General features: G+C 71.8%; 100 protein-coding genes, 3 tRNA genes and 2 pseudogenes (2 of these 105 cut by a window edge). 56 read left to right on the forward strand and 49 right to left on the reverse strand.

Annotated features, from left to right (window positions below; translation table 11 throughout):
- On the forward strand, positions 1–55 hold the 3' end of the coding sequence (locus EIW28_RS12865) for a flagellar basal body-associated FliL family protein (protein ID WP_125248092.1). 1,097 nt of this gene lie to the left of the window's left edge; the window shows 55 of its 1,152 coding nt (coding positions 1,098–1,152); its start codon lies off the left edge, out of view; the stop codon is at positions 53–55.
- On the opposite strand, the gene EIW28_RS12870 is transcribed toward EIW28_RS12865, so the two are convergent.
- The 4 genes from EIW28_RS12870 to EIW28_RS12885 form a co-directional block, all read right to left on the reverse strand.
- The gene (locus EIW28_RS12870) at positions 52–894 is read right to left on the reverse strand and encodes a hypothetical protein (protein ID WP_125248093.1); all 843 of its coding nucleotides are present in this window, start codon (positions 892–894) and stop codon (positions 52–54) included. The two genes, EIW28_RS12865 and EIW28_RS12870, sit on opposite strands and share 4 nt — an antisense overlap.
- Before the next feature lie 156 nt (positions 895–1,050).
- The gene (locus EIW28_RS12875) at positions 1,051–1,410 is read right to left on the reverse strand and encodes an ArsR/SmtB family transcription factor (protein ID WP_091033022.1); all 360 of its coding nucleotides are present in this window, start codon (positions 1,408–1,410) and stop codon (positions 1,051–1,053) included.
- A 539-nt stretch (positions 1,411–1,949) separates the two neighbouring features.
- Positions 1,950–2,969, reverse strand: a complete 1,020-nt coding sequence (locus tag EIW28_RS12880; protein WP_125248094.1) for a LacI family DNA-binding transcriptional regulator — start codon at positions 2,967–2,969, stop codon at positions 1,950–1,952.
- 34 nt (positions 2,970–3,003) lie between these two features.
- On the reverse strand, positions 3,004–3,870 hold the full coding sequence (locus EIW28_RS12885; RefSeq protein WP_125248095.1) for an HAD family hydrolase: 867 nt from the start codon (positions 3,868–3,870) through the stop codon (positions 3,004–3,006).
- A gap of 104 nt (positions 3,871–3,974) precedes the next feature.
- Here EIW28_RS12885 and radA point away from each other — a divergent pair, with 104 nt between their 5' ends.
- Together radA and EIW28_RS12895 are read left to right on the forward strand one after the other, a co-directional pair.
- Positions 3,975–5,375, forward strand: a complete 1,401-nt coding sequence (gene radA, locus EIW28_RS12890) for a DNA repair protein RadA (RefSeq protein ID WP_125248096.1) — start codon at positions 3,975–3,977, stop codon at positions 5,373–5,375.
- A 318-nt stretch (positions 5,376–5,693) separates the two neighbouring features.
- Positions 5,694–6,071 (forward strand): hypothetical protein, encoded by a 378-nt coding sequence (locus EIW28_RS12895; RefSeq protein WP_125248097.1) that lies wholly within the window; start codon positions 5,694–5,696, stop codon positions 6,069–6,071.
- A gap of 121 nt (positions 6,072–6,192) precedes the next feature.
- Here EIW28_RS12895 and EIW28_RS12900 read toward each other — a convergent pair whose 3' ends face one another.
- From EIW28_RS12900 to EIW28_RS12910, 3 genes are all read right to left on the reverse strand, one after another.
- A complete protein-coding gene (locus tag EIW28_RS12900; RefSeq protein ID WP_125248098.1) occupies positions 6,193–6,642 on the reverse strand; it encodes a hypothetical protein in 450 nt (149 codons plus the stop codon).
- A 90-nt stretch (positions 6,643–6,732) separates the two neighbouring features.
- Positions 6,733–9,459, reverse strand: a complete 2,727-nt coding sequence (locus EIW28_RS12905; RefSeq protein WP_158630393.1) for a helix-turn-helix transcriptional regulator — start codon at positions 9,457–9,459, stop codon at positions 6,733–6,735.
- 74 nt (positions 9,460–9,533) lie between these two features.
- Positions 9,534–10,136, reverse strand: coding sequence for an NADPH-dependent FMN reductase (locus tag EIW28_RS12910; protein WP_125248100.1), 603 nt, complete (start codon positions 10,134–10,136; stop codon positions 9,534–9,536).
- A gap of 186 nt (positions 10,137–10,322) precedes the next feature.
- Between EIW28_RS12910 and EIW28_RS12915 the strand changes: the two genes are divergently transcribed.
- Positions 10,323–11,696 carry an MFS transporter gene (locus EIW28_RS12915; protein ID WP_125248101.1) on the forward strand — a complete coding sequence of 458 codons (1,374 nt, stop codon included), beginning with the start codon at positions 10,323–10,325 and terminating at the stop codon, positions 11,694–11,696.
- A gap of 46 nt (positions 11,697–11,742) precedes the next feature.
- Here EIW28_RS12915 and EIW28_RS12920 read toward each other — a convergent pair whose 3' ends face one another.
- Positions 11,743–14,556, reverse strand: coding sequence for an ATP-binding protein (locus EIW28_RS12920; protein ID WP_158630394.1), 2,814 nt, complete (start codon positions 14,554–14,556; stop codon positions 11,743–11,745).
- 201 nt (positions 14,557–14,757) lie between these two features.
- Between EIW28_RS12920 and EIW28_RS12925 the strand changes: the two genes are divergently transcribed.
- Complete coding sequence (locus EIW28_RS12925; protein ID WP_125248103.1) at positions 14,758–15,363, forward strand: hypothetical protein; 606 nt, start codon at positions 14,758–14,760, stop codon at positions 15,361–15,363.
- A gap of 315 nt (positions 15,364–15,678) precedes the next feature.
- Here EIW28_RS12925 and EIW28_RS12930 read toward each other — a convergent pair whose 3' ends face one another.
- The 5 genes from EIW28_RS12930 to EIW28_RS24005 form a co-directional block, all read right to left on the reverse strand.
- A complete protein-coding gene (locus tag EIW28_RS12930; RefSeq protein ID WP_125248104.1) occupies positions 15,679–16,596 on the reverse strand; it encodes a hydroxymethylglutaryl-CoA lyase in 918 nt (305 codons plus the stop codon).
- 397 nt (positions 16,597–16,993) lie between these two features.
- Entirely contained in the window at positions 16,994–17,590 is a 597-nt protein-coding gene (locus EIW28_RS12935) for a TetR/AcrR family transcriptional regulator (RefSeq protein ID WP_125248105.1), read from the reverse strand.
- A gap of 290 nt (positions 17,591–17,880) precedes the next feature.
- Positions 17,881–18,741, reverse strand: coding sequence for a mechanosensitive ion channel family protein (locus EIW28_RS12940; protein WP_125248106.1), 861 nt, complete (start codon positions 18,739–18,741; stop codon positions 17,881–17,883).
- Positions 18,742–19,037: 296 nt separating this feature from the next.
- On the reverse strand, positions 19,038–19,613 hold the full coding sequence (gene dcd, locus EIW28_RS12945) for a dCTP deaminase (protein ID WP_125248107.1): 576 nt from the start codon (positions 19,611–19,613) through the stop codon (positions 19,038–19,040).
- 32 nt (positions 19,614–19,645) lie between these two features.
- Positions 19,646–21,766 (reverse strand): hypothetical protein, encoded by a 2,121-nt coding sequence (locus tag EIW28_RS24005; RefSeq protein WP_148102612.1) that lies wholly within the window; start codon positions 21,764–21,766, stop codon positions 19,646–19,648.
- Between the two features lie 98 nt (positions 21,767–21,864).
- On the opposite strand from EIW28_RS24005, the gene EIW28_RS12950 reads away from it, so the two are divergent.
- On the forward strand, positions 21,865–22,575 hold the full coding sequence (locus EIW28_RS12950; RefSeq protein WP_125248108.1) for a glycosyltransferase family 2 protein: 711 nt from the start codon (positions 21,865–21,867) through the stop codon (positions 22,573–22,575).
- Positions 22,576–22,783: 208 nt separating this feature from the next.
- On the opposite strand, the gene EIW28_RS12955 is transcribed toward EIW28_RS12950, so the two are convergent.
- From EIW28_RS12955 to EIW28_RS12970, 4 genes are all read right to left on the reverse strand, one after another.
- Positions 22,784–23,422 carry a LutC/YkgG family protein gene (locus EIW28_RS12955; protein WP_125248109.1) on the reverse strand — a complete coding sequence of 213 codons (639 nt, stop codon included), beginning with the start codon at positions 23,420–23,422 and terminating at the stop codon, positions 22,784–22,786.
- The gene (locus EIW28_RS12960) at positions 23,419–24,840 is read right to left on the reverse strand and encodes a LutB/LldF family L-lactate oxidation iron-sulfur protein (protein ID WP_125248110.1); all 1,422 of its coding nucleotides are present in this window, start codon (positions 24,838–24,840) and stop codon (positions 23,419–23,421) included. The genes EIW28_RS12955 and EIW28_RS12960 overlap by 4 nt, the downstream gene beginning before the upstream one ends.
- Positions 24,837–25,550, reverse strand: coding sequence for a (Fe-S)-binding protein (locus EIW28_RS12965; RefSeq protein ID WP_125248111.1), 714 nt, complete (start codon positions 25,548–25,550; stop codon positions 24,837–24,839). The genes EIW28_RS12960 and EIW28_RS12965 overlap by 4 nt, the downstream gene beginning before the upstream one ends.
- Before the next feature lie 204 nt (positions 25,551–25,754).
- The gene (locus tag EIW28_RS12970; RefSeq protein WP_125248112.1) at positions 25,755–26,570 is read right to left on the reverse strand and encodes a GntR family transcriptional regulator; all 816 of its coding nucleotides are present in this window, start codon (positions 26,568–26,570) and stop codon (positions 25,755–25,757) included.
- A gap of 87 nt (positions 26,571–26,657) precedes the next feature.
- Here EIW28_RS12970 and EIW28_RS12975 point away from each other — a divergent pair, with 87 nt between their 5' ends.
- The 6 genes from EIW28_RS12975 to EIW28_RS13000 all read left to right on the forward strand — a co-directional run bounded on the left by EIW28_RS12975 (position 26,658) and on the right by EIW28_RS13000 (position 32,091).
- The gene (locus EIW28_RS12975) at positions 26,658–27,644 is read left to right on the forward strand and encodes an aldo/keto reductase (protein WP_197717231.1); all 987 of its coding nucleotides are present in this window, start codon (positions 26,658–26,660) and stop codon (positions 27,642–27,644) included.
- A complete protein-coding gene (locus EIW28_RS12980) occupies positions 27,641–28,492 on the forward strand; it encodes an amidohydrolase family protein (RefSeq protein WP_125248113.1) in 852 nt (283 codons plus the stop codon). Before EIW28_RS12975 ends, EIW28_RS12980 begins: the two co-directional genes overlap by 4 nt.
- Positions 28,489–29,319 (forward strand): fumarylacetoacetate hydrolase family protein, encoded by an 831-nt coding sequence (locus EIW28_RS12985; RefSeq protein ID WP_125248114.1) that lies wholly within the window; start codon positions 28,489–28,491, stop codon positions 29,317–29,319. Before EIW28_RS12980 ends, EIW28_RS12985 begins: the two co-directional genes overlap by 4 nt.
- Before the next feature lie 55 nt (positions 29,320–29,374).
- Positions 29,375–30,652, forward strand: a complete 1,278-nt coding sequence (locus EIW28_RS12990; RefSeq protein WP_408612214.1) for an enolase C-terminal domain-like protein — start codon at positions 29,375–29,377, stop codon at positions 30,650–30,652.
- A complete protein-coding gene (locus EIW28_RS12995; protein WP_125248115.1) occupies positions 30,649–31,389 on the forward strand; it encodes an SDR family NAD(P)-dependent oxidoreductase in 741 nt (246 codons plus the stop codon). The genes EIW28_RS12990 and EIW28_RS12995 overlap by 4 nt, the downstream gene beginning before the upstream one ends.
- Before the next feature lie 138 nt (positions 31,390–31,527).
- On the forward strand, positions 31,528–32,091 hold the full coding sequence (locus tag EIW28_RS13000) for an EF-hand domain-containing protein (protein ID WP_125248116.1): 564 nt from the start codon (positions 31,528–31,530) through the stop codon (positions 32,089–32,091).
- Between the two features lie 428 nt (positions 32,092–32,519).
- Here the strand turns inward: EIW28_RS13000 and EIW28_RS13005 are convergent, their stop codons facing one another.
- Positions 32,520–32,792, reverse strand: coding sequence for a hypothetical protein (locus tag EIW28_RS13005; RefSeq protein WP_125248117.1), 273 nt, complete (start codon positions 32,790–32,792; stop codon positions 32,520–32,522).
- Positions 32,785–33,117: a hypothetical protein gene (locus tag EIW28_RS13010; protein WP_125248118.1), complete on the reverse strand. Its 333-nt coding sequence runs from the start codon at positions 33,115–33,117 to the stop codon at positions 32,785–32,787. The genes EIW28_RS13005 and EIW28_RS13010 overlap by 8 nt, the downstream gene beginning before the upstream one ends.
- 341 nt (positions 33,118–33,458) lie before the next feature.
- Here EIW28_RS13010 and EIW28_RS13015 point away from each other — a divergent pair, with 341 nt between their 5' ends.
- The 3 genes from EIW28_RS13015 (at position 33,459) to EIW28_RS13025 (ending at position 36,101) form a co-directional block, all read left to right on the forward strand.
- Positions 33,459–34,292 (forward strand): Scr1 family TA system antitoxin-like transcriptional regulator, encoded by an 834-nt coding sequence (locus tag EIW28_RS13015; protein WP_125248119.1) that lies wholly within the window; start codon positions 33,459–33,461, stop codon positions 34,290–34,292.
- Entirely contained in the window at positions 34,264–34,617 is a 354-nt protein-coding gene (locus EIW28_RS13020) for a DUF397 domain-containing protein (protein ID WP_125248120.1), read from the forward strand. Before EIW28_RS13015 ends, EIW28_RS13020 begins: the two co-directional genes overlap by 29 nt.
- A 761-nt stretch (positions 34,618–35,378) precedes the next feature.
- Positions 35,379–36,101 (forward strand): maleylpyruvate isomerase family mycothiol-dependent enzyme, encoded by a 723-nt coding sequence (locus EIW28_RS13025; RefSeq protein ID WP_125248121.1) that lies wholly within the window; start codon positions 35,379–35,381, stop codon positions 36,099–36,101.
- Here EIW28_RS13025 and EIW28_RS13030 read toward each other — a convergent pair.
- Positions 36,095–36,682, reverse strand: coding sequence for a TetR/AcrR family transcriptional regulator (locus tag EIW28_RS13030; RefSeq protein ID WP_125248122.1), 588 nt, complete (start codon positions 36,680–36,682; stop codon positions 36,095–36,097). The genes EIW28_RS13025 and EIW28_RS13030 overlap by 7 nt on opposite strands.
- Positions 36,683–36,798: 116 nt before the next feature.
- Here EIW28_RS13030 and EIW28_RS13035 point away from each other — a divergent pair, with 116 nt between their 5' ends.
- A complete protein-coding gene (locus EIW28_RS13035; RefSeq protein ID WP_125248123.1) occupies positions 36,799–37,713 on the forward strand; it encodes an oxidoreductase in 915 nt (304 codons plus the stop codon).
- 18 nt (positions 37,714–37,731) lie between these two features.
- Here the strand turns inward: EIW28_RS13035 and EIW28_RS13040 are convergent, their stop codons facing one another.
- The gene (locus EIW28_RS13040; RefSeq protein ID WP_197717232.1) at positions 37,732–38,709 is read right to left on the reverse strand and encodes an MBL fold metallo-hydrolase; all 978 of its coding nucleotides are present in this window, start codon (positions 38,707–38,709) and stop codon (positions 37,732–37,734) included.
- Positions 38,710–39,070: 361 nt separating this feature from the next.
- On the opposite strand from EIW28_RS13040, the gene EIW28_RS13045 reads away from it, so the two are divergent.
- A complete protein-coding gene (locus EIW28_RS13045; protein ID WP_125248124.1) occupies positions 39,071–40,090 on the forward strand; it encodes a phosphatase PAP2 family protein in 1,020 nt (339 codons plus the stop codon).
- Here the strand turns inward: EIW28_RS13045 and purM are convergent.
- From purM to EIW28_RS25400, 3 genes are all read right to left on the reverse strand, one after another.
- Entirely contained in the window at positions 40,056–41,135 is a 1,080-nt protein-coding gene (gene purM / locus EIW28_RS13050; protein ID WP_197717233.1) for a phosphoribosylformylglycinamidine cyclo-ligase, read from the reverse strand. The two genes, EIW28_RS13045 and purM, sit on opposite strands and share 35 nt — an antisense overlap.
- Positions 41,132–42,682, reverse strand: coding sequence for an amidophosphoribosyltransferase (purF, locus tag EIW28_RS13055; RefSeq protein ID WP_125248125.1), 1,551 nt, complete (start codon positions 42,680–42,682; stop codon positions 41,132–41,134). Before purF ends, purM begins: the two co-directional genes overlap by 4 nt.
- Positions 42,683–42,972: 290 nt before the next feature.
- Complete coding sequence (locus EIW28_RS25400) at positions 42,973–44,934, reverse strand: carboxypeptidase regulatory-like domain-containing protein (protein ID WP_125248126.1); 1,962 nt, start codon at positions 44,932–44,934, stop codon at positions 42,973–42,975.
- A 234-nt stretch (positions 44,935–45,168) separates the two neighbouring features.
- Here EIW28_RS25400 and EIW28_RS13065 point away from each other — a divergent pair.
- Positions 45,169–45,489 (forward strand): annotated as a pseudogene (locus EIW28_RS13065) (sterol carrier family protein); the annotation flags it as partial.
- A gap of 386 nt (positions 45,490–45,875) precedes the next feature.
- Here EIW28_RS13065 and purL read toward each other — a convergent pair.
- The 4 genes from purL to purB all read right to left on the reverse strand — a co-directional run bounded on the left by purL (position 45,876) and on the right by purB (position 50,639).
- Positions 45,876–48,149 (reverse strand): phosphoribosylformylglycinamidine synthase subunit PurL, encoded by a 2,274-nt coding sequence (gene purL, locus EIW28_RS13070; RefSeq protein WP_125248127.1) that lies wholly within the window; start codon positions 48,147–48,149, stop codon positions 45,876–45,878.
- The gene (gene purQ / locus EIW28_RS13075; protein ID WP_125248128.1) at positions 48,146–48,829 is read right to left on the reverse strand and encodes a phosphoribosylformylglycinamidine synthase subunit PurQ; all 684 of its coding nucleotides are present in this window, start codon (positions 48,827–48,829) and stop codon (positions 48,146–48,148) included. The genes purL and purQ overlap by 4 nt, the downstream gene beginning before the upstream one ends.
- On the reverse strand, positions 48,826–49,086 hold the full coding sequence (gene purS, locus EIW28_RS13080) for a phosphoribosylformylglycinamidine synthase subunit PurS (protein ID WP_125248129.1): 261 nt from the start codon (positions 49,084–49,086) through the stop codon (positions 48,826–48,828). Before purS ends, purQ begins: the two co-directional genes overlap by 4 nt.
- Before the next feature lie 107 nt (positions 49,087–49,193).
- Positions 49,194–50,639 carry an adenylosuccinate lyase gene (purB, locus tag EIW28_RS13085; protein ID WP_408612215.1) on the reverse strand — a complete coding sequence of 482 codons (1,446 nt, stop codon included), beginning with the start codon at positions 50,637–50,639 and terminating at the stop codon, positions 49,194–49,196.
- 394 nt (positions 50,640–51,033) lie between these two features.
- Here purB and purD point away from each other — a divergent pair, with 394 nt between their 5' ends.
- Together purD and EIW28_RS25660 are read left to right on the forward strand one after the other, a co-directional pair.
- The gene (purD, locus tag EIW28_RS13090; RefSeq protein WP_125248131.1) at positions 51,034–52,254 is read left to right on the forward strand and encodes a phosphoribosylamine--glycine ligase; all 1,221 of its coding nucleotides are present in this window, start codon (positions 51,034–51,036) and stop codon (positions 52,252–52,254) included.
- Positions 52,255–52,484: 230 nt separating this feature from the next.
- Positions 52,485–52,766: pseudogene (locus EIW28_RS25660) on the forward strand (restriction endonuclease); the annotation flags it as partial.
- Between the two features lie 1,008 nt (positions 52,767–53,774).
- Here EIW28_RS25660 and EIW28_RS13100 read toward each other — a convergent pair.
- Complete coding sequence (locus EIW28_RS13100) at positions 53,775–54,989, reverse strand: arginine deiminase (RefSeq protein WP_125248132.1); 1,215 nt, start codon at positions 54,987–54,989, stop codon at positions 53,775–53,777.
- 91 nt (positions 54,990–55,080) lie between these two features.
- Here EIW28_RS13100 and EIW28_RS13105 point away from each other — a divergent pair, with 91 nt between their 5' ends.
- The gene (locus EIW28_RS13105) at positions 55,081–55,542 is read left to right on the forward strand and encodes a hypothetical protein (protein WP_125248133.1); all 462 of its coding nucleotides are present in this window, start codon (positions 55,081–55,083) and stop codon (positions 55,540–55,542) included.
- 8 nt (positions 55,543–55,550) lie between these two features.
- On the opposite strand, the gene EIW28_RS13110 is transcribed toward EIW28_RS13105, so the two are convergent.
- On the reverse strand, positions 55,551–57,563 hold the full coding sequence (locus EIW28_RS13110; protein WP_125248134.1) for a hypothetical protein: 2,013 nt from the start codon (positions 57,561–57,563) through the stop codon (positions 55,551–55,553).
- Positions 57,564–57,776: 213 nt separating this feature from the next.
- On the opposite strand from EIW28_RS13110, the gene EIW28_RS13115 reads away from it, so the two are divergent.
- The 3 genes from EIW28_RS13115 (at position 57,777) to EIW28_RS13130 (ending at position 61,759) form a co-directional block, all read left to right on the forward strand.
- Positions 57,777–58,685, forward strand: a complete 909-nt coding sequence (locus tag EIW28_RS13115) for a hypothetical protein (RefSeq protein WP_125248135.1) — start codon at positions 57,777–57,779, stop codon at positions 58,683–58,685.
- Positions 58,686–59,344: 659 nt separating this feature from the next.
- A complete protein-coding gene (locus tag EIW28_RS13125) occupies positions 59,345–60,316 on the forward strand; it encodes a serine hydrolase (protein WP_125248136.1) in 972 nt (323 codons plus the stop codon).
- A gap of 84 nt (positions 60,317–60,400) precedes the next feature.
- The gene (locus EIW28_RS13130; RefSeq protein WP_125248137.1) at positions 60,401–61,759 is read left to right on the forward strand and encodes an FAD-binding oxidoreductase; all 1,359 of its coding nucleotides are present in this window, start codon (positions 60,401–60,403) and stop codon (positions 61,757–61,759) included.
- A 372-nt stretch (positions 61,760–62,131) separates the two neighbouring features.
- Here the strand turns inward: EIW28_RS13130 and EIW28_RS13135 are convergent, their stop codons facing one another.
- The gene (locus EIW28_RS13135; RefSeq protein ID WP_158630395.1) at positions 62,132–62,986 is read right to left on the reverse strand and encodes an aminotransferase class IV; all 855 of its coding nucleotides are present in this window, start codon (positions 62,984–62,986) and stop codon (positions 62,132–62,134) included.
- 63 nt (positions 62,987–63,049) lie between these two features.
- On the opposite strand from EIW28_RS13135, the gene EIW28_RS13140 reads away from it, so the two are divergent.
- From EIW28_RS13140 to EIW28_RS13165, 6 genes are all read left to right on the forward strand, one after another.
- A complete protein-coding gene (locus EIW28_RS13140; protein WP_125248139.1) occupies positions 63,050–63,490 on the forward strand; it encodes a Fur family transcriptional regulator in 441 nt (146 codons plus the stop codon).
- A complete protein-coding gene (gene ygfZ, locus EIW28_RS13145) occupies positions 63,487–64,563 on the forward strand; it encodes a CAF17-like 4Fe-4S cluster assembly/insertion protein YgfZ (protein ID WP_125248140.1) in 1,077 nt (358 codons plus the stop codon). The genes EIW28_RS13140 and ygfZ overlap by 4 nt, the downstream gene beginning before the upstream one ends.
- Positions 64,564–64,584: 21 nt before the next feature.
- On the forward strand, positions 64,585–65,565 hold the full coding sequence (locus EIW28_RS13150; RefSeq protein ID WP_125248141.1) for an asparaginase: 981 nt from the start codon (positions 64,585–64,587) through the stop codon (positions 65,563–65,565).
- 84 nt (positions 65,566–65,649) lie between these two features.
- Positions 65,650–65,732 (forward strand) — tRNA-Leu (locus tag EIW28_RS13155).
- Between the two features lie 144 nt (positions 65,733–65,876).
- Complete coding sequence (locus EIW28_RS13160) at positions 65,877–66,473, forward strand: bacterial proteasome activator family protein (protein ID WP_125248142.1); 597 nt, start codon at positions 65,877–65,879, stop codon at positions 66,471–66,473.
- Between the two features lie 109 nt (positions 66,474–66,582).
- A complete protein-coding gene (locus EIW28_RS13165; RefSeq protein WP_232013958.1) occupies positions 66,583–67,311 on the forward strand; it encodes a lysophospholipid acyltransferase family protein in 729 nt (242 codons plus the stop codon).
- Between the two features lie 10 nt (positions 67,312–67,321).
- Here EIW28_RS13165 and EIW28_RS13170 read toward each other — a convergent pair whose 3' ends face one another.
- From EIW28_RS13170 to EIW28_RS13185, 4 genes are all read right to left on the reverse strand, one after another.
- Positions 67,322–68,290, reverse strand: a complete 969-nt coding sequence (locus EIW28_RS13170; protein ID WP_125248143.1) for a peptidylprolyl isomerase — start codon at positions 68,288–68,290, stop codon at positions 67,322–67,324.
- Positions 68,233–69,594, reverse strand: a complete 1,362-nt coding sequence (locus EIW28_RS13175; RefSeq protein WP_125248144.1) for an MFS transporter — start codon at positions 69,592–69,594, stop codon at positions 68,233–68,235. Before EIW28_RS13175 ends, EIW28_RS13170 begins: the two co-directional genes overlap by 58 nt.
- A gap of 83 nt (positions 69,595–69,677) precedes the next feature.
- Positions 69,678–70,748 carry an inositol-3-phosphate synthase gene (locus EIW28_RS13180; RefSeq protein ID WP_125248145.1) on the reverse strand — a complete coding sequence of 357 codons (1,071 nt, stop codon included), beginning with the start codon at positions 70,746–70,748 and terminating at the stop codon, positions 69,678–69,680.
- The gene (locus tag EIW28_RS13185) at positions 70,741–71,454 is read right to left on the reverse strand and encodes a PadR family transcriptional regulator (protein ID WP_125248146.1); all 714 of its coding nucleotides are present in this window, start codon (positions 71,452–71,454) and stop codon (positions 70,741–70,743) included. Before EIW28_RS13185 ends, EIW28_RS13180 begins: the two co-directional genes overlap by 8 nt.
- A gap of 334 nt (positions 71,455–71,788) precedes the next feature.
- On the opposite strand from EIW28_RS13185, the gene EIW28_RS13190 reads away from it, so the two are divergent.
- Positions 71,789–75,148, forward strand: a complete 3,360-nt coding sequence (locus tag EIW28_RS13190; protein WP_125248147.1) for a transglycosylase domain-containing protein — start codon at positions 71,789–71,791, stop codon at positions 75,146–75,148.
- A 116-nt stretch (positions 75,149–75,264) separates the two neighbouring features.
- Positions 75,265–76,797, forward strand: a complete 1,533-nt coding sequence (locus EIW28_RS13195; RefSeq protein WP_125248148.1) for a glycosyltransferase family 87 protein — start codon at positions 75,265–75,267, stop codon at positions 76,795–76,797.
- On the opposite strand, the gene EIW28_RS13200 is transcribed toward EIW28_RS13195, so the two are convergent.
- A complete protein-coding gene (locus tag EIW28_RS13200; RefSeq protein ID WP_125248149.1) occupies positions 76,688–78,121 on the reverse strand; it encodes a CCA tRNA nucleotidyltransferase in 1,434 nt (477 codons plus the stop codon). The genes EIW28_RS13195 and EIW28_RS13200 overlap by 110 nt on opposite strands.
- A gap of 30 nt (positions 78,122–78,151) precedes the next feature.
- Between EIW28_RS13200 and murJ the strand changes: the two genes are divergently transcribed.
- The 6 genes from murJ (at position 78,152) to trxA (ending at position 84,580) form a co-directional block, all read left to right on the forward strand.
- A complete protein-coding gene (murJ, locus tag EIW28_RS13205; protein WP_125248150.1) occupies positions 78,152–79,966 on the forward strand; it encodes a murein biosynthesis integral membrane protein MurJ in 1,815 nt (604 codons plus the stop codon).
- A 161-nt stretch (positions 79,967–80,127) separates the two neighbouring features.
- Complete coding sequence (locus tag EIW28_RS24230) at positions 80,128–81,621, forward strand: protein kinase family protein (RefSeq protein WP_158630396.1); 1,494 nt, start codon at positions 80,128–80,130, stop codon at positions 81,619–81,621.
- 61 nt (positions 81,622–81,682) lie between these two features.
- Positions 81,683–82,324, forward strand: coding sequence for an RNA polymerase sigma factor SigM (gene sigM, locus EIW28_RS13215; RefSeq protein ID WP_125248360.1), 642 nt, complete (start codon positions 81,683–81,685; stop codon positions 82,322–82,324).
- On the forward strand, positions 82,321–83,121 hold the full coding sequence (locus EIW28_RS13220) for a hypothetical protein (RefSeq protein WP_125248151.1): 801 nt from the start codon (positions 82,321–82,323) through the stop codon (positions 83,119–83,121). Before sigM ends, EIW28_RS13220 begins: the two co-directional genes overlap by 4 nt.
- 159 nt (positions 83,122–83,280) lie before the next feature.
- Positions 83,281–84,228, forward strand: coding sequence for a thioredoxin-disulfide reductase (gene trxB, locus EIW28_RS13225; protein ID WP_187350603.1), 948 nt, complete (start codon positions 83,281–83,283; stop codon positions 84,226–84,228).
- A 37-nt stretch (positions 84,229–84,265) separates the two neighbouring features.
- A complete protein-coding gene (gene trxA, locus EIW28_RS13230) occupies positions 84,266–84,580 on the forward strand; it encodes a thioredoxin (RefSeq protein ID WP_125248153.1) in 315 nt (104 codons plus the stop codon).
- 53 nt (positions 84,581–84,633) lie between these two features.
- Here the strand turns inward: trxA and EIW28_RS13235 are convergent, their stop codons facing one another.
- The gene (locus EIW28_RS13235; protein ID WP_125248154.1) at positions 84,634–85,332 is read right to left on the reverse strand and encodes a GNAT family N-acetyltransferase; all 699 of its coding nucleotides are present in this window, start codon (positions 85,330–85,332) and stop codon (positions 84,634–84,636) included.
- A 252-nt stretch (positions 85,333–85,584) separates the two neighbouring features.
- Here EIW28_RS13235 and EIW28_RS13240 point away from each other — a divergent pair, with 252 nt between their 5' ends.
- Complete coding sequence (locus tag EIW28_RS13240) at positions 85,585–86,832, forward strand: aminotransferase-like domain-containing protein (protein ID WP_125248155.1); 1,248 nt, start codon at positions 85,585–85,587, stop codon at positions 86,830–86,832.
- Positions 86,829–87,794, forward strand: coding sequence for a D-alanine--D-alanine ligase family protein (locus tag EIW28_RS13245; RefSeq protein ID WP_125248156.1), 966 nt, complete (start codon positions 86,829–86,831; stop codon positions 87,792–87,794). The genes EIW28_RS13240 and EIW28_RS13245 overlap by 4 nt, the downstream gene beginning before the upstream one ends.
- A 270-nt stretch (positions 87,795–88,064) precedes the next feature.
- Here EIW28_RS13245 and EIW28_RS13250 read toward each other — a convergent pair whose 3' ends face one another.
- The gene (locus EIW28_RS13250; protein ID WP_125248157.1) at positions 88,065–88,634 is read right to left on the reverse strand and encodes a hypothetical protein; all 570 of its coding nucleotides are present in this window, start codon (positions 88,632–88,634) and stop codon (positions 88,065–88,067) included.
- A gap of 277 nt (positions 88,635–88,911) precedes the next feature.
- Between EIW28_RS13250 and EIW28_RS13255 the strand changes: the two genes are divergently transcribed.
- Positions 88,912–89,484 carry a GNAT family N-acetyltransferase gene (locus EIW28_RS13255; protein ID WP_158630397.1) on the forward strand — a complete coding sequence of 191 codons (573 nt, stop codon included), beginning with the start codon at positions 88,912–88,914 and terminating at the stop codon, positions 89,482–89,484.
- Positions 89,485–89,584: 100 nt separating this feature from the next.
- On the opposite strand, the gene EIW28_RS13260 is transcribed toward EIW28_RS13255, so the two are convergent.
- From EIW28_RS13260 to rpmH, 9 genes are all read right to left on the reverse strand, one after another.
- Entirely contained in the window at positions 89,585–90,433 is an 849-nt protein-coding gene (locus EIW28_RS13260; RefSeq protein WP_232013966.1) for a ParB/RepB/Spo0J family partition protein, read from the reverse strand.
- Between the two features lie 234 nt (positions 90,434–90,667).
- Positions 90,668–91,690 (reverse strand): ParA family protein, encoded by a 1,023-nt coding sequence (locus EIW28_RS13265; RefSeq protein WP_187350604.1) that lies wholly within the window; start codon positions 91,688–91,690, stop codon positions 90,668–90,670.
- 467 nt (positions 91,691–92,157) lie between these two features.
- A complete protein-coding gene (rsmG, locus tag EIW28_RS13270; RefSeq protein ID WP_232013969.1) occupies positions 92,158–92,775 on the reverse strand; it encodes a 16S rRNA (guanine(527)-N(7))-methyltransferase RsmG in 618 nt (205 codons plus the stop codon).
- An 84-nt stretch (positions 92,776–92,859) separates the two neighbouring features.
- A complete protein-coding gene (locus EIW28_RS13275; RefSeq protein ID WP_125248161.1) occupies positions 92,860–93,363 on the reverse strand; it encodes a Jag family protein in 504 nt (167 codons plus the stop codon).
- Between the two features lie 90 nt (positions 93,364–93,453).
- Entirely contained in the window at positions 93,454–94,545 is a 1,092-nt protein-coding gene (yidC, locus tag EIW28_RS13280; protein WP_125248362.1) for a membrane protein insertase YidC, read from the reverse strand.
- A 37-nt stretch (positions 94,546–94,582) separates the two neighbouring features.
- A complete protein-coding gene (yidD, locus tag EIW28_RS24965; protein ID WP_331852306.1) occupies positions 94,583–94,813 on the reverse strand; it encodes a membrane protein insertion efficiency factor YidD in 231 nt (76 codons plus the stop codon).
- Between the two features lie 70 nt (positions 94,814–94,883).
- Positions 94,884–95,030, reverse strand: a complete 147-nt coding sequence (locus EIW28_RS24970; RefSeq protein WP_232013971.1) for a hypothetical protein — start codon at positions 95,028–95,030, stop codon at positions 94,884–94,886.
- 73 nt (positions 95,031–95,103) lie between these two features.
- A complete protein-coding gene (rnpA, locus tag EIW28_RS13290; RefSeq protein WP_125248163.1) occupies positions 95,104–95,538 on the reverse strand; it encodes a ribonuclease P protein component in 435 nt (144 codons plus the stop codon).
- A gap of 74 nt (positions 95,539–95,612) precedes the next feature.
- Positions 95,613–95,750, reverse strand: a complete 138-nt coding sequence (rpmH, locus tag EIW28_RS13295; protein ID WP_106362847.1) for a 50S ribosomal protein L34 — start codon at positions 95,748–95,750, stop codon at positions 95,613–95,615.
- A 604-nt stretch (positions 95,751–96,354) separates the two neighbouring features.
- On the opposite strand from rpmH, the gene dnaA reads away from it, so the two are divergent.
- The 13 genes from dnaA to EIW28_RS13355 all read left to right on the forward strand — a co-directional run bounded on the left by dnaA (position 96,355) and on the right by EIW28_RS13355 (position 110,383).
- Complete coding sequence (gene dnaA, locus EIW28_RS13300) at positions 96,355–98,148, forward strand: chromosomal replication initiator protein DnaA (RefSeq protein ID WP_125248164.1); 1,794 nt, start codon at positions 96,355–96,357, stop codon at positions 98,146–98,148.
- Between the two features lie 392 nt (positions 98,149–98,540).
- Positions 98,541–99,689 (forward strand): DNA polymerase III subunit beta, encoded by a 1,149-nt coding sequence (gene dnaN, locus EIW28_RS13305; protein ID WP_125248165.1) that lies wholly within the window; start codon positions 98,541–98,543, stop codon positions 99,687–99,689.
- Positions 99,686–100,633 (forward strand): phosphogluconate dehydrogenase (NAD(+)-dependent, decarboxylating), encoded by a 948-nt coding sequence (gene gnd, locus EIW28_RS13310; RefSeq protein ID WP_232013992.1) that lies wholly within the window; start codon positions 99,686–99,688, stop codon positions 100,631–100,633. The genes dnaN and gnd overlap by 4 nt, the downstream gene beginning before the upstream one ends.
- A gap of 162 nt (positions 100,634–100,795) precedes the next feature.
- Entirely contained in the window at positions 100,796–101,875 is a 1,080-nt protein-coding gene (gene recF, locus EIW28_RS13315) for a DNA replication/repair protein RecF (RefSeq protein WP_408612216.1), read from the forward strand.
- Positions 101,865–102,317 (forward strand): DciA family protein, encoded by a 453-nt coding sequence (locus tag EIW28_RS13320; protein WP_125248168.1) that lies wholly within the window; start codon positions 101,865–101,867, stop codon positions 102,315–102,317. The genes recF and EIW28_RS13320 overlap by 11 nt, the downstream gene beginning before the upstream one ends.
- A gap of 269 nt (positions 102,318–102,586) precedes the next feature.
- Complete coding sequence (gyrB, locus tag EIW28_RS13325) at positions 102,587–104,578, forward strand: DNA topoisomerase (ATP-hydrolyzing) subunit B (RefSeq protein ID WP_187350605.1); 1,992 nt, start codon at positions 102,587–102,589, stop codon at positions 104,576–104,578.
- Positions 104,579–104,625: 47 nt separating this feature from the next.
- Positions 104,626–107,130 (forward strand): DNA gyrase subunit A, encoded by a 2,505-nt coding sequence (gene gyrA / locus EIW28_RS13330; protein ID WP_125248170.1) that lies wholly within the window; start codon positions 104,626–104,628, stop codon positions 107,128–107,130.
- Complete coding sequence (locus EIW28_RS13335; RefSeq protein ID WP_125248171.1) at positions 107,131–107,832, forward strand: DUF3566 domain-containing protein; 702 nt, start codon at positions 107,131–107,133, stop codon at positions 107,830–107,832.
- A gap of 165 nt (positions 107,833–107,997) precedes the next feature.
- A tRNA-Ile gene (locus tag EIW28_RS13340) sits at positions 107,998–108,074 on the forward strand.
- Positions 108,075–108,177: 103 nt separating this feature from the next.
- On the forward strand, positions 108,178–108,765 hold the full coding sequence (locus EIW28_RS13345) for a flavodoxin family protein (protein WP_125248172.1): 588 nt from the start codon (positions 108,178–108,180) through the stop codon (positions 108,763–108,765).
- A gap of 120 nt (positions 108,766–108,885) precedes the next feature.
- Positions 108,886–109,017 carry a DLW-39 family protein gene (locus EIW28_RS24975; RefSeq protein ID WP_218125197.1) on the forward strand — a complete coding sequence of 44 codons (132 nt, stop codon included), beginning with the start codon at positions 108,886–108,888 and terminating at the stop codon, positions 109,015–109,017.
- A gap of 100 nt (positions 109,018–109,117) precedes the next feature.
- Positions 109,118–109,193, forward strand: a tRNA-Ala gene (locus EIW28_RS13350).
- Positions 109,194–109,357: 164 nt separating this feature from the next.
- Positions 109,358–110,383 (forward strand): phosphotransferase, encoded by a 1,026-nt coding sequence (locus tag EIW28_RS13355; RefSeq protein WP_125248173.1) that lies wholly within the window; start codon positions 109,358–109,360, stop codon positions 110,381–110,383.
- A gap of 7 nt (positions 110,384–110,390) precedes the next feature.
- On the opposite strand, the gene EIW28_RS13360 is transcribed toward EIW28_RS13355, so the two are convergent.
- Together EIW28_RS13360 and EIW28_RS13365 are read right to left on the reverse strand one after the other, a co-directional pair.
- Positions 110,391–111,050, reverse strand: coding sequence for a response regulator (locus EIW28_RS13360; RefSeq protein WP_125248174.1), 660 nt, complete (start codon positions 111,048–111,050; stop codon positions 110,391–110,393).
- Positions 111,047–112,705, reverse strand: a complete 1,659-nt coding sequence (locus EIW28_RS13365; RefSeq protein ID WP_197717236.1) for a sensor histidine kinase — start codon at positions 112,703–112,705, stop codon at positions 111,047–111,049. Before EIW28_RS13365 ends, EIW28_RS13360 begins: the two co-directional genes overlap by 4 nt.
- 100 nt (positions 112,706–112,805) lie before the next feature.
- Here EIW28_RS13365 and EIW28_RS13370 point away from each other — a divergent pair, with 100 nt between their 5' ends.
- Positions 112,806–113,801 (forward strand): Bug family tripartite tricarboxylate transporter substrate binding protein, encoded by a 996-nt coding sequence (locus EIW28_RS13370; protein WP_125248176.1) that lies wholly within the window; start codon positions 112,806–112,808, stop codon positions 113,799–113,801.
- Positions 113,798–114,128 carry the 5' portion of a tripartite tricarboxylate transporter TctB family protein gene (locus EIW28_RS13375; RefSeq protein WP_125248177.1) on the forward strand. 230 nt of this gene lie beyond the right edge of the window, so the window shows 331 of its 561 coding nt (coding positions 1–331); its start codon is at positions 113,798–113,800; its stop codon lies off the right edge, out of view. The genes EIW28_RS13370 and EIW28_RS13375 overlap by 4 nt, the downstream gene beginning before the upstream one ends.

The raw sequence follows: 114,128 nt of genomic DNA on the forward strand, positions 1-114,128 counted from the left end.
GGCCTGGCAGGTGTTCAACGACGTGCTCAACCAGGCGATGGCGAAGGCCGCTTAGCGCTCGTCCCAGCTGCGCAGGGCCGCCGCGATCACGTCGGGCGAGGACGGCGCGGTCTGCGGGAGGCCGGGCGTGAGGCCGTGCCGGGCGAGGATCTCGCCGTACATGGTGCTGCCGTAGGAGCGCAGGAGGTTCTGGGCCGCTTCGCGCTCGTCCTCGCCGAGGCCGGCGCGCACGAGCATCGGGTACTCGAACTGGGCGACCTGGGCGGCGCCGGCCGGGGCCTGGAGGGTCTCGCCGCCGGCGCCGTTGTGGGCGGCGACCTCGGGGGCGGACATGACGGACAGACCGTCGCCGCCTTCGACGGTGTGCTCGTCGACGCCGAAGACGATGATCCACATGAGGCTGGCCGCGTGCTGCCGCGGGTCCTGGAGGGACACGTCGGTCTCGTCGGGGAGGACCTGGTCGGTGCTCTGGCCCTCGGGGAGGGCGAGGCCGACGGCGCTGGAGGCGGTGGACTCCTGGAGGACCTCCCATTCGGCGGCGAGGCCGGTGCCGGGGAGGTTGCGCCACAGGCCGGTCTCGGGGATCCACACGTCGGCGCCGGCGTCCCCGACGTCGTCGCCTGCCACGGGCACGACGGTGATGTCGGCGCACACGTCGGAGCCGCGGGAGGGGGCGCCGCCGCCGGCGGCGATGAACTCGTCGAGGACGGCGGCCATCTCGGGTGCGGCCGCGACCTGGAGGTCCACCTCCGTCCCGCAGGACTGGACGTGGGCGATGGCGGCGTTCAGGGTGTAGGCGGTGACCGGCGCGAAGACGGCGAGCAGCGCCGCGCCTCCGAGGAGGCGGCGGCCCTCTTTCGAGAGGCGCCCTCGTCTGCGGTGTACGCCTGCCATGTGACGAGTGTATGACCTGGCGCAAGCGCAGTCGAGGTCGCGTTTTTCAGTTATCGACTAGGGACGCGGTGTCATCGCAGTTCAGGCGGGACGTCCGCAGCCGTCCCGGGGCCGGTCGGTTCCGGTCCGGCTCCGGGAGGCGGCGGCGTCCGCGGGTCACCGGCGGCGCGGGCGCCGCTTCGGCGGCGTCAGCAGGTCGGCGACGATCCGCATCGTCTCGGGGACGAGGCGGAAGTAGGCCCACACCCCGCGCTTGTCGCGCTGGACGACCCCCGCCTCGGCGAGGATGCGCAGGTGGTGGGAGACGGTCGGCTGGGAGAGCCCGAGGGGCTCGGTCAGTTCGGCGACGCAGGCCTCCTGCTCGGGGGCAGCCTGGATGAGGCTGATGAGCTGGAGGCGGTTCGGATCGGCGAGTGCTTTGAGGACACCCGCGATGCGCTCCGCGTCGGACTTGGAGAGCGTTTCGCCGCTGACCGGCGAGACGGGCGTCTCGGCCTCGACGGTGACTCGCACCATGATCGTGTTCCTTCCGGATTGGTTCCAGTCGGAACCGGATGTCGGCCGCACTGCCCATTAATCCAGTTCCAACCCTGAATATGCCTCTGCGGTGTGGCCGGGCGGTAACGACGACGCTTCCGGCTCGCAAAGGCTTTCGGTTCCGTTGGATCGCGAATCGGACTGCACCACGGTTCGGTTCGGATCCACAGCCGAGATTACGCCTGCACTGCCAGCGGGGCCACCGCCGGCACTTGATCGGTTCGCAGGCCGCAGGACCGGCTATTCAGTTGAAGCCGCACTACCAGGAGATCTATCTAAATCTCCCTATGTTTAAGCGGTTGCCGATTTCACGGCGAGAGCGGATTCACCCCCGTCGATCGATCGACGTCCCAATATATAGAACAGCTCTGATTCATGATGTTAGCGCGCACCGGCCCGAAAAGCAGGCCACTGGTGTTTCCACTCGGTTACATGAAGTTGAGAAAACCCACATTCGGGACAAGGCGAAGGGCGGGACCGCCCGGTCCCGCCCCGCAATCGCCGCGGAATGCGCCGCGTCAGGCCCGCGGGCGCGCCGTCGAGTCGCGCTCGATGAGCTCGGCGTCGACCGACAGCTCCTGGGGGTACTCGTCGTCCTCGACCAGGGCCGCCTCCAGGGCCTGCACGCCCATGTCGTGGAGCGGGAGCGCCACGGTCGTGAGCGACGGGGTGAGGTCGCGCACGATCGGGATGTCGTCGAACCCGGCCACCGACACCTGGTCGGGGATGCTCACCCCGCCCTCGCGCAGGGCCGTGCACAGGCCCGTGGCCTGCACGTCGGAGGTCACGAACACCGCGGTCGGGAGCCGCTCGCCCTCGAGGAGCCGCCGCCCGGCCTGGTAGCCGCCGTCGCGGGTGAACTCGGCGGGGACGTGCACGACCTCGGCGTCCTCGGGCAGCGCCGACAGGAACCCCTCGCGCCGCTCGCGCACCACCTGGAGCTGCTCGGGGCCGGCCACCACCGCGAACCGCCGGTGCCCCAGCTCGGACAGGAACCGCGCCAGCGCGGCCGCGCCCTCCCGGTTCGCGGGCCGCACGACCCGCCCCGGCAGGCCCGGCTGCCCCACCGACACCACGGTCGCGCCCAGTTCGAGCAGGTCCGAGAGGTGCTCGGAGAGCCGCTGCTCGGCGGCCGTGTCGGTGGTCCGCGACCCGGCCACGATGACCGCGCGCGGCCGGTAGCCGCGCAGCGAGTCGAGGTGCTGCACCTCGGAGTCGGGGTCGATGCCGGTGTCGGCGATGAGGACCCGCACGTTCCGGCGCGCGGCCTCGGCGAGCACGCCGCCCGCGATCTGCCCGAAGTACGGGTCGGTCACGTCGTGCAGGAGCAGGGCCACGGTCTGGGACGTCGCCCGCGCGAGCACCTGCGCGCCGACGTTCGGGGCGTACCGCAACCGGCGCGCCGCCTCGCGCACCCGCTCGCTCAGCTGGTCGCTCACCCGGTGCGGGGAGCCGTTGAGCACGCGGGAGGCGGTGGCCACCGAGACGCCGGCGGCTCGGGCGACATCGGCCAGTCGGGCCGGTTGTTTGCGTTCCATCCCGCTGAGGCTACCCATCTGCGGAAAGCGCTGCTCAAGCGGTCCGGAGACGCCGTTCCCTCCACACTCGCCACACCACGTAGGCCACAGCGGCAACACCGACGCCGGCGGCCGCGACCTTGAGCCGGTTGGGCTTGGACAGCTGCGGGCGCAGCGCGACGGGCCGCCGGAACGTCAGCTGCGGCCACCCCTCCTCCTGCGCGAGCCGCCGCAGCCCGCGGTCGGGGTTCACCGCGCGCGGGAAGCCCACGGCGCGGAGCATCGGCTCGTCGGTGATCGAGTCGGAGTACGCGAACGACGCCGCGAGGTCGATGCCGCGCTCGGCCGCGAACGCCCGCATCGCCTCGGCCTTCGCGGGCCCGGCCGCGTAGAACTCGATCTCGCCGGTGTAGCGCCCGTCAGGGCCCACGACCATACGGGACGCGATCACGTCCGTCGCCCCGAGCATGCGCCCGATCGGCGCGACCATCTCCTCGCCCGAGGCGCTCACCAGCACCACCGCGCGGCCCGCGGAGCGGTGCGCCTCGATGAGCGCGGCCGCCTCCGCGTACACCGCGGGCGCGATGAGCTCGTCGAGGGTCTCCTCGACGATCGCCTTCACCTCGTGCGCGGGCCAGCCGCGCGAGAGCTCGGCGACCGAGTCGCGGGTGCGCGCCATCTGCGCCTCGTCGGCCGACCCGCCCAGGCGGAACAGCAGGTGCGAGTAGCCGACCTTGAGGACGTCGCGGCGGGCGAGCAGGCCGCCCTGGTAGAGGGGGCGCGAGAACGCGAGGCTGGACGCCTTCGCGATGATCGTCTTGTCCAGGTCGAAGAAGACCGCGCCGCCGCGCGACCGGGCCGGCGCGGGGGCCGGTTCGAGCGAGAGTGCCGGTGAGCCGTTGCGGGGCTCCGCTGCGTTCATGCCGCCAGTCTAGACAGCGCGGCAAACCCCTTTCGCCCACTTGTCCGTCCGGGCCGCCGACCGTGTCGGGCCGCGCTGTCGGTCCCGGCCCGTAAGCTGGCGCCATGCCGAAGAGCCAGCGAATCGCCTACGCCTGCGGGGCATGCGGGGCCCGCGTCCCCAAATGGGTCGGCCAGTGCCCCGAGTGCGGCGAGTGGGGCTCCATGGAGGAGACCGCCGCGCCGCCGCGCCAGGCCGCGGGCCCCGGCCCGGCCGCCACGGGCGCGCGCCGGCCCGCGATGCCGGCGTTGCGGATCGGCACGGTCTCCGCCGAGCAGGCCGCGAGCCTGCCGACCGGGGTGGGCGAGTTCGACCGCGTCATGGGCGGCGGCATCGTCCCCGGCGGCGTGACCCTCATCTCGGGCGAGCCGGGCGTCGGCAAGTCGACGCTGCTCCTGGAGGTCGCGCACCGGTTCGGGGAGGCCGGGTACGGGCGCGCGCTCGTCGCCACCGGCGAGGAGTCGGCGGCCCAGGTGCGCCGCCGCGCCGACCGCACCGGGTGCCTCTCCGAGGAGCTGTACCTGGCGGCCGAGACCGATCTCGGCGCGGTGCTCGGGCACATCGAGGACGTGAAGCCGGGCCTGCTCGTGCTCGACTCGGTCCAGACGGTGCTCGCCCCCGACACCGACGGGGTCCCCGGCGGCGTCACGCAGGTGAAGGCGGTTGCCACCGCGATCACGCAGGAGGCCAAGGCGCGCAACATGGCCGTGATCCTCGTCGGGCATGTCACGAAGGACGGCAACATCGCGGGGCCGCGCGCCCTGGAGCACCTGGTGGACACCGTCGTCCACTTCGAGGGCGACCGGCATTCGATGCTGCGGCTGCTGCGCGGCGTCAAGAACCGCTTCGGGCCCTCGGACGAGGTGGGCTGCTTCGAGATGACCGAGGACGGCATCGTCTCGCTCGCCGACCCGTCGGGGCTGTTCCTCGACGACGCCCCGACCGAGCCGACGCCGGGCACGTGCGTCACGGTGACGATGGAGGGCCGCCGGGCGGTGCCGGTGGAGGTGCAGGCGCTGCTGGGGAAGTCGGTGAAGGACGGCGCGATCCCGCGCCACACGGTCTCGGGGCTCGACCAGGCGCGGTTGAACATGGTGCTGGCGGTGCTCACGCGCCGCGGCGGGATGCGGCTGCTCGACCGCGAGGTGTACGCGACGACGATCGGCGGCATCCGCGTGCGCGAGCCCGCTTCGGATCTGGCGCTGGCGCTGGCGCTGGTGAGCGCGGAGCAGGAGATCGCGGTGAGCGCGGACCTGGTGGCGATCGGCGAGGTGAGCCTGACGGGGCAGGTGCGCCGGACGGTGAACGCGGACCGGCGGGTCAGCGAGGCGGCCCGGCTGGGGTTCAAGACGGCGATCGTGCCGAAGGGCTCGGTGTCGGAGCGGCACCGGATCGAGGTGGTCGAGGTGGAGACGATCAACGACGCGAAGCGCGCCGCGGCCCGCACATGGGCGCGCCGGGGCTGACGACCGGACTGGTGTGCTCGGGCCGGTGGAGGTGGCCCGGGTCTGCGCGCGGGTCGTCGGGGGCTGATTCTAAGCTGCGCGGGCCCGGGGCCGGTCGCGGTTGCACTCCGGCGCTGTACTCGGCGAGCCTTCCGGCGAAGATCCTGGGCTGCGCTGGTGCAGCTCTCGTGGTGCCGGGCTTCGGGGCCACGCGGGATCGCCGGCCCGGCCTCGCGGGATTGTCGGACCCCTCTGGCACCTTTGACAACCGGGGGCCCACCCCTGGGGCCTGCGCGGCTCGGACCCTGCCCTGTGGACGGCGGTTCTTACACTCGGTGCATGAGCGGTTCACAGTTCAACGGCTTCCTGGTGGTCGGCGCGATCGCGGTCATCGTGCTGTTCATCGCGATCCTCTTCGGGAACGCGAAGGCCCGCAAGGACAAGTCGCCCAAGCGGGACCGCTCGACCTACGACGGCGGCGGCGCCTACACCGCGACCTACGTCGGTGACGGCGGCTCCTCCCAGAGCGGCTCCGGCGCCGACTGCGATTCGGGCTCCACCGCTTCCAGCTCCTCCGGCACCTCCTCCTCTTCCACCTCCAGTTCTTCCAGCGGCTGGAGCTGGGGTTGGGTCGGCGGTGACTCGGGCGGCGGCTGGGGTGGCGGCGGCGACTCCGGTGGCGGAGGCGGCGGCGACGGCGGTGGCGGCAGCTGCTGAGCCCGGCCGGATCGCCACCGGCGGTCTCGCCGAGCCGCACGGACTCCGGCCGAGCAGCGCGCCGCATCGTGCGACCGCCGGCCTCGGCTCCGCGTCGGCAGGGGCGCGCCCTTCCGGACCGCTACTTGGTCAGGACCAGGGCGACGATCGAGACGACCAGGCTGAGGATGCCGGCGATCTGGGCGGCGATCTCCAGCGGTGACGAGCGCCGCGGGCCGGCCGGTTCCGGGCCGGCCGACTGGGAGGGCGTGACGCCGTACGGGACCGCGCCGTCGTAGACCACGGGCCGCGCGGCCGGGAGGCCGCGAGCGGTCATGGCCACCAAGGCGATCCACAGCGCGAGGAAGGCGACGAGGCCCGACCACACGCCCGTGCTCGCCTGGTTCATGTAGGACACCACCGCGATCGCGAACGACGCGACCGTGAGCACGCTGACGGCCGTGATCGCGAACGCGCCGTGCGCCCGCGCGTCGCCGCGCTGTTTCCGCTTGCGGTTCATGGAGATCGGTACCGCGATGAAGGTGGCGATGAGTCCGGCCACGACGGCGATGACGGCGTAAGCGATGAGCATGGGCAGCCTTTCTCTTCAGAACAGGATGCCAGGCGCGCGCCCCGCGCGCAGTCCTCAATGCAGGCGGGATTTTCGCGGGTGCAGCGGCGTCTACAGGCCCAGCTTGGCGAGTTCGGTGCGGGAGGCCACGCCGAGCTTCGGGTACGCCTTGTACAGGTGGTACCCGGCGGTGCGGGGGCTGAGGTAGAGCTGCTCGCCGATCTCGCGGTTGCTCAGGCCCGCGGCGGCGAGGCGGACCACTTGGAGCTCTTGGGGAGTGAGCCTCCCGGCGAGGTCGGGGGCGGCCTCGACGGGGCCGGCGTCGCCCGCGGCGCGGAGTTCGCGCCGGGCCCGTTCGGTCCACGGCTCGGCGCCGAGGCGTTCGAACACCGCTGCGGCCGAACGCAGGCGGCTTTTCGCCTCCGTGACGCGGCGGGCGCGGCGGAGCCATTCGCCCAGGAGGAGGTCGGTGCGGGCGGTCTCGAACGGGAAGCCGTCGGCGTCGCGGTGGAGTTCGGCGGCGCGCTCGAAGTGGGCGCCGGCGGCGTCGTCGGGGGCGAGGAGGCCGCGGAGGCGGGCGACGAGCGCCGCGGAGTGGGTCTCGCCGGTGGCCTCGGCCCACTGCGTGTACCAGGCGAACAGGGCCGTGACCCGGTCGGGTTCGCCGGCGCGCACGGCCGCCTCGACGGTGTCGGGGACGAACTGGATGATGTCGGCGGGCCCGGTCGAGTCGAAGCCGGCCATGAGGCGGTCGAGCGCTTCCTCGTTGCGGCCCAGGGAGAAGTCGAGGAGCCCTTCGGCGACGTCGATCTTGACGGCGGTGTCGGCGGGCGCGAGTTCGCGCATGGTGTCGGCGAGTTCGGCGACGCGTTCGCGGTCGCCGCGGAGGGCCGCGATCGGGGCGAGGACGTAGGCGCGGGCCTTGACGGTGCCGATGAGCTGGCCGATCTCGACGGCGAGGTCGATGAGGTTCTCGGCGAGCGCTTCGGCGTCCTTCCAGCGGCCGCGGTGGAACTCGGTGACGGCGTTCATCATGAGCAGGCGCGGGAGGGCGCCGGCGGCGCCGGTCTGGCGGGCGAGGCGGACGGCGGTGGCGGCGGTGTGCTCGGCGGCGGCGATGTCGCCGAGGAGGGTCTGCCACCAGGCGACCATGGCGCGGTCCTCGGCGGAGACGGCGTCGCCGAAGCCGACGTGGATGTCGATGAGGCGGCGGAGCGCGGCGACCCCGTCGGCGACCGAGACGGCGCAGGAGCGGTTGAGGCCGGCGGTGGCGGTGGCGAGGTCCCTGACCCACGGCGAGTGGTCGATGCGGAGGCGTTCGGCGTGCTCGGCGGCGACCTCGGCGCGGGAGAAGTCCCCGGTCTGCCAGGCGAGTTCGACGGCGCGGAACAGCGGGTAGCCGGCGGCCTCGGGCTGGGCGGCCGTGTAGTGGTCGGCGGCCTCCATGTAGAGGCGGTAGGAGCCGCGGACGTCGTTGTTCCAGGCGGCGACGCCGGCGGCGACGAGGGTGGCGCGGGCCAGGATCGCGCGGTCCTCTGTGGACCGTGTGATGTGGCCGTAGAGCTCCCACGCCTTGGGGCCGTGGCCGGCCGCGGCGGCGGCTTCGGCGGCGCGGAGGAGGCGGCGGCCGCGTTCGGGGCCTTCGGGGGTGAAGGCGGCGGCGCGTTCGAAGGTCGCGTACTCGACGCCGAGGCCGCCGCAGGTGGAGGCGCATTCCGCGGAGGCTTCGAGGGCGGCGGCGATGGCCTCGTCGGGGCCGGTGGCGGCCGCGGCGAGGTGGAAGGGCCGGCGGTGGTCGTCCGGTTCCATGACGTCGGCGAGGACGCGGTGCGCTTCGAGCCGCCGGTACACGGGCGCGCCCTGGTAGGCGGCGGACCGGATGAGGGGGTGGCCGAACGTGAAGCGGCCGCCCTGGAAGCGCACGAGGTCGTCGGCCTCGGCGGGGGCGAGGTCGGTGAGCTGGGCGCCGAGTTTGGCGGCGGCGTCGAGGACGAGCGCGGTGTCGGCGGTGTCGTCGGCGGCGATGAGCAGCAGGAGGGTGCGGGTGGTCTCGGGGAGGCCGCCGATGCGGTCGCCGAAGACCTGCTTGAGGCGGGTGGTGGTGGAGCGGGCGCCGGTCCAGTCGGCGGCGAGGCGGGTCTCGGCCTCGGCGGCGGGGAGTTCGAGGAGGGCGAGCGGGTTGCCCTCGGCGGAGCGGAGGACGCGGCCGCGCGCGTCGAGCGGGAGGGTGCCGAGCCGGTCGGAGAGGAGCGCCCCGGCGGCGGCGTCGTCCAAGGGCCCCAGCGGCATCTCGTCGAGGCCGGGGGTGGGGAACGGGGGCGCGTAGCCCTCCCGCACGGTGAGGAGCATCGCGACGGGCTCGGCGGTGAGGCGCTTCGCGATGAAGAGGAGGACGGCCGCGGAGTCGGGGTCGAGCCAGTGGGCGTCGTCCACGATGCACAGCACGGGGCGCTTCGCGGCCGCGGCGCCGAGGAGGCTCAGGGCCGCGAGGCCGACGGTGAAGCGCAGGTCGCCGGGGGGCGCGGCCTTGTCGGGCGCGGGCGAGAGGCCGAGGGTGCGGGAGAGGACGCACGCGTGGTGCTCGGGGACGGCCTCGAGGTGCCCGGCGAGCGGCAGCAGGAGCGCCTGGAGGCCCGCGAAGGACCAGGAGTGCTCGGATTCGACGCCGGTGCAGCGCAGCACGGTGAAGTCCGCGGCGGTCTCGGCGGCCGCCGCCACCAGGCTCGACTTGCCGATGCCGGCCTCGCCGCGCACCACGAGCGCCGACCCGCGGCCCTCGCGGGCGCGGGCGAGGCGGTCGGCGAGGGCGGCGGTCTCCGTGTCGCGTCCGTACAGCACGGCTCCAACGGTACCGCCGCCCGTCCGGTTCGCCCCGGATCCGGCCCGGCCGGCTGGGGCCGGCCCGCGCCCGGCTAGAACGGGCTCGGCATGGGGCTCGCGGCGCGCGCGTTCGCGAGGGCCCGGCCCCACCAGTGGAGCTCGTCGAGGAGCGTCTTCGCGGCCGGCTCGTTCTCCTCGAACTTGGTGAACTCGCCGCGCTCGTCGAAGTGCTGGTAGAAGCGCGGGAACGAGATCGAGTTGCGGATCGTCAGGGTGCGCAGCTCGGGGAAGATCTGGCGCAGGTGCTGGGCCGCGTTCTGGCCGCCGGAGAGCTTGCCGCCGTAGGTGATCATCGCGACGGGCTTCGCGGCCCACTCGTTCATGTAGTAGTCGATCGCGTGCTTGAGGGACGCCGGGATCGACATGTTGTACTCGCCCGAGACGACCACGAACGCGTCGGCGCGGTCGAGGCGCTCGGCGAGGGCCGCGACGGGCGCGGACCGGTCGGCGTCCGTGGACCACATGTCGTGCTCGGCGAGGTGCTGGGGCAGGTCGGCGTCGAGCAGGTCGATGACGTCGACGTCGAAGCCGCCGTGCCCGCGGGCGACCCCGGCGATCCAGTTCGCGGGGGCGGGCGCCCAGCGGCCTTCGCGGGTCGAGCCGATGATGACGCCGAGACGCAGTTTGTCGCTCATGTTCGGTTCCTTCGCAGTCGGTGCGGTTCGGGTCCGAAGGTACGGACGGACCGACGTGGGCGACATCTGTCGACCGACTGGGCGGCGACTGTATCCGCAGGTGACGGAAGGAGGCGGGCGACCGGTCGGGGCGGCCGGTCGGTCGACGGATGCGGGCCCGGTCGGTCCGTTCGTAGCGTGGCGGCCATGATTGCAGAGACGGCGGCCCCTGAGGCCGCGACCAGGACCGATTGGGCGGCGATCGGCGCCGTCGGATTCGCGCAGCTCGTGGTGGCGGGCGGCATGTCGAGCCTCGCGGTGGCGCTGCCCGCGATCCGCACCGAGTTCGCCGTGACCGAGGCGGCGACGGCGTGGGTGCTCCTCGCCTACGCCCTCCCCATGGGCGCGGTGGCGATCGCGGCGGGCCGGCTCGCCGACCGGGCCGACCTGCGGGCCGTGTCCGTGTTCTCCATGGCCGCCTTGCTGGTCGGCTCCGTGGCGGCCGCGCTCGCGCCCTCGTTCGGCACCCTGCTGGCCGCGCGGGCGTTCGCCGGCCTGCTCGGCGGGATCCTGTTCGGGATGACGGGCCGGATCATCGTCACCTCGGCGTCGGCGCAGCAGCGCGGCCGGGCGATGTCGGCGATCGCACTGCTCATGACGGTGGGCGGCATGGGGATGGTCGGCGCGGGCGGGTTCGTGATGGCCGCGTTCGAATGGCAGGGCCTGTTCTGGGTGCTCGCGGCGATGGCCGCGGCCTCGCTGGCGTGGCTGGCGGTCTCGGTGCCCTCCAACGGGACCGGGCTGCCGCGCCCGGACCGGCCGCTGCTGGTGGACACGCTCACCTCGGGCGGCGCGATCGCCGCGTTCCTGCTCGCCTTCGAGTACGTCGACACGGCGCCGTGGATCTCGCTGGGCGCGCTGGCGGCGAGCGCGGCGCTGGCGGCGGTGTGGGTGCGGCAGCCGACGTCGGCGGCGACGGTGGGCCTGCTGCGGTCGCCGCAGGTGGCCGGGGCGCTGCTGAGCCTGACGCTGCTGTCGGGGGTGACGGGCCTGCTGAACTTCTCGCTGCCGTTCCTGCTCACGGACGTGCAGCGGGTGCGCCCGGAGCTGGTGTCGACGGTGATGCTCACGTTCATCGGCGGGGTGGCGCTCATGACGCCGCTCGCGGGCTGGCTCGCCGACCGGTTCGGGCCGGGCCGGGTGTCGCTGGCGGGCGCGGGCCTGGTGATCGCGGGAATCGTGCCGCTGCTGTTCGTGGACGCCTCGACGGGCCTGGTCGACCTCGGGGTGCGGATCGGGCTGCTGGGCTCGGCGTTCGGGATCTTCAACAGCCCCATGAACACCTACCTGCTGTCGTCGGCCCCCGCGGAGCAGTCGGGGACGGCGGGCGCGTTCATGGCGACGACCCGCACGATCGGCACCTCGCTCGGCCCGGTCCTGGCCGCGCTCGCCTGGGGCCTCGGCGCGACGGCGGTGGACGGCTACCGGCTCTCGGCCTGGACGGTGGCGTTCCTGCTCCTCGCGGGCGCCGCGCTCCAGGCGACGACCCGCCCGTGGCGGGCCCCGGCCCCGGCGGCGTGAACGACGCGGCCCGGTCCGCGCTGCGGGCCGGGTCGCGTTGCGCTGCTTAGAGGTCGAGCTTGGCGAGTTCCGTGCGGGAGGAGACGCCGAGCTTCGGGTAGGCGTTGTACAGGTGGTAGCCGACCGTGCGGGGGCTGACGAACAGCTGCTCGCCGATCTGGCGGTTGGTGAGGCCGTCGGCGGCGAGGCGCACGACCTGGAGCTCCTGCGGGGTCAGCAGTTCGGCGAGGTCGGGCTTGGCCTGGACGGCGGTCGAGTCGCCCGCGGCGCGCAGTTCCCCCTGGGCCCGCTGGGTCCACGGGACCGCGCCCAGGCGCTCGAAGACCTCGGTGGCCTCGCGCAGGTGGGCGCGGGCCTCGTTGATGCGGCGCACCCGGCGCAGCCACTCGCCGTAGACGAGCTCGGTGCGGGCCCGCTCGAACGGGTCGATGTCGTCGGCGCGGTGCAGCTCCACGGCCCGCGCGAAGTGCGTGCCGGCCTCGGCCTCGGTCGCCATGAGCGCCCGGCAGCGTTCGACGAGCGCCTCCCAGTAGGAGCGGCCGGTCGCGTCGGCCCAGTCGGCGAACCAGTCGAAGGCCTCCTTGACCTCGGCGAGCCGCCCGGCCCGGAACGCGGCCTCGACCAGGGTCGGCACCTGCGTCAGGACCTCCATCGGGGTCACGCCCTCGGCGATGCGCAGCAGCCGGTCGAACGCGGCCTCGTACCGTCCCAGCCCGAGTTCGAGCAGGCCGAGCGCCGTGTCGGCGGGGATCACGGAGTCCTCGGGGGCGTCCTCGATCGCGGCCGCCACGAGTTCGCGGCAGCGCCGCTCCTCGCCGCGGATCGCCGCGATCGGCAGCAGCACCCAGATGCGGCCCTGCATGAGGGCGCGGCGGTCGTTCTGCTCGTGGGCGAGCTCGATCGCGCTCGTCGCGGACGCCTGCGCGTCCGCGTACCGTCCATAGTGGAACTGCGTCTGGGCCTGCACGAGGAGCGCCTGCACCAGGGGGCTCATCGCGCCCCGCTCACGGCACCAGCGCACCTGCTCCGACGCCGCCTGGTACGCGGCCGGCACGTCCCCGGCGAGGAACCGCCAGCGCGCGGCCAGGACCTGGTCGAACGCCTGGAAGTCCTCGTGGAGGGGCTGGTAGTAGTCGTAGAGGGAGCGGAGGGCGTCGACGGCTTCGCCGGCGGTGTCGTCGGGCTGGCGGTTGAGGCCGGCGGCGGCGCGGGCGAGGCGGCGCACCCAGGCGTTGTTGGAGCCGCCGTACTTGGAGGCGAGGCCGGAGGCGTACTTGACCTTCGCGAAGTCGCCTGTCTCCCAAGCGTTCCAGACGCCGCGGAGGAGGGGGTAGCCGGTGTTCTCGTGGCCGGTGGCGGCGTAGTGCTCGGCGGACTCCATCCAGACGTCGAAGCCCTTGGAGTGGCCGGCCCAGGAGAGGACGGTGGCGCGGATGAGGGCGGTGCGGGCGAGGAGGACGTGGTCGTCGGTGAGGCGTTCGGCGGCCTCGGCGAGTTCGACGGCCTTGCCGGTCATGCCTGCGGCGTAAGCGCATTGGGCGGCCTCGACGAGGCGGCGGGCGCGTCGCTCGTGGTCGGGGGTGAAGCTGGCGGCGCGTTCGAGGGCGGCCATCTCGGCGACGCAGCCGCCGCGTTCGGCCTCGTAGGAGGCGATGGCCTCGAGGGCGGCGGCGGCCTTCTCGTCGAGGCCGGTGGTGGCGGCGGCGAGGTGTCGGGCGGCCCGGATGTCGTCGTCGCCGAACGCCTCGGAGAGCGCGCGGTGGGCTTCGATGCGGCGGGCGCGCGGCGCGGAGTGGTATGCGGTGGAGCGGATCAGGGGGTGGACGAACTCGATGCGGCCGCGGTGGTAGCGGAGGAGGTCGTCCACTTCGGCGGGTTCGAGGTCGGCGAGGCTGGAGCCCATGCGGGCGGCGGCTTCGGCGATGACGGCGGTCTCGCCGGTCTCCTCGGCGGCGGCGAGCAGCATGATGGTGCGCGTCGACTCGGGGAGGGCGATGATGCGCTCGGTGAACGCCTGCTTGATGCGCGAGGTGGTGGAGTAGCGGCTGTTGGAGGTGTCGGCGCGCAGCAGCGACTCCTCGTTGTCGGCGGCGGGGAGCTCGAGGAGCGCCAGGGGGTTGCCTTCGGCCATGCGCAGGATCCAGTCGCGGCTGGTGAAGGGGATCTCGTCGGCGCGCATGTCGAGGATGGCCTGGGAGGAGTCGAGGTCGAGGGGGCCGAGGGTGAGTTCGGGGATGCCGGGGGCGGGGAAGTCGGGGGCGAAGCCGTCGCGGACGACGAGGACCATGCCGATGGACTCGGTGGAGAGGCGGCGGGCGGCGAAGAGGAGGGCGTTCGTGGAGTCGCGGTCGAGCCAGTGGGCGTCGTCGATGACGACGTACACGGGCTGCTTGGCGGAGGCGTCCACGAGGAGGTTGAGGAGGGCGAGGCCGACCTGGAGGGAGTGGGCGCGGCCGGTGCCGTCGGCCATGCCGAGGGCGGTGCGGAGGGCGTCGGCCTGGGCGGCGGGGAGGCGGTCGAGGCGGTGGAGGAGGGGGTGGAGCAGCATCTGGAGTCCGGCGTAGGACCAGGTGTGCTCGGCTTCGACGCCGAGGGTGCGCAGGACGGTGAAGCCGGCGGCGCGGGGGATGACGGCGTCGACGATGGCGGACTTGCCGATGCCGGGTTCGCCGCGGACGACGAGGGCGCCGCCGTGGCCGACGCGGGCGCCGTCGAGGAGGGCTTGGACGGTGTCGAGTTCGCGGTCGCGGCCGTAGAGGACGGCGCGCTGGGCGGGGGCCGGGGATTCGCCGTAGTCCGGGGCGGCGTCGTCCCGGGTCTCGCGCAGGGACTGCGGGGCGGGGCCGGAAGCAGGCGACACGGCGACTCCATCCTCAGGACGACCGGGGACGTCTCCAGCGTATCCAGGGGACCGGGCGGGCTGCATCTGTCATTCGACTGGGGTGGGCGGGGCCGGGTCTGACCTGGTGGAACGACTGGTATGACCGGGCCGGGGGACCGGTCGCCGGGACCGGTCGTTCGACTGGGGCGCGGGGGCGGGCGCGCGCTTAGCGTCGTCGGCATGACCGTTTCGATGGAGACCCAGGGCGCCGCGGCGACTGCCGGGCGCCGTCCTGCACCCCGGCGCTGGGCGACGGCGCTGTGGGCGGCGTTCGCGCAGGCCGTGGCGTTCGCGGCGGGGGCGGTGACGGCGTTCCTCGCGGCCGACGTGTCGGCGGGGTTCGCGGCGGGGGCGGGTTCGCGGCTGTGGCCGTTGGGCGCCTTCGCGATCGGTTTCACGGCTGCGGTGAGCACCGTGCCGCGGTCGGGCCCGTTGGGGAGGGCTCGCGCGGTGGGTGCGGTCGGCGCCGGCGCTGTCGCGTTGTTGGCACTGGCGGTGGCGCTGGCGCCGGGTTTCCTGTTCGCGGTGGCGGCGGCGGGGCTGCTGGGGGCCGCGGCGGGGGCCGTGGTGGCGGTGTCGGGCCGGGTGCTGGCGGCGGTGGAGGTCGGGGACGGTTCGGCGTCGGTGGCCTTGTCGGCGGCGTCGCTGCTGGTCGGGATCGCGGCGGGGGTGTTCGCGCTGCTGGCGCTGCCGCTGTACGGGTGGCGGGGCGTGTTCGGGCTCTTGGTGGTGGTGGCGGTGCTGGCGGCGTGGAAGTTCGCCGAGCATGTGCCGCGCGACACCTAGTGTTAGCGAACTGTGACGTGAGGTTCGCCCGGGTGCGGTGCGCGCTTTGCGGTTCCGATGTCACGATGAGTCGTCCGGGTATTCGGAGGTTTTACCCGGCGCGGGCACCGGCCGTCCTGTGGCGGTGTCCGAAGGAGGCCCTGGGGAGGTTCGAGACCCCAGGGCCTTCGCTTTGCCCTGGGCGGCAAGGGTTCATCGGCGGGATGCGATGTGTCGGCGCGGTGGGACGGTGGGGCGGCGCACCGGCCGCGGTCGGTCCGGCGGGCTTCGGCCGGACCGGTTCCTGAAGGGAGCTTCAGGCGGCTTCAGCTGGGCTTAAGGCCGGGGTGTCAGGCTGGTTCTGGGTCCGGCGCGGAGGACCCCGGATTCGAGGGGCCGGCCGACGATCTCCTGCGCGAGTTCGGCGGTGCGGATGAGGGCGTCGAGGTCGACGCCGGTGTCGACGCCCATGTCGTGGAGCATGTGCACGACTTCCTCGGTGGCGACGTTGCCGGAGGCGCCGGGGGCGAAGGGGCAGCCGCCGATGCCGCCGACGCTGGCGTCGAACTCGGTGATGCCGCGGTCGAGCGCGGTGAGGAGGTTCGCGAGGGCGGTGCCGCGGGTGTCGTGGAAGTGCATGAGCATCGGCAGGTCGGGGCCGGCCGAGGGCTGGACGGCGTCGAGGAGTTCGGTGACGCGCCGGGGGGTGCCCATGCCGGTGGTGTCGCCGAAGGCCACGCGTCCGGCTCCGGCCTCCTGGGCGGCCTCGACGATGCGGGCGACCTTCGCGGGCGCGATGTCGCCTTCGAAGGGGCAGCCGAAGCTGGTGGCGATGATGACCTCGATCGCGGCGAGGCGCTCCTTGGCGAGCGCGCAGATGTCGGGGAGCTCGGCGAGGGATTCGGCGACGCTGCGGCCGATGTTGGCCTTGTTGTGGGTCTCGGAGGCGGAGACGACGACTTCGACGGCGGTGAAGCCGGCGTCGAGGGCGCGCTCGACGCCGCGGCGGTTGGGGGCGAGCGCGGAGTAACGGATGCCGGGGTGCTTCTCGACGGCGGCCCAGACCTCGGCGGCGTCGGCCATCTGCGGGACGGCCTTGGGGCTCACGAAGCTGACGGCTTCGATGCGGGAGAGGCCGGTGCGCGCGAGCGCGTCGATGAGGCGGATCTTGTCGGCGGCGGGCACGGGGGGCTCGTTCTGGAGCCCGTCGCGCGGGGCGACCTCTCTGAGCGAGACCCGTTCGGGCTGATGCATCGCCGACTCCGTCCGTCGTTGGACCGCTTACCCGCCCATGCTAACCCGCGCTCCCGAATGACGGGACGCCCTGCGCCGCCCGGAGGGCGGGTGGGCGGGCTCCCCGTATTGCCATCCCGAACCCCCACCCTCCCTGGGGAAGAATAAGGTGCCATCCTCCCGCCCGGGTCCGACAGAAACGGCCCCCGAAGGCCCCGTTGTCGCCCAGACGAGTGAGCGGGAGGGGCGGGCCGGGAGGCGGCCGGATCGGGCGGCCAGGCCGCCGATTCAGGGAGCGGGTCGAGCCAGGGCGGCGGCGCGGAGCGGCCGAGCCGGGTCCGAGAGCGGGTCGGTCAGCCGGGGTCGAGGACTCTCAGGGCGGCGCGGAGCGGCCGAGCCGGGTCCGAGAGCGGGTCGGTCAGCCGGGGTCGAGGGCTCTCAAGGCGGCGGCGCGGAGGAGGGCGGCGGTCTCGTCGGCGCTGACCTCCTGGCCGAGGGAGAGGTACGGCGTGGAGTTCATGAGGCCGAACGCGCCGTGCGCGAGCACGCGGGCCTGCTCCGGCTTGAGGCCGTCCCGCAGCCGGCACAGGACGCCCACCCACTCCTCGACGTAGACGCGCTGAAGCTTGCGCACCTGCCGCCGCGGCTCCTCGGGCAGCCGGTCGAGCTCGTGGAGGTGCAGGATGACGATCTCGGGCGAGTCGATGACGACCTCCAAATGGAAGTCGACGAGCGCTTCGAGCGCGGCCTGCGGGTCCTCGGAGTGCACCGACGCCCAGTGGCGGCCGCCCGAGAGGAGGCGCTCGGAGACGGGGATGAGGGCGTCGGCGAGCATCTGCTCCTTGCCGCCCTTGAAATGGTGGTAGAGGGCCGGCCCGGTGATGGAGGCGGCCGCGCCGATGTCGTCCATCGAGACGCCGTGGTAGCCGTGCTTGGCCAGCAGCTTGACCGCGACGTCGAGGATCTCGCGGCGTCGCTTGGACCCGCCTCGTGCATCTGCCGTTTGCTTTTCCACTCAGATGAGGTTACTCGGGCGTACTCCCGCGAGCATGGAGCAAAAGCCCACTTTCCCGGGAGGCCACCGCCCCAGGACGCGACGGGGGTGTGCGGCAGCGGGGGCGCCCGGTCGGAGACGAACGCCCGCGGCGCACGGGTGCCGGCCCGGAGACGGGCGCACCGAGCGGCCGTCAGCAGCGGACCCGTCCCCCGGACGCGCTTCGGCCGCGTCCCCCGTGCACGGGACGCGGCCGTTGCGGTCGAGCAGCGCGGGTCGGGAGACCGGACACATGGACTCCCGGCGTGACGCTAGCGTTCCGGTTCGATGCGGCCCTGGGTGCCCTCGCCCATCGCGCCGGTCTCCCCCATGGCGGGCGCGCCCGCCGCGGGCGCCCCGGTGGGCGGCATAGGCTCGCGGACCTGCGTGTTCGTCGCGGCGCCGTACCGCTCCGAGGTGTACGTCTGCGACATCGACGACGTCGCGTCCTTCGAGCGCGGCTCCTGCATGTTCTCCTTCATGCGCCCGGCCTCGGCCTCGGCGCCCGAGAGCATCCGCTCCCAGCGCTCGCGCATCGGCGAGACGAGCCCGCCGCCGACGCCCACGATCGTGACGCCCGCGATGATCGCGAGGACGGTCCACATGATCGGCGTCGTCACGGTGGTGGCGATGCCGACCTGCCCGAACGCGGCGACCGCGCCGAAGAAGATGATCGCGACCTGGCAGATGCGCGCCACGGTCTTCCCGTAGTTGGTGTTCTCGAGCGTGCCCGAGACGATGTTGAACACCGCGTTCGCGATCGCGAAGGCGACCACGACGATGACGAGTGCGACGAACAGCATCGGCAGCCAGCCGACGATCTGGTTGAGCAGCGTCGACACCGGGTTGGTCCCGAACGCCCCGAACGCGAGCTGCAACGTGAACAGCAGCAGCATGTAGTAGACGACCTTGCCGAGCAGGTCGCTCAGCTCGAACTTGCCGGTGTACCGGCGCAGCCCGGAGCGTTCGCCGACCCGGTCGAGGCCGACCTTGTTGAGCAGTTTCCCGACGAGGCGGCCGATCCACTTGGAGATGAACCAACCGATGACGAGAATGGCGAGGAATGCCAGCGCACGCGGCACGAACGCGACGACGCTGTCCATCATGTTCTGGAAGCTCTGCGTGAAGTTCATACCCCGACCGTAAGCCGGATAGCGGCCTTGTTCAGGCGATTCGCTCGATTGGCGGCCGACACTGGTGTAATAAGGCCGCGTTTCGCCCGGTCGGGGCCCGGTTTCTCGCCCAGGCCGGGTTTCCCGATGAGCCGGTCGCTGTCCCTCGCTGGGCCGGGTGCCCGGTTCGCCCGTGGGCCGACCGCGCTGATCCCTTACAGCCCGGGTGCCCGGTTCACCGTGAGTTTCCCGCTGGGCCGGTTGCCCGGTTCCCAGTGAGCCGGGCGCGCAGGCCCGCCGCTGAGCCGCGCGGTCCCCTACGTGGGCCAGGTGCGCCAGTGCATCCACGACTTCGAGGGCGTGGGGCCGCGCTGGTCCTGGTAGCGGGAGAAGTTCGCGCCCTGCCCGTACGGCTTCTCGGCGGGGCTGGAGAGCCCGAAGAGGCACAGCTGCCCGATCTTCATGCCCGGCCACAGCGTGATCGGCAGGTTCGCGACGTTGGAGAGCTCGAGCGTGACGTGCCCGGAGAAGCCCGGGTCGATGAACCCGGCGGTGGAGTGGGTGAGCAGGCCGAGGCGGCCGAGGCTGGACTTGCCTTCGAGGCGCGCGGCGAGGTCGTCGGGGAGGGTGATGACCTCGAGCGTGGAGGCGAGCACGAACTCGCTCGGGTGGAGGACGAACGGCTCGTCGCCGCCGACCTCGACGGGCGAGGTGAGCTCGTCCTGCTGCTGGGAGGGGTCGATGTGGGTGTACTTCTGGTTGTTGAAGACCCGGAAGCGGCGGTCGAGGCGCACGTCGATGCTGGAGGGCTGCACGAGCTCCTCGTCGAACGGGTCGATGCCGAGCCGGCCCGACTTGACGGCGTCGAGGATGTCGCGATCGCTGAGCAGCATGCGCCCAGGCTAACCGGCCTGGGCCGCGACCGTCACTCAGGCTCGGGGGGCACGGCGTATGCCACTGTGCCGAGCTCGGTGTACTCCCAGCCGGGCGGCACGAGGTCGGCGCACTGGTCGAGGTCCTCGGCGCAGACGATGGCGTCCATGTCGGCGGGGTCGGCGCCGGGGCGACCGGGGACGACGGAGGCGAGGGGGTGGATGTCGGCGTCGGGCAGGAGGATCCACCACGGGTACTCCCACGAGTCGTTGCTCTGCACGAGGCCGACGTGCTCGGGTTCGACGGCGTTCACGGCAGCGGCGGCGGCCTCGTACTGGGGGAGCCATTCGAGGCGGCGCACGAACCGCTCCTCCATGTCGGTGAGGCTGAAGACCGACCAGGCGCCGGTGAGCCGCCGCGGGTAGCCGTACGCGACGGTGAGGAGCCCGGCGATCGAGGCGAGGACGGCGACCGCGGAGATCACCGAGATCGCGGCGCGGCGGCGCCGCTTGTCGCGCGCGGAGGTGGCGATGCCCTTGACGAGCGCGGCCGCGAGGACCCCGGCGGCGGGGGCGCCGAGGACGACGAGGAAGACGACGAGCCGGTTGATCCACGGCTGCCAGGCGACGGTGCAGGCGACGGCGAGGAACGCGAACGCGAGCGCCCCGGCGTAGGCGCGGCGCAGCCCCGGGCCCTTGACCGCGAACCAGGCGAGGCCGGCGAGGGAGGCGAGGCCGGTGAGGGGGAACGCGGCCCGGTCCTCGTCGGGGTACCAGGCGGGCACCGGGAACTCGGTGGTCATGAACGTGATCCGCGGGTCGTCCGGGTCGACGCCGAGGGCGTGCGCGAGGCCGTTGATCGCGGCGGCGGTGGCGTCGGAGAGGAAGAACAGCGGCGTGTCGAGCCCGGTGTGGGCGATGTGCAGGGCGTTGACGAGGAGCAGGCGCGGGTCGGCGGTCTGGACGCCGATGGAGTCGCGGAGCATGGGCGGGCCGAGGGGACTGCCGAACGCCTCCTGCATGCGGGCGAGGAAGGGCCCGGCGACGGCGAGCATGAGGGCGATGACGGCGAGCGAGGCGAGGACGGTGCGGCCGCGGGAGGCCCAGGCGCGGGAGGCGTCGGCGCGCGAGCAGCGGGCGGGGCTGCGTCCGCACAGGCAGGGGCGGCGGCGCTGGCCGTCGCGCACGAGCCGGCCGATGCCCCAGATGAGGAGGAGCGGGGCGGCGGCGAGGAGCCCGGTGGTCTTGGTGACGGCGATGAGGCCGAGGGCGAGCCCGAGGTAGAGGGCGTCGGTGCCGGGGGCGGCGGCGCGGAGCGCGGCGCCGTGGGCGTCGCCCGGGCGGGTGAACTCGTCGAGGACGACGGTGGCGAGGGCGGCGACCCAGGCGGCGTTCACGAGGTCGACCTGGGTGGAGGTGGCCTGGAGGAGGATCTCGGGGGTGGTGGCGAGGAGGAAGACGGTGGCGAGCTGGGCGAGGGGGCCGCCGCCGAGCTGGGCCGCGATGCGGGAGGCGGCGAGGAGCGCGCCGACGCCGGCGAGGTACTGGAGGAGGTTGTAGGCGCCGTCGCCGCCGGAGACGAGCCGGAGGTGGGTGAGGAGGTATTCGGCGCCGGGGCCGAGGTCGACCTGGCGGTGGATCTCGGTGGCGTAGACGGCGACGGAGGCGTGCTGGACCCAGTGCTCGATGCGCGGGAGGTGGTAGGTCAGGGAGTCGAAGTTGTTGGGGGAGGAGGCGACGGCGAGGACGGCGGCGCTGACGGCGAGGATCGCGATGACGCAGCCGAGGGCCCACTGCCAGGCGGGGGCCGCGGCGGCGGCGCTCTTGGTGCGCCTCCAGGTGCGGCGGGTGGCGCCGCGGCGGGAGCGCAGCTCCTCGCGGAGGACGTCGAGGGACTGGACGCGGAGCCCGTCGGGGTCGACGTCCTTGACGCACCTGACGACGACCGCGGCGGCGGTGGCGAGGGTCGCGCCGATCCAGGCGGCGACGACGGTGCCCGCGGTGAGCGCGGTGAACGCCGAGGCGGCCTCGACGACGGCGATCGCGAACGCGCCCAGCAGGATCGATGCGCGGATGAGGGCCAGGCGGGCGGGGGCGAGGACCGCCCCTTCGCGGGGCCGCAGGGCGTAGGCGAGCGCCGGGAGCAGGGCCAGGAGCCACAGGACGAGCAGCACCGCTCTATTCAACACGACCCGGTCCGGCGGGCGGCGCTGCGGAGGGCTCGCGTTATGGTTATCCAATCGTGTTCGAACGCGCGGGGATGGAGCAGCGGATGCTGTTGTCGGTACTCGTCCCGGTATTCAATGAGGAACGCCTCGCAGCTGGGACGTTGAAAGAGCTGCTCGCGGTGGACTTCCCCGGTGAGACGGAGATCGTCGTGGTCGACGACGGCTCGCGGGACCGGTCCTGGGAGGTCCTTCAATCCTTTGAGGACAATGCGCGGATCCGGCTGATCCGCCACGACCGCAACCGCGGCAAGGGCGCCGCGATCCGCACCGCCGCGAAGGCCGCCAACGGGGACCACATCGTGGTCTTCGACGCCGACGGCGAGTACGACGCCGCCGACCTCCCCCGCCTGCTCGTGCCGGTCATGGAGGGCAAGGCCGAGGTCGTGTACGGTTCGCGGTCGTTCGGCTCCCACTCGGCCTATTCGTTCTGGTACGTGATGGGCAACAAGGGGATCACGCTTGCCGCGAACATCCTGTTCAACTCGTACATCTCCGACCTCGAGACCTGCTACAAGCTGCTGCCGCGCCAGATGTACCTCGACCTGAACATCCGCTCGGGCGGGTTCGGGATGGAGGCCGAGCTGACGGCGAAGCTCCTCAAGATGGGCGTGCGGCCCTACGAGGTGCCGATCTCGTACACCGCGCGCAGCCGCGAGGAGGGCAAGAAGATCACCTGGACCGACGGCGTCCAGGCCCTCTGGCTCCTCGGCCGCGAACGCGTGCGCCGCTCCCGCCGCCCCGCGATCGGCCGCTAGGCCGAACCGGCCGCACCACCGCCGCGCTCGGCGGCGAACCGGCGGGGCACTCGCCTCCGCTCGCCTGATCGGGTGACAAGTGGGCATTCGGGGGCCGTTCTTGTCGGACCCGGGCGGGAGGATGGCACCTTATTCTTCCCCAGGGAGGGTGGGGGTTCGGGATGGCAATACGGGGAGCCCGCCCACCCGCCCTCCGGGCGGCGCGGGTTCAGTCCAGGATCACCACGTCGAGCCGGCGCGGGCCGTGGACGCCCTCGACGCGCTGGAGCTCGATGTCGCTCGTCGCCGACGGGCCCGAGATCCAGGTCTGCGGGGCCCTCGGGTCCAGGTGCGGCAGCGCCTCGGCGAGGTGGCCCCAGATCTGGTCCCGGCGCACCACCACCACATGGTGGTCGGGCACGAGCGTGAGCGCGCGCCGGCCCTGGACCTCGCCCGCGTCGAGCATGATCGTCCCCGAGACCGCCACGGCCGCAGCGCAACCGGTGAGCACGGCGTCGACCCCGTCGAGCTCCTCGACCGTCAGCCCGCGGTCCTCCACGAATTCCGCGCCGCCGCGCCGCCACTCGGCCGGCAGGTCCGCCGGGACCGCCACCCGCCGCGCGCCCGCGAGGGCGTCCTCGATCGCGGCCGCGCCGCGGTGCACGTTCGCCTTGTAGTCCACGAGCCGGTCCACGAGCATCGCCACGACGTCGGTCCCGGCGTCGAGGGCCCGCCGGTACTCGCGCGGCACCGCCGGCGCGGGCGAGGCGCCCTCCAGCGCGGTGCGCATCCTCGCCAGGATCTCGTCGCGGGCGCTGCCCGGCCCTCCGCCCGGGGCGCCGGCCGGTCCGCTGCGCCGTGCGCTCATCGCTCGCGCTCCTTCCACCAGTCGCGGAACGACTCCTTCGGCGGCACCGGCAGGTCCCGGCTCACCGTCCACTTCGAACCCGGGAACGGCAGTCGTCCCAGGAAGCCCTTGCGCCGCCACGGCATCGACCCGATCCGGGCCGCCCGCAGAGCGGCCCGCCACAGGCGCGGGCGGGACATGACCGCCTCGGCCGCGCCCATCGCCGCCCGCTCCCCCGCCTCGTGCGGGCCCTGCTGGCGCAGGTGCACCAGCACCTCGGGGATGTTGATCTTGACGGGGCACACCTCGTAGCAGGCCCCGCACAGGCTCGACGCGTACGGCAGGTCGTCGTGCCGACCCGGCTCCAGCTGCGGGGCCAGGATCGCGCCGATCGGCCCCGGGTAGACGTGCCCGTACGCGTGCCCACCGGTGCGCTCGTACACCGGGCACACGTTCAGGCAGGCCGAGCAGCGGATGCACGAGAGCGCCTGGCGGCCGGTCTCGTCGGCGAGCACGGTCGTGCGGCCGTTGTCGAGGAGGATCACGTGCACGTCCCGCGGCCCGTCGCCCTCGCGCGCCCCGGTCCACACCGAGGTGTACGGGTTCATCCGCTCCCCGGTCGAGGACCGCGGCAGCAGCTGCATGAACACCTCCAGGTCCGCGAAGGACGGCAGGAGCTTCTCGATTCCCACGATGCTGATGAGCGTCTCGGGCATCGTCAGGCACATGCGCCCGTTGCCCTCCGACTCGACCACGACGAGCGACCCGGTCTCGGCCACCGCGAAGTTCGCCCCCGAGACCGCGACCTTCGCCGACAGGAACCGCCGCCGCAGGTGCAGCCGCGCGGCCTCCGCCAGCGCGGCGGGGTCGTCGGTGAGCCCGGCGGGGGCGTCGCCCATCCGCTGGTCGAAGATGTCGCGGATCTGGGTGCGGTTGTAGTGGATCGCGGGCACGAGGATGTGGCTCGGCCGGTCCTCGGCGAGCTGCACGATGAGCTCGGCGAGGTCGGTCTCGAACGCCTTGAGGCCCTGGGCTTCGAAGTGCTCGTTGAGCTCGATCTCCTGGGTGGCCATCGACTTGACCTTGACGACCTCGTCGGCGCCGGCCTCGCGCACGAGCCGCGCGGCGATCTCGTTGGCCTCCTTGGCGTCGCGGGCCCAGTGGACGGTGGCGCCGGCGGCGGTGGCGTGCTTCTCGAACTCGACGGCGAGTTCGGGGAGGCGACGCTGCACGGTCGCCTTGATCGCGGCGGCGGTGTCGCGCAGCTGCTCCCAGTCGTCGAGTTCGGCGGCGACCTTGGCGCGCTTGCCGCGGATGGTGCCGGTGGCGTGGGCGAGGTTGGCGCGCAGCTGCGGCATGCCGAGGGCGACCTTGGCGGCCTTGGGGAACGGCGCGTCGGCGGGGATGAGGGAGGCGGCCGGGACGATGTCGGTGCTCATGCGGTGCTCGCGAGGATCTCGGCGTAGTGGATGGGGCGGGGGCCGCGGGCGGCGCCGGTGCGTTCGAGGCGGTTGACGCCGCCGCCGATGTGGGTGAGGCACGAGTTGTCGGCGGCGGCGAGGTACTCGGCGCCGGTGGCGGCGGCGTTGGCGCACTTGTCGGCGAGCATCGCGGAGGAGACCTCGGCGTTCTTGAGCGCGAAGGTGCCGCCGAAGCCGCAGCACTGGTCGGCGGCGGGAAGGTCGACGAGTTCGATGCCGCCGACGGCGCGCAGGAGCCGGAGGGGCTTGTCGCCCAGGCCGAGTGCGCGGGTGCCGTGGCAGGTGGGGTGGTAGGTGACGGTGTGGGGGAAGTGCGCGCCGACGTCCTCGACGCCGGCGACGTCGATGAGGAACTCGGAGAGTTCGTGCACGCGCTGCCCGATCGCCGAACCGGTGAGGTGGGGGTACTGATCGCGGGCCATGGCGGCGCAGGAGCCGGAGGGGGTGACGATCGCGTCGTAGCCGCCGAAGACCTGCTCGAAGGAGCGGGCGAGTCTCGCGGCGTCCCGCTTGTAGCCGGAGTTGGCGTGCATCTGGCCGCAGCAGGTCTGCGCGGCGGGGAAGTCGACCTCGTAGCCGAGCCGCTCGAGGATCGCGACGACCGCTTTGGGCGTCTCGGGGAAGAGCGCGTCGTTGACGCAGGTGATGAACAGCGCTACGCGCTTCATCGCGCGGTCACCTCTTCTCTTCGGCGCCGCCCGGGCGGTGCCCGGTCGGCGGTGTCGTCGGTTGTCGTCGTTCGGTTGTACCCGCTCGCCCGGTCGGCAGGCCCCGGAACGGGGCCGCCGGCCGCAGTCGGTGGTCGCCTCGGCGAGCGGCCGGGTGCGGCCGGGTCGCGTCGCGGGCCGGCCTCGGTCAAGGGCCGGATCGGGTCAGCGGCTCGCCTTGGCGCGCTTGGGTTTCGCGGTGGCCTCGGCGTTGGCGGCGGTGAAGGCGGCGGCGTGCCTGACCCGGGATCGTTCCAGGTGGCGGCGCATCGCCGTTTCAGCGGCAAGCGGTTTCCGAGCAATGATAGCCTCCGCGACCGCGAGGTGCTCGGCCTCGGTCTCCCCGATCGACTCCGGCGCGATGTACGCCCGGTGAAGATGCAGGTGGGCGTCGAGCCGCCGGATCGCGCGCGCGATCTGCACGCTCCCGCTCAGCGCCGCCACCGTGTCGTGGAACCGCCGGTCCGCCTCGGTGAACGCGAGCTTGTCCGCGCCCGGCTCCGGCGTGCGCGCCGCGTCCAGCAGCGCGGCCGCCTCCTCGAACGCCGCCGACCCCGTCGCCGCGACCGCCCCCCGCGCGTCCAGCTCCGACTCCCGCTCGGCCGCCCGCCGGGCCGCGAGCGGCTCCAGCATCATCCGCAGGTCGAACAGGTCCGCGAACTCCGCGGCCGACAGCAGCGGCTCCACCGTGTACCCGCTCAACGGCCGCCGCGCCAGCAGCCCCTCGGACTCCAAGCGCGCCAACGCCTCCCGGATCGGCGTCTGCGAGAACGCGAGCTCCTTCGCCATCCCGTCGATGCTCAGCTTCGCCCCCGGCGCGAGCTCCGAGCGGATGATCCGCGCCTTCAGCTCCGCGTACGCGTCGTCGGCCAGCGTGCGCTTCGCGCCCCCCGCCGCCCGGGCTTCACCGCCCGGCCGCCTCCCGGCCGCCGCGTCTTCCGCCGGAGTTCGCGATCCGGCGCCGGTAGCTCTCGCTGTCATGCCGATAATCCTATAGGATAGTGTCCCGAGGGACGTCCGGACGCGGACCAACCCGGAGAAACACCCCCATATGTCATTGGAGACCCCGTGAGCGCTCACCAGTCCGCGCTGCCGGTTCGGCGGCTGGGTTCCACCGACGTCACCGTCACGGCCGTCGGCCTCGGGTGCGCCCCGCTCGGCGGGCTCTTCACCCCCGTCGACCCGGTGACCGCGACCGCCACCGTCGACACCGCGTGGGCCGGCGGCATCCGCCACTTCGACACCGCGCCCCACTACGGCGCCGGACTCTCCGAGACCCGGCTCGGCAACGCCCTCGCCCCCCGTGACCGCGCCGACTACACCCTCTCCACCAAGCTCGGCCGCGTCCTCGTCGACCACGAGGGCCAGTGGGACCTGTGGGCCGAGCCCAACGGCAAGCGCGCCGAGTTCGACTTCTCCTACCGCGCCGCCCACGACTCCTACCACGGCTCCCTCGAACGCCTCGGCGCCGACCGCGTCGAGATCGGCCTCATCCACGACGCCGACGACCACCGGGACGCCGCCCTCGAAGGCACCTACCGCGCCCTCGCCGAACTCAAGGCCGGCGGGCGCATCGGCGCGATCGGCATCGGCATGAACTCCACCGACGCCGCCGCCGACCTCATCGAGCGCGCCGACTTCGACACCGCCCTCATCGCCGGCCGCTACACCCTCCTCGACCAGTCCGCGCTCGACCGCCTCTACCCCCTCTGCCGCGAACGCGGCGTCTCGGTCATCGCCGCCGGCGTCTTCAACTCCGGCATCCTCGCCGACCCCAAACCCGGCGCCACCTTCAACTACGCCGCCGCCGACCCCCGCATGGTCGCCAAGGCTCAGGCGATCGCGGCCGTCTGCGAGCGCCACGACACCCCCCTGCGCGCCGCCGCGCTCCAGTTCACCGCCGCCCACCCCGCGGTCGCGTCGATCCTCGTCGGCGCGCGCAACCCCGAAGAGGTCGACGACGCCCTCGCGATGTACGCCTATCCCATCCCGGGCGCGCTGTGGCACGACCTCAAGCGCGCCGGACTGCTGGCCGAGGAGGCACCCGTCCCATGACGACCCCGCTCGTCATCGATGCGCACCACCACGTCTGGACTTCCGACTACCCGTGGCTCGCAAGCAAGCCCGAGTTCGCGCCCATCCGGCGCGACTACGGCGTGGCCGACCTGCGCGCCAACCTCAAGGCCGCCGGCGTCGACCGCACCGTCCTGGTCGAGGCCGACTGGGGCCACCCCTCCGAGACCGTCGAGTTCCTGCACCTCGCGGGCGCCACCGACGAGATCGCCGGCGTCGTCGGCTTCGCCGACCTCACCGACCCCGGACTCGGCGCCACCCTGGCCCGCTACGCGAACCACCCCCGCGCCCGCTACCTCGTGGGCGTGCGCGACCAGGTCCAGGGCCGCCCCGACCCCGGGTTCCTCGCCCGGCCCGAGGTCGTCCAGGCCCTGAAGACCGTGAGCCAGCACGTGCCCACCTTCGACCTCGTCGTCCGCGTCGACCAGCTCGCCGCCGCCGCCGAAGCGGCCGCCGCCGTCCCCGAGCTCACCTTCGTCCTCGACCACCTCGGCAAGCCCCAGGTGCGCGACGGGGACGCCGGACTCCGCGCCTGGCGCGAGGCCGTCACCCCGCTCGCCAAGCGCCCCAACGCGGTCGCGAAGCTCTCCGGGCTCGTCACCGAGGCCGACTGGGAGCGCTGGCAGCCCGCCGACCTGCGCCCGTTCGTGCAGGCCGCGCTCGAACTGTTCGGCCCCGACCGCCTCATGTTCGGCTCCGACTGGCCCGTCTGCGAACTCGCCGCCACCTACACGCAGGTCAAGGACGCCCTCACCGAGGTCCTCGGCCGCCCCGACCCCGACATCCTCGGCGGCACGGCCGCCCGCGTCTACCAGCTAGGAGCGCAATGAAGTACCTCCGCATCGGACAGCCCGGCTACGAGACCCCCGTGGCGCTCCACGAGGGCAAGTACTACGACCTCTCCGGTCCCATCGGCGACATCGACGGCGACTTCCTCGCCCGCGGCGGCGTCAGGACCACCGCCGGGTTCCCCGAGATCGACATCGCGGGCGAGCGGATCGCCCCGCCGATCGCCAAGCCGAACGCGATCGTGTGCATCGGCATGAACTACGCCGCGCACTGCGCCGAGTCCGGCGCCGAGCCGCCCGCCGAGCCGGTCGTGTTCTACAAGCACCCCAACACGATCGTGGGCCCGCACGACGACGTCCAGATCCCCCGCGGCTCCACCCGCACCGACTGGGAGGTCGAGCTCGGCGTCGTCTTCGCCAAGCCCGCGTCCTATCTGGAGTCCGAGGAGGCGGCCCTCGACGTGATCGCCGGGTTCGTCGTCGCCAACGACCTCTCCGAGCGCGAGTTCCAGATCGAGCGCTCCGGCGGCCAGTTCTCCAAGGGCAAGGCCTGCCCCACCTTCACCCCGCTCGGCCCCTGGCTCGTCACCCCCGACGAGATCGACGACGTCCAGGGACTCCGCCTGTGGTCCAAGGTGAACGGCGAGCCGCGCCAGGATTCGACTTCGAAGGACATGATCTTCTCGGTCGCGCAGATCATCCACCACATGTCGCAGTTCATGGCCTTCGACGCCGGCGACCTGCTCCTCACCGGCACCCCCGAGGGCGTCGCCCTCTCCGGCCGCTTCCCCTACCTCAAGGCCGGCGACACGGTCGAGGTCGGCATCGAGGGCCTGGGCGCCACGAAGAATCCGACGGTGCAGGCGTGAGCGGCCCCGACGCGCATCCCGACACCGACCGGGGTGCGCGGTGACCATCACCGCCGTGGACGTGGTCGACGTCCGCTTCCCCACCTCGCGCAGCCTCGACGGCTCGGACGCGATGAACCCCGACCCCGACTACTCCGCCGCCTACGTGGTCCTCCACGCCGACGACGGCCGCGAGGGCCACGGGTTCACCTTCACCATCGGACGCGGCAACGACCTGTGCTGCGCCGCGATCGAGACGCTCAGCGAATGGGTCGTCGGCTTCGACGTCCACACCCCCGCCGACCTCGGCGACCTCTACCTGCGCCTCACCCGCGACTCCCAGATCCGCTGGCTCGGCCCCGAGAAGGGCGTCATGCACCTCGCGGCCGCGGCCCTGGTCAACGCCGCCTGGGACCTCGCCTCCCGCCGCGCCGGCCTGCCGCTGTGGAAGTACCTCTCCTCGCTCACCCCCGAGGAGGTCGTCTCCTGCGTCGACTGGCGCTACCTCTCCGACGCCCTCACTCCCGAAGCGGCCCTGGAGATCCTGCGCGCCGCCGAACCCGGCAAGGCCGAGCGCGTCGCCGAGGTCGAGCGGCACGGCTACCCCGCCTACACCACCTCCCCGGGCTGGCTCGGGTACTCGGACGAGAAGGTCGTGCGCCTCGCCCGCAAAGCGGTCGCCCAGGGCTACCGGCAGATCAAGCTGAAGGTCGGCGCCGACCTCGAGGACGACCGGCGCCGCTTCGCCGCCGCCCGCGCCGCCGTCGGCCCGCACATCCGCATCGCCGTCGACGCGAACCAGCGCTGGGACGTCGACCAGGCCGTGGAGTGGGTCAAGGCCCTCGCCGAGTTCGACCCGTGGTGGGTCGAGGAGCCCACCAGCCCCGACGACGTCCTCGGCCACGCCGCGATCCGCGAGCGCCTCGCGCCCGTCAAGATCGCCACCGGCGAGCACGTGCACAACCGCGTCATGTTCAAGCAGCTCCTCCAGGCCGGCGCGATCGACTTCCTGCAACTCGACGCCGCCCGCGTGGCCGGCGTCAACGAGAACCTCGCCGTCCTCCTCCTCGCCGCCAAGTTCGGGACCCCGGTATGCCCGCACGCCGGCGGCGTGGGCCTGTGCGAACTCGTCTGCCACCTCTCGATGTTCGACTACACCTCGGTGAGCGCCTCCATGGAGGACCGCGTCATCGAGTACGTCGACCACCTGCACGAGCACTTCGCGGCGCCCGCGGTCATCGCGGACGGCCGCTACCTGGCCCCGACCGCCCCCGGGTTCTCCGCCGAGATGAAGCGGGAGAGCCTCCATCGCTTCGCCTACCCGAACGGTCCTGAATGGAGAGCAGACGCATGAGCGGATTCGAAGGCCTCACCGTGGCGGTCTCCGGCGGCGCCTCCGGCATCGGCGCGGCCGCCGCGGCCGCGTTCGCCGAGCGCGGCGCGAACGTGGCGGTCCTCGACGTCAACCCCAGCCCCGACCACTGGTCCCGCACCTGCGACGTGGCCGACGACTACCAAGTGCGCCAAGCGGTCGCGGCCGTCGTCGAGCGCTTCGGCGGGGTCGACGTGCTCGTCAACAACGCCGGGATCGGCGCGGTCGGCACCGTCGAGGAGAACTCCGACAAGCAGTGGTTCCGGGTCCTGGACGTGAACCTCATGGGCATGGTGCGCCTCTCCCGCGCCTGCCTGCCGCACCTGCGCGAGTCGCCGTCCCCGGCGATCGTCAACACCTCCTCGATCGCCGCCACGGCCGGGCTCGTCAAGCGCGCGCTGTACTCGGCGTCGAAGGGGGCCGTGCACTCCCTGACCCTCGCGATGGCCGCCGACCATGTGGCCGAAGGCATCCGGGTCAACTGCGTCAGCCCCGGCACCGCCGACACCCCGTGGGTGCAGCGCCTCCTCGACCAGGCCGAGGACCCGGCCGCCGAGCGCGCCCGCCTCGAGGCGCGCCAGCCCACGGGCCGGCTCGTCTCGCCCGAGGAGGTCGCCGCCGCCATCGTGTTCCTCGCCGACCCGGCCAACCGGGCCGTCACCGGCGTCTGCCTCCCGGTCGACGGCGGCGTGGCCGGCCTGCGGATCGTCAAGGGCTAGCGGCGGGAACGTGACCCGCCGTCCCTGAGGGGGACGGCCGCGCCGCTCGCGGGGCGCGGCCCGGCGCGTGATACCCGCTGCGGGCGCTCGGGACTGCGATGCTGCTTCGGACCGATCCCCGAGCACCCATGGAGTGACATGACCGAGGACATGCTGACCGCGAAGATCGCCCACGGCTTCGACCACCTCGACGCCGACGGCGACGGCCTGCTCAGTGAGGACGACCACGTCCTGCTCGGCAAGCGGGCCGCCGCCGAACTCGGGCACGCGCCCGGCTCCCCCGAGGAGTCCTGGATCATCAACGCCTACTTGGCCATCTGGAACGGCCTGCACCGCCCGCACCTGCCCGAGGGCATCGACGCGATCGACAAGGCGACGTTCGTGGCCTCGACCCGCACCCTCGCGGAGGACCCGGAGGCGGCTGAGGCCACTGTCGGCCAACTGGCCCGCACCTTTCACGCCATCGCCGACGCCGACGCCTCCGGAGACGTCAGCCGCGAGGAGTTCAAGTCCTTCTCCCGCTCCCACTTCCCGGGCCTGAGCGACGAGGACATCGCCACCGCGTTCAAGCACCTCGACCTCGACGGCGACGGCACCCTCACTGAGGAGGAGTTCGTCGCCGCGATCGTCGAGTACTGGTCGAGCACCGACCCGGACGCGCCCGGCAATTGGTGGATGGGCGAACCGGTGTACGCGCGCTGAGACAGGCGGTGTCGCAGCGAGTGAACGCGCGCGGATGGCGGCGTCGCAACGCGTGAACACGCTGAGGCAGGCGGCATCGCAGCGCGTGATCGCGCGCTGAGACAGCGGCGCCGTAGCGCGTGAACGCGCTGAGGCAGGCGGCGCCGTAGCGCGTGAACGCGCTGAGGCAGGCGGCGCCGCCGCGCGTGAACTCGTGCTGAGACAGGTGGTGTCGCGCGAGTGAACGCGCGCGGATGGCGGCGTTTCGGCGCAACGCTGCGCATGCGGTGGCGCATCATGGATTCGCGGGCCGGGCCGCGGCGAGGTGGCGCTGAGCCCGGCCTGCGCCCTACCCGGGCGGCGAACCGCGACCGGCGCAGTCCCCCATGGGGGGAAGCGCCCGGTCGGGGGCCCACCAACCCCCGACCGGGCCATAGGGAGGATGAAAGTCAGGTGTTGCGGGGGTTCGCCACGAGCGCCTTGGCCCGCTCCAGGATCCAGGGGCACCACTCGTCGTTCCGCCACGCGCCGAACCACTCCGGCACCGCCTCGGGCTCGTCGAAGTAGCGGCAGATGACGCGCGGGCCCGCGCCGTCGTTGCAGTCGATCCGGTACTCCGCCGGACCCAGGGGGTGCCCGCCCGAGCGAATCCCCAAGCGGTACAAGGAGAACACCGCCGGGCCCCGGGTGAAGTCGCCCAGCCAGTCGTCGCCGTCACCCATCGCAGTGCCGTTCACGCCGGGGCGCGGGCCGCGCCGGCACCGACTGGTCGCCGTTGTGGAAGACATGGAACGCCCACGCCCGCAACCACTCCCGCGCCCGCTCCGGAGCCGACCGCCACTCCTCGCCCCAGGTGGCGTGAAGGCAGCCGGAGGTCAGGCCCGAGACGATCAGCACGATGTCGGCCGCATTGTCGGTCATGTAGACCTGGAACGAATCCGGCGACACCGGCCCGGAGGCCCGGACGGTGTAGCTCCTGCGCCCGTCACTGAACCGCCCGCGCTCCAACGCGGCCAGGTCCGCGACGCTCAGTCTCGCCTTGCCCATCGGTCTTCCTCCATTTCGGACTCGGTCAGGGAACTGTCGGATATCCGATGGAATCGCATCGGAGTGCCGGTCGAACCCACCTTCGGCCACGGCACTCCGATGCCCCCATCAAGCGGCTCGGGCTTCAAGGCCGTTGCGCTTGATTCGAAGGTATGGCCGTTGAGCTGGGAAAACAAGACGGCGCGTGCTAGCAGTTGCTTAGCCCCAACCACCGACCCACAAATTTTGGGGGCCAAAGTTTTGGAGTAAAACCTTTGTGGCCCTTATTTACTGGTATTTCGCTCAAGTTCAGGACATGCCATCATGGAGTCCCACTAAGCGCGGTTATCGGAGGTTCGGGGATGATCCGATTGAAGCTCATGAAATGGCTAGTCGCGATCCTGATGCGAGATGCGAGGGATGCAGCCGGCGTCACCCAGAAGGGCGCGGCCCTAGCCCTGGGTGTCACCCCGAACACGATCTACAACTGGGAGCGGGGCACCCACCACCCGCCCTACGGGGCGATCGCCAAGGTCGCCGAGGTCTACGGCCTGGACGCCGAGCTGAAGTTCTACCTGGAACTCATCCTGGAGGGCAACGACCACCGTGTCCTGGAAGCCCACCCCCGACTCCACGCGATCGCCCTCGCCAAGGCCGAGCAGAATGCCGGAATCATCTTCAAGTACGAGCCCTTCCTCATCCCAGGTCCGCTCCAGACTCGGGCCTACCACTTCCTAGTTCTCAAGGTCGCCGAGAAGCTGACCGACCTCGTGGCCGAGCAAGGCTGGACCTTCAAGGAGGGCCGTCGAACCCTACTTCGAGCCCGCGAGCCGGGGCCGCAAATCCAGTACCTGATCGGCGACAGCGCGATTTACCACCTTCAATCACTGCCCGAGGCAGTGCGCCGGGAACTGGTCAGCGACATGCTCGGACAAGACTCGCTCGCCAATATCGAAATTCGAGTCATCAACCAGTTTCATCCAGCTCGAAGCACGCCGATCGACGTCTATCAAGGCGGCGGCGCGGAGGTCAATCTCCCGGTCTTCGTTTACTCGGAGGGATTCCCCAACCGGAGCTGGTGCATCGAGGAGGAGCACCTGGTCTCCCTGTACCATGAGGCCGGTCAGGCCATGTGGCAAATCGGGATACCGTTGAAGGAGTTCCTCAATGAATACTGCCGTGACCTCCTGGCGTAAGAGCACTCGCAGCGGTGGCACCAACCAGTCGAACTGCGTCGAACTTCGCCGCGCCTGGCGGAAGAGCTCCCGCAGCGGCTCCACGAACACCTCCTCCTGCGTTGAGGTGGCCCATTGCTCCGAAGACGGCTTCCACCTGCGGGATTCCAAGCTCGGCGAGGACTCGCCCGTCTTCGACCTCGCGCTCAAGGACTTCCGTGCCCTCCTCGGCGCTGCCGGGTTAGATACCCAGAAATCAAGAAAGGGCCGAGCGAACTCGCTCGGCCCTTGGTGTTCATGGGTAGGAGCGAAAGTTCCACATAAGACTTGGCACCGCCAAGGGTAGAGGTTGACAAAAGCACTGAGGGCCGTTCATCCCTTCATCTGTTCATCCATGGGCCGCCGCGGTCGGTGACCGTCTCGGGGCCCGACCATTCACTGCTCACCCTGTTTGACCTGTTCGGCCTGCTCGACGCGTTGTCGAGAATCCGGTTAGCTGTTAGCTCCAATCGGCTCGGACTGGCCTTGTCTTGTGGTCTTGGTTCTGCGGTCTTGGTTTGTGGTGGTCTCGATTTGTTGCGGGCGGCCGTCCTCGTCAGGGCGGCCGCCCGCACGCTCCGCGGAGCGGTGGTACCGGCGGGGACCCGAGCGCGGGCGGCTTCCCGCGCTCGGGCCTCGGTATGGCGACGTTCGCGAATCCCCCTCTGTCGCCGCCATCCCGCCGATACCGGATGGCGTTTTTGCTATCCACTACAACAGAATGGGCCAGTGAGTGTCGAATGTGAACTTCATACTTGTGGATAACTTCGCAGAATGCCTGGTCAAGGGCCTGCCTTCGAGTTGGGCGACAGGGTGGGGATACTGCGGCCCGAGCACCTTGGGCGCGATCGCGCATGGGTGCGAGCCGCCAGGGCCGTCCGATGCGCTCGTCCAGTGCCTCGGGTGCACTCCCGCTCGGTGCGAGGTGCCGTGACCGCCTCCGCCACGACAGGCGAGATCCCCGGCTCGATCACCTGGGTGCCCGCACCCGTCGAATGACGGGCGGGGCCCGGTCCTGTCCGGCGCTCCCGTTCCTGGGCGGTGACAGCTCGCCGATAGGCTTGGGACATGGACGGTGCTTCATATCTGCGGTGTTTTCGACGCGAGATGGACGCGTTCCGCGAGTGCGTCGCCTCGGGCGACCTGGGGGCGTCGATCGCGTACCGGGAGGAGTTCGCGGAGCCGATCGACCTCGCCGGGCTGGCGCGCGCGGTGGGGCACTCGAACCTGTTCACCGCCGCGTGCGTCGCCGAGTGGACCGGGGGCGACACGCCCCCGGACGGCGCGCCGCCGCTGGCGCCCCAGGACCGCGGCGAACTGCTCCGCTGGCTCGAAGGGACCGCGGAGCTGCTGGTGATGTCCCTCGACGTCGATCCCGAGACTCCGGCCTGGGGGCACTTCACGCCGCCGAACGCCGGGTACTGGCAGCGGTCGATCGCGGTCGAGACGATGCTGCACCGATGGGACGCGCAGCAGGCCGTCGGCGACCCGGCCCCGCTGGACCCGGACCTGGCCGGCGCGGGCGTCTCCGAGGTCCTCGATGTGCTGGCCCCCAAGATGGTCGGGGTCGGCAAGGCCTGGCCGCCGGACGCCTGCGTGAAGTTCAACGCCTCCGACAGCGGCGAGTGGTGGATCTACGGGCCGGGCGACCCGGTGGCCGACGTCCACGGCACCGCCGGAAACCTGCTGCTCATGCTCTGGGGCCGCCTGACGAAGGACGACCCCTCGCTGACCTGGGAGGGCGACCGGATCACGGCGCTCTCGGTCCTCAAGGGGCCCTTGACCTACTGAGCCGCTGATGGGGCCGGGCGGGCCGCGCCCGCGCGGAAGCCGTCGATCATGAGGTCGAACCAGCGCTCGCGGACCGCAGGCGGCTGGTCCACCGGCACGGTGACGAAGAACAGCTGGCAGTCCTCGAGGCTGAGGTCGGGCCGGACCGTGCCCTCGGCCTTGGCCGCGTCGATGAGGCGCTGCATCGCGGCCTCGCCGCGGCGGCGGTCCTCGTCCTCGTGGTAGTCCGCGCCGAGCGAGCGGGCGGCGGCCTTCATGGCGAGGTTGCTCGCGGCCTCCTCCATCACGATCCGCGCGAAGGCCGTGAACTCGACGATGGCGCTCGCGCCGGCCTCGACGCGGTCCCCGGCGGCCTCGGCCGCCTCCCGCAGCGCGCCGAAGCACTGCTCCAGGACGGCCACGACCAGGTCCTGCTTGGTGGGGAAGTGCCGGTAGAGGGTGCCGACGGCCACGCCGGCGTCCTCGGCGATGGACTCCATCGGCACCTCGGGTCCGCGGGCCATGATCTGGCGGTTCGCGGCCTCCATGATCTTCGCGCGGTTCCGCGCGGCGTCGGCGCGCATCGGCCGTGCCTCGGGCATCCGGTCTCCTCTCCCCGCGAAGCATCATAGGCGGTCCTGCGGATTTGCCATAACCTGAATCATGGTTCATGATAAAAATGAAGCCAGGTTCATTTTACCGACCGCAAGGAGCCGACATGGGCCGCACATGGAGCACCGCCGACATCCCCGACCAGACCGGGCGGGTCTTCCTCGTCACCGGGGCGAACTCGGGCCTCGGCCTGGAGACCAGCAAGGCCGTGGCGAGGCGCGGCGCGAAGGTCGTCATGGCCGTGCGCAACGCCGCCGCGGGCAAGGCCGCCGCCGCGGCCATCGCCGACGAGGTGCCCGGCGCCGACCTCGACGTGCGCACGCTCGACCTCGCCGACCTCGACTCGGTGCGCGCCTTCGCCGACGCCTTCGAGGGCCGCCTCGACGTGCTCGTCAACAACGCCGGCATCATGGCCCCGCCGCGCTCGCTCAGCCCGCAGGGCCACGAATCCCAGTTCGCCACCAACCACCTCGGGCACTTCGCGCTCACCGGCCTCCTCCTCGACCGGCTCGGCGGCGACGACCCGCGCGTGGTCACCGTCTCCTCGCTCGCACACGGGCACGGCCGCATCCACTTCGACGACCTCAGCGGCGAACGCGGCTACACGCCCGTGCGCTACTACGGCCAGTCCAAGTTCGCGAACGCCCTCTTCGGACTCGAACTCGAACGCCGCTTCCGCGCCGCCGGGAGCGGCGCCAAGAGCCTCATCGCGCACCCGGGGCTCTCCGCCACCGGGCTGCTGCGCAGCACCAGCACCCTGATCCGCGTCGTCGGCCGGATGGTCGTGCCGCTCACCACCCAGTCCGCCGCCGCCGGCGCGCTCCCCCAGCTCTACGCCGCCACCGAACCGAAAGCCGAAGGGGGCCAGTACATCGGCCCCGACGGCAGGGGCGAGCGCAAGGGCGCCCCGGCCGTCGTCAAGTTCGTGCCGCAGGCGTACGACACCGACACGGCCCGCCGACTGTGGGACGTCTCCGAGCAGCTCACCGGCGTGAAGTACCCGCTTCCCGCTGCGGCGTAGGGAAACCGGGAGCGCGGCTCAGGAGCCGTCGCCGAGGGCGTCGCCGGGACCGGACGCGGCGCCGCCCTCGCCGGCAGCGCCGCCCGCCGGACCGCCGAGCGAGCCGCCCACGGAGCCGCCGATGGAGCCGTCCACCGGGCCGCCGACCGTGCCCTCGGCCGAACCGTCGACCGGGCCGTCGTCAAGGGCGAAGCGCAGGTAGCGTTCGGCGGAGCGGCGCAGCGCCGCGCTGCCGTCCGCCACCACCACCCGGCCCCAGAACGCGCCGTACACCCGGTCGAACGCGAACCGCTCCATCAGCGCGATCGCGCGCCGGATCGTGCGCGGCCGCTCCGGGATGTAGTTCGGGAACGAGTACATGAACGTGAGCCAGCGGGTGTCGGCCACCACGCCGAAGATGTCGCCGCTGAACAGCGCCCCGCGCCCGTCCGGGTCGCCGCTCCAGTGCAGCACCGAACCGCCCTCGAAATGCGTGCCCGCGTTCACGAGCGTGAGGTCCGGCGCGATGGCCCGGGTCTCACCCGACCAGAACTCGACCACCGGATCGGGCCGGCCCACCCACTCGCGGTCGGCCTCGTGCACGTAGACGGGCGCGCCGAAGACCCGGCCCCACTCCGTCATCGCGCCGTAGAAGTGCGGATGGCTCACCGCGACCGCGCTCACACCGCCGAGCGACTCGACCTCGCGGACCAGGTCGTCGTCCAGGTAGCCGAAGCAGTCCCACAGCACGTTCCCGTGCGGGGAGCGGATCAGCAAGGCGCGCTGGCCGACCGCGAACGACGGGGCCGCGCCGACGCCGATCACGCCCGGGCCCTCCTCCTCGATCCGCCCGCGGTGACCGGCGACACGGAGGTCGTGCAGGGTCGTCCACTGCTGACCGTCCGCCGGGAGGTACTGCCGCTCGTCCAGGCAGATCGGGCAGTCCTCGCGGGCCGCGCCGTACTGGACCCCGCAGGTGCGGCACACCGGCAGGCGGGCGCCTTCGATCCTCGACATGCGAATCCCCTTCAGCTCCAACGGGTCCGCGGCGGACCCGCCGGGGACCGAGCGTAGGCCCCCGCGCCCGCCCGGTCATCGTCCCGCGGCCCCGGGCCCGCCGGGACCTTCGTCCTACGACCCGTGTGGGGAACGTGACCGGTATCGCTGAGTGTCGATGCAGCTCATCGATGTTGCGTCGCAAACCACACCATATATACCGACCTGATAACAAATTCGGTCCAGTTCGGGTGTGGCGTGCTCAAAATTCACTTTGACCGGCGAACATCCGTATATGTCTTCTGAATCGAACCGGTCTACGACCCCGCGCCGGAGCGCGAACATAACGGACCGAGGTGTAACAGTCAGCGACAAGTCCGTAGTGAAGCAGCTGGTGACGCCGCTGCGCCGTTACATTCCGGTCGGCTGGTTCGATTGGGAGCCGTTCGGCGAGCGGCCCAAGAGCTGGTGGCCGGACATCATCATGTTCGCGGTGTTCCTCGTCATCACCGTCCTCCTCATGTTCCCCTCCCCGCTGGTGACCCTCGACCACGAGGTGCGGATGTGGACCGTGGAGCACAAGATCCAGTGGCTGTGGGACTTCGGGCGCACGATCGCGATGGTCGGCGAGGGCGAGGCCGGCGCCTCGGTCGGCCTGGCGTTCTCGGTGTGGTGCGCGCTGCGCTCGCGGAGCATCCGGCCGATGCTCATGTTCGTGCTCTCGTTCATGACGCTGGCGATCATCCTGGGCATGAAGCACTGGCTGGGCCGGCCGCTCTCGCAGCACCCGCTGCGGCTCGCGGAGGTCTCCCCCGACGGGCCGATGCTGTTCACGTACTACCTCGAAGGCGGCGGCGGGGTCGCGCCCGCGACCGCGTACCCCTCGGGGCACGCGGTGAACTCGATCCTGCTGTTCGGCCTCATCGTGATGCTCGTGGGCGGGCTGCTGCCGAAGTGGCTGCGGCTGACGCTGCTCATCGCGCCGCCGAGCATGGTGTTCCTCGGCCAGCTCTACAGCGGCCAGCACTGGCTCACCGACTCGATCGCCGGGTTCCTCCTGGGCATCCTGATCATCCGCTCCGCCAAGCGCGTCGACTGGCACAACGTGCCGATCGGGCCGCTCATGGTGTTCGAGCCGGCCACTCGCAAGACCATCCTCATCGCGACGATCCTGCTCATCGGCGTGGCGATCACCCCGAACCTGCCGCTGGAGCAGGCGCTCGTGCTCGCGGCCGTGCTGCCGGTGATCGGCCTGGTCTGGCTGGGGCTCAGCATCCGCGCGAAGAAGCGCCAGGACGCGGCCCTGGAAGCGGCCCTGGCCGCGGAGGCGGCCGAGAGCGGGGGGCCGCAGGCGGCCCCCGGGATCCCTAGCCAGCCGTCAGATAGTCGCCCGCGAGCTTGACGCCGGCGCCGCCCTCGGTGACCTCGCCGATCGTCCACGCCTCGACGTGGCGGGCGGTGAGCACCGCGAGCGAGCGGTCGACCTGGTCGGGCGCGACGATCGCGACCATGCCCACGCCCATGTTGAACGTGCGCTCCATCTCCTCGATGCCGATGCCGCCGGTGCGCTGCACCATGTCGAACACCGGGTTCGGGGTCCAGGTGCCGCGGTCCACCTCGATCTGGAGGCCCTCGGGGAGGGACCGGACCAGGTTGCCCGCGAGCCCGCCGCCGGTGATGTGCGCGAAGGCGTGCACGTCGCACTCCTTCGCGAGCTCGAGGCAGTCCTTCGCGTAGATGTGGGTGGGGGTCAGCAGCTCCTCGCCGAGGGTGCGCTGGTTCCCGAACTCGGGCACCACGGTGCCCAGGTCGAGCTTGCCCACGCCGAACAGGGCCTCGCGCACCAGCGAGAAGCCGTTCGAGTGGAGGCCGGAGGCGCGCATGGCGATCGCGATGTCGCCGGCCTTGACGCGCTCGGGGCCGAGCAGCTGGTCGGCCTCGACGACGCCCACGCCCGTCGCCGAGATGTCGTAGTCGTCGGGCTTCATGACGCCCGGGTGCTCGGCGATCTCGCCGCCGATGAGGGAGCAGCCGGCGTAGCGGCAGCCGTCGGCGATGCCCGCCCCGATGTCGGCGATCTTCTCCGGCACGACCTGGCCGGTGGCGATGTAGTCCAGGAGGAACAGCGGCTCGGCGCCGCACACCACGAGGTCGTCGACGACCATGGCGACGAGGTCGATGCCGACCGTGTCGTGGATGTCGAGCTTCTGCGCGATCACGAGCTTGGTGCCGACGCCGTCGGTGGAGGAGGCCAGCAGCGGCTTCCTGTACTTCTCGGTGTCGAGCGCGAACAGGCCGGCGAACCCGCCGATACCGCCCACGACCTCGGGCCGGATCGTCTTCTTGATCGAGGGCTTGAGCGCCTCGACGGCCCGGTCCCCGGCGTCGATGTCGACGCCCGCGGACTGGTAGGAGATCGTCTTCTGAGTGGTGGTGCCGCTGCTCACGCTGTGGTCCCTTCCCGCACTTGCGTGCTCGCTTCGGTGGATCGCTTCGACTGGGTCGCTGAGGACCGTGCAGTGGGTGAATGAGACGCGGCAGACTGGGGCTGCGGTTCCATCAGGTGCTTGCCGATGAGGTCGGCGGCGGGCAGCTCGATCGGGTAGTTCCCGTCGAAGCAGGCCATGCAGAGGCGGGACGCGGGCTGCTCGGTGGCGCGGACCAGGCCGTCCATCGAGACGTAGCCGAGGGAGTCGGCGCCGATCTGGGCGCGGATGCCGTCGACGTCGAGCGAGCCGGCGATGAGCTCGGCGCGGGTGGCGAAGTCGATGCCGTAGAAGCACGGCCACTCCACCGGCGGCGCCGAGATGCGGATGTGGACCTCGACGGCGCCCGCTTCGCGGAGCATCCGCACGAGGGCGCGCTGGGTGTTGCCGCGGACGATCGTGTCGTCGACGACGACGAGGCGCTTGCCCTTGATCTGGTCCACGAGCGGGTTGAGCTTGAGGCGGATGCCGAGCTGGCGCAGGGACTGCGAGGGCTGGATGAAGGTGCGGCCCACGTACTGGTTCTTCGTGAAGCCCTGCCCGTACGGGATGCCCGACTGCTCGGCGAAGCCGATCGCGGCCGGGATGCCCGACTCGGGGACGCCGATGACGAGGTCGGCCTCGACCGGGTGCTCCTTGGCGAGGGTGCGGCCGATCTCGACGCGGGTGGCGTAGACGTTCCGCCCGGCGAGCTTGGTGTCGGGGCGGGCGAGGTAGACGTACTCGAACAGGCAGCCCTTGGGCTCGGGGTTCGCGAAGCGGACCGAGCGCAGGCCGTGCTCGTCGATCGTGATGAGCTCGCCGGGCTCGACCTCGCGCACGAAGTGGGCGCCGATGGTGTCGAGGGCCGCGGTCTCGGAGGCGACGGCCCAGCCGGAGGCGAGGCGGCCGAGGACGAGCGGGTGCACGCCCTGCGGGTCGCGGGCGGCGTAGAGCGTGTTCTCGTCCATGAAGACGAGGCAGAACGCGCCGCGCAGCTGCGGGAGGACCCGCTCGGCGGCCGCGGCGACGGACTCGTCGGGGCGGGCCGCGAGGAGCGCGGTGATGAGGTGCGTGTCGGAGGTGGTGCCGCCCATGTCGAGGCCGAGGCGGTCGACCTCCTTCAGGAGGTCGGCGGTGTTCACGAGGTTCCCGTTGTGCGCCAAGGCGATCGCGGTGCCCGTGGAGGTGGAGCGGATCGTGGGCTGGGAGTTCTCCCAGGTGGGGGCGCCGGTGGTGGAGTACCGGGCGTGGCCGATGGCCAGGTGGCCCTGGAGGGGCGCGAGGGTGGACTCGTCGAAGACCTGGGCGACGAGGCCGAGGTCCTTGTAGACGACCGTGCGAGCGCCGTCGGAGACGGCGATGCCCGCTGCCTCCTGGCCGCGGTGCTGCAACGCGTAGAGCCCGAAGTAGGTGAGTTTCGAGACCTCTTCCCCGGGGGCCCAGATGCCGACGACGCCGCAGGCGTCGCGAGGACCGGGATTGTCGGGATCGAGTTCCGTGGTGAGTCGACCGTCACCTCGGGCCACTGCAACTCCTCAGTTGGCTGAGCAAAGGTATGCCTCGCAAGGTCCGCCGTGGCCCGGTGAGAGCACCACGCGTTCATCTGCGCGACCTCTGTCAGTCTATCGGACCTGCGGGAAGTCGCCACCGTCCAACGAGCGCGGGTGTGTGCCGTGCCCCTCCCCGACACGGTGAAACTCAGCGCATTTCCGCCCAGCGAGGCCGGTATCACCGGGCGGCGCACTGGAAGGCGGCGCCGGGCGGTCGCCCCGCCCATCGGTCACCATGAGCGCCGGACGTCACCCCGCCCGCAAGGTCACCAGGAGCGCGGGCGGTCGTCCCACTCGCCCCAGCCGCGGCGCTCGGTGCGGCGCGAGTCGGGGTCGTCGGGGTCGGCGTCCGGCTGGGCGCCGTACGGCGCCTGCGGCTGGGACGGGTCGCCGTACTGCGGCATCGGGCGGGTGCCGCCCGGCTGCTCGGTCGGCGGCGCGTACGGGTCGCGGCGCATCGGCTGGCTCTGGTAGCCCGCGGGCTCCTGGGGCGCGCTCGGCGAACCGTGGGCGCCGTAGCCCTGGCCGGGCTGGCTCGGGCCGCCGAACCCGGGCGAGCCGGGGCCGTACTGCGGCTGGCTCTGCTGGCCCTGCGGCGCGCTCGGGCCGCCGTAGCGCGGCTCGGACGGCGGCGGCACCAGGCCCGGGTTCTGCGGCTCGAACATGCCGCCGGGGGGCGGCGGGGTCGGGGCCGGGTGCGGGCGGGTCGCGCCGAGGTCCCCGTACGGGCTCGGCGACGGCCGGCCGGCGTCGGAGAACGAGCCGGTCGGCGTCGGGCCCGGGTGGGGGCGGGTCGCGGCCGGGTCGGCGCCGAACGCGCCGGTCGGCGACGGGTGCGGGCGGGTGGCGTCGGCGCCGAAGGAGCCGTGCGGGGCCGCGGGCGGCTGGTTCGACAGGTTCGCCTGCGGCATGATCTGGGTCGCGTCGGAGGAGCCGGGGCCGCCGGGGGTCTTCACGACCGGGAGGATCGTGGTCCCGTCGGGGCCGACCGGCCCGGCCGGAGGCGGGGCGCCGAAGCCGGACTGCGGCATGACCTGCGTGGAGTCGTTGCCGCCGTAAGCGGGTCCGAACTGGGTCGCCGCGGCGGGGTCGACGAGGCCGCCGGGGTGGATCATCGTGGGCGCGTCGGAGCCGGGCGCGGGCCCGGCCTGGTAGACGCCGGGCGTGCCGACCTGGGCGGCGGTGGGCGTGTGCTCGGGCGGGCCGTCGGGGGCGAAGGACTCGCCGTCGTCCTCTTCCTTGTCCTTGCCGCCGCGCAGCAGGAAGACGATGCCGACGATGCCGCCGACGACGAGCAGGGCGCCGATGATGATGAGGGTCAGCAGCGTGCCGGAGATGCCGGCCTCTTCGGGCTCGTCGGTCTCCGAGGGCTCCTCGCTCGCGGGGGGCGCGCTGGAGGCCGCGGCGGAGGTGGTCTCCTCGACCTCGGCCTGCGCGAGGGAGACGTTGAGGTTGAACTCGCCGGACTCGACCGTGAGCTCCTCCGTCTTCTCCTCGAAGCCCTCCTTGGTGATCGTCATGGTCATGTCGCCGGGGGCGATCGGGTTGCCGTCGCCGGTGATCGTGAAGGCGCCGTCGCCGCCGGTCTCGGTCTCGTGCTCCTCGCCCTCGCCGTCGGAGAGGACGACCTTCGCGCCCTCGACGGGCTCGCCGTTCGAGGTGACGGTGCCGGTGATCTGGGTGACGGCGTTCTGGGCGTGGCCGATGACGGTGACGTTGGTGGAGGTGTCGCCGCCGTTGTACTTGACCTTGAACTCGCCCATCTCCTGCTCGCCCTCGGGGAGGTCGGAGTCGGGGTAGGGGTTCACGAGGAAGGTGATGGTGCGCTGCTGGCCGCCGGGGACGTCCTCGCACTTGACCGAGGCGTCGCCGGTGATGGTGCAGCCGCCGCCGTCCTGGACGGTGAGGTAGGCGTAGTCGTCGAGGCCGTTGAGCTCGGCCGAGACGTCGGCGTCCTTGCCCATCGGGTCCTGGTGCCAGGCGGTGAGGGTGACGGAGACGGAGGCCGGGGAGCCGCCGATGTCGATCATCGGGTTCTGGCTGTTGATCTGCGCCGAGAACTCGCCCTGCTGGGCCGCCGCGGCCTGCGGGAACGCGAGGACGCCGAGCAGCAGGACGCCGGCCGTCGCGGCGAGTCCGGCCAGGCGCGAACCCAGGCCGACCCCTCGCCTGCGCCGGGACGGCGGGACGTTACTCTGGGTCCCGCTCGGTTCGGCCGCTCCGGTCATCTACATCCCCTCCTGGGCATGTGCTTCCTACGCCGGCCCGCGGCGGTCCGCAGCGGGCAGGCACGACGAACCCACGGAAGCGGGCCGTCGTCGCCACTATGCCTGGTCTCATTTCGGTTACGGGACCGGGGTGCGGACGGTGCCGCGGGCGATCAGTCGGCGGCGATCATCGCCGTTCGGCAACGTGCCGTAACGGGCAGTCTAACGTGACCGGGAGGTCTCTCCGTGGACGCTGTGGCCGACGCCATCGCGGCGATCGACAACGACGAGGTGCCGGACAAGGACACCTTGAAGGCGGCGGTGCGGGAGCTGCTGCGCGCCCTGGCCGCCAAAGCCCCTGGTCACTCGGTGGAGGTGCGGGTGCCGCCGTACGGGGCGGTCCAGTGCGTCGAGGGCCCGCGCCACCGGCGGGGCACGCCGCCCAACGTCATCGAATGTCAACCGCTCGTGTTCGTCGAACTCGCGGCCGGCCGCACCGCCTTCGCCGACGCCGTGGCCACGGGCCGCGTCTCCGCCTCCGGCCAGCGCGCCGACCTCACCGCGGTCCTTCCCCTGACCGGCCCCCACGGCGAGCCCCTCGGCGACGAAGCCGGCGCAGAAGAAGCAGCAGAAGAAGAAGAGGTATAGCGGCTTCAGCTCCGCTTCAGGAACCCCCGGCTAGCGTTGCAACCGGGGGCCCTTTCCCAGCCGGGACCTGCGCCTTTCGCGTGCGCCGCTTCAGCTCCCCTTCAGGTACATCCCGCTACCGTGGAAACCGGGGGCCCTTCCCCGGCCGATACCCGGGCCTTTCGCGTGCGCCGCTTCAGCTCCCCTTCAGGTACGCCCCGCTACCGTGGAAACCGGGGGCCCTTTCCCAGGCGATGCCTGGCCCGTTCGCATGCGCCGCAACACGACCGCCCCGGCGCGCAGCGCCGGGGCGGTCGTGGTCGTGCGGTGTGTCGTTACTCGCCGAGGCGGGCGCCGATGCGGCCCTTGAAGGCGGCGTCGATCTCGTCCCGGGTGATGTCGAAGTGGTCGCGGAGGTGGAGGCCGTCGGTGTTCGCGTCGGCCACGCCCAGCGGCGTGATCGGCAGGCCGCGGGACTCGCAGGCGGTGCGCACCGCGAGTTCCTGGCCGCGCGGGATCACCACGAGCACCCGCCCGGACGACTCCGAGAACAGGTACGTGAACGGGTCGGCGCCCTCCGGCAGGAGGATCTGCGCGCCCATGCCCGAGAAGCTGATCGCCTCGACCAGCGCCTGGGCGAGCCCGCCCTGCGAGAGGTCGTGCGCGGCGGCCAGCTGCTCGGTCTCGGCGAGGCGCGAGAGCAGGTCGGCGAGCTTCATCTCGTGGTCGAGGTCGACCTTCGGCGGCACGCCGCCGAGGTGGCCGTGCTTGACCGAGGCCCACTCCGAGCCCGAGAGCTCCTCGTGCGTGGTGCCGAGGAGGGCGATCGTGTCGCCGGTGCGGCCCAGGCCGAGCGGGATGCGGCGGGCCACGTCGTCGATGACGCCGAGCACGCCGATGACGGGCGTCGGGTGGATCGCTTCGCGGCCGGTCTGGTTGTAGAACGAGACGTTGCCGCCGGTGACGGGGATGCCGAGCTTCTGGCAGCCGTCCGCGATCCCGGTGACGGCCCGTTCGAACTGCCACATCACGTGCGGGTCCTCGGGGGACCCGAAGTTCAGGCAGTCGGAGACGGCGATCGGGGTGGCGCCGGTGACGGCGACGTTCCGGTACGCCTCGGCGAGGGCGAGCTGCGCCCCGAGGTACGGGTCGAGCCGCGCGAAGCGGCCGTTGCCGTCGAGGGAGATCGCGATGCCGACGCCGGTGCGCTCGTCGAGCCGGACGACGCCCGCGTCGTGCGGGGTGCCGAGGACGGTGTTGCCGAACACCGAGGAGTCGTACTGCTCGGTGATCCACGACTTGTCGCACAGGTTCGGGCTGGCGGCCATGTCGAGGACGGTCTGGCGGATCTCCTCGGCGGTGGTCGGGCGCGGGAGGGTCTCGGCGCGGTCGACCGCGATGAGGCCCAGGTCGTTCGGTTCGGCGATGGGCCGGTTGTAGACCGGGCCCTCGTCGGCGAGCGACTTCGGCGGGACGTCGACCACGGTCTGGCCGTGGAAGTCCACGACGAGGCGGCCGGAGTCGGTGACGGTGCCGATCGCGGTGGCGAGCAGGCCCCAGCGGTGGGCGCGGGCGAGGACTTCCTCGGCCTTCGCCGGGTCGACGATGAGGAGCATGCGCTCCTGCGACTCGGAGGCGAGGATGTCGTGCGGCTCCATGCCCTTGGCGCGCAGGGGGACCAGTTCGAGGTCGACGTGCATGCCGCCGTCGCCGGCGGCCGCGGTCTCGCTCAGGGCGCAGGTGAGGCCCGCGCCGCCGAGGTCCTGGACGCCGACGACGAGGCCGGCGTCGAACAGTTCGAGGCACACCTCGATGAGGAGCTTCTCGGTGAACGGGTCGCCGACCTGGACGGACGGGCGGGCGTCGTCCTCGCCGGACTCCGAGAAGGTCGCGGAGGCGAGGACGGACACGCCGCCGATGCCGTCGCGGCCGGTCTTGGCGCCGAGGAGGATCACGATGTTGCCGGTGCCGGAGGCCTGCATCGACTGGAGGCGCGAGCGGGGCAGGACGCCGACGCTGAGCGCGTTGACGAGCGGGTTGCCCTGGTAGCACGGGTCGAAGTAGGTCTCGCCGCCGATGTTCGGCAGGCCCACGCAGTTGCCGTAGTGGCCGATGCCGTCGACGACGCCCGGGAGGACCCGGGCGGTGTCGGGGTGGTCGATGGCGCCGAAGCGGAGCGAGTCCATGACGGCGATCGGGCGGGCGCCCATCGCGATGATGTCGCGGATGATGCCGCCGACGCCGGTGGCCGCGCCCTGCTTGGGCTCGACGTACGACGGGTGGTTGTGCGACTCGACCTTGAACGTGACGGCGATGTTGTCGTCGATGGCGACGACGCCGGCGTTCTCGCCGATCCCGGCCAGCAGGCGCGGGGTGCGCGGGTTCTTCTCGTTGAACTGGCGCAGGTGCACCCTGCTCGACTTGTACGAGCAGTGCTCGGACCACATGATCGAGTACATGGCGAGCTCGGACTGGGTGGGGCGGCGGCCGAGGATCTCGCGGATCCGCTGGTACTCGTCCTCTTTCAGGCCAAGCTCGGCCCAGGGCTGCTTCTCGTCGGGGGTCGCCTCGGCGACGCCGACGGTGTCCACGGCGACGTATTGGCTCATCGTCTCGCTCCCTCGCTGAGGTGGGCCAGGACCGAGGCGACGATCCCGAGGCCGTCGGTGGACGGCCCGGTGAGCGCCTCGACGGCGTGCTCGGGGTGGGGCATGAGGCCGACGACGTTGCCGGCCTCGTTCGCGACCCCGGCGATGTCGCGCATCGAGCCGTTCGGGTTGTCGAGGTACCGGAAGACGACCCGGCCGCTCGCTTCGAGCTGGTCGAGGGTCGCCTCGTCGGCGACGTACCGGCCCTCGCCGTGCTTGGCGGGGAAGACGACCTCGGCCTCGGGCGCGAACGCGGAGGTCCACGCGGTGCGGGCGGTCTCCACGCGCAGGCGCGCGGGGCGGTTGCGGTAGCGCAGGTGCGCGTTGCGCACGAGGGCGCCGGGCAGCAGGTGCGACTCGCACAGGACCTGGAAGCCGTTGCAGACGCCGAGGACGGGCATCCCCTGGGCGGCGGCGGCCTTCACGGTGTCCATCACCTGGCTGAAGCGGGCGATGGCGCCGCAGCGCAGCGCGTCGCCGTAGGAGAACCCGCCGGGCAGCCAGACGCCGTCCACGCTGTGGATCTGGGTGTCGTCGTGCCACAGCGCCACCGGCTCGGCGCCGCCCAGGTACACCGCGCGGGCGGCGTCCCGGTCGTCGAGCGAGCCGGGGAACGTGACGATCCCGATGCGCGCGCTCATGCCGCCTCGACCGGGTCGCGCTCCACGGACACGGTGAAGCTCTCGATGACGGGGTTGGCCAGGAGCTGGTCGGCGATGACGCGCGACTGCTCCTCGACGTTCTGGGCGTTCTCGTCGAATTCGATCTCGACGCGCTTGCCGATCCTCACCGACGCCACGTCGGTGACGCCGAGGCGGGGCAGCGCCCCGAGGACGGCCTCGCCCTGGGGGTCGAGGATTTCGGACTTCAGCATCACGTCGACCACTACACGGGCCACGGTCGCACTCCTGTCGGTCACATGGACGGGACAACAGGACCAGCATATTCACCGGCGGTGACCTGGGCCAGCGCCGCGTAACGGGGTCGGTGCCAGGTCACAGCCGATCAGAGGATGCCGGCGGGCCGGTAGGCGGCCGCCTCGGGGTGCGCTTTCGCCGCTTCGGCCACCCTTTCGGCGACACGGTCGACCTGATCGCCTGCGGCGCCGGTGAATTCACCCGTATTCGCGACGAGCGCGTCGAGGCCGGCGCGGTCGAGGGGCAGGCGGGGGTCGGCGGCGAGGCGGTCGAAGAGGTCGTTGCCGCGCTGGCCCTCCTCGCGCATGGCGCGGGCGACGGCGACGGCGTGCTCCTTGATGGCCTCGTGGGCGTCTTCGCGGCCGGCGCCCTGCTTGACGGCCTCCATGAGGACCTTTGTGGACGTCAGGAAGGGGAGGTAGCGGTCGAGTTCGGCGCCGATGACGGCCGGGTAGGCCCCGAAGTTGTCGAGAATCGTGAGGAATGTCTCATAGAGGCCGTCGACGGCGTAGAAGAGGTCGGGGAGGGCGACGCGGCGGACCACCGAGCAGGAGACGTCGCCTTCGTTCCACTGGTCGCCGGCGAGCTCGCCGAGCATGGAGGCGTAGCCGCGGGCGACGACGGCGAGGCCGTTCACGCGCTCGGAGGAGCGGGTGTTCATCTTGTGCGGCATGGCGGAGGAGCCGACCTGGCCGGGCATGAAGCCCTCGGTGGCGAGCTCGGCGCCGGCCATGAGGCGGATGGTGAGCGCGGCCGAGGAGGGCGCGGCGACGGCTTGGACGAGGGCGGTGCCGACCTCGTAGTCGAGGGAGCGCGGGTAGACCTGGCCGACGGAGTCCATGACGCGCTCGAAGCCGAGGTGGCCGGCGATGCGGCGCTCGAGTTCGGCGAGCTTGGCGGTGTCGCCGTCGAAGAGGTCGAGCATGTCCTGGGCGGTGCCGACCGGGCCCTTGATGCCGCGGAGGGGGTAGCGGCGCAGGAGGTCCTCGATGCGGTCGTGGGCGGCGAGGAGCTCCTCGGCCCAGGTCGCGAAACGCTTGCCGAGGGTGGTGGCCTGGGCGGGGACGTTGTGGCTGCGGCCGGCCATGACGAGGTCGCGGTACTGCTCGGCGCGGGCGGCGAGGCGCACGAGGGCGGCGACGATGCGGTCGCGGACGAGTTCGAGGGACTGGCGGACCTGCATCTGCTCGACGTTCTCGGTGAGGTCGCGGCTGGTCATGCCCTTGTGGATGTGCTGGTGGCCGGCGAGGTCGGAGAACTCCTCGATGCGGGCCTTGACGTCGTGCTTGGTGACGCGCTCGCGCTCGGCGATCGAGGCGAGGTCGACCTGGTCGAGGACGCGCTCGTAGGCGGCGACGACGCCGTCGGGGACGGTGACGCCCAGGTCGTGCTGCGCTTGGAGCACGGCGAGCCAGAGCCGCCGCTCGGCCTTGATCTTGCCGACGGGGTCCCAGATGTTGCGCATAGGGGCGGAGGCATAACGCTCGGCGAGCACATTCGCAGTCACGGGGCAATGATGACACCGTCTGTACAGGCCTGTACAGACGGTGTTCCTGGTCAGGGCCTCGCCCACATCCCGGCCGCGCCGATTTCGCGCACGCGTGCATGCTGCGGCCGGAGCGCGGCGCCCGCAGGGCGCTCGCGCCTGGGCGCCGCGCGCTTGGCGCTGGCATTCGGCGCGAGCGCCGCGGGCGCGCTCCGCCCGGAGGGCGGGTGGATGGGGTAGGAGGTGTTCCATCCCGAACCCCCACCCACCCCGGGGAAGTATGAGGTGCGATCCTCCCGCGCGGGTCCGACAGGAACATGCCCTCGCGAGGCCCGTGTCCCCCGAAGAGGGGATCGCCCGCGAGGGGGACTCGGGGTTCCAGTAAGCGGAACCACTCGGCGTGGCGGTTAACCAGCACGTATCCGCCCCGTAAACTGGCCCTGTGCGAGTACTCCTGATCGGCTCCGGCGGCCGCGAGCACGCCCTCGCGGCGGCCCTGGCCGCGGACGAATCCGTCACCAAGCTCATCTGCGCTCCGGGGAACCCCGGCATGGCCGCGCTCGGCGAGTGCGTGCCGGTGAACCAGACCGACCCCGCCGCGGTGGCCTCCCTGGCCGTGACCTCCGCCGCCGACCTCGTGATCGTGGGCCCGGAGGCCCCGCTCGTGGCCGGCGTCGCGGACGCGGTCCGGGCGAAGGGCATCCCCGTGTACGGTCCCGGCGGCGAGGCCGCCCGGATCGAGGGGTCGAAGGCGTTCGCGAAGGAGGTCATGGCCGCCGCGGGCGTGCCGACCGCCGCCGCGCGCGTCTGCCGCACCCGCGAGGAGGCCGAGGCCGCGCTCGACGAGTTCGGCGCGCCCTACGTCGTCAAGGACGACGGCCTCGCCGCCGGCAAGGGCGTCGTCGTCACCGAGGACCGCGAGCAGGCGCTCGCGCACGCGCTCGACTGCGAGCGCGTGGTCATCGAGGAGTACCTCGACGGGCCCGAGGTCTCCCTGTTCGTGATCGCCGACGGCACCAGCGCGAAGCCGATGCTGCCCGCGCAGGACTTCAAGCGCATCGGCGAGGGCGGGACCGGCCCGAACACCGGCGGGATGGGCGCGTACACGCCGCTGCCGTGGGCCCCGGACGACCTGGTCGCCGAGGTCATGGAGCGCGTCGCGAAGCCGACCCTGGCCGAGCTGGCCGGGCGCGGCATCCCGTTCGTCGGGACCCTGTACTGCGGTCTCGCGCTGACCTCGAAGGGCCTCAAGGTCGTCGAGTTCAACGCGCGCTTCGGCGACCCGGAGATCCAGGCGGTGCTGGCGCTGCTGGAGACGCCGCTCGGGCAGCTGCTGTACGCGGCCGCGACCGGCAAGCTCGCCGACTTCGGCTCGCTGTGGTGGCGCGAGGGCGCGGCCGTGTGCGTCGTGGTCGCGAACGAGGGCTACCCGGGCACGCCGGTCACCGGCCGCCCGCTGTACGGCGCCGACGCCGAGGGCGTCCTCCACGCCGGCACGGCCCTCGACGCCTCCGGCCAGCTGATCGCCACCGGCGGCCGGGTCCTCGGCTGCGTGGGCACCGGCAAGTCCGTCGCCCAGGCCCGCCAGGAGGCGTACGCGATCACCGAGGGCATCAAGCTCGAAGGCGGCTACTTCCGCCGCGACATCGCCGCGAACATCTAGACACTGCCGCGAAGGCCGCGACCCCGCTCGGGGTCGCGGCCTTCTGCCGCATCGCCCTCGATGTGAAGAACAGCCCGAGTCGGATAGCCGACAACACCGATTCCCAAGCCGTACGGGTGATTTCGCGTCCACAACAGGCAGTTAGTCTTTAGCTTCCATCCGGAGTCGACCGCTCACACGCTGTCGGATGGGTTCCGCCCTCCCCTCGCACCAGGAAGCTCCTCGTGCCCATGTTCAACAGAGATGACTGGCCCGTTGCGGAGCAGTTCGCAGCGGACCACATGCGCCACCTCGGATTCAAAGACGCGAAAACCACCAGCGCCGGTGCCGACGGCGGCATCGACGTCGAAGCCGCTGCCGCCGTAGCCCAGGTGAAACACTGGAACAAGACCGTGACGCGGCCGGACATCCAACGCCTGAACGGCGCTGCTCCGGCGAACACCGCGCGGCTGTTCTACGCGGCTTCGGGTTTCACGAGAGACGCTCGGCTGTTCGCAGACGAGCAGAAGATCGCCCTCTTCACCTATGACCTCGAGACCCAGGAAGTGGAGCCGGTCTCGATGTCGGCAATTCGCTTGGATGCCGCCCTCACATCGCCGATCCAAAAGTCGATTGCCGCAGCCCCCGCCTCCGCCCCTGGCTTCTACTCGACGCCGCCTCGGGTGCAGCCTCCGGCTCCGCATCCTCGGGCGGTGCAGTCAGCCCCGAACGCACGGCCACTGAGGTGGTACTACTACGTTGCCGGGTTCACTGTCAGCGCCTTCGCATGGATCGCATTCCTTCACGCCTACTCGAAGACCGCCGATCCCCGCTGGCGCACGGCTGCGATCGCCTTCGGCGTCTGGTGCCCGATCCTCTATGCCCTGATCGCGATCTTCTCACCTGCGGACCAACCGGAGACCACGTCGGCCGATAGGTCCCTCAGCCCCGGACAGGCTGTCGTGGCCGCCGTCGCGCTCGCCGCCACGGCGCTCGCCATCCTCCTGCTCACAGCGGCCCGCAACGAGGTCCTCGATCCCTGCCTCCGCCGACCGCTCAGCGCTTCGCATGATCGGCTGACGCCGACTCCCACCGCAGACCTCGACCCGGCGCAGCCGACGTCTTCCCTGGATCATTCGGTGCGGATACCGCCTCCTGCCGGGCCCTCCGCCCGCCGTGCATGGCAGAAGCCGAGTACAGGAGTGCTCATCAGTTCGATCATCTGGGCACTGAGCCCGTTCTACACGCTCGGCCTCGGAACACCGATCACGTTCCTGATCGCTGCTGTGCGGCGTCCGAGCTGGGAGAACTTCACTTCCATGGCCGCATACCTCGGTGTCATCGTCTACTGGTTCGCCAGCACGAACGATGCCTCCACGACAGTGCACATGCTGGTGTGCTGGCTCGGTGCGAACGCCCACACGTTCCTCGTCCGCCGCCGAGTCTGGTACCTGCGTCCTGCAGTACCGACCCCAGTCGGATCGCAGCCGGGGCGACCGGCTGCGGAACCCGCAGTGTTATCCGAAGCCCTCGCAGCGCCGCTAGACGGTGAGGCGTTCTCGGCTTGTGGGGCAGGACATGCAGCGGGGGCCGCCGCGGCCGGAGCCGAGTTCGGAGCCGGGGATCGTGAGGACCTTGATGCCGGCGCGTTCGAGGCGGCCGTTGGTGACCGTGTTGCGCTCGTAGGCGACCGCCACGCCGGGGGCGAGGGCGAGGGTGTTGTTGCCGTCGTCCCACTGCTCGCGCTCGGCGGTGACGACGTCGCGCTCGCCGGTGTGGATGATCTCGATCTCGGGGACGCCGATGGCGTCGGCGGCGGCGTCGAGGAAGCGGCGCGGGCCCTCGATCGCGATGCGGTCGCCGTCCGGGGTGATCGTGTACGACTCCAGGCGCTGGGCGGCCGGCGCGTAGATGACCATGCGGTCGCGGTCGACCATCGTGCACACCGTGTCCAGGTGCATCGTGGCGCGGCGCTGCGCGATCGGGACGGCGAGGACCGTGTGGATCGTGCCGCGCTCGAACACCTTGCGCGCCAAGCGCTCCACCCCGGCGGGCGTGGTGCGCTCGCCGACGCCGACCGCGAGGACGCCGGGGGCGAGCGCGAGGACGTCGCCGCCCTCGAGGTGCTCCAGGGACGGGTCGTAGAGCTTCGGCACGTCGGCGAAGCGCGGGTGGTGGTGGTAGATGATGCCCGTCAGGGTCGTCTCGCGGCGGCGGGCCGGCATCGCGAGGCTGGTGACGGCGACGGCGTCGCCGATCCACACCGAGGAGTCGCGGGTGAACATGGTGTTCGGCAGCGGGTCGACCACGAACTCCGTGGCGCGCATCATGCGGTGCCGCAGGCTGCTCGACGGCCCGAACTCCTCCTTCGTGAGGCCCTCGACGAGGACGGCGGCGAGCCGCTCGGGGTCCAGACCGGAGAGGTAGGCGGCGAGTTCGCGGCCGAGGGTCTGGCCCAGGCGCGGGTCGGCGGCGACGCCGACCGTGACCGCCTCGCGGGCCTCGTCGAGTTCGAGGCATTCGCGAAGCAGCACACTGAGGTACAGGACCTCGACGCCGTGTTCGAGGAGGACCCCGGCGAAGCGGTCGTGCTCCTCCTGGGCGCGCTCGACCCACGGGACGCCGTCGAAGAGGAGGGCGCCGTTGTTGCGCGGCGTCAGGCGGCGCAGCTCCCCGGCGGGGCGGTGGAGCATGACGCTGCGAAGGCGGCCCACCTCCGAATCGACTCCGTACGCGGGCGCGGCATCAGCACTCATGGCCTGAGCGTAGACGCGCCGGGGACAGAGATCAACTTTTCTCTGTTAACGTGGACAGACTGAGCGTAACCACTACCCCCGGGACGCCCAATTGACGCAACTCGAACTGGTCATCCCGCTCCGGGCCTCCGCGCCCGGGCCCGATGGCAGGAGGCTCGACCCGGCACTGGCCACCTGGCGTGCCGCGGTCTCAGCGAGCGCCGACGCCTGCATGCTGCTGGCCGCCGACACCAGGGTCGTCGCGGTCTCGCGCGCCGCCCGGCACCTGCTGGGCCTGCGCGCCGACGTCGAGCACCACATGCCCCGCTTCCTCGACACCGGCCTGCGGTTCCTGGACTTCACGGCCGGCGCGCACCCGCTCGTCGACGCCGAGCTGGCGCGGCTCGCGCCCGTGCAGGCGCTCCAGACCGACGCGCTCGAACGCAGCCTCATGCGCATCGAGCACCGCGGCGTGCACCGCACCTTCGACGTGACGGCCTCGCCGCTGCACTCGCCGCCGCGCCTCGACGCGATCGGGTCGCTGGCGTTCCTCACCCCGATCGGGCCGTCCTGATGCGGCCCTTACGGGTTGAGGTCGTAGACGATCGCGTCATCGGTGCGCTCGACCTCGACGCCGAACGGCTCGGCCTCGGTGTCCAGGCCCGCCCAGTCGCTGCCGGGGAGCCAGCCGGGGACGACCACGACGGTCTCGACACCCGCCTCGCGCAGGCCCGCGATCGCGTCCTCGCTCGGGAACGACTTCGACAGGTCCCGCAGCTCGGAGGTGCCGGCCGGGGTGAACGCGGCGCTGCCGTTGACCATCTCCGGGAAGCCGTCCACGGTCCAGAACTGGACGCGCGTGTCGCGCCCGTCCGAGGGCAGGAACATCACCGGACCGTCCAGTGAGGACACGTCGAGCGGGGCCGGGTCGGGCGCGTGCAGCTCGGGGACCATCAGGCCCTCCCAGAGCACGAACACCAGCGGCGCGAACAGGAGCGCGTGCACGCGGCGCGGCGCCTTCTCCTCGAATCGCTTGTCCACGCGGGACTCGTGCGCGACGGCGTCCGCGTCGTCGGCCAGGCGGGTGAGCGTGCCCGCGGCCAGGACCGCCAGCAGCAGCGAGATGTAGAGGACCATGCGGCCGGTGGTGCGCACCGCGTCGAAGCCCGGCGCGTACTCGTACAGCAGCCCCCACGCCCAGCGGCCGTCGTCGAGGAAGTTGGGGCCCATGGCGAGCGCGGTGAACACGGCGATGCCGAGCGCGATCCAGGCCCGCTGCCAGCGCGACCAGGAGGACCAGATGAGGCCGGCGACGGCGAGCGCGAGGACGGTGAAGCCGACCAGGAGCGTCTGCTCGGGCGGCCACGTCAGTTCGGCGCGGGCGGCCTCGTGCGCCGCGCCCCACAGGCGCGACTCCTCGGGCGCGATGATGAAGCTCTGCCAGCTGGGGCTGAAGAACTGCACGTAGTCCCAGCTGCGCACCGTCTCCGGGTACGCCTGCGCGACCGAGGCGTGGCGGTCGGCGATCCACAGGACGCCGAGGCTGAACACGGTGCCGCCGGCGCCGTCGGCGGCGACGGTGCGCCAGGTGAGCGCGGGCCGCTTCACGAGCCAGGTGAGGCCGACGACGACGGCGATCGCGAGCATGAGGTACACGAACGTGAGGCCGAGCGCGACGCCGATCGAGAACTGCCACAGGGCGACCAGCCAGCCCGCGAGGATCCAGCCGGGGCGCTGGCGCTCGGGTCTGAAGCCGCCGCGCAGGGACCAGCCGTGGCCGCGGGCGAGCATCGCCAGGGAGAGGGCGATGGCGCCGGAGGAGAGGACGTTCAGGTGCCCGAGGTGGGCGAGTTTCCAAGGGGCGTAGGCGAAGGCGGCGGCGCCGACGGCGGAGCCGGCGACGCGGGCGCCGAGCTGGCGCAGCAGGGCGTAGCCGCCGAGGAAGGCGAGGGCGAAGGTGGCGATGAAGAGGACGTTGTAGACGGCGAGGTTGCTGGGGCCGTCGACGGCGAGGAGGGCGGCGGGGGCGTAGCCGAAGAGGGTGTCGGTGAACAGGAACGAGTCGGGGTTGGGCCAGAAGCTGTTGGTGGTCCAGATGCCCTGCGGGTCGCCGCGCAGCGACTCGCCGAGCCAGGCGAGCGTGTACGCCTGGAGGAGCGGGTCGCCGAGGTCGTGGGGGATGGCAGTGGTGAGGTTCTTGGCGAGGGGCCAGGTCATGGCGACGGCGAGGAGGGCGCTGAACAGCGCGGCGAGGGTCCACTCGGAGCGGGCGGCGCGGGCGGCCAGGCGGCCGGCGCGGCGCAACCGGCCGGGCGGGGCCGCCGCGGGGGCGGGGGTCGCTCCGGCGGCGAAGCGCCGCCAGCGCTCGTGGTCCTCGGGGGCGTCCTCGTCCTCGGCGGCGGCGTCGGGGCCGGTCTGCTGCTTCCCGGGTTCGGTCGGCGGCCGTTCGGGATCGGTGCCGGACGGCGCCTCGTGTGCGGGGTCGGCGTCCGGCCCGGGCCGAGTGCCGGTCCCGGCCGTGGTCGGCGCGGCGGCCTGGGGCTCGCGCCCGTCGCCGTCGTCGGGCTCGGTGGAGTCGCGCTCGGTGATCGCCATGGGGTTCCCGCGGTCTCGGCTCGGTGCTGTCTCAGGGCACATCCTACGGACGGTCGCGTTCCGGTGGTCGAGCGCATGAGGACCGTGCGCGAATCGGATGGGGGCCGGGCCGTCACCTTTCGGCCGCCGGTTCGTTGAACGGGGTTGAGACCTGATTCCCGCGGTGGATCGGGTCGGTACCCACGACGGAATCGCGGTTGGAGAGACGCAGGCATGGGAAGACACACCACGAAGCTCGGTCAGCAGTCCCGGGCTCAGACGCGTCCCCCACTGCCGTACCCGGTGAACGACGGCCGGGTGGCCCCGGCGATCCAGGAGGCCATGGACCGGCGCGCGCAGCGCCGGCGCTCGCGCCTGGCGGCGCTCTCGGCAGCGGCGGTGCTGGCGGCGGGCGGGGCGGCCGGGATGAGCATGGCCACGGCCGAGGAGCCCGAGGCGGGCACCGGCAGCGAGATCGTCTTCAGCGGCGACTGCGGCACGCTCGGCCTGCTGTCGGCCTCCTCGATCCCCGACGCCTCGGAGCTGACGGTCGAGGAGGGCTCCCAGGTGCGGTACACGAACCGCTTGGGCGCCAACGCGGAACTGCACGTGGGCGACGAGGTCTACGACATCTCCGACGGCTCGACCCAGGTGTTCGAGATGAACCGGTCGGCCGAGGTCGCGATGGTCCCGCAGTGCCACGGCCTGTTCGCCGAGTACGACTCGGCCCAGGTGCACGTGGTCGAGGCGCAGGCCGACGATCAGCCGGGCGAGCACGAGTCCGGCTCCGGGCCCGACGAGCACGAGCTGCCCGCGCCCGACGGGGACGAGGGCGGCGACACGAGCGCCGACGGCGCGCCCGCCGGCGACGACGCCGCGGCCCAGCAGGGCCCGGACGCGGAGGCGCCCGCCGAGGACGAGGCCGAGGCGCCCGTCGAGGACGACGTGAACGCGTTCGGCGAGCCCGGCCTCGACGACGGCGCGGGCTTCGACCCGGCCGCGGAGGAGGATGTCGTGGCGGTCGACCCGAAGGCCGTCGCCGACGGCGCGAACGGCCTCCTGGCCCTGGTCGCGATCATCTGCCTGGTCGGCGTGGCCGCCGCCGTGACGCGCACCCTCCTCAAGCAGCGGGCGACGGCATGACGGCCGCCGTCCTCCAGGCCCCGGCGCCGCAGTCGGCCGCCGCGGCAGGTCCCGCGCACGCCCCGTCCCGGCAGCTCCACGGCGCGCAGGCGCCGGCGTGGGTGCCGAGCGGGCGGGTGCGGAACCGCCGCGAACGGCAGCGGGCGGCCCGGTGTTTCACCGGCCCCGATCCGGTCCGCCGCCCGCGGCGGCCGGAGCCGTCGAAGGCGAGTCCTGCGACGGCGCTGCTCCCAGGGCAGTCGAGGCGCGGCACGGTGGAGTCTCCGTGAGGCACTGCGGCCCGGGCACTCGTTGATGGTCATTTCCTCCCCAGGTCCCACTCCGAACGCCCGGACCAGTGCCTCACGGCCCGCCTGAGACACATCCGAACAGCGCGATCCGCACGCAGCGCCCGCTCCCGCAGCGGGCGCTTCGTCATGCCCCGTCCCGTTCCCGCGGGGCGGGCGTGACGAGGGACGCTGGCCGGGGCGCGAGTTGCGAGGGACGATTGAAGGCCCGGCGCCGGGGGACCGGAGTCCGCGCGGGCGCGCACGCACCGATGCGCAACCGTTACGGAACTCTCGAATGACCCTGCTTGTGGTCGCTTCGGCGGCTGCTTTAGCGTGGGCCGCAGCAATTCATCCACACCCCCCGCGTCTCGAAGAGTCAGGTTCCCAGCAGTGACCTCCAAACACGCCGCCTCGCGGCGGCTCTGGCCCTACCTCGCCGTCCCCGGCCTCGCCGTGGTCGTGGCGGCCGTGATCTTCATCGTGGGCTCCGGCCGGGACGACGGCGGCTCCGGCGGGTCCTCCGACGAGAGCCTCCCCGGCTCCCAGGCCGACGACCTGTCGAGCTCCTCCCTCCAGCCCTCGGAGGAGGAGCTGCGCGAGGCCGCGCAGGCCCAGCTCCAGACCGCGCTCGACGAGGCCGTCGCCGCGTACCTGGAAGCAGAGGACGACGAGAACTTCTACGCGGCGGTCGCCGTGGACGACGGCGAGTTCCAGCTCGACTACGACGGCGAGACCCAGTACGACACCGCCTCGGTGGTGAAGGTCGAGATCCTCGCGATGATGCTCGAGGAGTACGGGACCCTCGACCAGGTCCCCGGCTGGCTCCTCGACAGCGCCGACAAGATGATCCGCGAATCGGACAACGACGCGACGAACGACGTCCTCTACGGCGGCACCTGGGACGACGGGCACGACGCGATCCGCCAGGCGCACATCGACTTCGGGCTGGCGAACACCAACCCGAACGAGACCGAGCAGTGGGGCAAGACCCAGACGACCGCGGTCGACCAGCTGCGGGTGCTCGAGATCGCGCTGTTCGAGGACGCGGGCGTCCTCGACGCCGAGCAGACCGAGTACGCGCGCTCGCTCATGGGCGACCTCGCCGGCTTCCAGGAGTGGGGCGTGTCCGCGGCCGCCGCCGACGGCGAGACCGTGTGGATGAAGAACGGCTGGGACACGCGCGACGCCATGGGCGGCGAGTGGGTCGTCAACTCCATCGGCGTCATCGCCGGCGACACCGACGCCCCCATCGAGATCGCGATCCTCACCGGCGGCTCGGCCTCCCACGAGGAGGGCGTCGAACGCGTCGAGGCGCTCGCCGAGATCGTGCGCGGCATCGTCGACACCGACCCGTACGCCTAGACCCGCCCCCGCACCCCGCACTTCCTATAGGATCCGCGCTGCTCCGCGGGGCGGGGGCGCGGACCGGTGAGCGACAATCGGGGCATGAGCGAACTGATCTCCGCCCTCCTGGCGGCGGGCCTGGAGCCCGCGACCGACCCGGACGTCCTGGCCGCGCACTCGGTGGACCACGCCGGGCTGGTGCCGGCCGGGCGGGCGGCCGCGCTGGTGCGGGCCCGCTCGACCGCGGAGGTCAGCGCCGCCGTCGCGGTCTGCGCGGAGCTCGCCGTCCCCGTCGTCCCGCAGGGGGCCCGCACGGGCCTCGCGGGCGCGGCCACGGCCGTCGACGGGGCGCTCCTGCTCGACGTCTCCGGCATGGACCGGATCCTCGAGGTCGACCCGGTCGACCGGCTCGCGGTGGTGCAGCCCGGCGTCCTGAACGCCGCGATCTCCCAGGCCGCCAAGGAGTCCGGGCTGCGGTACAGCCCCGACCCCGGGTCGTGGCAGATCTCCACGATCGGCGGGAACATCGCCACCGCCGCCGGCGGCATGTGCTGCGTCAAGTACGGCACCACGCCCGAGTACGTGCTCGGCCTCGAAGTGGTGCTCGCCTCCGGCGAGGTCATGCGGTGCGGGCGCCGCACCGCGAAGGGCGTCGCCGGGTACGACCTGGTGCGGCTCTTCTGCGGCTCCGAGGGGACGCTCGGCATCATCACCGAGGCCACCGTGAAGCTCTCGCCGGTCCCCGCGCAGCGGCTCACGCTCGCCGCGGTCTTCGCCACGACCGCCGACGCCGGGCGCGCCGTCACCGCGATCATGGCCGCCGGGAAGCAGCCGAGCCTGCTCGAACTCATCGACAACGTCCACCTCCGGGCCCTGGAAGCCCTGCGGCCCATGGGACTCCCGACCGAGGCGGCCGCGCTCCTGCTCGTCGCCGCCGACACCGACCCCGAGGCCGAGCTCATCGCGATCGAGGCGCTGTGCGCCGGGGCCGGGGCGACCGAGGTGTACCGGGCGACCGACGCCGAGGAGGCCGACGCGCTCCTCGAATCGCGCCGGAACGCCTACCACGCCATGGAGAAGCTCGGGACCGTCCTCGTCGACGACGTCGCGGTCCCGCGCGCCCGCCTGGCCGAGGCGCTCGACGGCGTGCAGGCCGCCGCCGCGCGGCACGGCGTCGCCATCGGCGTCATCGCGCACGCCGGGGACGGGAACCTGCACCCGAACATCATCGTGCACCCCGAGGACCCCGCGTCCCTGGCGGCGGGCCGGGCCGCGTTCGACGAGATCCTGGAGATGGCACTCGCCATGGGCGGCACCATCACCGGTGAGCACGGGGTCGGAATGCTCAAGCGCGACTGGCTCGCCAGAGAGGTCGACCCGGTGAATCTGGCGGTGCAGCGGCGGCTGAAAGCGGCGCTCGACCCGCTCGGCATCCTCAATCCGGGGAAGGTCCTCGCCTGAATGGGGGGCGGCGTCTGCGCTGGCGGGACGGGCCGGGGGCCCATTGGGACGCGCACTGCGGCCGCGCACAGCGATTGCGGCCGATACGGTTTCGTGTCTTTCCCGTTACTCGTTAATGGGGCCGCAGCGCTTGCCCATTCGCTGCGGCCCCGATAAAGTGGAGGAGCTCCACTTTTCATTGGCACCGGTAGGGCTGTGCCCGATTGCCCTTACCGGCTTTGTGCCCCCGGATTGTTCCGTGCCTCCCGGAAGACTGCCCATGTCCGTCCGTTCGGCTTGTCGGCGTGACCGGAACACTCATTACTATGAGGACCGTCTCTGAGCGGAGCCTGTGGCGAGCCTGGGAAGAACCTGGGAAACGATGCCCAACCGTTACGAAGGCACCTCGAATCCGGCGAGTTTGTCCAGCTCAGCCGTGATGTCCGGGCGCTGAGCGACCGACTCCCCGTCGATCTGAGTGATGAAGGCCACACCTCGCACGGACGAGCTGAGCCACGCCGCCTCCGCGTTCTTCAAGTCCCCCACCGCGATCAGCTTCTCCGCGGTCTTCAGGCCCGCCTTCGGGGCCTGCTCCAGCAGGTACGCGCTCGTCGTCCCCGGGAGGATGCCGGCCGAGGTCGGCGTCGTGCAGATCGTGTCGCCCTCCAGCCACAGCAGCGAGGACGTCGGCCCCTCCAGGGCGAAGCCGTCGGCCGAGACCCACAGGGCGTCGTCGGCGCCCTGCGCCTTCGCCCAGCGGGTGACCGCCATCATCGACGCGTACGACAGCGCCTTGACCCCGCCTAGAAGCCACGGGGCGTCGCCCCGCGCATCGGCATTCACCCCCAGGGTCGCCGTGGCGATCCGCAGCCCGTCGCGGCGCGGCAGGATGCGCTCGCGCGGAACGGGGTCGACCGTGGCGTAGACCGTCGGCGGGCCGCCGGCCTCGCGGCCGCGGGTGGCGACCAGGCGCAGCGCGCCCTCGCCCTCGGCCCGCTCGCGCCACGCGACCAGCGCCTGCTCGGCCAGCTCGGCCAGCTCGGCCTTCGGCGGCAGCTCGAACTCCATCCGGCGCGCCGAGTTCGCCATGCGGTCGAGGTGCTCGGAGAGCAGGAACGCGGCCCCGCCGCGGACGTTGATCGTCTCGAAGACGCCGTCGCCCCGGAGGACCCCGAGGTCGTCGGCGCACAGGAGCGGCGCGTCGGAGTCGACGACGCCGCGGTGCAGTACTGCGGTTACTAGTGCCATGCGCTCATTGTGCTCCCCGCGGCGGCGCGATCCGACGAGCGCCCGGCGCAGTACCATGCAGTCATGCCCACCGAAGCCGAGGCCGAGACCGAACTGGCGGCGGTGCTGCGCTCCAGGGGCCTGCGCATGACCGCGCAGCGGCAGCTGGTCCTGGAGGCGGTCCGCGCGCTCGGGCACGCGACCCCCGAGCGCATCCACGAGCGCATCCGCGGCCAGGTCGAAGGCGTGAACATCACCACCGTCTACCGCACCCTCGACCTCCTCGAAGAGCTCCAGCTCGTCTCCCACACCCACCTCTCCCACGGCGCCCCCACCTACCACCTGTCCGGCGACCGCGGCCACGCCCACCTGGTGTGCCACCGCTGCGGCCGGATCACCGAAGTCGACCCCTCCCTGTTCGCCAACGCCCGCAAGGAGGTCGCCGACGCCACCGGATTCGTCATGGACGTCGGCCACGTCGCCCTGTTCGGCACCTGCTCGGAATGCCTGGAGAAGCACGCATGACCACGATCGCACCGTCCCCGCTCCTGCACGCCCCCGGCGCCGTCGCCACCGCCGACGGCCGCACCGCCTGGCACTACGGCGGGCCGCTCAAGGAGCAGAAGGCCGCGTTCGAGTCCGGGGCCCTGTTCGACCGGTCCGACCGCGACGTCATCTCGGTCACCGGCGAGGCCCGCCTCACCTGGCTGCACTCGCTCTCCACCCAGCACCTGACGAGCCTGAAGCCGCACGAGGGCACCGAGACGCTCATCCTCTCCCCGACCGGGCGCGTCGAGCACCACGCGAACGTCTACGACGACGGCGCCACCACCTGGCTCGACACCGAGCCCGGCCGCGGCGAGGCGCTGCTGAAGTACCTGGAGCTCATGAAGTTCCGCACCGAGGTCGAGATCAAGGACGAGACCGCCGAGTGGGCCCTGGTCACCACCACCGGCCTCGTCGCCGCCGAGGACGAGTCCGACCACCCGCTCGCCCGCGCGCCCGAGCGCCAGCCGGTGCCCGTCGCCAAGTTCGCGTCCAAGGACCTCCTCGCCGTGCCCACCGCCGTCCACCCCGGCGCCCCCGAGGACGCCGGCTGGAGCCGCCGCACCGACGCCCTCCGGCCCGGCACCTACGACCGGCTGCTCCCGCGCGCCGACCTCGGCCGCCACCTCGAAGGCCCGCACCGGATCGCCCTCGCCGGCACCTGGGCGTGGGACGCCCTCCGGATCGCCGCCGGCCTGCCCCGCTTCGGGATCGACACCGACGAGAAGACCGTGCCGCACGAGGTCGCGCACTGGCTCGCCGCCGCCGTCCACCTCGACAAGGGCTGCTACCGCGGCCAGGAGACCGTCGCGAAGGTGCACCACTTGGGACAGTCGCCGCGGCGCCTCGTCATGCTCCACCTCGACGGCACCGACGAGCACCCGCCCGCGCACGGCACCCCGGTCTCCTTGGACGGCAAGGAGGTCGGCCACATCGGCTCGGCCGTGCAGCACTACGAGCTGGGCCAGATCGCGCTCGCCGTGGTCAAGCGCTCGGCCGTCGCCGACCCGGACGTGCGCCTCATCACGGGCGATCAGGCCGCGAGCCTCTAGCCGCCCGGCTAGCCTCGCAGTATGAGTGCTTCGTACCGCGGCGGCGAACCCGTCGCACAAGTCGTCAGGTCCGGATTCGCAGAGAGCTTCCACCGGGGCAGCGTCGCCGTGACCGACCCCGCGGGGAACCTCGTCGCCTCGATCGGCGACACCGGCTCGCCGGTGTTCCCCCGCTCCTCCAACAAGCCGATGCAGGCGCTCGCGATGCTCCGCGCCGGCTGGGAGCCCGGCTCCGAGGCCGACCTCGCCATCGCCGCCGCCAGCCACCGCGGCGAACCGTTCCACCTCGAACGGGTCCGGTCCGTCCTCGCCGGCGCCGGCCTCGGCGAGGAGCACCTCCAGTGCCCGCCCGACCTGCCCGGCAACCCGGACGCCCGCAACGCGGTCGTCGCCCTCGACGGCCCCGAGCCCAAGCGCGTGTACATGAACTGCTCCGGCAAGCACTCCGGGATGCTCGCCGCGTGCGCCGCCGCCGGCTGGGACCTCGCCGCCTACCGCGACCCCGAGCACCCGCTCCAGGAGCTCGTCACCGCCACGGTCGAGGAGCTCACCGGGGACGCCGTCGAGCACGTGGGCGTCGACGGCTGCGGCGCGCCCGTCCTCGCCGTCTCGCTCCACGGCATCGCCCGCGCCTTCGCCCGCTTCGTCGAAGCGCCCGAAGGGACCCCGGAGCGGCGCGTCGCCGACGCCATGCGCGCCCACCCGCACCTGATCGACGGCACCAACGGGCCCGACAACCGGTCCATGACCGCCGTCCCCGGCCTGCTCGCCAAGGGCGGCGCCGAGGGCTTCCACGTCGTGGCCGTCCCCGGCGTCGGCGCGGCCGCCGTCAAGATCGACGACGGCGCCGGGCGCGCCTCCATGCCCGTCGCGCTCCGGGCCCTCGCCACCATGGCCGGCTGGGAGGTACCGCTCGCGGCCAAGCCCGAGATCGACGCGCTCACCTGGCCCGAGGTCCTCGGCGGCGGCGAACCCGTCGGCCGGGTCCGCACCCTCCTGTAGTGGCGCCGGCCTCAACGCGGCCAATACCCCGTTGAGGCCCGGTCGCGCCGCAGGGTACTATCGTCGCGTTGCAAGTCCCTACTCGCGCGAGTGGCGGAATGGCAGACGCGCTGGCTTCAGGTGCCAGTGTCCGCAAGGACGTGGGGGTTCAAGTCCCCCCTCGCGCACGATCAAGAGCCCGGAGGTTTCCACCGCCGGGCTCTTTCGCTATCCGGGGCCGGGATGGCGAGCGGGAACACCCCCGGAGGTTCCCGCGTTAGGCTCAAGCAAGGAAGCAGAACCAACGACACGACTGCGGGGTCACACCGACCATGAGCGAAGCGAACACCGAGCCTGACCGCGACGAGAACGAGGACGACCTGCTCATCGTCGACGCCGACGGGAACCCGGTCGCCACCGCCAAGGCCGCCGGCGGCGACGACGCCGAGTACGAGAGCGACCCGTCCCGCATGGTGCACGAGCCGGCCAAGGTCATGCGCGTCGGCTCGATGATCAAGCAGCTCCTCGAAGAGGTGCGCGCCGCCGAGCTCGATGAGAAGGGCCGCCAGCGCCTGCGCGACATCCACGCCCGCTCCATCGCCGAACTCGAGTCCGGGCTCGCCCCCGAGCTCCGCGACGAGCTCGAGCGCCTGTCGCTGCCGTTCGGGCAGGACGAGGTCCCCACCGAGGCCGAGCTGCGCATCGCGCAGGCCCAGCTGGTGGGCTGGCTGGAGGGGCTCTTCCACGGCATCCAGGCCGCGCTCGTCGCGCAGCAGATGGCCGCGCGGCTCCAGCTCGACCAGATGCGCGGCGGCGAGGTCAAGGCGCTGCCGGCCGGCGGGGAGCTCCCGCCGCAGCTGAGGGCCGTGATGGCCGAGCGCGCGGCCCGCGGTGACGACCGCGACCACCCGCCGGGACAGTACTTGTAGCGATACGCAATGCCATAGACTCGGCCCTGCCTTCCTGGCGGGGCCGCTGTGGTCTTCTGGGATCCGACGGCTCGCGGGTTTCGCCTTCGGCGGTTCGCGAGCCATAATTGTGCCGACCCGTCCCAAGGGTGAGACCACTGGAGAGCTGAACACGGTGCTGTACAAGACGCTGCAATGGACGGCCGCGCCGACCATCAAACTGATCTACAGGCCCTGGATCGACGGGAAAGAGAACATCCCCGAGACCGGGCCGGTGATCCTGGCGTCGAACCACCTCTCCGTGGCCGACCACTACTTCCTGGGCCTGACCACCAAGCGGCACATCGCGACCATGGCGAAGATCGAGTACTTCACCGGCGCGGGCCTCAAGGGCAAGCTCATCTCCTCCACCGTCAAGGCCCTCGGCCAGGTGGCCGTGGACCGCTCGGGCGGGCGCAAGAGCGCCGCGTCCCTGGAGCCGTCCCTGGAGGTCTTGGAGGAGGGCCGGGTGTTCGCGATCTTCCCGGAGGGCACGCGCTCGCCCGACGGGCGCCTGTACCGGGGCAAGCCCGGGGTGGCGCGGCTGGCGCTGGCGTCGGGGGCGCCGGTGGTGCCGGTCGGGCTCATCGGCACCGAGAAGGTGCTGCCGATCGGGGAGTCGCGGCCGCGCGTGGCGCCGGTGGGCGTGCGCGTGGGCAAGCCGCTCGACTTCACCCGCTACAAGGGCATGGAGAACGACCGGGTGGTGATCCGCGCGGTCACCGACGAGGTCATGGACGCGATCCGGCGCTTGACGGGCCAGGAGTACGTCGACAAGTACGCCAAGCGCAACAGCCCCGGCAAGGACAACGACGACTGACCGGTCCGCCTTAGTCGCGGCCCCGCGTGGAGACGCTCTCGGTCGGCGTCGTCGGCGTGCCCGCGCCCGTGGGGGTGGCGGTGCCGGTGGGGGTCGCGGTCGAGGACGGCAGGCCGCTCGGGGCGCCGGTCGCGGTGGGCGAGGGTTCGCCGACCGTGTCCGAGCCGCTGGGGAGGTCGGTGAGCTCGGCGACGGTGACGCCCCAGATCTCGACGGGCACGGGCGGGGGCCCGTCGGACTCGACGGTCTCGGAGAGCGCCGCGATCTGGTCGAGGACCTCGTAGCCGTCGACGATCCCGCCGATGACGCTCACGCCCGCGGTGGGGACGGCCGCGCCGCGCACGAGCGCGAACGCCGAGCCCGCGCGGCCCCTGTCGTCGGTGACGAGCGCGAGGACGTCGGCGACGTCGTTCCCGGCCATGCCGGTCTCGGCCTGGAAGCGCCAACCGGGGCCGTAGGAGTCGTCGCCGTCCTCCTGGCCGGCGCGGCCGGGGCTGCCGCAGTGCAGGATCGCGGTCGGGTCGACGGCCTGGGTGGTGAGCCGGTCGCACTCGTGGTTGGCGTAGAACCCGGTCTCCGAGAGGTACGTGAACGCGTCGACGCCGCAGGGGGCGAGGTCGCCCCAGAGCATGACGGCGATCTCGCCGTAGTTCGTCTGGATCACCGCGAGGGACCGCTCGGGCGGGGCCGCGGCCTGGAGCGGGTCGGCGCCGGCGCCGACGTCGTCGGCCTCGGTCACGTTGCAGCGCTCGGCGATCACCTCGCCGGTGTCGCCGCCTTCGCCGTCGCCGTCGCGGAAGGCGAGCCAGGCGACGCCGGCGATCGATCCGGCGGTGAGGAGCACGGCGCCGAGGCCGGCGAGGCCGCGCTTCCAGCCGCTGCCGCGCTCCCAGGGGGGCGTGCTGCGGAAGGGGCTGGAGGCTACCGGCTCGTGCTCTGTCTCGGCTGGGGTCCCGGATGCGGGGCGGCTGGGCTCCATGACTCAGCATCGTACGGGGCGGCGTCTCGCGCGAGGTAGGCGTATCCGACGCAGATCAGGGCGTAGGAGGCGGCGACGCCCGCGAGGACGCCGGGCGCGTAGCCGTCGGGCGGGACGAGGAGCGCGGCGGTGAACAGGCCCGCGAGGTAGCCGACGTTGTAGACGGTGTCGTTCAGGGAGAACACGCGGCCGCGGTAGGCGTCCTCGACGCCGCGTTGGATGCTCGTGTCGACGGTGATCTTCAGGCCCTGGGAGGCGATGTTCACCAGGAGGACGGCGACGGCGAAGCCGATCGGGACCATGGTGCCGGCGAGCGCGGCGGCGATGACGGCGCACAGGGCGATGAGGACCGTGATCCAGGTGCGCGGCCCCCAGACGCGGGTCGCGCGCGGGGTGACGACGGCGGCGGTGAGCACGCCGACGTTCCCGAGGACCGCGAGGACGAGGAGCCAGGTGATGGTGCCGGTGCGGTCCGGGTCGGCCTCGGGGTCCCAGAAGCGGCCCATGAACAGGGCGACGGCGACGATGAACACGATGCCGTACAGGAACCGGTGCAGCCCTTGGACGGCCATGGCGAGGGCGGGGCCGCGGCGGCGGCCGAGGTACTTGAAGCCGGCGATCATGCCGGCGGTGGTGGCGGCGACGCCGCGCCACAGGCCGCCCGCGGGCGTCTCGTCGTCGGTGGGGCCCAGGGCGTTCCGGGTGAAGCAGGCCCACATGACGAGGGCGGAGGCGAGGTAGCCGAGGCCGGCGGCGAAGGCGAGCATCGCGTAGGAGACGTCGGAGTCGGCGAGCTTCGCGACGCCGGTGGTGGCCAGGCCGAGCCCGTACGCGAGGGCGCCGAGGGTGGTGGCGAGGCTGTTCGCGGTCACCAGGTCCTCGGCGGGGACGACCTGCGGGTGGGTGGCGCCGAGGCCGGCGAGCACGAACCGGTTGGCGGCCAGGACGACCATGGCGCACAGGATCCACACCCAGCCGGGGCCGCCGGTGAGCGTCAGGCAGATGACGACCATGAGGGCCGCGCGCGCCAGGTTCGCGCCGCGGATGAGGTCGCGGCGGCTGAAGCGGTCGAGCACGGTGCCGACGTAGGGGCCGAGGAGCGAGTAGGGGCCGAGGAGGAGCGCGACGGCGGCGGCGTATTTGAAGGGGTCGTTCCCTTGGCCGAGCGCGGGGTTGAAGAACACCGAGAGCGCCAGCGACGCCTGGAACATGCCGTCGGCGGCCTGGGAGGTGAGGCGCACCGCCAGGAGGCGCCGGAAGCGGCGGTTGCCGGCGAGGTTGCGGACGTGCCGGTCGGTGCGCATTGTCCGAGGATATCTCCCGTGAGTGCCAAGGGGGACCCCGATGTTCAGATCGGAGCCCCCCGTCGGCGCGAACGGCGCCGGCGCTACTCGCCGGCGATGAAGGCCTCGACGGAGAGGCGGGCCTCCTCGTCGGAGAACTGCTTGGCCGGCGACTTCATGAAGTACGAGGACGCGGACTCGACCGGGCCGCCCAGGCCGCGGTCCATGGCGATCTTCGCGGCGCGCACCGCGTCGATGATGACGCCCGCCGAGTTCGGGGAGTCCCACACCTCGAGCTTGAGCTCCGCGTTCAGCGGCACGTCGCCGAAGGTGGTGCCCTCCAGGCGGATGTACGCCCACTTGCGGTCGGTCAGCCACGGCACGTGGTCCGAGGGGCCGATGTGGACGTCGGCGCCGAGCATCTCGTGCGGGATCTGCGAGGTGACCGCCTGCGTCTTGGAGATCTTCTTGGACTTCAGGCGGGTGCGCTCGAGCATGTTCATGAAGTCCATGTTGCCGCCGAAGTTCAGCTGGTACGTGCGGTCGAGTCGCACGCCCCGGTCCTCGAACAGCTTCGCCAGGACGCGGTGCACGATGGTGGCGCCGACCTGGGACTTGATGTCGTCGCCGACGATCGGGAGGCCGGCGTCGACGAACTTCTGGGCCCACTCGGGGTCGGAGGCGATGAACACCGGCAGGGCGTTCACGAAGGCGCAGCCGGCGTCGATCGCGGCCTGCGCGTAGAACTTCGCGGCCTGCTCCGAACCCACCGGCAGGTAGCACACGACCACGTCGGCCCGCGCCTCCTTGAGGGCCGCGACGACGTCGACGGGCTCCTCGGAGGACTCGGTGACCATCTCGGTGTAGTACTGGCCCAGGCCGTCGTGGGTCGGGCCGCGCAGGACGGGCACGCCGGTCGGGGGCACCTCGGCGAACTGGATGGTGTTGTTCTCCGAGGCGTTGATCGCACTGGCGAGGTCCTGGCCGACCTTCTTCGCGTCGACGTCGAACGCGGCGACGAACTCGATGTCGCGCACGTGGTAGTCGCCGAACTGGACGTGCATGAGGCCGGGGACCCGGTCCTCGGGCGCGGCGTCCCGGTAGTACTCGACGCCTTGGACCAGCGAAGAGGCGCAGTTCCCCACGCCGACAATGGCTACGCGCAGCTTACCCATCGCGCATGCCTCCTTTGCCTTGTTTATTTGGGTCTCCGGCACTCGCAGCCGGATCGGGTGTTCCCTGTTCCGGAAGGGCGCGCGGCCCCTCCGTTCCGGCGACGGGATCGCCGAAGTCCTGTGGCTTCCGGGGCCCGCGGCCCTCCTCGGAGGCGATGAGCTCGTTCAGCCACCGCACCTCGCGCTCGGCGGTCTCCAAGCCGTGGCGCTGGAGCTCGAGCCCGTAGGCGTCGAGCCGCTCGGCGGTGCGGGCCAGCGCCTCGCGGATGCGCTCGCGGCGCTCCTCCACGCGGCGGCGGCGCGCCTCCAGGATCCGCAGCCGGGTGGCCGGATCGGTGCGGGAGAAGAAGGCGAAGTGCACCCCGAACAGGGCCTCGTCGGCCGACTCGGGGCCCGCGTCGGCCATGAGCTGCGCGAAGTGCTCTTTGCCCTCGGGTGTGAGCCGGTAGACCTTCCGGGCCCTGCGGCCGCTCAGCAGGGGCTTCTCCCCGGCCGCGCGCGCGCCGGCGCCCTTCGCGTCGGCGTCCCCGGCCGGGACCTCCTCGACGATGAGGCCGCGCAGGCGCATCCGCTTGAGCGTGGGGTACAGCGAGCCGTAGCTGAAGGCCGCCCGGATGGCCCCCAGCAGGGCCAGGAGGCGTTTCCGCAGTTCATAGCCGTGCATCGGGGACTCGTGCAAGAGCCCCAGAATCGCCAGCTCCAGCACCTCGTCCCTCCTTTCACACGGCGATCTAACTGCGCGATGTATCGGCCCGATACATCAGGCTAACCATAACCGCAGGCCCAAATCACGTCAAGCCGGGAGTCCTCGCCCTGGTTACAGGCCCGCGCATCGGATAGGCTCGGGCGCACGACGCGATCTAGCAGAGTCCTCTCAGATTCGATGTGCGAAACTGCGAGACGACCGGCCACCCCACATGCCGGAAGTAGACCTTTGCGAAAGCCGGACCGCCGGGCGCGACCCCCTCGGGACGCCCGGGCGGGCTCCGGGCCGACCGGCAAGCCCCGGCTGGGGTTACACAGCACGTGGATGGTTGAGCATGAGCGACTACGGTTACCGCCCCGCCCCGCCGCCCGAAGACGGACGGCCGCAGGGCCGCGCCTCCGGGCAGGGACGCGCCTACGGGAGCGCCTCCGGCGGCGGCTCGCGCGAGCCCGATTACGGGTGGGGCGGCGGACCGCAGCAGGGCCGCCAGCAGCCGCAGCAGCAGCCGCCGCAGTCACCGCGGGGCGGCTACGGCTCGGCGCCGGGGCCCCAGCAGCGACCGCAGGGACCGGCCCGGGGCCAGTACGGCACGCCGCCCGGCGGGCAGGCCCCGGTCGGGCGCGGCTCCGCGTCCGTCGGCGGCGCCCGCCCCTCCGGCTCCGCCTCGGTGGGCGGCGCCCGGCCCGCGGGCTCGGCGTCCGTCGGCGGCTCCGGCCGCGCGTCCGTGGGCTCGGCCTCGGTCGGATCGGCCGCGGTCGGATCAGGCGCAGCCGGATCGGCCTCCCCGGGCGGCGCGGGCCGCGCCTCCGTCGGGTCCGCCTCCGTGGGCTCGGCCTCGGTCGGGAGCGCCCGGCCCATCAACCTCGACGACGCGGACGAGCGCACCGGCCGCGCCGGGGGCAGCCGCCGCGCCGGCAGGGGGCCCCTGAACAAGGACGACCTCGAGAACGGCAAGAAGAAGCGAAAACGGCTGGGCCGCAAGATGCTCGCCGCCGTCATCGCCCTGGGGATCATCTTCGTGGCGTCCGTCACGGTCGTCGCCACCTACTTCCTCCAGAACACCCCGGAGCTGCGAGACGTCTTCCGCAAGGGCGAGTCCTCGGCGTTCTACTACTCCGACGGCACCACCCAGGCCGGCGCCTACGGCGACACGCTCCGCCTCCAGATCGACCCCGGCGAAGCGCCCGAGACCGTCACCGACGCCCTGGTGGCCCTCGAGGACCGCAAGTTCTGGGAGCACGGCGGCGTCGACTACATCCGCACCATGGGCGCGCTCGTCAACAACCTCACCGGCGGCGACACGCAGGGCGCCTCGACCATCACCCAGCAGTACGCCGGCATGTACATGGACGCCCGCGACGTCATCTCCTACGACCGCAAGGCCCGCGAGGCCGCGCTCGCGATCAAGATGGAGTCCGAGTACTCCAAGACCGACATCATCACGGCGTACCTGAACATGGCGTACTTCGGCCGCGGCGCGTACGGCATCGAGGCGGCGGCGAAGAACTACTTCGACGTGCCGCTGAAGGACCTGACCTACGGCCAGGCCGCCTACATCGTCATGCAGGTGAAGTCGCCCAACGGCTACTACGACCCGTACTACACCGACGCGTACGACGAGGGGGCCGCCAAGGCCCGCTGGGAGTTCACGATGGACGCCCTGGTCGAGACCGGCCAGATGAAGCAGTCCGACCGCGACGCGTTCACGTACGAGGACATCATCGCCTCCGCCGCCACGGAGTTCAACGCCAGCGGCTCCTGGGGCGGCAACACCGACGTCGGCTTCATCATCAACGAGCAGGACGGCTACGTCTTCGACGAGCTCCTCGACCGCTACGGCATCACCAGGGAGATGCTCAAGGGCGAAGAGGAGAGCGGCAAGGACGGCGGCTACTCCATCACGCTCACCATCGACCCGGAGATCCAGGCCTCCCTGCGCAGCACCGGCTCCCGCGGCGACATCGCGGTGAAGACCAACGACGAGGGCCAGCCGATCGACGAGGACGGCAATCCGGTCACCGACGTCAACCAGGCCGAGCGCGACCTCACCGACGAGGGCTACGCCCAGTTCGTGAACGACAACGACCAGGCCGCCCTGTACGAGTACGACGAGTACATGATGACCGCGATGGTCGCGATCGACCCCGAGACCGGCGCGATCGTCGGCTACTACGGCGGCGACGACGGCTTCGGCGTCGACAAGGCCGGCGCGGAGTCCCCGCACCCGCCGTCCTCGACGTTCAAGATGGTCACCGCCGCGACCGCCCTCGAGGAGGGCGACTCGATCAACTCCTGGTTCAACGGCTCCTCGCCGCGCGAGTTCGAGTCCCTCAAGCTCGAGGACGCCTGCATCGGCGGCGGCGACTACCCGAACTGCACCCTCCGCAACGGCAGCCAGAACTCGAAGGTCGAGATGACGCTGACCGAGGCGATCCGCCAGTCGAAGAACACGCCGATGTACTCGATCTCCGAGCAGTACGGCGCCAGCACCATCCTCGACACCGCCGACCGCATGGGCCTGTCGGTCATGAACCAGGCCCGCCTGCTCCAGGACGACACGGGCAAGGACTGGAACACCTCCGTCAACTACGTGATGCACGACGACGGCACCTACACCCAGCACGGCACCGCGGTGAACCCCGAGACGGGCGAGGCGATCACCGACGCCTCCGGCAACTGGGACGTGTACGCCGGCATCCAGGTCGACGAGGACTGCAACCCGATCGTCAACACCGAGGGCTACTTCCTCTACGCCGAGACGCCCACCCCCTGTGAGATCGGCGGCAAGGGCGACACCGACCCGTTCTACAACCACATCTCGTTCGGCCAGTACCCGACGAGCGTGCGCGACATGTCCTCGATCTACGCGACCATCGCGAACGACGGCCTCTACAACGAGTCCCACTTCATCGCCGAGGTCAAGTACAAGGGCGAGGTCGTCCAGCCGATCCGCGAGCTCGAGTCCGACCAGGTCATCCAGACCACGACGGCGCAGAACCTCCAGTGGATCGGCTCGGAGATCTCCGGCGAGTCGTCCTCCGGCGAGGACCTCGGCCGCGACTACTTCGGCAAGACCGGGACCTGGGAGGCCGGCGGCAAGGACGAGGATGGGAACGACTACCCCGACTCGTACAACGCCCACGCCTGGTACGTCGGCGCGATCCCGCAGCTCTCGATCGCCGCCTGGGTCGGGAACCTCACCTCCGAGTCCGACCCGATCGCCGACATCGACGGCAACAAGGAGAACGTCTTCGGCTCCAACACCGCCTACCCGGTGTGGTTCACCGCCATGGAGCGCATCCTCGACGCCGAGGACTGGGACGAGGAGGAGTGGGAAGGCAAGGACGAGAACGCCGGCAACGTCACCTCCTGGGACATCGAGAAGGCCGGCGGCCCGCTCGAAGGCGGCGCCTTCTGCGCCGCCAAGGCCGACGACCCGCTCTGCGCCGGCCAGCAGGACGAGCAGGCCCAGGAGGACTGCGAAGCCGACGGCGGCACCTGGGACGGCGAGACCTGCCAGCCCGGCGAGGAGGACCCGGACGACACCGGCCAGCCGACGGACGAGCCGACCGGCGACGAGTCCACCGCCGAGGACGAGTGCGACACGCTCTTCCCGCCGCCGCACTGCAGCGAGGAGACCGAGACCCCCACCGAGGAGTCCTCGGAGACCGGGAACCCGGGCCAGAACGATTGAGGCCGGCGACCGGCGCGGGACCCGCTCCCGCCCGGTCGCCGGACCGCACCGCTGACCGCACGACGGCGGCATGGGCCACAATAAGGCCCATGCCGCCGTCTTCCGCTGATGAGCCGATGTCGCCGCCCCCCTCCGAGCGCGAGCGACCCGCCGGGCAGCCCCCGGCCGCCCCCACCCGCACCGACCGCGTCGCCCGGCTCGCCTCCGCCTTCATCGGCGGGCCCTTCGGGGACCACGCGGTCGACCCGCCCCGGCGCCGGTACTGGATCCCCATCCGCGTCATCCTCCTCACCGGCCTGATCGCGTTCGCGGTCAACTGGCTCCAGAAGTACCCCTGCTCCGCGGGCGGCTGGGTGGACTGGCAGCAGTACACCAGCGCCTGCTACACCGACATCCGCGCCCTGTGGGGCGCCGAGCGGCTCAACGAGGGCGCGGTCCCCTACCGCGACCACCCGGTCGAATACCCGGTACTGACCGGCTGGTTCATGGGCGTCCTCGGCCAGATCGCCTACCGCGTCGGCGCCGTCGCCGGCACCGACGGCGGCCCGATCTTCTGGCACCTCAACGCGATCGTGCTCTTCATCTGCGGCGCCGCCGCCATCGCCGTCCTGCACCGGATCCGCACCGACAACCGCCGCACCGACCTCCCCGGCCCCGACCCGGACCCCGCGCTCGTCCACTCCCGGCCCTCCCGGCCCTGGGACGCCATGATGCTCGCGGCCGCGCCCGTGGTCCTGGTGACCGCCACCGTCAACTGGGACCTGTTCGCCGTCGCCCTCGCCATGCCGTTCTTCCTGTACTGGCAGCGGAGCCGCCCGGTCATGGCCGGCCTCTTCCTCGGCCTCGCCGTCGCCGCGAAGTTCTACGCGCTCCTGTTCATCGGCCCGCTGCTCGTGCTCGCCCTGCGGCAGCGCCGGCTCCTGCCCGCGCTCCAGGCGACCGCGACCGCCGCGATCGTGTGGGCCGCCTGCAACGGGCCCGTCGCGTACTGGTGGCCCGAGTCGTGGATGCGGTTCTTCGAACTCAACTCCGAGCGGCCCGTCGACTGGGGCACCGGCTGGTACGTGCTCCGCGGCGTCACCGGCTGGGAGGCCCTGTGGGACTCCGAGTTCGTCAACGACCTCTACCTGGTGTGCTTCGCCCTGTCGTGCATCGGGATCGCCGCGCTCGGGTTCTTCGCCCAGCGCAAGACCGCCGGCGGCGCGTTCGGCCTCAGCGCGCCGTCCAATGAGGACATCGTGCCGCGGCTCGCGCAGCTGTGCTTCCTCGTGGTGGCGACCTTCCTGCTGTTCGGCAAGGTCTGGTCGCAGCAGTACGTGCTGTGGCTGCTGCCGCTCGCCGTCCTCGCCCGCCCCAAGTGGGGCTTCTTCCTGGTGTGGCAGGCCGCGGAGCTGTTCTACTTCTTCTCGTTCTACGGCAAGATGCTCCAGGTCTCCGCCGAGGACGGCCGGGGCATCCCCGAGGGCCTGTTCCTGGCCGCCGCCGCCTCGCGCTGGCTCGCCGTCGCGGTCATGTGCGCGCTGGTGGTGCAGGAGGTCCTCATCCCGCGTCTGGACGCGGTGCGATCCCTTCCCTTGCGGCCCAAGCCCACAGCTCCGACTCCGCCTCCTCGCGGGACAGCGGCCCCCGCTCCAGCCGCAGCTCCTTGAGGTACGCCCAGGCCCGGCCCACCTCGGGGCCGGGCGGCAGGCCCAGCAGCGCCATGATCGCGTTGCCGTCGAGGTCGGGGCGGACCGCCCGCAGGTCCTCCTCGGCCCGGATGCGCGCGATCCGCTCCTCGAACGCGTCGTAGTCGCGGCGCAGCCGCTCGGCCTTGCGGCGGTTGCGGGTGGTGCAGTCGGAGCGGACCAGGACGTGCAGCCGGTCGAGCTGCGCCCCGGCGTCGGTGACGTAGCGGCGCACCGCCGAGTCGGTCCAGCCGCCCTCCTCCGAGTCCTCGTACCCGTAGAAGCGCAGGTGGAGCGAGATCAGGAGCGAGACGGCCTGCACGTCGGCCTTGGGGAACTTGAGCTCGCGCATGCGGCGGCGGGCCAGGCGGGCCCCGGCCACGTCGTGGTGGTGGAAGGTGACGCCGCCGCCGGGCGTGACGTCCTTCGTCTCCGGCTTCCCGATGTCGTGCAGCAGGGCCGCGAGCCGGCCGATGAGGTCGGGGCCGTCGGTCTCGTGCGCGATCGCGTTGCGCAGCACCTGGAGCGAGTGCTCGTAGACGTCCTTGTGCTGGGCGTGCTCGTCGATCTCCATGCGCAGCGCGGGCAGCTCGGGCAGGAACCGCTCGGCCAGGCCGGTGTCGACGAGGAGGCGCAGGCCCACGACCGGGTCGGGGGCGAGCATGAGCTTCACGAACTCGTCGCGGACGCGCTCGGCGGTGATCCGGGACAGCTCGGGCGCCATGTCGCGCATCGCCGCGAGCGTGCCCGGGTCGACGTCGAAGCCGAGCTGCGCGGCGAAGCGCGCGGCCCGCAGCATCCGCAGCGGGTCGTCGGCGAAGGAGGACTCCGGGGACGCGGGGGTGCGGATCGTGCGGCGGGCGATGTCGGCGATGCCGCCGAACGGGTCGGCGAACTCGTGGCCGGGCAGCGACACGGCCATGGCGTTCACGGTGAAGTCGCGGCGCTCGAGGTCGTCCTCGAGGCGGTCGCCGTAGCGGACGACCGGGTTGCGGCTGACGCGGTCGTAGGCGTCGGCGCGGAAGGTCGTCACCTCGACCTGCTCGCCCCGGAACAGGCCCCCGATGGTGCCGAAGTCGGCGCCGGTGGTCCACACCGTGGAGCAGTGGGCGCGCAGGATCGCCTCGGTCGCCTCCGGGCGGGCGTCGGTGGTGAAGTCGAGGTCGCTCACGCGCCGCCGCAGCACCGCGTCGCGGACCGGGCCGCCGACCAGGTGCAGCTCGTGGCCCTCCCGCTCGAACACCCGACCCAGCTCATCGGCTATCGGCGGGACCGTGATTTCCTTACCGCTACTGTTGTCAGACATCGCCGGGCAAGCTTAGCGGAGAGTGCGAGAATGGCCGAACCTAGCGCGAGACCGGGACCTGGCCCGGAATACTCGCCGTCTGGCCCCGCCCTGGGCCCCCACCCCCACGCGAACCCCCAGTCCTGGCGCCCGGCCACCGGCAACGGCTACACCCCCGCCGGACCGCCCCCGCCGCCCGCCGCCCCCGCCCCGGCCGCCCCGCAGCCCCAGGGCAAGAACGTGGTCCGCTCCAGCCTCCTCATGGGCGCCGGGTCCCTCGTCTCGCGCATCACCGGGTTCGGGCGCACCGTCGTCATCTCCGCGGCCATCGGCGCCGGACTCCTCGGCAACTCGTACACGACCGCGCAGTACTTCCCCCAGATGATCTACGAGCTCGTCCTCGGGGGCGTGTTCGCGAGCATCATCATGCCCCTGTTCGTCAAGGCCCACAAGAACGACGCCGACGGCGGCGACGCCTTCGCGCAGCGCCTGCTCACCCTCGCGGCCCTCGTCCTCGGCGCCGCCGCGCTCCTCGTCACCCTCGGCGCCCCGCTCATCGCCCGCGCCATGGCCGAGCCCGCGCAGTACGCGCTCGTCACCGAGTTCTCCTACCTCATGCTCCCGGCCCTGCTCCTGTACGGGCTGTTCGCGATCCTCTCCGGCGTCCTCAACTCCCGCGAGCACTTCGGCGCCCCCATGTGGGTGCCGATCATCAACAACCTCGTCGTCATCACCGTCGGCGCGGTGTTCTTCCTCGTCTACACCCGCGACGCCGTCCCCGGCCCGGGCGGCGAGCTGTTCGCCGACGCCGACCAGGTGACGACCGGGATGGTCGTCCTGCTCGGCGGCGGCACCACCGCGGGCGTCCTCATCCAGGTGCTGTGCCTCGCCCCGGCCCTGCGCCGGGCCGGGTTCAGGTGGCGGCTGCGCTTCGACTTCCGGGCCCTGCCGCTGCGCGAGATCCGCCGCATGGCCGCGTGGACGCTCCTGTTCGTCGTCGCCAACCAGATCGCGGTGATGGCCGTCATCAAGGTCGCGAACGCCGCCGCCGGCGACGCGGTCGAGGGCGGCCCGTTCGTGCCCGGCACCACCGTCTACAACAACGCGTACCTCATGATGATGATGGCGCACGGCATCGTCGCCGTCTCCGTCATCACCGCGCTCATGCCGCGCATGACCCGCGCCGCCGACGACCGCCGCTGGGCCGAGCTCACCGACCACCTCTCCAGCGGCATCCGGCTGGCGTCCTTCCTCCTCGTGCCGATCGCGGCCGTGTTCGTCGCCCTCCACGAGCCGGTCGCGATGGCGATCTTCCAGTGGGGCGCCTACGACCACACGATGGCCGTCGCCACCGGGCAGGCGCTCCTCATGGTCGGGATCGTGCTGCTGCCGTTCTCGATCAGCCAGCTCCAGATCTACGCGTTCTACGCCCAGACCGACACGAAGACCGTGGGCCTGTTCAACCTGCCGGTCATCGCGATCCGCATCGGCGGGTACCTCCTCGCGTTCGCGTTCCTCCCCCTCGAATGGGTCGTCGTCGGGCTCCTCGCCGCGAACGGCGTGTCCTACCTCGTCTCGCTGCTGCTCTCGATGAGCCTGCTGCGCAAGCGGGTCGGGCTCCTCGGGATGCGCCGGACCGCGAGCGGCCTGGTGCGCACCACCGCCGCCGCGGCCCTCGCCGGCGCGGCCGCGTACGGCGGCTGGCTGGTGTGGCCCGATGTGTCGGATTCCAAACTGGGCCAGCTGGGCGCGTCGTTCGTGCTCGGGATCGCCCTGCTGGGCGTGTATCTCGCCGCCTGCCTGGTATTCCGCGTCACTGAAATGACGTCGCTCCAGGCAACGGTGCGCGCAAGGCTGCGACGATGAGACAAGTACGATCCATACGTGCACTATGGCCTCGGCTCACCGCACGACCGCTGCACGACCGACGACCCCGCACCACGCCGCACCGCCCGTACGCCTGAACAACCCGACCGGCCGGCACGGCCCCTCCGCGGGGCCGGTCTGAGAGGGGAGGACCCCGCACCATGAGTTCCGCCGAAGTGCCGTCCGTGGGCGACCTGCTCGCCGAGCGGTACCGCCTCGAAGAGCACGTCGGAGGCACGAACGGCCACCGCCAGCTGTGGCGGGGCGTCGATGTCCTCCTCCACCGCTCCGTCGCGGTCGTCCTGCGCTCCCCCGGCGGCGAGGACGCGGCGCCGACCATGACCGCCGCGGTGGCGGCGTCCCGCGCCCACGTCGACTCCATGGTCGACGTGTACGACGCGGTCGACGAGGGTCGCTTCGCCTACGTGGTGCGCGAATGGGTCAACGGCTCCTCCCTGCGCGGGGTCCTGGAGCAGCAGACGCTCGAGAGCGCCCACGCGCTCGAACTCGTCGCCTCGGTCGCCGACGCGGTCGCCGCCCTCCACGACGGCGGCGTCACCCACGCCGACCTCCAGCCCGGCTCCATCCTCCTCTCCGAGGACGACCGGGTCATGGTCACCGAGCCCCGCAACGAACCCGGGAACACCCAGGTCGAGGACGTGCGCGCGCTCGGCGCGACCCTGTACGCCTGCCTCACCGGCACCTGGCCGCGGGTCGTGCCCGCCGAGAACACCGGCCTGCCCGACGCCGCCACCGACGAATGGGGCCGCGTCCTCGACGCCGCCAAGGTCGTCCCCGGCGTCCCCGCCCGGCTCTCCCAGCTCACCGCCGACCTCCTCGACCACGCCCAGACCCCGCCCTCGGCCGCCGAGCTCGCCGTCGAACTGCGCCGCCTCACCGAGACCGGCGGCGCCGACCCGGCGCCCGCGCAGGCCACGAGCATCCTCGGCTCGATCAACCTCGGCCGCCGCTTCACCGGCGACGCCGCCGCCCCGCCCCTGGGCATGAAGCGCCTCGCGGTCGTCGCGGCCGTCATCGCCGCGGTCATCTTCGCCGGCGTCGTCGGCAGCGCCCTCGTCTTCGGCGGCGGCGACGACCCCGCCGGCGCCGAGGACCAGATCACCGGCGAGGACACCGGCGGCGACGGCTCCGAAGCCGAGGAGCCCGACGTCGCCGCCCCCACCGAGGCCGAGATCACCGCCGACGACATCCGCGTCGTCGACCCGCCGGACGGCGACCGCGACCAGGGCGAGGGCGTCGAGGCCGTCATCGACGGCAACGCCTCCACCGGCTGGTCCACGAACACGTACTACAACGACCCCGGCTTCGGGAACCTCAAGCCCGGCATGGGCATCCTCATCGACCTCGGCGAGGCCCAGGAGGTCGCGTCCGTCCGGGTCCAGATGACCAGCGCGGGCGCCACCGTCGGCCTCCTCGCCGGCGACGAGGACCCCGGCGACTCCTCCGAGGGCGACCAAGCGATCGTCGACGGCTTCACCGAGCTCGCCGCGCCCGTCGCCGACGCCGACACGAACATCGAACTCCAGGCCGGCGGCCAGTCCGCCCGCTACATCGTCGTCTGGGTGACCGAGCTCCCCGCCTCCTCCGGCGGCTACAAGCTCACGATCTCCGACATCAACGTGTTCGTCCGGTAGGCCGACCGTGCCCGCCCCCCTCACGCCCGGACCCGGACCCGACGGCGCGCCCGCCGGCCCGATGGACGGCGTGGGCGACGCCGAGCTGCTCCGCCGCCACGTCGGCGGCGACCGCGACGCGTTCGGGGAGCTGTTCCGCCGCCACCGCGGCCGCCTCTGGGCGGTCGCGGTCCGCACCCTCGCCGACCCCGAGGACGCCGCCGAGGCCCTCCAGGACGCGATGATCAAGGCCTACCAGGCGGCCGGCACCTTCCGGGGCGGCTCGGCCGTCACCACCTGGCTGCACCGCATCGTCGTCAACGCCTGCCTCGACCGCATCCGCGCGGCCGGTCGCCGCCCCACCGTGCCCCTCCCCGAGGACGGGCGCGAACCGGTCCCGGCCGCCCCCGCGTCCGCGGACCCGCAGCAGGCGGCGCTGCGCATCGCCGTCCACCGCGCGCTCGCGGAGCTGCCGTTCGAGCACCGGGCCGTCCTCGTGTACATCGACATGCTCGGGTACCCCGTCGAGGAGGTCGCCGCCATCCTCAAGGTCCGGCCCGGCACCGTCAAGTCGCGGGCCTCCCGGGCCCGCAAGCGCCTCGCCGCCAGCCTGCCCGAGTTCGACCCGAGCGCGGGCGCGGCCCTGGCCGGGAACCCGCCGGGCCAGCGCGGCGTCGAACCTGGAGCGGGACACCCGACCAGCCGAGAGGAGGGGGGCCGATGATCGGGCAGACGCCCGGCGAGACCGGGGCCGAGGCCGAGACCGCGCGACTGCTGCGGCACGCCTCCGACGGCTACGGCGACCTCCCCGAGGAGGTCGCGCAGCGGCTCGACCGCGTCCTCCAGACCCTCCCGGCCGCCGACACCCTCCGCGGCGCAGCCGCCGCCCCCGCCCGGGACGGCTTCCTCGCCACGCTCGCCGAACGCCTGCGCCCCAAGCGGGTCCGGTACGCGATCGCCAGCGGCGCGGCCGCCGTCCTGGTCACCGTCGGCGCGGTCGCGGTCGGCCTCCAGACCCTCGCGCCCCAAGGCGACGAGGCCGGCTCGGCCGAGATGTACGCCGAGGACGCGCCGCGCACCGGCGAGGACCACGACTCCGCCGACGGCGCCGACGAAGGCGCCGCGCCCGGCGCCACCGAGGACTCCCTCGCCGAGGAGCCCGAGCAGGGCGGCACCGACGCCGAGGTCGGCGTCACCGACGTCGAGTCGTTCGCGTCCGGCACCGACTACAGCGGCTCCGCCGACCTCCTCGCGGCCCTGCGCGGCCTCGGCGACCACACCCGCGCCGGCGAGGTCCCCGACGAGCTCGCCGCGGTGGCCGCCGGCGGCGAGTTCTGGCGCGCCTGCGAGGAGGCGATCAGCGAGGAGTACCAGAGCCTCCTCGTCGCGGTCGACTTCGCCCGGTACGAGTCCGCGCCCGCGATCATGGTCCTGCTCGTCTCCGAGCAGGGCGAGATCGCCGTCGCGCTCAGCCCGGCGTGCGCCGACGGCATCATCGAGGCCCTCGCGGTCCAGCCCTGAGCGAACGGCGCGTGAGCTTCCCCACGATCGGGGAATGCGCCTGTCACAAGCCCGACACGGCGGCGCTCCCTGGAATTTCGGGTCAATAGGATGGCGTTGAAGCTGTCAGCATCAGGGGAGCCGTCCCTGACGCCTCGAACCACCACAGGAGCGAACCCGGTGAGCGAAATCCGCGACGTCATCATCATCGGCTCGGGCCCGGCCGGGTACACCGCCGCGCTGTACACCGCGCGCGCCAACATGAAGCCGCTGGTGTTCGAGGGCTTCCAGTTCGGCGGCGCCCTCATGCAGACCACCGAGGTCGAGAACTTCCCCGGCTTCCCCGAGGGCATCATGGGCCCCGAGCTCATGGACCAGTGGCGCAAGCAGGCCGAGCGCTTCGGCGCCGAGCTCGTCTCCGACGACGTCACCCGCGTCGACCTCACCGGCGAGATCAAGAAGGTGTGGGTCGGCGACGAGGAGCACCTCGCGAAGTCGGTGATCCTCGCGACCGGCTCCGCGTACCGGCCGCTGAACGTCCCGGGCGAGCAGGAGCTCATGGGCCGCGGCGTCTCCGCGTGCGCCACCTGCGACGGCTTCTTCTTCCGCGACCAGCACATCGCGGTGGTCGGCGGCGGCGACTCGGCGATGGAGGAGGCCACGTTCCTCACCAAGTTCGCCTCGAAGGTCACCATCGTGCACCGCCGCGACGAGTTCCGCGCCTCCAAGATCATGGCCGAGCGCGCGCTCGCCAACCCGAAGATCGAGGTCGCCTGGAACTCCGCGGTGAAGCAGATCAACGGCGAGGGCGGCAAGGTCGCCAGCGTCGACCTGGTCGACACCGTCACCGGCGAGGCCCGCACGCTCCCCGCGACCGGCCTGTTCATCGCGATCGGCCACGACCCGCGCTCGGAGCTGTTCAAGGGCCAGGTGGAGCTCGACGAGTCCGGCTACGTCAAGGTGGCCGCCCCGTCGACGCGCACCAACCTGGAGGGCGTGTTCGCCGCGGGCGACCTCGTCGACCACACCTACCAGCAGGCGGTCACGGCCGCCGGCACCGGCTGCGCCGCCGCGCTCGACGCCGAGCGCTACATCGCCGCACTCGAGGACGCCGCGGTCGCGGCCTGACCGACTCTCCCTTCTTCACACACACAGGAGGATGCCCATGGGCGCCATCAAAGCCGTCAACGACGAGCAGTTCCAGAACGAGGTGCTGGAAGCCGACAAGCCCGTGCTGGTCGACTTCTGGGCCGAGTGGTGCGGTCCCTGCAAGAAGGTCGCACCCGTGCTCGAGGAGCTCGCGGCCGAGATCGACTCGATCGAGATCCGCAAGCTCGACACCGACGCGAACCCGGAGATCACCCGCAAGTACGGCGTGATGAGCGTGCCGACCATGATCCTGTTCAAGGACGGCCAGCCGGCGGACCAGCTCATCGGCGCCCAGCCCAAGGCGGCCATCCGCAAGTTCCTCGGCCAGTAGACCGACAGCGGGAAGGGCCCGGCGTGTTCGCCGGGCCCTTCCCTGCTCGTCCGTCAGTCGAAGACGTCGCCGCCGCGCTGCGTCCCGGGCCGGTCGATCCGGGAGCGGCTCGTGGTCGGCTCGCCGAAGAACTGCTCCAACTCGACGTCGTCGAGCTTGAACCACTCCACCGAGTCGCTCGGCTCCATGGTCTCCTCGGCCTCCACGCTCCGGTCGATGGCGGCGCGCAGCTCCAGGCGCAGCCGCGGGTAGCGCGGGTCGAAGCGCACCGTCTTGAACCCGACCGAGCGGTAGAAGTCGGCGGGCACCAGGCACGCGCCGGCCTCGCCGCGCGCGTCGCCGAACGCCTCGAGCGCGTAGATCCCCCGCCGCGCCACGTCCGCGGCGACGGTCTGCACCAGCTGCCGGCCCAGGCCCGACCCCGCGTACGCCGGGGCGACGTAGGCGGTCATGAGCAGGGCCGCGTCAGGGGAGACCGGGCCCGACGGGAACTCCATCGAGCGCGGCACGAACTTCGGGGACGCGTACGTGATGAACCCGGCGACCGCGTCGCCCTCGTACGCGATCCGCCCGCAGCCGCCCCATTCGAGGAGCGTGTGCGACAGCCACGCCTCCTTCTCGATCGCGGGCTCGCCCACGTCGCGGGCCGCCTCGGCGCACAGGGGCGACAGCTCCCAGAACACGCAGGCGCGGCACCGCCTCGGAACTTCGTCCAAGGAGTCGAGTGTGAGGTTGACCATGCGCCGATGCACCCGTCCAGCCTACGCGGGCGAGGGGTCCACATGACGGAAAACACGCGCTGCGAGCGGCCCCTGTGCTAGTAGAGTGGTTCGATCATCGTGCGCGAGCCGGCGGCACCGCCGCCCGCTCGCCCGCAGGGCCGGCCCGGAGCCGTAGGCTTGGCCGGCAGGGCCCCTCGCTCGCGAGCCGGAGCCCGCACGACGCAGCGCCCGACCCGCGACCACCGTTCGCGGGCGACGAGGACCATCAGAGGAGGTCTCCGCGTGTCCGGTACAACACTCGACGATTACACCGGTCGCTACGCATCCCGGGTTCACGGGATGGCACAGTCGGAGATCCGCGCACTGTTCTCGGTCGCCTCGCGCCCGGAGGTCGTCTCCCTCGCCGGAGGGAACCCGTACACGGCCGCGCTCCCCATGGACGAACTCGGCGAGATGTTCACCCGCCTGCTCTCCCAGGTCGGCGCCGAAGCGCTCGGCTACTGCCCCGGCCAGGGCAGCGTCGCGCTCCGCGAGGCGCTCTGCGGGGCCCTGGAGCTCTCGGGCATCCGCGCCTCGGCCGACGACCTCGTCCTGACCACCGGCGCGCAGCAGGGCTTGGACCTGCTCGCCCGCACCTTCCTCGACCCGGGCGACATCGTGCTCGCCGAAGGGCCCACGTACGTCGGCGCGCTCGGCGCCTTCCAGGCCGCGCAGGCCGACGTCCGCCACCTCCCGATGGACGACGACGGGCTCGTGCCCGCCGGCCTCGAGGAGGGCCTGGCCGCGCTCGAGCGCGAGGGGCGCCGCGCGAAGTTCCTGTACACGATCCCGACGTACCAGAACCCGGCCGGCGTCACCATGACCGAGGGGCGCCGCGAGGAGATCCTCGCGATCTGCGAGCGGCACGGGCTCCTCATCATCGAGGACGACCCGTACTCGATGATCAGCTTCGACGGCACGCCGCCGGCGCCGCTGCGCGCCCGCGCCGAGCGGGGCGTCATCTACCTCGGCACGGTCTCGAAGATCTTCGCCGCGGGCCTGCGCCTCGGCTGGGTCCTGGCCCCGCCCGCGGTGCGCGACAAGCTGCTCCTGGCGATCGAGGCGTCGATCCTGTGCCCGTCCGGGCTCACCCAGGAGGCCACCCTCCGGTTCCTCACCGAGATGGAGTGGCGCCAGCAGGTGAAGGTCTTCAACACGCTCTACCGGGACCGCCGGGACGCGCTCCTGGCGGCGCTCGGCGACTACATGCCCGAGGGGATGACGTGGACCGTCCCCGGCGGCGGCCTGTTCATCTGGGCCACGCTGCCGGAGGGGCTCGACTCGAAGGCGATGCTCCCCCGCGCGCTCCAGGAGCGGGTGGCGTACGTCCCGGGCACCGGTTTCTACGCCGACGGCAACGGCCGCAGGGAGATGCGCTTGAACTTCTCGACCCAGACCGCCGAGGTCATCCGCGAGGGCGTGCGACGCCTGGCGGGCGTCGTCGCGAGCGACATCGAGCTGCGCGACACGTTCGCGGGAGGGGCCGCATGAAGGAGGGCGCCGCAGCCTCGGACATCCGGGTCCTGATCCTGGCCGGGGGCATGTCGTACGAGCACGAGGTCTCGCTGAAGTCGGGCCGCCGCGCCGCCGACGCGCTCCAGCGCCAGGGCATGGCCTGCGACGTGCGCGACCTCGACGGCGAGCTGCTGCCCGCGCTCCAGGAGTTCCCGCCCGACGTGGTGCTGCCGCTCGTGCACGGCCAGCCGGGCGAGGACGGCTCGCTCCAGGCGGTGCTCGAACTCATCGGCCTCCCGATCGTGGGCACCGGCTCGACGGGCGCGCGGCGGGCGTGGAACAAGATCACGGCCAAGGACCTGCTGCGGACGGCCGGCATCCCGACGCCGGACTGGACGTCGATGCCGCGCCAGGCGTTCTCGGACTTCGGGGCCCGCAAGCTCCTCGACCGGATCGCCGCGAAGATGGGCCTGCCACTGGTCGTCAAGCCGAACTCGGGCGGGTCGGGTCTCGGCGTGCACGCGGTGCACAAGGAGGACGACTTCCCGTCGGCGATGATGGGCTGCTTCTCCTACAGCGACACCGCGCTCATCGAGTCGTTCGTCGAGGGCCGCGACATCGCGGTCGGCGTGGTCGACCTGGGCGAGGGCCCGGTGGCCCTGCCGCCGGTCGAGATCGCGCCGCTCCACGGCGACTACGACTACGCGGCCCGGTACAACCCCGGTGCGACCCGCTGGACGGTCCCGGCGGCCCTCAGCGACGCGGTGGCGGCCCGCACGGCCGAACTGGCCCTGGCGGCCCACCGCACGCTCGGCCTCGGCGACATGTCCCGCATCGACCTCATGGTCGACGACGCCGGCGGCATCCAGGTGCTGGAGGCGAACGTCGCCCCCGGCACCACCGAGACGTCCCTCCTGCCGATGGCGATCGAGGCGGCCGGCCTCGACTTCGGCGAAGTCCTGGCGACCATGGTCCGCCAGGCCCTCGCCCGGTCCTGACCCGAGGCGGCCCCGGCCGACGAGCAACACGAAGGGCGCCGATGTTTCACGTGAAACATCGGCGCCCTGAGTCGTCTCCCGTGGCCGCGCCCTACCGACATTGCGTCCCATTGGGAACGTGAAAGCGGATATTCCCGAAATATCCCCCTAAGGGACCCCTGGATACAAAAATATCTCGCGGGTCCGACAGCTTCCCGGCGTGTCGCCTCACCCTTCCGGGTGCGATCGTTCACGTCCCTGCGAGCAGGGCTGCGGGGCGGGCGGAGCAGGTCAGTCGTCGCTGAGCCAGGCGGCGATGTATTCGAGGTTCATCTGCCACTCGTGCTCCTCGACCGGCGGGAGGATCTCGTCCCACATCGTCATGAACGGGCCGCGCAGCTGGAGGTAGCCGTGCGGGCGGGCCAGGAACCACTGCTGGAGGTGGGCGGTGCCGTCGCCCCAGCGGTTCACGTGGACCTGGGCGACGGACTCCAGGGACCGGATCGCCCGCTCCAGGCGGACCGTGAGCACGCCGAGCTCGGCGGCGTGCATCGTCGACAGGTCACCGAGGTCGAGGTGCGCGCGCGGCTCCAGGATCACCACCACCGGAAGACCGCTCGGAGCCGGCGGGCTCTTCAGGCGCCAGCGTTCGTTCGACCACAGGTACACCGAGTCGGGAGTGTGGCAGGCCGCGCACTGCTCCTGGCGGTCGCCGCGCCGCGGGGGCTCGGCCTCGACCGGCTCCTGGAGCGACTTGATGCGGAGCTCGCCCTCGAAGGGGAAAGCGGGCCAGTCCACGAAGGCCGGCAGGTTCGGCCGCACCCCGCCGGCGCGCGGGGTCGGGGGTCGGGTGTTCGTCAAGTCGGGCTTCGAATTCGGGCCGGGGGTACTCGCAGCTGCCACCATCGAAAAATACCCCATGATGGCGAGAGTGGAAACCACCGGAATCCACCTTTTGGCAGATTTCAACTGGGTTAACTCGAAGAAGGCAGTCCGGACTCCCGACAGTGGAGCGAACATAGTCCGCGAACCAGGCGAATCGGTGCGCGACAAGGTGATTCGCGGGCACACGTGACGTGCGCCCATATGGCGGGAAGGCCCTGTCGGGAGGGCCGGTCGATAGGGCAAGCTGGAAGGCGTGCAAGCAACAGTGACTGATAGTTCCACGCCGGAGGCGACGCCCGATTCGGGCGAGATCGCCGTCCTGGTGGACCCGCCGGTCACCGCCGCGCTCGTTGACGAACTCAGCCACCTCTGGGTGAGAGTGACGAACGCCGGCGGTTCCGTCGGGTTCGTCCCGCCGGTCAACATCGACGAGGTCCGCCCTCACACCGTTTCCATTCTCGCGCGAGTGATCGACCGGACTGACACGCTGGTCGCTCTACAGGAAGGAGCCGCCATTGTCGCTTGGTGTGTTCTCACATCAAACGACAGCCCGCCGCGACACGGGTGGCGGACCATGCGCCACGTCCAGGTCGACCCCGCCCGGCAGGGCGGCGGTCTGGGGGGCAAGCTGCTGGCGGCCGTCGACCACGTTGCCCGCGAAGAGCTGAAGCTGGAGGCGCTCAGCCTCAAGGTCCGCTCGGGCACCGGCGCCGACGCCTTCTATCGCCGACACGGATTCACTGAGGTCGGTCGTCTGCCGCGCGCCGTGCGCATGGCCGATGACGACTACCGGGACGATATCATCATGTGGCGGGAGCTCTCCTAGCCGCATTCGGAACTGAGCAAGGGGCGGGATGTTTCACGTGAAACATCCCGCCCCTTCGTTCGTCTCTTGAGGCGCCGACGGTGCCGGTTCGAGCGGACCGCTACTCGACGCCGATCTGCTCGACGATCCGGTCGAGGTCGGCGAGCGACCCGAACTCGATGACGATCTTGCCCTTCTTGCGGCCCCACGAGATCGACACCTGCGTCTCGAAGTGGTCCGACAGGCGCTCCTTCAGCTCCTCCAGACCGGGCGCCTTGATGCGGTCCTTCGCGGCGCGCCCGTCGCGTGGGCGCGGCTCGTCGAGTTCCGGCTTCTCCTCCAGGCGGTTGGCCGTCACGAGTTCCTCGGTGCTCCGCACCGACAGGCCCTCGCTGATGATCCGCTCGGCGATGTGCTCCTGCGAATCAGGGCTGTCGAGGCCGAGGAGCGCCCGGGCGTGGCCCGCGGTGAGGACGCCGGCGGCGACCTTCGTCTGGACCGTGGGCGGCAGGCCGAGGAGGCGGATCATGTTCGAGATCTGCGGGCGGCTGCGGCCGATCTTCTTGGAGAGCTCCTCCTGCGTCACGTTGAACTCCTCGAGGAGCTGCGCGTAGGCCGCGCCCTCTTCGAGCGGGTTCAGCTGCACCCGGTGGATGTTCTCCAGGAGCGCCTCGCGGAGCATCTCCTCGTCGGCGGTGCGGCGCACGATCGCCGGGACGGTCTCCCAGCCGAGTGCGGTGGCGGCGCGCAGGCGGCGCTCCCCCATGACGAGTTCGAAGCGGGCGCCGTCCTCACGGGGCTCGTCGGCGGTGCGCTCGCGCACCGCGATCGGCTGTAGCATCCCGACTTCGGTGAGGGAGGTCTGGAGTTCGAGGAGGTGCTCGTCGTCGAAGAACTGCCGCGGCTGTTTCGGGTTGGTGCCGATGTCGGCGATCGGGATCAGCTGGAAGCTCGCTCCCGGGACCGGCACGAGGTCCGGGCCGGCCGATGTTTCACGTGAAACATCCGGAACCGGCTCGGGGTCGGGAGTCGATGTTTCACGTGAAACATCGCGCTCGACCGGAGCCGCCTGGCGGGGTGCCGCCACCGGAGCCGGCGCTGGGGCGGGGTCGTCCGCCTCCGTCGTCGTGCTCTCGGCCAGACCGGTCGGGATGAGCGCGCCCAGTCCGCGACCGAGCCCTCCGCGCTTCGCCGCAGCCATCGACTAGTTCCCGCCCTTCTGGTTCTTCCCGCGCCGGGAGAGCTTGGCGCCCCGCAGGGCGATCTCCTCGGCCGCTTCGAAATAGCTCGCCGCACCCCGCGAGCCGGGGTCGTACGTCATGATCGACTGCCCGTAGCCGGGCGCTTCGGAGACGCGGACGCTCCGCGGGACCACCGCGTCGAGCACGATCTCGCTGAAGTGCCCGCGCACCTCCTGCTCCACCTGATCGGCGAGCTTGGTCCGCTTGTCGTACATGGTGAGCAGGATGGTCGAGACGCGCAGGCGCGCGTTCAGGTGCGCCTTGATGAGCTCGATGTTCCGCAGCAGCTGCCCGAGTCCCTCCAGCGCGTAGTACTCGCACTGGATCGGGATGAGCACCTCTTCGGCGGCGACGAGCGCGTTGACCGTGAGGAGGCCGAGCGAGGGCGGGCAGTCGATGAAGATGTAGTCGAGCTCGCCGCTGAAGGTGTCGATGCTCTTCTCCAGGCGCCCTTCGCGGGCCACCACGTTGACGAGTTCGACCTCGGCGCCGGCGAGGTCGATCGTGGCCGGCACGCAGTAGAGCGAGGGGATGCCGTCGACCGGGGTCGCGATCTCGTCGAGCGACATGCCCTCGACGAGGGCCTCGTACACGCTCGGGGTGCCGGCGCCGTGCTCGACGCCGAGACCGGTGGAGGCGTTCCCCTGCGGGTCGAGGTCGATGACCATGACGCGGTTGCCGTGCAGCGCCAAGGCGACCGCGAGGTTCACGGTGCTCGTGGTCTTGCCGACGCCGCCCTTCTGGTTGGCGACGGCGAACACGCGGCGGCGGGTGGGCCGCGGCATCGTCACCGAGCCCGAGGGGTTGAGGACCCGGACCGCGCGCTGCGCCTCGCGCGCCAGCGGCAGGTCGTCGTCGAGCTCGCTCTTCTCCGGCGGCGCCGACTGCTGCGGCACCGGCTTCACGGCGGCCTTCCGCCCGTTGCCGCTCGGCGCCTCGTCGGGCGCCAAGTGCCGTCCGGCCCTGCCGCGCGAAGTCCTCGTCATCCCGTCCCCCCGTTCACCGCTGCTGTCCAGCCGGTCCGCCGCACCGGCGCCCGCGCCGGACTGCCTCGCAACCGATTCTGACCCAGTCTGCCCGTAGGCCGGGGCTGCGCCACCCGATTCGGGAGAGGTTTCTCGATAGCGGTGGCGTCGCGCGGGCGGCGCCTCCTCGCTCACGGCCGCATCGAGGAGGTTCCGGATACGCCGTTCAGCCGGGGTATCGCCGCCAAGGGAGCTGTGTTCACGATCTTCGGGGGGAAGGGGGTCGCGCACGTTCACCGCCACAGACTACGGGCCGAATGTTTCACGTGAAACATCGCCCTGCTCGGAGTAACTTACTCGGCATAGGTTATCCGAATCGGGCGCGCAACGCCGAATGCGAAGTGCCGCGATGCGGTCGGCATCGCGGCACTTGTTGCGGCACTTCGGTATTCGCTTGATGAATTCTCGGGACGCGTTGCCCCGGCGGCCTAGCGCACCCGCTCGATCACCACTACCGTTGCGGGGACCGGGAACACGGGGTCGCTCAGCTTCGACTCGCCGCACACCTCGATTGCGGCCGGCCCGCCGCCGAGGCGCCGGACGAGCTTCGCGTCGCGCGCGATCTCCTCGCCCGCGCTCTGGCCCTTGACGGCGAGCATCAGCCCGCCGACCCGGGCCAGCGGCAGGCACCAGCCGGCCAGCTTCCCCAGGGGCGCAACCGCTCTGGAGACGACGACGTCGGCCTTCCCCTTCGGGTCCACCTCCTCGGCACGGGCCCGCAGCACCTCCACGTTCCGGAGGCCGAGTGCCGCGATCACCTCGTCGAGGAAGTCCACGCGGCGCTGCATCGGCTCGACCAGGGTCACCCAGAGGTCCGGGCGGGCGATCGCCAGCGGGATGCCCGGCAGCCCGCCGCCGGAGCCCACGTCGATCACGTCGGCGTCCGCCGGGATCAGCTCCTCGACCACGGCGCTGCCGAGCACATGCCGGCCCCACAGCCGCGGCACCTCCCGCGGCCCGATGAGGCCGCGCTCGATCCCGATGGTCGACAGCAGGCCGACGTACCCCTCGGCCAGGGCGATCCGCTCGTCATCCGCTCCGAACACAGAGGCCAATGTTTCACGTGAAACATTGGCCTCGGCGGGTTCAGAGCCTTCCGGCTCTTCGCTCATGCGTTCCGGTCTCCTGCGCTACTCGTCATCCGCCGGCTTCACGACCACCCGGCGGCGCGGCTCGGCGCCCTCGGACTCGCTCTGCACGCCGTCGGTCGCGTTGATGACATCGTGGACGCACTTGCGTTCGAAGGCGCTCATCGGGTCCAGCTTGACGACGCTGCCGGTCTCGATGACGCGCTTGGCGGTCTTCTCGGCCAGCTCGGCGAGCTTCTTGCGGCGCCCGGCGCGGTAGCCCCCGATGTCGAGCATCAGCCGCGAGTGGTCCCCGGTCTTGCGGTACACCGCGAGGCGGCACAGTTCCTGGAGGGCTTCGAGGGTCTGGCCCTTGGGGCCGACGAGGCCGCCGAGGTCCTCCCCGACGATCTCGACCTGGGGGCGGTCGCCGACGACGAGTTCGTCGATGTCCCCGTCGAGGTCGAGGATGTCCAGGAGGCCCTCCATGTAGTCGGCCGCCACTTCGCTCTGCTCAAAGAGGTCGTCTTCGGAGGCCACCTCGTCCTCCCGCACCGTTGCTCCCATAATTGCCAACTCGTCCTATCGCTCGTTATAAGCCTAGTTTGCACCATTGTGGCTGATCCGGTGGCGCCTGCGCCGCCCCGGACCGTCCCCCTAGCCTTTTTTCTTCTTGGAGGTCTGCTGCGCGCCGCTGACCTTCTTAGCCCGCGCGATGCGCTCGGCCCGTGAGAGGTTCTTGCCCGCGCCGGGGCCGCCCTTGGCGGCGTTCGCGCCGTTGACGCTCGCGCCGTTGACGCCCGACTCCGGCTTCGCCTTCGGGGTCTGGCCGGACTGCTTCGGCTTCTGGCCCGGCTTGGGGGCCAGCTCCTTGCGGCGCTGCTCGGCCTCGCGCTGCTCCTCGAGCATCTTCTCGTGGGCCTTCGAGCCGGGCTTCGGCGGCTTCGCGTTCGCGTTGTTCTGCGCGGGCGGCGGGTACTTGTGCAGCACGAACTGCTGCTGTGCCAGCGAGAACAGGTTGTTGACGGTCCAGTAGATGACCACGCCGATCGGGAACGCGCCCGCGGAGAAGATCATGATGACCGGGATGCCGTAGAGCATCACCTTCTGGATCATCCGCTGGTTCGGGTCCTCGTTCCAGCCGGTCTTGAGGATCATCTGCCGAGTGGTGAGGAAGGTCGTCAGGATCATCGCCGCGCCGAGGACGCCGGCGACGAGCTTCACGTCGAGCGCGGAGGCGTCGACCTTGGCCAGCTGGTCGGCCGGCGTCAGGAAGGTGCTCCAGAACGGGGCGCCGAAGAGCTTCGCGTCGACGTAGGTGTCCCAGTTGCTCTCGGTCCAGCCGTAGAGCGTGTGGTGCATCGTCTGGTCGGGGTCGGGGCGGCGCAGCACGTGGAACAGCGCCAGGAAGACGGGCATCTGGATCAGGATGGGAAGGCAGCCCATGAGCGGGTTCGCCTTCTCCTTCCGATACAGCTCCATCATCTCTTTCTGGAGCGTCTCGCGGTCGCCCTTGTAGCGCTCTTGGAGCGCCTTGATCTCGGGGGCGAGCTTCTGCATGGCGCGCTGCGACTGGATCTGCTTGACGAACAAGGGGAAGAGGATGACGCGGAGCGTGATGACGACGCCGACGATGGCGAGGACCCATGCCCAGTCGGTCGCCAATGCCTGGTTCCCGTCGAAGACGTTCGACCAGAGGTCGTGCCACCGCAGCAGCACCCAGGACACGCCGTCGTAGGCCCACTCCATCACTTGCGGACTCCAGTCATCTCGCTCTTCGAAATCATCACGTGCTCATCGGTGCCGAGGGGGGCACGGGGTCGAAACCCCCCGGATGAAAGGGGTGGCACCGTCCCAGCCGTCGCAGGCTCAACCATATGCCACGGACGGCACCGTGCTCGGACAGCGCCTCAAGGGTATATGCGCTGCAACTGGGGTAGAAGCGGCAGCGGGCCGGAAGGGCCGGGCTTATCCACCGACGGTACGCGACGACCGGTGCCGCGACCACCCGGACCAGGACGGACTGCGCCTCGCGCTCAACGCATTTCGCCGAGGGCGAACAGGAGTGCAGTGCCGAAGGCGAACAACTACACGGTGCCGAAGGCGAACAACCATGTGGCGCCGAAGGCGAACAACCACACGGCGCCGAGGGCGAACATTCGTGCAGCGCCGATGGCGAACACGAGCATGGTGCCGAAGGCGAACCGGAGCACTGCGCGGAAGGCGACTCGCACGGCGCCGCGTCCAGGAGGTGTTCGGGGGCGGGGTGCGAGCGGTCGAGGGGCGCCGGTCCCACGGCGGGGACGGTCATGGCCGGCCCCGCTGCTCGCGCGGGCGCCCGCTCCTGGGGCTGCGGGCCGCCTTGACGGCCTCGGCCAGGTCGCGGTGGAGCTCGTCGTAGTCGCGCTCGGCGGCCTTGGGCGTGGCCCGCACGACCACGTCGGTGCCGGGCGGCCAGTGCGGCAGTTCCGCGGCGGCCGCGTGCCGCAGGCGGCGCTTCACCTTGTTGCGGACGACGGCGTTGCCGACGGCCTTGGAGACGACGAAACCCGCCCGCGCCGAGCTGTTCGCTCCGGCTCCGGACGGTGTCGTCTGGTGTTCTTCTGTGCTCTCGCCTGCGCGCTGGTCGGCGCTCGCCGGGGCCCAGTGCACGACGACGCCGCCGCGGGCCGCGCGGCGGCCGCGCTTGAGCACGGCACCGAAGTCCCGGCTGCTGCGGATGCGCGCGTCGGCTGGTAGCACTGGATCACGTCCTCATCGGGGTCCCCCGCGGGCGGGCCGTGGCCCGCCTCGCGCAGGGGTCCGGAGGCAAGCGCTCAGACGGTCAGCTGCTTGCGACCCTTGTTGCGGCGCGCGTTGATGATGGCGCGGCCGGCGCGGGTGCGCATGCGCAGCCGGAAGCCGTGGGTGCGCTTGCGACGGCGGTTGTTCGGCTGGTAGGTGCGCTTGCTCACGACGGATGTCTCCCATTACGAATCAAATTGCCACTGCGCCGGGCCCTCGGGGCCCAGCCCCGGTTCGGGGCTACGGGGACGCGGAGAACAGCCTAGCAGGGCTTTCACCGGAGGCCCCAGCCGCTGACGGCGGGTGTGGCATGCCCCTCTGGGTCGACGGGCAACCACCTCATGTTACTCGCCGCACCGGCGCGGTCGCCAACCCGGTGGCGCGCCGCGCCCGCCCGCCGCGGCCGGCCCCACCGTCCTTCCCGGAGGGCCCCGGAAGGCGTCGCCGGAGCTCGCGCGACCGGTCCGAGCAGCCTGTGGATAACTTCGCCCGGATGGTGGACGACTTCTGCGGCGCCGGAACGGCATCGTGGCGGGAGTCGCAAGAAACAGCAGGTCATGACCGTGATTCAGGAAACATTGTCACAAGCGGCGCATGTGCACAGGGCAGCTGAAGCCCTGTGGATAACCTGTGGAAAACTTGCTGGAACGCGCCGCGGGCGGCACCAGGGGAACCGGGTGCGGCGGTGCGGAACGCCTGCATCGGAGCCTACCGGTAGCGGCCTCCGAACTTCGCGAAACCGACCGTTCGGGGACAGAAGACGAGCACAAAGGGATGGCGAACGTGACCGACCAAGATCTGTCGGCAGTCTGGTCGGCGGTGACCGCCGAGCTGGCTGAGGCGTCGTCGCTCACCCGCCAGCAGGCGGCGTGGATGCGCCTGTCCCAGCCGGTGCTGTCGATGCCCGGCACGTTCATCGTGGCCGCCCCCGACAAGTTCGCCCGCTCGGCCTTCGAGTCCAAGCTCCGCGTTCCGATCAGCGAGGCCCTCTCCCGGCACCTGGGCCAGCCGACGCAGATCGCGGTCACCCTCCAGGAGAAGCAGGCCGAGCCGGCCCCCGCCCCCGAGCCGCCGCCGGCCCCCGTCAACGGCAAGGCCGTCGACGACCACGCCGCCGACGCCACGATCGTGTTCGAGCGCCCCCGGTTCGAGGACCCCGAGCCGCCCGCCCCGCGGACCGTGCCGGCCCAGAACCCGCCGAGCCTGTTCGACACCGCCGCGTTCCGCGCCGGCGAGGCCGCCGAGGCGCCGCCCGCGCCCGAGCCCGAGCGGCCCGCCGCGATCCCGCACCAGCCGAACCGGCCCGCCGAGGCCGAGGCCCCCCGCTGGGAGGACCGCGCCCCCGAGCCCCCGGCCGACGGCGCCGAGCTCGAACGGGTCCTCTCCGAGACCGCCGCCCGCCGCGCCGACGGGCACAAGGACAACGGGGCCGCGCCGCCGGTCGCGCCCCCGCCCTCCGACGACCCGGACCCCGAGCGCCGCGGCCACCTCACCAAGGCCCACCAGGCCGCGCCCGCCAAGGCCGTCGACGGCGTCGGCCGCCTCAACCCGCGCTACAACTTCGACACCTTCGTCATCGGCTCCTCCAACCGGTTCGCGCACGCGGCCGCGTTCGCCGTCGCCGAGGCCCCCGCGAAGGCGTACAACCCGCTCTTCATCTACGGCGGCTCCGGGCTCGGCAAGACCCACCTCCTCCACGCCGTCGGCCACTACGCGCACGACCTCGGCACCGCCCAGTCCGTGCGGTACGTGACGACCGAGGAGTTCACGAACGACTTCATCAACTCGCTGTCGGACCGGCGCCAGCAGGCGTTCCAGCGCCGCTACCGCGACGTCGACATCCTCCTCATCGACGACATCCAGTTCCTCATGGACCGCGAGCGCACGCAGGAGGAGTTCTTCCACACCTTCAACGCGCTCCACAACGCCAACAAGCAGCTGGTGATCTCCTCCGACCGCTCGCCGAAGCAGCTCCAGACCCTCGAGGACCGGCTCCGCACCCGCTTCGAATGGGGCCTGCTCGCCGACATCCAGCCGCCGGACCTGGAGACGCGCATCGCGATCCTGCGCAAGAAGGCCGTGCAGGACGAGCTCAACGTCCCCACCGACGCCGTCGAGTTCATCGCCACCCAGATCCACCACTCGATCCGCGAGCTCGAGGGCGCGCTCATCCGCGTCACCGCGTACGCGAGCCTGAACAAGAAGCCGGTCGACCTGGGCCTGGCCGAGGAGGTGCTGCACGACTTCATCCCCGAGGGCGGCAACACCACCGAGGTCACCGTCGACCAGATCATGCAGGCCACCGCCGACTACTTCGGCGTCGCCTCGGCCGACCTCAAGGGGAACTCGCGCTCGCGGATCCTCGTGAACGCCCGCCAGGTCGCCATGTACCTGTGCCGGGAGCTGACCGACATGTCGCTGCCCCGGATCGGGCAGGCGTTCGGCGGCCGCGACCACACCACGGTCATGCACGCGAACAAGAAGATCCGAAAGCAGATGGCTGAGCGGCGGGCGCTCTACAACCAGATCGCGGAATTGACGAACCGTTTGAAACACACCGACGAATGAGCGGGCCTGTGGACAAGGTTGTGGAAAAGCTGTGGAAAAGCCCCGGAATCTGTGGAAAGCCTGTGGACGGAGTGTGGAAAACAGGCGGGAGTGCGATTCTGATTCGCTTTGAGGCTGTGGAGAACCCTGTGCATAACCTGTGGAAAAGCTGTGGACAGGGCTGTGGATGAGATGTGGAAAACTCGGCGGGTGTCGGAGCCTGTGGATAAGCTCCTGATTCATCCACAGGTTCTCCACAGGCCGTCCACAGGCCCGTGGCCGGGGCTAGCTGCGGAAAGGCGGGTTTTCCACAGTTTCCACAGCACCGACTACTACGACGACAGTTATATCTATAGAGAAACCATTAGTAATAGCGCTGTGAACAACCGAGCAACGCTGCGAAGGAGCAACCCATGAAGTTCCAAGTCGATCGAGACACCTTCGCCGACGCGGTGTCCTGGACCGCGAAGAGCCTCCCGGCCCGCCCGTCGGTGCCCGTCCTCGCGGGCGCCCGCCTGTCGGTCGACGAGGGCACCCTGACCATCTCCGGCTTCGACTACGAGATCTCCACCCGGGTCACCGTCGAGGTCACCGGGGAGTCGGCCGGGACCGCGCTGGTCTCGGGCAAGCTCCTCGCCGAGATCGTCAAGGCCCTCCCCAACAAGCCGGTCGACTTCGTCGTCGACGGCCCCCACGCCGAACTCACCTGCGGGTCGGCGCGGTTCACCCTGCCGACCATGCCCCTGGAGGACTACCCCTCGCTGCCGCAGATGCCCGAGGCGATCGGCACGATCGACGCCGACGAGTTCGCGAAGGCCGTCGCCCAGACCGCCGTCGCCGCCGGCAAGGACGAGACCCTGCCGACGATGACCGGCGTCCAGATCGAGCTCTCCGGCGGCGGCATCGGGATGCTCGCCACCGACCGCTACCGCATGGCCATCCGCGACTCGTCCTGGGAGCCCGGCGCCTCCGACGTGGCCGTCACGGTCCTGGTGCCCGCCAAGGCCCTCGCCGACACCGCCCGCACCTTCGGCTCCCTCTCCGGCCCGGTGACGATCGCCGTCCCCACCGGCACCGAGGGCGCGCCCGGCATGATCGGCTTCACCGCCGGCGGCCGCCAGACCACCTCCCGCGTCCTCGACGGCCAGCTGCCGCCGCTGCGCAGCCTCCTCGCCACCTCGTACGCGACCACGCTGAAGGTCAAGACCTCCGAGCTCATCGAGGTCGCCCGCCGCGTCGCCCTCGTCGGCGACCGCAACTCCCCGATCCGCCTCTCCTTCGACGAGGACGGCCTCGTGGTCGAGGCCGGCGGCGCCGAGGACGCGAAGGCCTCCGAGGCGATGGACTGCGCGCTCGACGGCGAGCCGGGCAAGATCGCGTTCAACCCGACGTACCTGCTCGACGGGCTCTCCGCGGTCGACGCGCCCTACACCGCGTTCAAGATGAACGAGCTCGGGAAGCCCGTCGTGATGACCGGGCAGCCCGCGCCCGAAGATGAGGATTCCGACACAAACCACGACGGGTACCTGTACATGCTGCAACCATTGCGCTGGGACGCCTGACCGCACAACGACGTGAACGACCCTGGCGCGAACACCGCGGAACGCTTTCGTGTGAAAGGGGGCGCGACATGCAACTCGGCATGATCGGGCTCGGCAAGATGGGCGGCAACATGAAGTTGCGGCTCGAAAAGGCTGGACACCAGGTCGTCGGCTACGACCGCAACCCCGAGGTCGCCGACGTCGGCTCCCTCGCCGAGCTGGTCGAGGCCCTGGAGGCCCCGCGCGCCGTGTGGGTCATGGTCCCCGCCGGCGAGGCCACCCGGTCCACCGTGGCCGAACTGGCCGAGCTGCTCGGCGAGGGCGACATCGTCGTCGACGGCGGCAACTCGCGCTTCACCGACGACGCCGTGAACGCGCAGGCCCTGGGCCTCCACGGCATCGGCTACATCGACGCGGGCGTCTCCGGCGGCGTGTGGGGCCTGACCGAGGGCTACGCGCTCATGGTCGGCGGCGCCGAAGCCGACGTGCAGCGGCTCCAGCCGGTCTTCGACGCGCTCAAGCCCGAGGGCGAGCACGGCTTCGTGCACGCCGGCGGGGTCGGCGCGGGCCACTACGCCAAGATGGTGCACAACGGCATCGAGTACGCCATGATGCAGGCCTACGCGGAGGGCTACGAGCTGCTCCAGGCCAGCGAGTACGTCGACAACGTGCCCGCGATCTTCAAGTCGTGGCGCGAGGGCACCGTCATCCGCTCCTGGCTGCTCGACCTCATGGACCGCGCCCTCGAGGCCGACCCCGAGCTCGCGCACATCAAGGGCTACGTCGAGGACTCCGGCGAAGGCCGCTGGACCGTGGACGAGGGCATCCGCCTGCGCGTCCCGCTCCCGGCCATCACCGAGTCGCTGTTCGCCCGCTTCACCTCGCGCCAGGAGGACTCCCCGGCGATGAAGGCCGTCGCGGCCCTGCGGAACCAGTTCGGCGGCCACGCCGTCAAGTCCGAGTAGCGCGGCCGCAGGGGCCGGAACCGCGTTCCGGCACCCGCGCAGTCCGACCGAACATCGACCGGGGCTCGCCAGCAGCGCCCCGGAGCAAGGCGGCATCATAGAGGCGTGCGTGTACGACAGCTGCAACTGACAGACTTCCGGTCCTACGCGCACGCCCAAGTCATGTTCGACGAGGGGCCCTCGATCCTGGTGGGCCCCAACGGACACGGCAAGACCAACCTGGTCGAGTCCCTGGTCTACCTGGCCAACCTCCGCTCCCACCGCGTCTCCTCCGACGCGCCCCTGGTCCGGCAGGGCTGCGAGCAGGCCGTGGTCCGCGCCGAGATCCTCCACGACTCCCGGCGCCTCCTCGCCGAGCTGGCGATCGTCCCCGGCAAGTCGAACAAGGCCCGCCTCAACCGCACCGACCTCAAGCGCCCCCGCGAGATCATCGGCGCCCTCAAGGCCGTCGCGTTCGCCCCCGAGGACCTCGCGCTCGTGCGCGGCGAGCCCTCGGCCCGCCGCCGCTACCTCGACGAGCTCCTGTGCTCCCGCTACCCGCGCTTCGCCGGCGTGCGCGCCGACTACGACCGGGTCCTCAAGCAGCGCAACACCCTCCTGCGCACCGCGTACCTCGCGAAGAAGACTGGCGGCCGCGGCCCCGGCGGCGCCGAGATGGCCACCCTCGACGCCTGGGACGCCCACCTCGCGACCCACGGCGCCGAGCTCATGGCCGGGCGCCTCGCCCTCCTCGAGGACCTCGCCGAACCCGTCGCCAAGGCGCACTCGCGCATCGCCGACGGCCGCGCCGAAGTGGCCCTCACGTACGAGTCCGAGCTCGGCGACGGCCTCACCGCCGACCGCGACGTCCTCGGCGCTCGCCTCGCCGCCGCGCTCGCCGCCGCCCGCGCCAAGGAGGTCGAGCGCGGCTCCACCCTCGTCGGGCCCCACCGCGACGACCTCGACCTCGTCCTCGGCGACCTCCCCGTCAAGGGCTACGCCTCGCACGGCGAGACCTGGTCGGTCGCGCTCGCGCTCCGCCTCGGCGCCTTCGAACTCCTGCGCGCCGACGGCACCGCCCCGATCCTCATCCTCGACGACGTGTTCGCCGAGCTCGACGCCGTGCGCCGCGAGCGCCTCGCCGAGTACGCCGAGGCCGCCCCGCAGGCGCTCATCACCTGCGCCGTGGCCGGGGACGTGCCCGACCGGCTCGCCGGCGCCCGCTACGACGTGTGGGAAGGCGAGGTCAAACGTGTCCTCTAACGGCTTCGACTACCGACCCCGCCCGCGCCGCCGCGGCAAGAGCGACGACCCGCGCTTCCGCAAGGAGTGGTCCGGGCCCGGGCCCGACAAGCGCGACCCCGAGACGCTCGGCGCGCTCCTGCCGCAGATCGTCCGCAAGAACGGCTGGACCCGCAAGGTGGCCGACGCCTCGGTCTTCGGCCGCTGGGAGGCCATCGTCGGCCCCGACATCGCGAGCCACTGCCGGCCCGAGCAGCTCGAGAACGGCGAGCTCCTCGTCGTCGCCGAGTCCACCGCCTGGGCCACGCAGCTGCGGCTGTTCTCGCGCCAGATCCACGGCAAGATCGCCGCCGCCCTGGGCCCCAACGTGGTCAAGCGCCTGAAGATCACCGGACCCAAGCAGCCGACTCGTTCCTACGGCCCCAGGCGAGTGCGGTTTAATGGCTCTCGTGACACGTTCTGAAGCGGGACACCCCTAGGTCCGTAGGGGGGTTCATGTCCGCGGCTCCCAGTGCGACTGCGGCGACAATGAGGCGCGCAGACACCGGATCGCAAGCCGAGTCGCAGTAGACTTGACGAATGCACACCGGCCGGCGCTCCCAGCGTCCGGCCGTCCCCATGGCCGACCCGCCGCGGCGGGCCCCGCACCCCGGCACCGGACCAGACAATCCGGCAGCGCCGAGGCCAGACGGCTGAAAAGTGTCACAACCATGGACTAGCTTTCTCACTACGATGCGTGAACGACAGAAGGAGTTGCCGGTGGCGGCGAAGCAGCAGGACGAGTACAGCGCCAGTTCGCTGCAGGTCCTCGAAGGTCTCGAGGCCGTCCGGAAGCGCCCGGGCATGTACATCGGCTCCACCGGCGAGCGCGGCCTCCACCACCTCATCCAGGAGGTCGTCGACAACTCGGTCGACGAGGCCATGGCCGGCTACGCCTCCGACATCCTCGTCACCCTCACCGACGACGGCGGCGTGAGCGTCCGCGACGACGGCCGCGGCTTCCCGGTCGACATCCACCCCAAGCTCGGCAAGCCCGGCGTCGAGGTCGCCCTCACCGTCCTGCACGCCGGCGGCAAGTTCGACTCCCAGACGTACGCGGTCTCCGGCGGCCTCCACGGCGTCGGCGTCTCGGTCGTGAACGCGCTCTCGACCCGCGTCACCGTCGAGATCAAGCGCGACGGCTTCCACTGGCGCCAGGACTACAAGCACGCCCAGCCGGGCCCGCTCGAGAAGGGCGAGCCCACCGACGAGACCGGCACGGTCGTCAGCTTCTGGCCCGACGGCGACATCTTCGAGACCCTCGAGTTCGACTACAAGACGATCTACCGCCGCCTCCAGGAGATGGCCTTCCTCAACAAGGGCCTGTCGATCACCCTCCGCGACGAGCGCCCCGAGCACCTCGACGAGGAGGGGAACGTCCGCCAGGTCACCTTCAAGTACGAGGAGGGCATCGCCGACTTCGTGCGCCACCTCAACGCCTCGAAGAACCCGATCCACCCCACGGTGGTGCAGTTCACGGCCGAGGACGAGAAGGAGTTCCACACCGTCGAGATCGCGATGCAGTGGAACGAGTCGTACGGCGAGTCGGTGTACACGTTCGCGAACACGATCAACACCCACGAGGGCGGCACCCACGAGGAGGGCTTCCGGTCCGCGCTCACCAACGCCGTCAACAAGTACGGGCTCGACAAGAAGATCATCAAGTCCGAGAAGGACCGCCTCTCCGGCGAGGACATCCGCGAGGGCCTGGCCGCGATCATCTCCGTGAAGCTGCGCGAGCCGCAGTTCGAGGGCCAGACCAAGACCAAGCTCGGCAACACCGAGATCAAGGGCTTCGTGCAGCGCGTCTGCAACGAGTGGCTGCCCGACTGGCTCGACCGCCACCCGAAGGAAGCGCGGATCATCGTCCAGAAGGCCTCCAGCGCGGCGAACGCCCGCAAGGCCGCGGCCCAGGCCCGCAAGCTGGCCCGCCGCAAGAGCCTCCTCGAGACCTCCTCGATGCCCGGCAAGCTCGCCGACTGCCAGTCGACGAACCCGGAGGAGTGCGAGATCTTCGTGGTCGAGGGCGACTCGGCCGGCGGCTCGGCCAAGCAGGGCCGCAACCCGCGCACGCAGGCGATCATGCCCATCCGCGGCAAGATCCTCAACGTGGAGAAGGCCCGCCTCGACAAGATCCTCAAGAACAACGAGGTCCAGGGCATGATCACCGCCCTGGGCACCGGCATCCACGAGGAGTTCGACGCCGAGAAGCTCCGCTACCACAAGGTCATCCTGATGTCGGACGCCGACGTCGACGGCCACCACATCAACACGCTGCTGCTGACGCTCCTGTTCCGGTTCATGCGCCCGCTCATCGAGCTCGGCCACGTCTACATGAGCCAGCCACCGCTGTACAAGATCAAGTGGAACAAGAAGGGCGACCTGGTCGACTACGCCTACTCCGACGCCGAGCGCGACCGGATCATCGAGGCGGGCATCGCCTCCGGCAAGTCCGACCCGCGCCGCTCCGACGGCGTCCAGCGCTACAAGGGCCTCGGTGAGATGAACTACACCGAGCTGTGGGAGACGACCATGGACCCCTCGCAGCGCAACCTCCTCCAGGTTCAGCTCGACGACGCGGCAACCGCCGACGAGCTCTTCAGCGTCCTGATGGGTGAGGACGTGGAGAGCCGCCGCCGCTTCATCCAGGAGAACGCCAAGGACGTCCGGTTCCTGGACATCTAACGGTTTCGGCCCGATACGACTTCGTCTGACACAGCAAGGAAGCACTGGTGCCTGAGAACAACCAAGACCAGCTCGAGATCCCGGAGGGCCACGGCCGGATCGAACCGATCGGCATCGAAGTGGAGATGTCGCGGTCGTACCTCGACTACGCGATGAGCGTCATCGTCGGGCGGGCGCTGCCCGACGTGCGCGACGGCCTCAAGCCGGTCCACCGCAAGATCCTCTACGGCATGTACGACGGCGGGTACCGCGCCGACCGCGGGTACGTCAAGTGCTCCCGCGTCATCGGCGACGTCATGGGCCAGTACCACCCGCACGGCGACGGCGCGATCTACGACTCCCTCGTGCGCATGGCGCAGGACTGGAGCCTGCGCTACCCCCTCATCGACGGCCAGGGCAACTTCGGCTCCCCGGGCAACGACCCGGCCGCCGCGATGCGGTACACCGAGTGCCGCCTCGACCCGCTGGCGATGGAGATGCTGCGGGACATCGACGAGGAGTCGGTGGACTTCGAGCCGAACTACGACGGCAAGACCACCGAGCCGACGATCCTCCCCAGCCGCATCCCGAACCTGCTCATGAACGGCTCCGAGGGCATCGCCGTCGGCATGGCCACGAAGATCCCGCCGCACAACCTGCGCGAGGTCGCCGCCGCCGTCAACTGGTGCCTGGACCACCCGGAGTCGACCGAGGAGGAGGCCCTCGAGGCGATCCTCGGGATCATCACCGGCCCCGACTTCCCGACCGGCGCCACGATCCTGGGCCGGGCCGCCATCGAGGACGCCTACCGGACCGGCCGCGGCTCCATCAAGATGCGCGCGGTCATCGAGGTCGAGGAGGACTCCAAGGGCCGCCCCTGCCTGGTCGTGACCGAGCTGCCGTACCAGGTCAACCCCGACAACCTGGCCGAGCGCATCGCCGACCTCGTCAAGGAGGGCAAGCTCGGCGGGATCGCCGACATCCGCGACGAGTCCTCCGGCCGCACCGGCATGCGCCTGGTGATCGTCCTCAAGCGCGACGCCGTCCCGAAGGTCGTGCTCAACAACCTGTACAAGCACACGCAGCTCCAGGAGACGTTCGGCGCGAACATGCTCGCGCTCGTCGACGGGGTGCCGCGGACGCTGAACATCGCGCAGTTCGTGCGCTACTACGTGGCGCACCAGATCGAAGTGATCCAGCGGCGCACCCGGTACCGGCTGCGCAAGGCCGAGGAGCGGGCCCACATCCTGCGCGGCCTCGCGAAGGCCCTCGACCTGCTGGACGAGACGATCGCGCTCATCCGCCGCTCGCCCTCGGCCGAGGAGTCGAAGCAGGGCCTGATGAGCCTGCTCGACGTCGACGAGATCCAGGCGACCGCGATCCTCGACATGCAGCTGCGCCGCCTCGCCGCCCTGGAGCGGCAGCGGATCGTCGACGAGCTCGCCGAGATCGAGACGAAGATCGCCGACCTCGAGGACATCCTCGCCAAGCCCGAGCGCCAGCGGGCGATCGTGCGCGACGAGCTCGCCGCCGTGGTCGACCGCTGGGGCGACGAGCGCCGCACGCAGATCCTCCCGGACGCCGGCGAGGTGTCCATGGAGGACCTCATCGCCCGCGAGGACGTGGTGGTCACCATCACGCGCGGCGGGTACGTCAAGCGCACCAAGACCGACTCGTTCCGCTCGCAGAAGCGCGGCGGCAAGGGCGTCCAGGGCGCGCAGCTCAAGCAGGACGACATCGTCAGCCACTTCTTCGTGTGCACCACCCACGACTGGATCCTGTTCTTCACGAACAAGGGCCGCGTGTACCGCGCGAAGGCGTACGAGCTGCCGGAGGCGAGCCGCACGGCCCGCGGCCAGCATGTGGCGAACATCCTGGCGTTCGGTCCGGATGAGACGATCGCGCAGGTCATCCAGCTGGCCCACTACGAGGTCACGCCGTACCTGGTGCTCGCGACCCGCAACGGCCTGGTGAAGAAGTCGAAGCTCACCGACTTCGACTCCCCGCGCACGGGCGGCCTCATCGGCATCAACCTGCGCGACGGCGACGAGCTGGTCGGGGCGGCGCTCATCGAGCCCGAGGACGACCTGCTGCTGGTGTCGCGCAAGGCCCAGTCGATCCGGTTCCAGGCCACCGACGACGCGCTGCGCCCGATGGGCCGGGCGACGAGCGGCGTGATCGGGATGCGGTTCGTCGGGGACGACGAACTGCTGACCATGATCGTGCTCCGCGATAATATGGACATCCTCGTGGCCACGAGCCGCGGCTACGCGAAGCGGACTCCGGTCGACGCGTATCCGCAGCAGGGCCGCGGCGGCAAGGGCGTCCTGACGGCTAAGATCACGGAACGGCGCGGCGACCTGGTCGGGGCGCTGTCGGTGACGCCCGACGACGAGCTGTTCGCGATCACTTCGGAGGGAGGGGTCATCAGGACTCCTGTGAAGCCGGTCCGGCAGACATCGGACCGCAACACCCAGGGCGTCAAGCTGATCGACCTGCCCGAGGAAGTGTCGCTGCTCGCGATCACCAGGAGCGCCGAGGAACCGGAACCCGATGAGGGGCAGGACGAGTAGATGACCGACGCGAAGGCCACCGCAGCGGAGACCGAGCGCGAGGACGACGTGCCGGAGCTGCCCTCCGAGCCGTCCGAAGCGAGCGAGCCGAAAGCCGACACCGCGTCGGACCCGGCTCCGGCCCCTGCGCCCGCGCAGGACCAGACGCTGACGCTGCGGCGCCCTCCGGGGATGACGCCGCCGCCGGTCACGCCGGAGGCGATCCCGATCCCGACGGGGCCCACGGGCAACACCGCGGCCCAGCAGGCCGCGGGCGTCGCCTCGTCGGCGCGCGTCGCCGACGCGGTGCGCGCCGCCCGCGCGGCCGTCAGCCAGGCCGCGGCGCGCGGACCGCGCCGGGCCCGCCTGCGGCTCAAGCGGATCGACCCGTGGTCGGTGATGAAGTTCGCGTTCGCCGTGTCGATCGTGCTGTTCATCGTCATGGTCGTGGCGACCACCGTCCTGTACATCGCGCTCGACGCGATGGGCGTGTTCGACACCGTGAACGACATGCTCCAGATGCTCATGGGCACGAACGCGGACTCGGGCGCGGCCGCGGAGGGCTTCCGGATCACCGCGAAGGGCGTCATCGGGGCCGCGGCCCTGCTCGGCGTCGTGAACATGGTCCTGTTCACCGCCCTGGCGACCCTGGGCTCGTTCATCTACAACGTGTGCGCCGACCTCGTCGGCGGCGTCGAGGTGACCCTCGCCGAGCGCGACTAGCAAGCCTCCGCCGGAGCGCCCGCGGCCTGGTGGCCGCGGGCGCTCCGGCGTTCCGTTCGGGGCCAGTGATGCCCGTCCCTTCCGGGAGGGGCCCTGATTCGCGTCCGGAACGATCGTGGGGTAATCTTTCTCAGCGCCGCCGAGAAGCGGCCGCACAACCTGCAAGGGCGTATAGCTCAGGTGGTTAGAGCGTCGAGCTGATAACTCGAAGGTCCCAAGTTCGAGTCTTGGTACGCCCACCAACACCCGCCGGCCACCGGCGGGTTTTTTCTTGCCCGGAATACGCGGGGGCCGCCGCGGCCTTGCACCTGGTGACCGTCCCCCTTGCCCGAAAGCGCACCGACCATGGCCGACTCGCCCCGCTCCTTCCTGTTCCTCCTCGGCAGCTCCCGCACCGGCGGCAACACCGAGACCCTCGCCCGCGCCGCCGCCGAGCACCTCGAACCGGAGGCCGAGCAGCGGTGGCTGCGCCTCGCCGAGCTCGACCTGCCGCCGTTCACCGACCGCCGCCACGTCGGCGACGGCGCCACCCCGGTCGCGGCGGGCGCCGAGCGGACCGTCCAGGACGCCACGCTCGCTGCCACCGACCTCGTCATCGCCTCCCCGCTGTACTGGTACTCGGTGAGCGGCTCGGTCAAGAACTACCTCGACCACTGGTCCGGGTGGCTGCGGGTGCCCGGCCTCGACTTCCGGGCCCGCATGGGCGGGCGGCGGCTTTGGGGCGTCACCGTCCAGGGCGACGAGGAGCCCGACGTCGCCGCCCCGCTCGCCGGGACGCTGCGCCTGTCCGCCGAGTACATGGGCATGGAGTGGCGCGGCGTGCTCCTCGGCTCCGGTTCGCGGCCCGGGCAGGTCCTGCGCGACGAGCGGGCCCTCGCCGCCGCGAAGACGTTCTTCGACCCCGCGGCCGACACGCCCGGGATCCGGTATTGAGCGTGCGGGCCCCGGCCCGGCGGCCCGGCGCGCCGCAGTTCGCTATGCTGAGGCGCATCGCGCGATGCCGACCGCGGCATTGCTGTACGCGGCAATCTCTGATATAGGGGGCCTGGGTCCATGTGGAAGAAGATCTTGATCGTCGCCGGCGTGGCGACGGTCGCGTTCGTGGTCGCGAAGAAGGTCAAGTCGATCAACGACGACCGCACCCTGTGGCACGAGGCCACCACCTCCGCGGAGGACGTGCGCTAGCGAATCGCGTTAGCCAACTCACTGCGCTGCGGGTATCCTCGCTGTTGCCGCGTGCGCGGCGGGGATACTCGAACGGACCGGTCTCACCGCCGGCCCTCCAGGGGTCTTAGCTCAATTGGCAGAGCACCGCCTTTGCAAGGCGGGGGTTAGGGGTTCGATTCCCCTAGACTCCACCACACCACCCGCTCGGCCGCAGACCATCCGGCACGGGCGGCCTCAACGGCCGGGCCCCCGCCCGGCCGTTGCCCATTCATCGCCCGTCCGCCGCCCCGAACACTCCTCCGCCCTCCCGAACCGAAACGCCGATGCGCCGACAGGCCCCCACCGGTAGCCTTTCGCGGTGGCCCCACCCGAACCCCGCCCCCGCGCCGGACTCGACCCGATCGCCCGCGCCTACCGCCTCGGCACCGTCACCGCCTGCCGGTACCTGCCCGACGGGCTGCTGAACCGCAACTGGCGCCTCGACACCGACGCCGGCCCATTCGCGCTCAAAGAACTCGACGCGCTCGACCCCGACTCGGCCCGGCGCAGCCTCGCGATCATGGCCTCGGCCGCCGCCGACGGCGTCCCCGTCGCCGCGGCGGTCCCCGCCGCCGACGGCACCACCGTCGTCGAGATCGGCGGACACGGCTACTACCTCACCCCCTGGATCGACGGCACCCACCTCCTCGGACCCGACATGGACGCCGACATCTCCTTCCACATGGGCGCGGTCATCGGCCGGATCCACGCCGCGCTGGCCCGCCCCGGCCTGCTCCCCGAGACCGGTCCGAGCACCGAACCGCCGCCCACGGTCGCGACCGCGCACGACCGCATCGGCGACTACCTCGACCAGATCGCCGCCCGCGCCGAACCCGACGCGTTCGACCGCGCCGCCGAACCCCTGCTGCGCAGCCGCCTCGACCTCATCGCCGCCCACGAGCACCTGCGGCCCTCCGAGGACCCGCCCGCCGGGCCGGCCGGCTGGACGCACGGCGACTGCCAGAACTGGAACCTGCTCTGGCGCGGCGACCGCATCGCCGCCGTCCTGGACTGGGACCGCGTGCGCCCCAACCCGTACGGCGAAGAGATCGTGCGCGCCGCCACCTACCAGTTCGCGCTCCCCGACGGGCGCATCGACCTCGACAACATCGCCGCACTCGTCGCCGGGTACCGGACCGTCGCCGGCATCGGGCCCGAAGCCCTCGCCGACGCCGCCCGGCGCCGCTGGTGGCGACTGCTGACCTCCGTGTGGCACTTGAAATACCACTACTACCTGGACCGCACGGCAAGCGACCGCGTCTTCTTCTCCGACGAACGGCTCCTGCGCTGGTGGACCGCGAACCTCGACGCGGTCGAAGCGGCCTTCACACGCGAGCGCCGGTGAATCGGCCCTAGCGCCAGGTGTAGCGGCGCTCGGGGCGGCCCCGGCCCGCGTACTTCAGCGCCACCTCGGCCCGGCCCCGCTCGGCCAGCTGCTCCAGGTAGCGGCGGGCGCTCACCCGCGAGACGCCGATCCGCTCGGCGCACTCAGCGGCCGACAGCGACCCCCCGGCCTCCCGCAGCGTCGTCTCGACCAGCTGCGCGGTCTCGGCGCTGAAGCCCTTCGGCATCGCCGGCGCCGACGCCGTCCGCTCGAACGCCCGGTCGACGTCCGCCTGGTCGCGCATCGCCATCGCCAGGCCCGCCCGCCGGTCCGCGTACTGCCGCAACCGCTCCTGGAACTCGTCGAAGCTGAACGGCTTCAACAGGTACGACACCACGCCGAGCCGCACCGCCGCGCGCACCGCGTCCGCCTCGCGGGCCGCCGAGATGACCATGACGTCCGTCTCGTGGCCCTCGGCGCGCATGCGCCGCACCAGGTCCAGGCCGAACACGTCCGGCAGGTACAGGTCGAGGAGCACCAGATCCGGCCGGTGCTCCGCAAGGGCCGCGAGGGTCTCCTCGCCGCTGCGCGCCGACGCGACCGCCCGGAACCCGGGGGTGCGCTCGACGAAGCCGCGGTGGATGTTCACCAGCCGGAAGTCGTCGTCGACGACCAGCACATCGATCATGTCGGCTCCTCGGCCGTGAATGCGGGAGTGGTCGCGGCGGACCCGGCGAGCAGGGGCAGCACCGCCGTGAACCGCGCCCCGTCGGCGGTGTTCGCCACGTGCACGCCGCCGCCGTGATGCTCGCACACCAGCCTCGTGAGCGCCAGCCCGATCCCGTGCTCCCCCGCCGCGGCCTTCGTCGTGAACCCGTGCGCGAACACCTCCTCGGCCGTCTCCGGCGGCACGCCCGGGCCCGAATCGGTCACCGTGATCCGCACGGCCCCCGCGTCCTCGCGGATGTCGACCGACACCCACGCCTCCGCCGCGACCGGCAGCGGCGCCCGCGCCCCCGCCGCCGCGTCCACCGCGTTGTCGACCAGGTTCCCCAGGACCGTGCCGACGTCGGCCGAGTCCTCCGGCTCGAGCGGCCCGAGCGCGCTCCCCGCCGCGACCTCGAGCCGCACCTGCCGCTCCGAGGCCTGCGCCGACTTCGCCATGAGCAGCGCCGCGATCGCCTTGTCCCGGATCGGCTCCCCGATCGACAGGTCCAGGGACTGCCGGTGCCGGTTGAGCGCGTCGATGTACCGCACCACCTCGTCCTGCTCGCCGATCTGGATCAGCCCCGAGATCGTGTGCAGCTTGTTGTCGAACTCGTGCGCCTGCGCCCGCAGCGCCTCCGCCGTCGACCGGAACGAGCCCAGGTCGCGCTCCAGCTGCGCGAGCTCGGTGCGGTCCCGCAGCGTCGCCACCGCCCCCAGCGCCCGGCCGTCCTTCTCCACCGGCATCCGGTTCACCACCAGGACCCGGTTCCCCTGGAGCACGACCTGGTCGGAACCGGTCACCGTCCCGGACAGGACGTCCCGCAGCCGGCCCGTCAGCTCCAGGTCGCCGAGCGTGCGCCCGACCGCGCCGTCCGGCAGGTCGAGGAGCCGCCGCGCCACGTCGTTCACGAGCGTCACCCGGTGCTGGTCGTCCAGCGCGACCACGCCCTCGGCGATCCCGTACAGCATCGCCTCCCGGTGCTCGGCGAGCCCCGCGATCTCGCGCGGCTCCATCCCGAACGTCTGCCGCTTGATCCGCCGCGCCAGCAGCCACGAGCCCGCGACCCCGAGCGCGCTCGCCACCCCCAGGTACAGCAGCAGCGTCGGCACGGCCTCGACCAGCAGCTCCCCGAGCGAGGGCACCTCCTGGCCGACGACGGCCACGCCGAGCTGCACGCCGATCTCGTCCCTCGCCTCGCTGAGCACCGGCGCCTGCGCCACCAGCTCGGTGCGCCCGCCGAGCTCGATCTCGCCGCGCCAGCCGCGGCCGTCGAGGACGCCCGCGGCGACCGGCAGGTACGTGCCGATGAGCAGCGGGTTCGTGGAGGCGACGACCTTGCCCTCGGCGTCGGCGATCGTCACCGACGACACCTGCCAGCGCTCCAGGTCGCCGAGGATCTTCGGCGCGAGCGTCTGCGACGGCGCCGGCTGCGGCAGCCGGTCGCGCACGAGGTCGGTGGTGGCGAGGGACTCGGCCAGCTGCGTGACGCGCCGCCCCTGCTCGCTGGTGAACACCGCGCGGGACTGGGCGAGGGAGAGCCCGGCGATGACCGCGAGCACGATGAGGACGACGGCGAGCTGGTACGCGAGCAGCTGCCCGGCGAGGGTCGGACGGCGAAGTGAGGGCCTGAACACAATGAACTCAATGATCGATACGGACACAAGGCTGACGCAGGGGCCGCGCCGGGGTGACCATCGTCTCTCACACCACCCTCGAAATGAAAGAGCAACGACGATGAAAATTCACCGGAGGAGCCTCCTCAGCGCTGCGGCGGCCGTCCCGGCGCTCGCGGCGGCCTCGGCGTGCGGACTCACCGCCGAGGACGGCTCGGGCGGCGGACCCCTCACCGGTCTGCGCATCATGGTGCCGAACAGCCCCGGCGGCGGCTACGACACGACCGCCCGCTCCATCGCCCGGATCATGGAGGACGAGGAGATCGCCCGCGCGGTCGAGGTGTTCAACCTCGAGGGCGCCGGCGGTACCGTCGGCCTCCAGCGGACCGTGAGCGAGGAGGGCAACGGCGACCTCGCCATGCAGATGGGCCTGGGCGTCGTGGGCGCCTCCTACACGCAGAACTCCGAGGCGAAGCTGACCGGCACCACGCCGCTCGCGAAGCTCGTCGAGGAGTCCGGCGCCATCGTCGTGCCCACCGCCTCGCCGTACCAGACGATCGACGACCTGGTCGCGGCCTGGGCCGGCGACCTCGACGGCGTCACCGTCGGCGGCGGCTCCTCCCCCGGCGGCCCCGACCACCTGCTGCCGATGCGGCTCGCGAACGCCGTCGGCATCGACCCGACGCAGGTGAACTACGTGTCCTACGACGGCGGCGGGGAGCTCCTGCCCGCGCTGCTGGGCGAGAAGGTCGCGTTCGGCGCCAGCGGCGTCGGCGAGTTCATCGACCAGATCGAGGCCGGGCAGCTGCGCGTCCTCGCGACCTCCGGGGAGGCGCGCGTGGACGTCGTCCCGGACGCGCCGACGTTCACCGAGTCCGGGATCGACCTGGTGTTCACGAACTGGCGCGGCTGGGTGGCCCCGCCCGGGATCGGCGACGCGGACGTGCGGAAGTGGACCGACGCGCTCACCGCGATGCACGACTCCGGGGCGTGGCAGGACGAGCTGGAGAAGCAGGGCTGGACCGACGCGTTCATGACCGGCAGCGACTTCGGCGACTTCCTCGCCGACCAGGACGCGACCGTGGCGGCCACGCTCCAGGAACTGGGCCTGGCATGACGGGCGCCGAGCACGAGGCGACCGCGAACGGCGCCGCCGAGGACGCCGCCGCGGCGGACGGCGACGCGGCCGCCGCGGTCCCGAAGCGGGACCTCGCGCAGCTGTGGGTGTGCGCCTTCCTCGCGGTCCTCGGCGTCCTCGTCATCGTCGACGCCGCCCGCCTGGGCGGGTTCTCCGCGTCGAACGACCCGATCGGCCCCAAGCCGGTCCCGATCATCCTCGGCGTGCTGCTGTTCGCCGTCGCCGCCTTCTACGCGATCGACGCACTGCGCGGCGGCCACGGCGAGGACGGGGGCGCGCACGCCGGCGAGCGGTTCGACGTCAGGA

The sequence above is a fragment of the Glycomyces terrestris genome (assembly GCF_003933745.1).
GTDB lineage: Bacteria > Actinomycetota > Actinomycetes > Mycobacteriales > Micromonosporaceae > Glycomyces > Glycomyces terrestris.

What these genes read in the sequence shown, in the direction of transcription:
- EIW28_RS12870 (WP_125248093.1), bottom strand. Translation starts at nt 894, where the DNA reads ATGGCAGGCGTACACCGCAGACGAGGGCGCCTCTCGAAAGAGGGCCGC.
- EIW28_RS12875 (WP_091033022.1), bottom strand. Translation starts at nt 1,410, where the DNA reads ATGGTGCGAGTCACCGTCGAGGCCGAGACGCCCGTCTCGCCGGTCAGC.
- EIW28_RS12880 (WP_125248094.1), bottom strand. Translation starts at nt 2,969, where the DNA reads ATGGAACGCAAACAACCGGCCCGACTGGCCGATGTCGCCCGAGCCGCC.
- EIW28_RS12885 (WP_125248095.1), bottom strand. Translation starts at nt 3,870, where the DNA reads ATGAACGCAGCGGAGCCCCGCAACGGCTCACCGGCACTCTCGCTCGAA.
- radA (WP_125248096.1), top strand. Translation starts at nt 3,975, where the DNA reads ATGCCGAAGAGCCAGCGAATCGCCTACGCCTGCGGGGCATGCGGGGCC.
- EIW28_RS12895 (WP_125248097.1), top strand. Translation starts at nt 5,694, where the DNA reads ATGAGCGGTTCACAGTTCAACGGCTTCCTGGTGGTCGGCGCGATCGCG.
- EIW28_RS12900 (WP_125248098.1), bottom strand. Translation starts at nt 6,642, where the DNA reads ATGCTCATCGCTTACGCCGTCATCGCCGTCGTGGCCGGACTCATCGCC.
- EIW28_RS12910 (WP_125248100.1), bottom strand. Translation starts at nt 10,136, where the DNA reads ATGAGCGACAAACTGCGTCTCGGCGTCATCATCGGCTCGACCCGCGAA.
- EIW28_RS12915 (WP_125248101.1), top strand. Translation starts at nt 10,323, where the DNA reads ATGATTGCAGAGACGGCGGCCCCTGAGGCCGCGACCAGGACCGATTGG.
- EIW28_RS12925 (WP_125248103.1), top strand. Translation starts at nt 14,758, where the DNA reads ATGACCGTTTCGATGGAGACCCAGGGCGCCGCGGCGACTGCCGGGCGC.
- EIW28_RS12930 (WP_125248104.1), bottom strand. Translation starts at nt 16,596, where the DNA reads ATGCATCAGCCCGAACGGGTCTCGCTCAGAGAGGTCGCCCCGCGCGAC.
- EIW28_RS12940 (WP_125248106.1), bottom strand. Translation starts at nt 18,741, where the DNA reads ATGAACTTCACGCAGAGCTTCCAGAACATGATGGACAGCGTCGTCGCG.
- dcd (WP_125248107.1), bottom strand. Translation starts at nt 19,613, where the DNA reads ATGCTGCTCAGCGATCGCGACATCCTCGACGCCGTCAAGTCGGGCCGG.
- EIW28_RS12950 (WP_125248108.1), top strand. Translation starts at nt 21,865, where the DNA reads ATGCTGTTGTCGGTACTCGTCCCGGTATTCAATGAGGAACGCCTCGCA.
- EIW28_RS12955 (WP_125248109.1), bottom strand. Translation starts at nt 23,422, where the DNA reads ATGAGCGCACGGCGCAGCGGACCGGCCGGCGCCCCGGGCGGAGGGCCG.
- EIW28_RS12960 (WP_125248110.1), bottom strand. Translation starts at nt 24,840, where the DNA reads ATGAGCACCGACATCGTCCCGGCCGCCTCCCTCATCCCCGCCGACGCG.
- EIW28_RS12965 (WP_125248111.1), bottom strand. Translation starts at nt 25,550, where the DNA reads ATGAAGCGCGTAGCGCTGTTCATCACCTGCGTCAACGACGCGCTCTTC.
- EIW28_RS12970 (WP_125248112.1), bottom strand. Translation starts at nt 26,570, where the DNA reads ATGACAGCGAGAGCTACCGGCGCCGGATCGCGAACTCCGGCGGAAGAC.
- EIW28_RS12980 (WP_125248113.1), top strand. Translation starts at nt 27,641, where the DNA reads ATGACGACCCCGCTCGTCATCGATGCGCACCACCACGTCTGGACTTCC.
- EIW28_RS12985 (WP_125248114.1), top strand. Translation starts at nt 28,489, where the DNA reads ATGAAGTACCTCCGCATCGGACAGCCCGGCTACGAGACCCCCGTGGCG.
- EIW28_RS12995 (WP_125248115.1), top strand. Translation starts at nt 30,649, where the DNA reads ATGAGCGGATTCGAAGGCCTCACCGTGGCGGTCTCCGGCGGCGCCTCC.
- EIW28_RS13000 (WP_125248116.1), top strand. Translation starts at nt 31,528, where the DNA reads ATGACCGAGGACATGCTGACCGCGAAGATCGCCCACGGCTTCGACCAC.
- EIW28_RS13005 (WP_125248117.1), bottom strand. Translation starts at nt 32,792, where the DNA reads ATGGGTGACGGCGACGACTGGCTGGGCGACTTCACCCGGGGCCCGGCG.
- EIW28_RS13010 (WP_125248118.1), bottom strand. Translation starts at nt 33,117, where the DNA reads ATGGGCAAGGCGAGACTGAGCGTCGCGGACCTGGCCGCGTTGGAGCGC.
- EIW28_RS13015 (WP_125248119.1), top strand. Translation starts at nt 33,459, where the DNA reads ATGATCCGATTGAAGCTCATGAAATGGCTAGTCGCGATCCTGATGCGA.
- EIW28_RS13020 (WP_125248120.1), top strand. Translation starts at nt 34,264, where the DNA reads ATGAATACTGCCGTGACCTCCTGGCGTAAGAGCACTCGCAGCGGTGGC.
- EIW28_RS13025 (WP_125248121.1), top strand. Translation starts at nt 35,379, where the DNA reads ATGGACGGTGCTTCATATCTGCGGTGTTTTCGACGCGAGATGGACGCG.
- EIW28_RS13030 (WP_125248122.1), bottom strand. Translation starts at nt 36,682, where the DNA reads ATGCCCGAGGCACGGCCGATGCGCGCCGACGCCGCGCGGAACCGCGCG.
- EIW28_RS13035 (WP_125248123.1), top strand. Translation starts at nt 36,799, where the DNA reads ATGGGCCGCACATGGAGCACCGCCGACATCCCCGACCAGACCGGGCGG.
- EIW28_RS13040 (WP_197717232.1), bottom strand. Translation starts at nt 38,709, where the DNA reads ATGTCGAGGATCGAAGGCGCCCGCCTGCCGGTGTGCCGCACCTGCGGG.
- EIW28_RS25400 (WP_125248126.1), bottom strand. Translation starts at nt 44,934, where the DNA reads ATGACCGGAGCGGCCGAACCGAGCGGGACCCAGAGTAACGTCCCGCCG.
- purL (WP_125248127.1), bottom strand. Translation starts at nt 48,149, where the DNA reads ATGAGCCAATACGTCGCCGTGGACACCGTCGGCGTCGCCGAGGCGACC.
- purQ (WP_125248128.1), bottom strand. Translation starts at nt 48,829, where the DNA reads ATGAGCGCGCGCATCGGGATCGTCACGTTCCCCGGCTCGCTCGACGAC.
- EIW28_RS13100 (WP_125248132.1), bottom strand. Translation starts at nt 54,989, where the DNA reads ATGAGTGCTGATGCCGCGCCCGCGTACGGAGTCGATTCGGAGGTGGGC.
- EIW28_RS13110 (WP_125248134.1), bottom strand. Translation starts at nt 57,563, where the DNA reads ATGGCGATCACCGAGCGCGACTCCACCGAGCCCGACGACGGCGACGGG.
- EIW28_RS13115 (WP_125248135.1), top strand. Translation starts at nt 57,777, where the DNA reads ATGGGAAGACACACCACGAAGCTCGGTCAGCAGTCCCGGGCTCAGACG.
- EIW28_RS13130 (WP_125248137.1), top strand. Translation starts at nt 60,401, where the DNA reads ATGAGCGAACTGATCTCCGCCCTCCTGGCGGCGGGCCTGGAGCCCGCG.
- EIW28_RS13135 (WP_158630395.1), bottom strand. Translation starts at nt 62,986, where the DNA reads ATGGCACTAGTAACCGCAGTACTGCACCGCGGCGTCGTCGACTCCGAC.
- EIW28_RS13140 (WP_125248139.1), top strand. Translation starts at nt 63,050, where the DNA reads ATGCCCACCGAAGCCGAGGCCGAGACCGAACTGGCGGCGGTGCTGCGC.
- ygfZ (WP_125248140.1), top strand. Translation starts at nt 63,487, where the DNA reads ATGACCACGATCGCACCGTCCCCGCTCCTGCACGCCCCCGGCGCCGTC.
- EIW28_RS13150 (WP_125248141.1), top strand. Translation starts at nt 64,585, where the DNA reads ATGAGTGCTTCGTACCGCGGCGGCGAACCCGTCGCACAAGTCGTCAGG.
- EIW28_RS13160 (WP_125248142.1), top strand. Translation starts at nt 65,877, where the DNA reads ATGAGCGAAGCGAACACCGAGCCTGACCGCGACGAGAACGAGGACGAC.
- EIW28_RS13170 (WP_125248143.1), bottom strand. Translation starts at nt 68,290, where the DNA reads ATGGAGCCCAGCCGCCCCGCATCCGGGACCCCAGCCGAGACAGAGCAC.
- EIW28_RS13175 (WP_125248144.1), bottom strand. Translation starts at nt 69,594, where the DNA reads ATGCGCACCGACCGGCACGTCCGCAACCTCGCCGGCAACCGCCGCTTC.
- EIW28_RS13180 (WP_125248145.1), bottom strand. Translation starts at nt 70,748, where the DNA reads ATGGGTAAGCTGCGCGTAGCCATTGTCGGCGTGGGGAACTGCGCCTCT.
- EIW28_RS13190 (WP_125248147.1), top strand. Translation starts at nt 71,789, where the DNA reads ATGAGCGACTACGGTTACCGCCCCGCCCCGCCGCCCGAAGACGGACGG.
- EIW28_RS13195 (WP_125248148.1), top strand. Translation starts at nt 75,265, where the DNA reads ATGTCGCCGCCCCCCTCCGAGCGCGAGCGACCCGCCGGGCAGCCCCCG.
- EIW28_RS13200 (WP_125248149.1), bottom strand. Translation starts at nt 78,121, where the DNA reads ATGTCTGACAACAGTAGCGGTAAGGAAATCACGGTCCCGCCGATAGCC.
- murJ (WP_125248150.1), top strand. Translation starts at nt 78,152, where the DNA reads ATGGCCGAACCTAGCGCGAGACCGGGACCTGGCCCGGAATACTCGCCG.
- EIW28_RS24230 (WP_158630396.1), top strand. Translation starts at nt 80,128, where the DNA reads ATGAGTTCCGCCGAAGTGCCGTCCGTGGGCGACCTGCTCGCCGAGCGG.
- sigM (WP_125248360.1), top strand. Translation starts at nt 81,683, where the DNA reads ATGGACGGCGTGGGCGACGCCGAGCTGCTCCGCCGCCACGTCGGCGGC.
- EIW28_RS13220 (WP_125248151.1), top strand. Translation starts at nt 82,321, where the DNA reads ATGATCGGGCAGACGCCCGGCGAGACCGGGGCCGAGGCCGAGACCGCG.
- trxA (WP_125248153.1), top strand. Translation starts at nt 84,266, where the DNA reads ATGGGCGCCATCAAAGCCGTCAACGACGAGCAGTTCCAGAACGAGGTG.
- EIW28_RS13245 (WP_125248156.1), top strand. Translation starts at nt 86,829, where the DNA reads ATGAAGGAGGGCGCCGCAGCCTCGGACATCCGGGTCCTGATCCTGGCC.
- EIW28_RS13265 (WP_187350604.1), bottom strand. Translation starts at nt 91,690, where the DNA reads ATGACGAGGACTTCGCGCGGCAGGGCCGGACGGCACTTGGCGCCCGAC.
- EIW28_RS13275 (WP_125248161.1), bottom strand. Translation starts at nt 93,363, where the DNA reads ATGGGAGCAACGGTGCGGGAGGACGAGGTGGCCTCCGAAGACGACCTC.
- yidC (WP_125248362.1), bottom strand. Translation starts at nt 94,545, where the DNA reads ATGGAGTGGGCCTACGACGGCGTGTCCTGGGTGCTGCTGCGGTGGCAC.
- dnaA (WP_125248164.1), top strand. Translation starts at nt 96,355, where the DNA reads ATGGCGAACGTGACCGACCAAGATCTGTCGGCAGTCTGGTCGGCGGTG.
- dnaN (WP_125248165.1), top strand. Translation starts at nt 98,541, where the DNA reads ATGAAGTTCCAAGTCGATCGAGACACCTTCGCCGACGCGGTGTCCTGG.
- recF (WP_408612216.1), top strand. Translation starts at nt 100,796, where the DNA reads ATGTTCGACGAGGGGCCCTCGATCCTGGTGGGCCCCAACGGACACGGC.
- gyrB (WP_187350605.1), top strand. Translation starts at nt 102,587, where the DNA reads ATGCGTGAACGACAGAAGGAGTTGCCGGTGGCGGCGAAGCAGCAGGAC.
- EIW28_RS13335 (WP_125248171.1), top strand. Translation starts at nt 107,131, where the DNA reads ATGACCGACGCGAAGGCCACCGCAGCGGAGACCGAGCGCGAGGACGAC.
- EIW28_RS13345 (WP_125248172.1), top strand. Translation starts at nt 108,178, where the DNA reads ATGGCCGACTCGCCCCGCTCCTTCCTGTTCCTCCTCGGCAGCTCCCGC.
- EIW28_RS24975 (WP_218125197.1), top strand. Translation starts at nt 108,886, where the DNA reads ATGTGGAAGAAGATCTTGATCGTCGCCGGCGTGGCGACGGTCGCGTTC.
- EIW28_RS13360 (WP_125248174.1), bottom strand. Translation starts at nt 111,050, where the DNA reads ATGATCGATGTGCTGGTCGTCGACGACGACTTCCGGCTGGTGAACATC.
- EIW28_RS13370 (WP_125248176.1), top strand. Translation starts at nt 112,806, where the DNA reads ATGAAAATTCACCGGAGGAGCCTCCTCAGCGCTGCGGCGGCCGTCCCG.